General features: G+C 39.8%; 114 protein-coding genes, 3 tRNA genes, 2 rRNA genes and 1 other annotated feature (1 of these 120 running past the window's edge). Of the genes, 108 read left to right on the forward strand and 11 right to left on the reverse strand.

All coding sequences use genetic code 11. From position 1 onward, the window contains the following. The 3 genes from G413_RS0101585 to cls all read left to right on the forward strand — a co-directional run. A 23S ribosomal RNA gene (locus G413_RS0101585) occupies window positions 1-163 on the forward strand; the annotation flags it as partial. A 54-nt stretch (window positions 164-217) separates the two neighbouring features. Beyond that, window positions 218-331 (forward strand): 5S ribosomal RNA (gene rrf, locus G413_RS0101590). A gap of 141 nt (window positions 332-472) precedes the next feature. Further along, on the forward strand, window positions 473-1957 hold the full coding sequence (cls, locus tag G413_RS0101595) for a cardiolipin synthase (RefSeq protein ID WP_248664871.1): 1485 nt from the start codon (window positions 473-475) through the stop codon (window positions 1955-1957). A 95-nt stretch (window positions 1958-2052) separates the two neighbouring features. Here the strand turns inward: cls and G413_RS0101600 are convergent, their stop codons facing one another. Continuing rightward, the gene (locus G413_RS0101600) at window positions 2053-3420 is read right to left on the reverse strand and encodes a class II fumarate hydratase (protein WP_022789202.1); all 1368 of its coding nucleotides are present in this window, start codon (window positions 3418-3420) and stop codon (window positions 2053-2055) included. A 93-nt stretch (window positions 3421-3513) separates the two neighbouring features. Here G413_RS0101600 and pulA point away from each other — a divergent pair, with 93 nt between their 5' ends. From pulA to G413_RS0101650, 10 genes are all read left to right on the forward strand, one after another. Next, window positions 3514-5613, forward strand: coding sequence for a type I pullulanase (pulA, locus tag G413_RS0101605; RefSeq protein ID WP_022789203.1), 2100 nt, complete (start codon window positions 3514-3516; stop codon window positions 5611-5613). Between the two features lie 76 nt (window positions 5614-5689). Then, window positions 5690-7201, forward strand: coding sequence for an IMP dehydrogenase (locus tag G413_RS0101610; RefSeq protein ID WP_022789204.1), 1512 nt, complete (start codon window positions 5690-5692; stop codon window positions 7199-7201). Between the two features lie 68 nt (window positions 7202-7269). After that, window positions 7270-8412 carry an anaerobic ribonucleoside-triphosphate reductase activating protein gene (locus G413_RS0101615; protein ID WP_037614301.1) on the forward strand — a complete coding sequence of 381 codons (1143 nt, stop codon included), beginning with the start codon at window positions 7270-7272 and terminating at the stop codon, window positions 8410-8412. A gap of 10 nt (window positions 8413-8422) precedes the next feature. Beyond that, window positions 8423-10450 carry a ribonucleoside triphosphate reductase gene (locus G413_RS10630; RefSeq protein ID WP_022789205.1) on the forward strand — a complete coding sequence of 676 codons (2028 nt, stop codon included), beginning with the start codon at window positions 8423-8425 and terminating at the stop codon, window positions 10448-10450. A 49-nt stretch (window positions 10451-10499) separates the two neighbouring features. Then, window positions 10500-12233, forward strand: coding sequence for an ABC transporter ATP-binding protein (locus G413_RS0101625; protein WP_022789206.1), 1734 nt, complete (start codon window positions 10500-10502; stop codon window positions 12231-12233). Then, the gene (locus tag G413_RS0101630; RefSeq protein WP_022789207.1) at window positions 12223-14010 is read left to right on the forward strand and encodes an ABC transporter ATP-binding protein; all 1788 of its coding nucleotides are present in this window, start codon (window positions 12223-12225) and stop codon (window positions 14008-14010) included. Before G413_RS0101625 ends, G413_RS0101630 begins: the two co-directional genes overlap by 11 nt. A 121-nt stretch (window positions 14011-14131) precedes the next feature. After that, on the forward strand, window positions 14132-14401 hold the full coding sequence (locus tag G413_RS10635) for a DUF2500 domain-containing protein (protein ID WP_022789208.1): 270 nt from the start codon (window positions 14132-14134) through the stop codon (window positions 14399-14401). Window positions 14402-14521: 120 nt separating this feature from the next. Then, a complete protein-coding gene (locus G413_RS10640; RefSeq protein ID WP_022789209.1) occupies window positions 14522-15250 on the forward strand; it encodes a Fic family protein in 729 nt (242 codons plus the stop codon). A gap of 9 nt (window positions 15251-15259) precedes the next feature. Continuing rightward, complete coding sequence (locus G413_RS0101645; RefSeq protein ID WP_022789210.1) at window positions 15260-15625, forward strand: hypothetical protein; 366 nt, start codon at window positions 15260-15262, stop codon at window positions 15623-15625. A 69-nt stretch (window positions 15626-15694) separates the two neighbouring features. Then, window positions 15695-16069: a DUF3795 domain-containing protein gene (locus tag G413_RS0101650; RefSeq protein ID WP_022789211.1), complete on the forward strand. Its 375-nt coding sequence runs from the start codon at window positions 15695-15697 to the stop codon at window positions 16067-16069. Window positions 16070-16109: 40 nt separating this feature from the next. Here the strand turns inward: G413_RS0101650 and G413_RS0101655 are convergent. Together G413_RS0101655 and G413_RS0101660 are read right to left on the reverse strand one after the other, a co-directional pair. Continuing rightward, a tRNA-Leu gene (locus G413_RS0101655) sits at window positions 16110-16193 on the reverse strand. A gap of 39 nt (window positions 16194-16232) precedes the next feature. Then, window positions 16233-16478, reverse strand: coding sequence for a hypothetical protein (locus tag G413_RS0101660; RefSeq protein WP_027968982.1), 246 nt, complete (start codon window positions 16476-16478; stop codon window positions 16233-16235). Between the two features lie 101 nt (window positions 16479-16579). Here G413_RS0101660 and G413_RS0101665 point away from each other — a divergent pair, with 101 nt between their 5' ends. The 47 genes from G413_RS0101665 to G413_RS0101905 all read left to right on the forward strand — a co-directional run bounded on the left by G413_RS0101665 (window position 16580) and on the right by G413_RS0101905 (window position 62327). After that, a complete protein-coding gene (locus G413_RS0101665; protein WP_022789213.1) occupies window positions 16580-17854 on the forward strand; it encodes a hypothetical protein in 1275 nt (424 codons plus the stop codon). A gap of 62 nt (window positions 17855-17916) precedes the next feature. After that, window positions 17917-17992 (forward strand) — tRNA-Thr (locus tag G413_RS0101670). 123 nt (window positions 17993-18115) lie between these two features. Continuing rightward, complete coding sequence (locus tag G413_RS10645) at window positions 18116-18805, forward strand: GDSL-type esterase/lipase family protein (protein ID WP_022789214.1); 690 nt, start codon at window positions 18116-18118, stop codon at window positions 18803-18805. 13 nt (window positions 18806-18818) lie between these two features. Then, window positions 18819-19985 (forward strand): O-antigen ligase family protein, encoded by a 1167-nt coding sequence (locus tag G413_RS0101680; protein ID WP_022789215.1) that lies wholly within the window; start codon window positions 18819-18821, stop codon window positions 19983-19985. Window positions 19986-20049: 64 nt separating this feature from the next. Next, window positions 20050-20955 carry a hypothetical protein gene (locus G413_RS11650; protein WP_022789216.1) on the forward strand — a complete coding sequence of 302 codons (906 nt, stop codon included), beginning with the start codon at window positions 20050-20052 and terminating at the stop codon, window positions 20953-20955. After that, window positions 20922-21254 carry a M23 family metallopeptidase gene (locus G413_RS11655; RefSeq protein ID WP_081637591.1) on the forward strand — a complete coding sequence of 111 codons (333 nt, stop codon included), beginning with the start codon at window positions 20922-20924 and terminating at the stop codon, window positions 21252-21254. Before G413_RS11650 ends, G413_RS11655 begins: the two co-directional genes overlap by 34 nt. Before the next feature lie 7 nt (window positions 21255-21261). Next, window positions 21262-22596 (forward strand): RsmB/NOP family class I SAM-dependent RNA methyltransferase, encoded by a 1335-nt coding sequence (locus tag G413_RS10655; RefSeq protein ID WP_022789218.1) that lies wholly within the window; start codon window positions 21262-21264, stop codon window positions 22594-22596. A gap of 2 nt (window positions 22597-22598) precedes the next feature. Then, window positions 22599-23456, forward strand: coding sequence for a YitT family protein (locus G413_RS0101700; protein ID WP_022789219.1), 858 nt, complete (start codon window positions 22599-22601; stop codon window positions 23454-23456). Between the two features lie 364 nt (window positions 23457-23820). Further along, window positions 23821-24576, forward strand: coding sequence for a metal ABC transporter substrate-binding protein (locus tag G413_RS0101710; protein ID WP_022789221.1), 756 nt, complete (start codon window positions 23821-23823; stop codon window positions 24574-24576). Window positions 24577-24619: 43 nt separating this feature from the next. Continuing rightward, window positions 24620-25846, forward strand: coding sequence for a DUF2130 domain-containing protein (locus G413_RS0101715; RefSeq protein WP_022789222.1), 1227 nt, complete (start codon window positions 24620-24622; stop codon window positions 25844-25846). Between the two features lie 36 nt (window positions 25847-25882). After that, window positions 25883-26563: a zinc-ribbon domain-containing protein gene (locus tag G413_RS0101720; RefSeq protein WP_022789223.1), complete on the forward strand. Its 681-nt coding sequence runs from the start codon at window positions 25883-25885 to the stop codon at window positions 26561-26563. 6 nt (window positions 26564-26569) lie between these two features. Next, window positions 26570-27427, forward strand: coding sequence for a M15 family metallopeptidase (locus G413_RS10660; protein WP_051130141.1), 858 nt, complete (start codon window positions 26570-26572; stop codon window positions 27425-27427). Between the two features lie 56 nt (window positions 27428-27483). Beyond that, window positions 27484-27687, forward strand: coding sequence for a DUF3791 domain-containing protein (locus G413_RS0101730; RefSeq protein WP_022789224.1), 204 nt, complete (start codon window positions 27484-27486; stop codon window positions 27685-27687). A 71-nt stretch (window positions 27688-27758) separates the two neighbouring features. Then, window positions 27759-27991 (forward strand) — a binding site (T-box leader). A gap of 35 nt (window positions 27992-28026) precedes the next feature. Then, window positions 28027-29139: an ATP phosphoribosyltransferase regulatory subunit gene (hisZ, locus tag G413_RS0101735; protein ID WP_022789225.1), complete on the forward strand. Its 1113-nt coding sequence runs from the start codon at window positions 28027-28029 to the stop codon at window positions 29137-29139. Next, complete coding sequence (gene hisG, locus G413_RS0101740; protein ID WP_022789226.1) at window positions 29136-29783, forward strand: ATP phosphoribosyltransferase; 648 nt, start codon at window positions 29136-29138, stop codon at window positions 29781-29783. Before hisZ ends, hisG begins: the two co-directional genes overlap by 4 nt. Further along, complete coding sequence (gene hisD / locus G413_RS0101745; protein WP_022789227.1) at window positions 29764-31053, forward strand: histidinol dehydrogenase; 1290 nt, start codon at window positions 29764-29766, stop codon at window positions 31051-31053. Before hisG ends, hisD begins: the two co-directional genes overlap by 20 nt. Next, the gene (locus G413_RS0101750) at window positions 31050-32078 is read left to right on the forward strand and encodes a pyridoxal phosphate-dependent aminotransferase (RefSeq protein ID WP_022789228.1); all 1029 of its coding nucleotides are present in this window, start codon (window positions 31050-31052) and stop codon (window positions 32076-32078) included. Before hisD ends, G413_RS0101750 begins: the two co-directional genes overlap by 4 nt. Beyond that, complete coding sequence (hisB, locus tag G413_RS0101755; RefSeq protein WP_022789229.1) at window positions 32065-32649, forward strand: imidazoleglycerol-phosphate dehydratase HisB; 585 nt, start codon at window positions 32065-32067, stop codon at window positions 32647-32649. The genes G413_RS0101750 and hisB overlap by 14 nt, the downstream gene beginning before the upstream one ends. Continuing rightward, a complete protein-coding gene (gene hisH / locus G413_RS0101760) occupies window positions 32646-33260 on the forward strand; it encodes an imidazole glycerol phosphate synthase subunit HisH (protein WP_022789230.1) in 615 nt (204 codons plus the stop codon). Before hisB ends, hisH begins: the two co-directional genes overlap by 4 nt. Continuing rightward, a complete protein-coding gene (gene hisA, locus G413_RS0101765) occupies window positions 33257-33976 on the forward strand; it encodes a 1-(5-phosphoribosyl)-5-[(5-phosphoribosylamino)methylideneamino]imidazole-4-carboxamide isomerase (protein WP_022789231.1) in 720 nt (239 codons plus the stop codon). Before hisH ends, hisA begins: the two co-directional genes overlap by 4 nt. A gap of 1 nt (window position 33977) precedes the next feature. Continuing rightward, on the forward strand, window positions 33978-34739 hold the full coding sequence (gene hisF, locus G413_RS0101770; RefSeq protein WP_022789232.1) for an imidazole glycerol phosphate synthase subunit HisF: 762 nt from the start codon (window positions 33978-33980) through the stop codon (window positions 34737-34739). Then, window positions 34736-35065, forward strand: coding sequence for a phosphoribosyl-AMP cyclohydrolase (gene hisI, locus G413_RS0101775; RefSeq protein ID WP_022789233.1), 330 nt, complete (start codon window positions 34736-34738; stop codon window positions 35063-35065). Before hisF ends, hisI begins: the two co-directional genes overlap by 4 nt. Then, entirely contained in the window at window positions 35062-35385 is a 324-nt protein-coding gene (gene hisE, locus G413_RS0101780; protein ID WP_022789234.1) for a phosphoribosyl-ATP diphosphatase, read from the forward strand. The genes hisI and hisE overlap by 4 nt, the downstream gene beginning before the upstream one ends. A 291-nt stretch (window positions 35386-35676) precedes the next feature. Further along, window positions 35677-36555, forward strand: a complete 879-nt coding sequence (locus G413_RS0101785) for an ABC transporter ATP-binding protein (protein WP_022789235.1) — start codon at window positions 35677-35679, stop codon at window positions 36553-36555. Next, entirely contained in the window at window positions 36552-37349 is a 798-nt protein-coding gene (locus G413_RS0101790; protein ID WP_022789236.1) for an ABC-2 transporter permease, read from the forward strand. Before G413_RS0101785 ends, G413_RS0101790 begins: the two co-directional genes overlap by 4 nt. Before the next feature lie 122 nt (window positions 37350-37471). Beyond that, window positions 37472-37627, forward strand: coding sequence for a hypothetical protein (locus G413_RS12025; RefSeq protein WP_022789237.1), 156 nt, complete (start codon window positions 37472-37474; stop codon window positions 37625-37627). 173 nt (window positions 37628-37800) lie between these two features. Continuing rightward, window positions 37801-38436, forward strand: coding sequence for a hypothetical protein (locus G413_RS0101800; protein WP_022789238.1), 636 nt, complete (start codon window positions 37801-37803; stop codon window positions 38434-38436). Further along, entirely contained in the window at window positions 38391-40631 is a 2241-nt protein-coding gene (locus G413_RS0101805; protein WP_022789239.1) for an immunoglobulin-like domain-containing protein, read from the forward strand. Before G413_RS0101800 ends, G413_RS0101805 begins: the two co-directional genes overlap by 46 nt. A 187-nt stretch (window positions 40632-40818) precedes the next feature. Beyond that, window positions 40819-42552, forward strand: a complete 1734-nt coding sequence (locus tag G413_RS0101810) for an NAD(P)/FAD-dependent oxidoreductase (protein ID WP_022789240.1) — start codon at window positions 40819-40821, stop codon at window positions 42550-42552. Then, the gene (locus G413_RS0101815; protein WP_027968984.1) at window positions 42549-43796 is read left to right on the forward strand and encodes an NAD(P)/FAD-dependent oxidoreductase; all 1248 of its coding nucleotides are present in this window, start codon (window positions 42549-42551) and stop codon (window positions 43794-43796) included. The genes G413_RS0101810 and G413_RS0101815 overlap by 4 nt, the downstream gene beginning before the upstream one ends. After that, the gene (locus G413_RS0101820; protein ID WP_027968985.1) at window positions 43793-44149 is read left to right on the forward strand and encodes a DUF1667 domain-containing protein; all 357 of its coding nucleotides are present in this window, start codon (window positions 43793-43795) and stop codon (window positions 44147-44149) included. Before G413_RS0101815 ends, G413_RS0101820 begins: the two co-directional genes overlap by 4 nt. 4 nt (window positions 44150-44153) lie before the next feature. Further along, entirely contained in the window at window positions 44154-45707 is a 1554-nt protein-coding gene (locus tag G413_RS0101825; protein ID WP_027968986.1) for an FGGY-family carbohydrate kinase, read from the forward strand. 2 nt (window positions 45708-45709) lie between these two features. Further along, entirely contained in the window at window positions 45710-47437 is a 1728-nt protein-coding gene (locus G413_RS0101830) for an FAD-binding oxidoreductase (RefSeq protein ID WP_022789242.1), read from the forward strand. A gap of 71 nt (window positions 47438-47508) precedes the next feature. Further along, complete coding sequence (gene ahpC / locus G413_RS0101835; RefSeq protein WP_022789243.1) at window positions 47509-48069, forward strand: alkyl hydroperoxide reductase subunit C; 561 nt, start codon at window positions 47509-47511, stop codon at window positions 48067-48069. 291 nt (window positions 48070-48360) lie between these two features. Next, window positions 48361-51909, forward strand: a complete 3549-nt coding sequence (gene nifJ, locus G413_RS0101840) for a pyruvate:ferredoxin (flavodoxin) oxidoreductase (RefSeq protein WP_022789244.1) — start codon at window positions 48361-48363, stop codon at window positions 51907-51909. Window positions 51910-52047: 138 nt separating this feature from the next. Beyond that, the gene (locus G413_RS0101845; RefSeq protein WP_022789245.1) at window positions 52048-52395 is read left to right on the forward strand and encodes a PadR family transcriptional regulator; all 348 of its coding nucleotides are present in this window, start codon (window positions 52048-52050) and stop codon (window positions 52393-52395) included. Then, entirely contained in the window at window positions 52388-53029 is a 642-nt protein-coding gene (locus G413_RS0101850; RefSeq protein WP_022789246.1) for a DUF3887 domain-containing protein, read from the forward strand. Before G413_RS0101845 ends, G413_RS0101850 begins: the two co-directional genes overlap by 8 nt. Continuing rightward, a complete protein-coding gene (locus G413_RS0101855) occupies window positions 53029-53532 on the forward strand; it encodes a hypothetical protein (protein WP_022789247.1) in 504 nt (167 codons plus the stop codon). Before G413_RS0101850 ends, G413_RS0101855 begins: the two co-directional genes overlap by 1 nt. Window positions 53533-53549: 17 nt before the next feature. Beyond that, a complete protein-coding gene (locus G413_RS0101860; protein WP_022789248.1) occupies window positions 53550-54281 on the forward strand; it encodes a PH domain-containing protein in 732 nt (243 codons plus the stop codon). A 377-nt stretch (window positions 54282-54658) separates the two neighbouring features. Then, window positions 54659-55435 (forward strand): glutamate racemase, encoded by a 777-nt coding sequence (gene murI, locus G413_RS0101870; RefSeq protein WP_022789250.1) that lies wholly within the window; start codon window positions 54659-54661, stop codon window positions 55433-55435. Then, window positions 55432-56808 carry an aminopeptidase gene (locus tag G413_RS0101875; RefSeq protein ID WP_022789251.1) on the forward strand — a complete coding sequence of 459 codons (1377 nt, stop codon included), beginning with the start codon at window positions 55432-55434 and terminating at the stop codon, window positions 56806-56808. Before murI ends, G413_RS0101875 begins: the two co-directional genes overlap by 4 nt. Window positions 56809-56831: 23 nt before the next feature. Next, window positions 56832-57704, forward strand: a complete 873-nt coding sequence (gene thyA, locus G413_RS0101880) for a thymidylate synthase (RefSeq protein ID WP_022789252.1) — start codon at window positions 56832-56834, stop codon at window positions 57702-57704. Window positions 57705-57713: 9 nt separating this feature from the next. Then, the gene (locus G413_RS0101885; protein ID WP_022789253.1) at window positions 57714-58211 is read left to right on the forward strand and encodes a dihydrofolate reductase; all 498 of its coding nucleotides are present in this window, start codon (window positions 57714-57716) and stop codon (window positions 58209-58211) included. A 126-nt stretch (window positions 58212-58337) separates the two neighbouring features. Further along, on the forward strand, window positions 58338-60245 hold the full coding sequence (locus G413_RS12615) for an acyl-CoA dehydrogenase family protein (protein ID WP_022789254.1): 1908 nt from the start codon (window positions 58338-58340) through the stop codon (window positions 60243-60245). A 9-nt stretch (window positions 60246-60254) separates the two neighbouring features. Then, on the forward strand, window positions 60255-61469 hold the full coding sequence (locus G413_RS0101895; RefSeq protein ID WP_022789255.1) for an FprA family A-type flavoprotein: 1215 nt from the start codon (window positions 60255-60257) through the stop codon (window positions 61467-61469). Between the two features lie 110 nt (window positions 61470-61579). Beyond that, on the forward strand, window positions 61580-62098 hold the full coding sequence (locus tag G413_RS0101900; RefSeq protein WP_022789256.1) for a hypothetical protein: 519 nt from the start codon (window positions 61580-61582) through the stop codon (window positions 62096-62098). 19 nt (window positions 62099-62117) lie between these two features. Next, on the forward strand, window positions 62118-62327 hold the full coding sequence (locus G413_RS0101905; protein ID WP_211210453.1) for a hypothetical protein: 210 nt from the start codon (window positions 62118-62120) through the stop codon (window positions 62325-62327). 203 nt (window positions 62328-62530) lie between these two features. Here the strand turns inward: G413_RS0101905 and G413_RS0101910 are convergent. Further along, a tRNA-Lys gene (locus G413_RS0101910) sits at window positions 62531-62606 on the reverse strand. Between the two features lie 143 nt (window positions 62607-62749). Between G413_RS0101910 and G413_RS0101915 the strand changes: the two genes are divergently transcribed. From G413_RS0101915 to G413_RS0102000, 18 genes are all read left to right on the forward strand, one after another. Further along, window positions 62750-64513, forward strand: a complete 1764-nt coding sequence (locus G413_RS0101915; RefSeq protein ID WP_022789258.1) for a glycerophosphoryl diester phosphodiesterase membrane domain-containing protein — start codon at window positions 62750-62752, stop codon at window positions 64511-64513. A 9-nt stretch (window positions 64514-64522) separates the two neighbouring features. Continuing rightward, the gene (locus G413_RS0101920; protein ID WP_022789259.1) at window positions 64523-64873 is read left to right on the forward strand and encodes a DUF2200 domain-containing protein; all 351 of its coding nucleotides are present in this window, start codon (window positions 64523-64525) and stop codon (window positions 64871-64873) included. 9 nt (window positions 64874-64882) lie between these two features. Next, window positions 64883-65242: an iron chaperone gene (locus tag G413_RS10670; RefSeq protein ID WP_022789260.1), complete on the forward strand. Its 360-nt coding sequence runs from the start codon at window positions 64883-64885 to the stop codon at window positions 65240-65242. A 196-nt stretch (window positions 65243-65438) separates the two neighbouring features. Next, window positions 65439-65987, forward strand: a complete 549-nt coding sequence (gene infC / locus G413_RS0101930; RefSeq protein WP_022789261.1) for a translation initiation factor IF-3 — start codon at window positions 65439-65441, stop codon at window positions 65985-65987. 13 nt (window positions 65988-66000) lie between these two features. Next, the gene (rpmI, locus tag G413_RS0101935; protein ID WP_022789262.1) at window positions 66001-66195 is read left to right on the forward strand and encodes a 50S ribosomal protein L35; all 195 of its coding nucleotides are present in this window, start codon (window positions 66001-66003) and stop codon (window positions 66193-66195) included. Window positions 66196-66208: 13 nt separating this feature from the next. Continuing rightward, window positions 66209-66565, forward strand: a complete 357-nt coding sequence (gene rplT, locus G413_RS0101940) for a 50S ribosomal protein L20 (RefSeq protein WP_022789263.1) — start codon at window positions 66209-66211, stop codon at window positions 66563-66565. A gap of 187 nt (window positions 66566-66752) precedes the next feature. After that, on the forward strand, window positions 66753-68675 hold the full coding sequence (locus tag G413_RS11660) for an SHIRT domain-containing protein (RefSeq protein ID WP_147285013.1): 1923 nt from the start codon (window positions 66753-66755) through the stop codon (window positions 68673-68675). 208 nt (window positions 68676-68883) lie between these two features. Further along, a complete protein-coding gene (gene nrdI / locus G413_RS0101950; protein WP_022789265.1) occupies window positions 68884-69237 on the forward strand; it encodes a class Ib ribonucleoside-diphosphate reductase assembly flavoprotein NrdI in 354 nt (117 codons plus the stop codon). Further along, window positions 69230-69802: a DUF3793 family protein gene (locus G413_RS0101955; RefSeq protein ID WP_022789266.1), complete on the forward strand. Its 573-nt coding sequence runs from the start codon at window positions 69230-69232 to the stop codon at window positions 69800-69802. The genes nrdI and G413_RS0101955 overlap by 8 nt, the downstream gene beginning before the upstream one ends. 440 nt (window positions 69803-70242) lie before the next feature. Further along, entirely contained in the window at window positions 70243-70614 is a 372-nt protein-coding gene (locus G413_RS0101960) for a metal-dependent transcriptional regulator (RefSeq protein WP_022789267.1), read from the forward strand. A gap of 168 nt (window positions 70615-70782) precedes the next feature. Next, complete coding sequence (locus G413_RS0101965; protein ID WP_022789268.1) at window positions 70783-70992, forward strand: FeoA family protein; 210 nt, start codon at window positions 70783-70785, stop codon at window positions 70990-70992. 21 nt (window positions 70993-71013) lie between these two features. Continuing rightward, the gene (locus G413_RS0101970) at window positions 71014-71235 is read left to right on the forward strand and encodes a FeoA family protein (RefSeq protein ID WP_022789269.1); all 222 of its coding nucleotides are present in this window, start codon (window positions 71014-71016) and stop codon (window positions 71233-71235) included. A gap of 12 nt (window positions 71236-71247) precedes the next feature. After that, window positions 71248-73434 (forward strand): ferrous iron transport protein B, encoded by a 2187-nt coding sequence (feoB, locus tag G413_RS0101975; protein WP_022789270.1) that lies wholly within the window; start codon window positions 71248-71250, stop codon window positions 73432-73434. 19 nt (window positions 73435-73453) lie between these two features. Further along, entirely contained in the window at window positions 73454-73639 is a 186-nt protein-coding gene (locus G413_RS10680) for a FeoB-associated Cys-rich membrane protein (protein ID WP_022789271.1), read from the forward strand. Window positions 73640-73667: 28 nt separating this feature from the next. Beyond that, the gene (locus tag G413_RS0101985; protein WP_022789272.1) at window positions 73668-73895 is read left to right on the forward strand and encodes a heavy-metal-associated domain-containing protein; all 228 of its coding nucleotides are present in this window, start codon (window positions 73668-73670) and stop codon (window positions 73893-73895) included. An 85-nt stretch (window positions 73896-73980) separates the two neighbouring features. Continuing rightward, complete coding sequence (locus tag G413_RS0101990) at window positions 73981-75336, forward strand: DUF2812 domain-containing protein (RefSeq protein WP_022789273.1); 1356 nt, start codon at window positions 73981-73983, stop codon at window positions 75334-75336. Window positions 75337-75613: 277 nt separating this feature from the next. Then, complete coding sequence (locus tag G413_RS0101995) at window positions 75614-76168, forward strand: TetR-like C-terminal domain-containing protein (protein WP_022789274.1); 555 nt, start codon at window positions 75614-75616, stop codon at window positions 76166-76168. Window positions 76169-76282: 114 nt separating this feature from the next. Continuing rightward, window positions 76283-78076, forward strand: coding sequence for an oleate hydratase (locus tag G413_RS0102000; RefSeq protein ID WP_022789275.1), 1794 nt, complete (start codon window positions 76283-76285; stop codon window positions 78074-78076). A gap of 21 nt (window positions 78077-78097) precedes the next feature. Here the strand turns inward: G413_RS0102000 and G413_RS0102005 are convergent, their stop codons facing one another. After that, complete coding sequence (locus G413_RS0102005; RefSeq protein WP_022789276.1) at window positions 78098-79372, reverse strand: M48 family metalloprotease; 1275 nt, start codon at window positions 79370-79372, stop codon at window positions 78098-78100. A 36-nt stretch (window positions 79373-79408) separates the two neighbouring features. Continuing rightward, entirely contained in the window at window positions 79409-79825 is a 417-nt protein-coding gene (locus G413_RS0102010) for a C-GCAxxG-C-C family (seleno)protein (RefSeq protein ID WP_022789277.1), read from the reverse strand. Window positions 79826-79907: 82 nt separating this feature from the next. Here G413_RS0102010 and G413_RS10685 point away from each other — a divergent pair, with 82 nt between their 5' ends. From G413_RS10685 to G413_RS0102060, 10 genes are all read left to right on the forward strand, one after another. Further along, the gene (locus G413_RS10685; protein ID WP_022789278.1) at window positions 79908-80501 is read left to right on the forward strand and encodes a GNAT family N-acetyltransferase; all 594 of its coding nucleotides are present in this window, start codon (window positions 79908-79910) and stop codon (window positions 80499-80501) included. A 26-nt stretch (window positions 80502-80527) separates the two neighbouring features. Continuing rightward, window positions 80528-81268, forward strand: coding sequence for a class I SAM-dependent methyltransferase (locus G413_RS0102020; protein ID WP_027968989.1), 741 nt, complete (start codon window positions 80528-80530; stop codon window positions 81266-81268). Between the two features lie 82 nt (window positions 81269-81350). After that, window positions 81351-83258, forward strand: a complete 1908-nt coding sequence (htpG, locus tag G413_RS0102025) for a molecular chaperone HtpG (RefSeq protein WP_022789279.1) — start codon at window positions 81351-81353, stop codon at window positions 83256-83258. An 81-nt stretch (window positions 83259-83339) separates the two neighbouring features. Next, on the forward strand, window positions 83340-84671 hold the full coding sequence (locus G413_RS0102030) for an MATE family efflux transporter (protein ID WP_022789280.1): 1332 nt from the start codon (window positions 83340-83342) through the stop codon (window positions 84669-84671). A gap of 47 nt (window positions 84672-84718) precedes the next feature. After that, window positions 84719-85330: an HAD family hydrolase gene (locus tag G413_RS0102035; protein WP_022789281.1), complete on the forward strand. Its 612-nt coding sequence runs from the start codon at window positions 84719-84721 to the stop codon at window positions 85328-85330. Next, a complete protein-coding gene (rlmD, locus tag G413_RS0102040) occupies window positions 85320-86462 on the forward strand; it encodes a 23S rRNA (uracil(1939)-C(5))-methyltransferase RlmD (RefSeq protein ID WP_022789282.1) in 1143 nt (380 codons plus the stop codon). Before G413_RS0102035 ends, rlmD begins: the two co-directional genes overlap by 11 nt. A gap of 4 nt (window positions 86463-86466) precedes the next feature. After that, complete coding sequence (locus tag G413_RS0102045; RefSeq protein WP_022789283.1) at window positions 86467-87366, forward strand: LysR family transcriptional regulator; 900 nt, start codon at window positions 86467-86469, stop codon at window positions 87364-87366. Window positions 87367-87452: 86 nt separating this feature from the next. Then, window positions 87453-88568 (forward strand): 5-methyltetrahydropteroyltriglutamate--homocysteine S-methyltransferase, encoded by a 1116-nt coding sequence (locus G413_RS0102050; RefSeq protein ID WP_022789284.1) that lies wholly within the window; start codon window positions 87453-87455, stop codon window positions 88566-88568. A gap of 74 nt (window positions 88569-88642) precedes the next feature. Further along, entirely contained in the window at window positions 88643-89674 is a 1032-nt protein-coding gene (locus G413_RS0102055; RefSeq protein ID WP_022789285.1) for a YdcF family protein, read from the forward strand. A gap of 13 nt (window positions 89675-89687) precedes the next feature. Next, on the forward strand, window positions 89688-89990 hold the full coding sequence (locus G413_RS0102060; RefSeq protein ID WP_022789286.1) for a DUF1905 domain-containing protein: 303 nt from the start codon (window positions 89688-89690) through the stop codon (window positions 89988-89990). Between the two features lie 180 nt (window positions 89991-90170). Here G413_RS0102060 and G413_RS0102065 read toward each other — a convergent pair whose 3' ends face one another. Then, entirely contained in the window at window positions 90171-91688 is a 1518-nt protein-coding gene (locus tag G413_RS0102065) for a 4Fe-4S dicluster domain-containing protein (protein ID WP_022789287.1), read from the reverse strand. A 134-nt stretch (window positions 91689-91822) separates the two neighbouring features. On the opposite strand from G413_RS0102065, the gene G413_RS0102070 reads away from it, so the two are divergent. From G413_RS0102070 to G413_RS0102090, 5 genes are read left to right on the forward strand one after another with little or no spacing between them, the layout of a single operon-like run. Next, entirely contained in the window at window positions 91823-92464 is a 642-nt protein-coding gene (locus G413_RS0102070) for an HAD family hydrolase (protein ID WP_022789288.1), read from the forward strand. Beyond that, complete coding sequence (locus G413_RS10690) at window positions 92451-93341, forward strand: RluA family pseudouridine synthase (RefSeq protein ID WP_022789289.1); 891 nt, start codon at window positions 92451-92453, stop codon at window positions 93339-93341. Before G413_RS0102070 ends, G413_RS10690 begins: the two co-directional genes overlap by 14 nt. 55 nt (window positions 93342-93396) lie before the next feature. After that, window positions 93397-94596, forward strand: a complete 1200-nt coding sequence (locus G413_RS0102080; RefSeq protein ID WP_022789290.1) for a cation:proton antiporter — start codon at window positions 93397-93399, stop codon at window positions 94594-94596. A 3-nt stretch (window positions 94597-94599) separates the two neighbouring features. Continuing rightward, window positions 94600-95469 (forward strand): peptidylprolyl isomerase, encoded by an 870-nt coding sequence (locus tag G413_RS0102085; protein ID WP_022789291.1) that lies wholly within the window; start codon window positions 94600-94602, stop codon window positions 95467-95469. Window positions 95470-95508: 39 nt separating this feature from the next. Continuing rightward, window positions 95509-96081, forward strand: coding sequence for a prepilin peptidase (locus G413_RS0102090; RefSeq protein ID WP_022789292.1), 573 nt, complete (start codon window positions 95509-95511; stop codon window positions 96079-96081). Here G413_RS0102090 and G413_RS10695 read toward each other — a convergent pair. Further along, complete coding sequence (locus tag G413_RS10695; protein WP_051130142.1) at window positions 96059-96919, reverse strand: RluA family pseudouridine synthase; 861 nt, start codon at window positions 96917-96919, stop codon at window positions 96059-96061. The two genes, G413_RS0102090 and G413_RS10695, sit on opposite strands and share 23 nt — an antisense overlap. A gap of 52 nt (window positions 96920-96971) precedes the next feature. Here G413_RS10695 and G413_RS0102100 point away from each other — a divergent pair, with 52 nt between their 5' ends. From G413_RS0102100 to G413_RS0102165, 14 genes are all read left to right on the forward strand, one after another. Then, window positions 96972-97355: a desulfoferrodoxin family protein gene (locus G413_RS0102100; RefSeq protein ID WP_022789293.1), complete on the forward strand. Its 384-nt coding sequence runs from the start codon at window positions 96972-96974 to the stop codon at window positions 97353-97355. Window positions 97356-97517: 162 nt separating this feature from the next. After that, on the forward strand, window positions 97518-99077 hold the full coding sequence (locus G413_RS0102105; RefSeq protein WP_022789294.1) for a ClC family H(+)/Cl(-) exchange transporter: 1560 nt from the start codon (window positions 97518-97520) through the stop codon (window positions 99075-99077). A gap of 167 nt (window positions 99078-99244) precedes the next feature. Next, the gene (locus tag G413_RS0102110; RefSeq protein ID WP_022789295.1) at window positions 99245-101833 is read left to right on the forward strand and encodes an ABC transporter ATP-binding protein/permease; all 2589 of its coding nucleotides are present in this window, start codon (window positions 99245-99247) and stop codon (window positions 101831-101833) included. A gap of 335 nt (window positions 101834-102168) precedes the next feature. Then, a complete protein-coding gene (locus G413_RS0102115; protein ID WP_022789296.1) occupies window positions 102169-103308 on the forward strand; it encodes a glucose-1-phosphate adenylyltransferase in 1140 nt (379 codons plus the stop codon). Between the two features lie 6 nt (window positions 103309-103314). Then, complete coding sequence (gene glgD, locus G413_RS0102120; RefSeq protein ID WP_022789297.1) at window positions 103315-104430, forward strand: glucose-1-phosphate adenylyltransferase subunit GlgD; 1116 nt, start codon at window positions 103315-103317, stop codon at window positions 104428-104430. Continuing rightward, window positions 104430-105875: a glycogen synthase GlgA gene (gene glgA, locus G413_RS0102125; protein WP_022789298.1), complete on the forward strand. Its 1446-nt coding sequence runs from the start codon at window positions 104430-104432 to the stop codon at window positions 105873-105875. Before glgD ends, glgA begins: the two co-directional genes overlap by 1 nt. Next, window positions 105872-106282, forward strand: a complete 411-nt coding sequence (locus G413_RS0102130; protein ID WP_022789299.1) for a 2-thiouracil desulfurase family protein — start codon at window positions 105872-105874, stop codon at window positions 106280-106282. Before glgA ends, G413_RS0102130 begins: the two co-directional genes overlap by 4 nt. A gap of 68 nt (window positions 106283-106350) precedes the next feature. Then, window positions 106351-106617: a phosphocarrier protein HPr gene (locus G413_RS0102135; RefSeq protein WP_022789300.1), complete on the forward strand. Its 267-nt coding sequence runs from the start codon at window positions 106351-106353 to the stop codon at window positions 106615-106617. Window positions 106618-106832: 215 nt separating this feature from the next. After that, window positions 106833-107513: a 5-oxoproline transporter, DUF969 family subunit gene (locus G413_RS0102140; RefSeq protein WP_022789301.1), complete on the forward strand. Its 681-nt coding sequence runs from the start codon at window positions 106833-106835 to the stop codon at window positions 107511-107513. Further along, a complete protein-coding gene (locus G413_RS0102145) occupies window positions 107513-108469 on the forward strand; it encodes a DUF979 domain-containing protein (RefSeq protein WP_022789302.1) in 957 nt (318 codons plus the stop codon). The genes G413_RS0102140 and G413_RS0102145 overlap by 1 nt, the downstream gene beginning before the upstream one ends. A gap of 12 nt (window positions 108470-108481) precedes the next feature. Further along, window positions 108482-109129 (forward strand): pyroglutamyl-peptidase I, encoded by a 648-nt coding sequence (gene pcp, locus G413_RS0102150; protein WP_022789303.1) that lies wholly within the window; start codon window positions 108482-108484, stop codon window positions 109127-109129. Further along, window positions 109126-109602, forward strand: a complete 477-nt coding sequence (locus G413_RS0102155; protein WP_022789304.1) for a hypothetical protein — start codon at window positions 109126-109128, stop codon at window positions 109600-109602. The genes pcp and G413_RS0102155 overlap by 4 nt, the downstream gene beginning before the upstream one ends. 1 nt (window position 109603) lies before the next feature. Further along, entirely contained in the window at window positions 109604-110059 is a 456-nt protein-coding gene (locus G413_RS10700; RefSeq protein WP_022789305.1) for a gamma-glutamylcyclotransferase family protein, read from the forward strand. Window positions 110060-110147: 88 nt separating this feature from the next. Beyond that, complete coding sequence (locus G413_RS0102165; protein WP_022789306.1) at window positions 110148-111848, forward strand: phospho-sugar mutase; 1701 nt, start codon at window positions 110148-110150, stop codon at window positions 111846-111848. A gap of 27 nt (window positions 111849-111875) precedes the next feature. On the opposite strand, the gene G413_RS0102170 is transcribed toward G413_RS0102165, so the two are convergent. Both G413_RS0102170 and G413_RS0102175 read right to left on the reverse strand, forming a co-directional pair. After that, window positions 111876-113039 (reverse strand): aminotransferase class I/II-fold pyridoxal phosphate-dependent enzyme, encoded by a 1164-nt coding sequence (locus G413_RS0102170; RefSeq protein ID WP_022789307.1) that lies wholly within the window; start codon window positions 113037-113039, stop codon window positions 111876-111878. After that, window positions 113036-113530, reverse strand: coding sequence for an Lrp/AsnC family transcriptional regulator (locus G413_RS0102175; protein ID WP_022789308.1), 495 nt, complete (start codon window positions 113528-113530; stop codon window positions 113036-113038). The genes G413_RS0102170 and G413_RS0102175 overlap by 4 nt, the downstream gene beginning before the upstream one ends. 198 nt (window positions 113531-113728) lie before the next feature. Here G413_RS0102175 and gap point away from each other — a divergent pair, with 198 nt between their 5' ends. Then, a complete protein-coding gene (gap, locus tag G413_RS0102180; protein WP_022789309.1) occupies window positions 113729-114742 on the forward strand; it encodes a type I glyceraldehyde-3-phosphate dehydrogenase in 1014 nt (337 codons plus the stop codon). A gap of 151 nt (window positions 114743-114893) precedes the next feature. On the opposite strand, the gene G413_RS0102185 is transcribed toward gap, so the two are convergent. Next, a protein-coding gene (locus G413_RS0102185; protein WP_081637594.1) for a PD-(D/E)XK nuclease family transposase crosses the window boundary here: on the reverse strand, window positions 114894-115343 show its 3' portion. The gene runs 51 nt beyond the window's last position; 450 of the gene's 501 nt are visible here — the last part of the coding sequence; its start codon lies beyond the right edge, outside the window; the stop codon is at window positions 114894-114896.

Raw genomic sequence — 115343 nt, forward strand, 5'->3', positions numbered from 1 at the left:
AGGATAAGCGCTGAAAGCATCTAAGCACGAAACCTACTCCAAGATGAGATCTCCCATTCGCAAGAAGTAAGACCCCTTAAAGACGATAAGGTAGATAGGCCGGAGATGGAAGTGTAGCGATACACGGAGTTGACCGGTACTAATCGGTCGAGGACTTAATCAGAGATGTCTTGAGCATGTTGTTTAGTTTTGAGGGAGCGATCCTTCAAAAGAATGATCCGGTGACGATAGCGAAGTGGAACCACCTGAACTCATACCGAACTCAGAAGTTAAGCACTTCAGCGGCGACAATAGTTGGGCCTGCCCCTGCCAAGATAGCACGTTGCCGGGTCTTTTTTTATTTCTTAAGATTTTCTTAAACTCATGTCTGTGAACTTGAGTTTTTTTTTCGTTATGCTAAAATATGCTTCATATAAGGAGAATTATGCATAAATATATACGAATTATTAAATCAAAGCCTTTTTTTATCGCTATGGCTTTTTTAATTCAATTATGGTTGTTTGCCTTTTTGATCACATGGCTATCCCGACGATTCTTTGGTTTTTATCTATTATTAGTTATTTTAAGTTTCTTTGTTAGTGTTCAGGTAATTAATCGTGATTCTGATTCATCAAGCAAGCTCTTGTGGGTCTTAGTAATCATGTTCATGCCGGTTTTTGGGGGATTGTTGTATGTTCTGTTTGGAGCCAGAAAGATTCCAAAGGCTCTGATGATCAAAGATAGACAGGCAAATCGAGATTATCAGCGTTATGCCAAACAAAGCATACAGGTCATGCAGAATGTAAAAAATGACTTTGTTTTGGATAAGATGGTTACTTTGGCATGGTCAAATGGCTATTTTCCTGTGTATGATCATTGTCATGTAACTTACTTTCCTTCCGGAGAAACACAGTATCAGGCGTTTTTAGAAGCATTATCCCAAGCTAAGATCTATATCTTTATGGAGTTTTTTATTATCAATAAAAGTGTAATGTGGGATACGATCTTGCAGATTTTAATGGATAAGGCCAGTGAAGGAGTTGATGTACGATTGATCTATGATGATTTTGGTACGATTACCTATCTTCCGGCTCATTATGATCGATGGTTGAATGAACGTGGTGTAAAGACACATCGATTTAATCCTATGAAGGCTCAAATTGCTATGCAGATGAATAATCGCGACCATCGCAAAATTTTAGTTGTCGATGGAAAAGTTGCTTTTACCGGTGGTTGTAACATATCCGATGAATATATCAATACCAGAGAACGATTTGGACATTGGAAGGATATGGGAGTTTGTATCAAGGGAGCCGCTGTTGAAACTTTTACGGTTTCTTTTCTACAAATATGGAATTATCAGGCCCAGGAACCAACACCGTATGCTCCATTCGTGCTTTCTAAAGATTTACAGGCTACTTATAATGAACCAGGTTATGTCATACCTTTTAGTGATTCTCCAACAGATGAAAATTATACCGGAAAGTATATGCAGCTAAACCTTTTGAATACATCTTGTGATTATTTCTGGATTTCTACACCGTATTTGATTTTGGATGATGAAATGGTTTCCAGTTTACAGCTTGCGGTTAGTAATGGTGTGGATGTTCGCATTATCGTACCGGCTATTCCGGATAAAAAAATGGTCTATCAGGTCACAAAGGCGAACTATGATGCCTTGATCAAAAAAGGTGTCAAGATCTATGAATATACACCGGGCTTTATTCATGGAAAAGTAGCTGTCAGTGATGATCGAAGTGCTTTGGTAGGTACGGTAAATATGGATTTCCGTTCTTATTATCTTCATTATGAATGCGGAATCTATATGCGTGATACACTTTGTATTCAAGATATAAAGAAAGATTTTGAAGAAATCTTTAAAGTATCGCATGAAGTAACCCTGCAAGAATGTGAGAATGTGAACTTCTTTGTTCGAGAATTTAGAAAGATCTTAAAAATATTTGGTCCGATGTTATAGAAAAGATGGAAGGATCACAAATTTGTTGTGGTTTCCATCTTTTTATTTTTCAGCAGAAAAAAAAGATACAGTTGTAAGGACTGTATCTCATGCTTCTATAACATTTTTTTAGGATCGACGTAACGATCAAATTCTTCTTCACTTAGATAGCCAAGATGTAAGATTGCTTCTTTTAAAGAACAGTTGTGATGATATGCATATTGGCTTGCTTTTCCTGCTTTTTCATATCCGATTACCGGATTTAGACATGTCACCAACATCAAAGAATGATGAAGGTTTTCATCCATTGTCTTTTGATCAGCCTTTAAGCCGACAAGACAGCGTTTTGTAAAAGAATCGATCGCATCACTGAGTAATTGAAGGCTTTGATCTAAGTTATAGGCGATGACCGGCATAAAAACATTGAGTTCGAAGTTTCCCTGACTAGCGGCAATGCCAACTGTAGTATCGTTTCCCATGACTTGTACAGCGACCATCGTTAAAGCCTCACATTGTGTCGGATTGACTTTACCGGGCATAATCGAACTTCCTGGTTCATTACTTGGAATTTCAATTTCATGTATGCCACATCGTGGACCGGAAGCCAGCCAGCGAATGTCATTGGCAATCTTCATGCAGTTGCATGCCAACCCTTTCAATGCTCCGGACAACATCACACAGGCATCTTTACTGGTCAGTGCATGAAATTTATTGGGATCCGGCTTAAAATCAATGCCGGTCTTTTCTTTTAAAATCGCACAAATCTTTTCATCGAAATCTTTTGGACAGTTGATTCCGGTTCCAACTGCAGTTGCGCCGATGGCCAGTTCATCCACAAATGGCAGGCATTCTTGAATTTGACGCATGCTGTGTTCGATCATGGAACGATAGCCGCTAAGCTCCTGTGAAAAATAGAGTGGCGTTGCATCTTGTAAGTGGGTACGTCCGATCTTGATAATACCCTCATTTTCTTTTTCCAGTTTTTGAAGCTGATCAACCATTTTTTGACAGGCAGGCAAGAGTTCTTCTCTTGTCTTTTGCGCCAGCATCATATGTAGTGCCGTTGGGAAGGTATCGTTGCTGCTTTGTGAACAGTTGACAGTGTCGTTAGGATGCAGGATCGTGGCATGAGCCCAAAGATTTCCCAGAGTGGTAATCACTTCATTAAAATTCATGTTGGTCTGGGTACCGCTGCCGGTTTGCCAAATATGTAACGGAAACTGATCCAAATATTGGCCTTCCTGAATTTGTTGGCATACGTGGCAAATAGCATCGCATTGTTCCTGGGTGATCTTTCCATAGGAAGCATTAGCCTTGGCACAAGCCTCCTTTAACAAGCTAAATGCATACAACAAGCTTTTTGGCATGGTTTCCTTTCCAATCGGAAAGTTTTCCAGACTGCGCTGTGTTTGACTTTTCCAGTATTTATCAGCGGGTACTTTTACTTTCCCCAGTACATCTTCTTCAATTCTGTATTCTGACATAATAGGACCTCCAATACAGTAAGTGTAACATTTTTTTTAGGTGGGTTCTATGTTAAAATGGGTGTGGTTTTAAAGTGAAAAGGAAGAGATAGTATGCGAATGGAACGAGACTACGAGGCATATTTTGACGACTATAATTGTTTGAAAGTCTATATGTCAAAAAACTTTTTTAACGGATCTTCCCGTATTTTTCATTTAAAGGATTCCTGTGATCGTATCATTCATTTAAATATTGATCATAAACAGGATCTTTTAAACGGTTATACCAAATATGTATTGTCCTTAAAAGAACCGCTGATCATGGGAGAAGAATATGTCGTTTATGATGAACATTGTCAAAAAACGATCTGTCAGTATTCTCATATCGTCAAAACGATTCGATTTAATCAGGAATATGAAGTAAAAGATATTGATCTTGGCTGTTTTTACACAAAGGAGTGTACTGTATTTCGTTTATGGTCCCCGGTAGCTTATCAAATTTTGTTGCGACTGGATGATCATGGACAAAAATCAACGATTGAAATGGAGCGTAAAGAAAAAGGAATTTTTGAGACAACAGTATCTAAAGACCTTTTAAATGCACATTATACATTTATGGTGCGAGCTAACGGAACTTGGAAAGAAACGGTGGATCCGTACAATTCTTTCTGTGGTCCCAATACGCAATATAGTGTTGTGCAATCCATTGAAAATGTAAAGCTCCCTAAAAAGGTGAAAGTACCTTTGATGCGATCGAATACAGATGCGATTATTTATGAAGCCAGTATTCGTGATATGACATCCGAACCAGGTATCGGGGTGAAGCATCCACGCAAATTTAAAGGCTTTACCGAGGAAAACATCACAACAAAGTCCATGAGTACAGGCTTTAGCTATATTCAATCTTTGGGAGTAAGCCACATTCAGCTTTTGCCGGTGTTTGATTTTGGCAGTGTGGATGAGGTCTATACAGATATCTTTTACAATTGGGGCTATGATCCGGTCCATCACCGGGCCCTGGAAGGCAGTTATTCGACCGATTGCACCGATGCGACCAAACGAATTGAAGAGCTGGCTCATTTAGTACAGGATTGTCATCAGGCGGGCTTGAAGGTGAATCTGGATTTGGTCTTTAATCACGTATATACCAAAGAAAAGTACCCGTTGGAAATTCTGGTTCCCAACTATTATTTTTTGATGGATACGGAAGGAGAGTTCAGTAACGGCTCTTTCTGTGGAAATGATATTGATACGCAACCACCGATGTCACGCAAATATTTTGTAGATACATGTCTTCGTATCGTAGAGTGGTTTGATGTGGATGGTTTTCGTTTTGATTTGATGGGAATTTTGGATTATAACTTAATGAATGAAATTGCCGAGAAGTGTAGGGCACTGAAGCCGGATTTTATGATCTATGGAGAAGGTTGGAATATGCCTAGCTTTGTGCCGGAACATCTAAGAGCTTCGATGTTGAATCAGGAACATATGCCATTGATTGGTCATTTCAGTGATCGTTTTCGGGAAACATGTCGCGGTTCCAATGGAGATTTGGAAATTTGTGGTTATTCCAATGGCGATACCGGGTTATTGAATTCTATGCAACAATGTTTGGGTGGCGGTTGCCTGGATCATCTTTTTGATTCGCCGCAAAAAGCTATCAATTATGTGGAGTGCCATGACAACCATACGCTGTGGGATAAAAACAGTGTGTGTTGTCAACATGAGTCCAGAGGGGTCTTGATGCAGCGACAAACCTTGGCCAATGCTTTGGTGATCTTAGCACAGGGAATTCCTTTCCTTCATGCCGGTCAGGAATTTGGCTGCACAAAGTATAATTTAGGAAACAGCTACAATCGCAGCGACCACTATAATCATATCGACTACAACCTGCGCAATAAGCATATGCCGATCGTAGTGGATACCAAGCTGTTGATCAAAATTCGTAAAGAGCATCCATGTTTTCGCCTGGCTACAAAAGAAGAGATCGAAGCCAATGTTAGCTTTGGTGATATCGATGGAAAAGTATTGGTCTATCAGGCAAAGTGTAAAGAGGATGTCTGTCTTTGTTTCTTTAATCCGACTTCGGAACATTTTACATACGATTCGCATCAAAAGCTGTCGATTTTATTTGATAATGGAAATATCAATGCGGCCACGACTTATCGGGTAGGGATCGCTCCGTATTGTGTTGTCGTTTGTACATTGAGTTAAGACGAATTCACTTGACTTGTTCATCATCAAAACATAAAATAGTTTCAATAATGCGTAAAGACAAGAGGAGGAAACCATGGCAAAGTTTTGTAAAGAACCATCCAGAACATTTAGTGAGTATTTATTGATTCCCGGTTATACCGATGAAAACTGTACACCGGATAACGTGAATCTTCGTACGCCGTTAGTTAAGTTTAAAAAAGGAGAAGAACCGGCACTTCATTTAAATATTCCTATGGTATCAGCCATCATGCAGGCCGTCAGCGGTGAAGAAATGGCTTGTGCCTTAGCACGTGAAGGGGGCGTTAGTTTCATCTATGGTTCCCAGTCGATTGAATCACAGGCGGCAATGGTTGCCAAGGTCAAGGCAACAAAATCCGGTTTTACCGGCAGTGATTCCAATATTTCCCCGGAAGCTACTTTAAAAGATGTGATCGAATTAAAGAAGAAAACAGGCCACTCCACTATGGCAGTGACGGAAAATGGCGAAGCGGACGGTAAATTGGTCGGCATCGTAACCAGCCGTGATTATCGTGTCAGTCGTATGGACCTAGATACAAAAGTCAAAGAATTCATGACACCGTTTGATAAGCTGATCGTAGGGAAGGAAGACATTACCTTAAGTGAGGCCAATGATTTGATCTGGGATCATAAATTGAATCAGCTTCCGGTCGTTGATGACAAGCAGCGCTTAAAAGCTTTTGTCTTTCGCAAGGACTATGCATCGCATAAAGAAAATCCCAATGAATTGTTAGATGACCAAAAACGCTATATCGTAGGGGCCGGTATCAATACCCGTGACTATCAGGAACGTGTTCCGGCTCTGGTAAAGGCAGGGGTCGATGTACTTTGTATTGATTCCAGTGAAGGATATTCCTGCTGGCAGGCAAAGACATTACAGTGGATCCGCGATACTTATGGTGATCGTGTTAAAGTCGGTGCCGGAAATGTTGTCGATGAAGAGGGATTCCGCTTTTTGGCCGAAGCCGGAGCGGACTTTATCAAAGTCGGTATCGGTGGAGGTTCCATCTGTATTACCCGCGAACAAAAAGGGATCGGGCGTGGACAGGCCACGGCAACTTTAGAAGTTGCACAGGCCCGTGACAAATACTTTGAAGAAACCGGTGTGTATATTCCAATTTGCTCTGATGGTGGTATCGTACACGATTATCACATTACGTTGGCTTTAGCCTTCGGTGCGGATTTTGTGATGTTGGGACGTTATTTTGCACGCTTTAAGGAAGCACCGAATAATTTGGTCAGTGTCAATGGAAACTATATGAAAGAATATTGGGGCGAAGGAAGTGCCCGTGCCAGAAACTGGCAGCGCTATGATGTCGGCGGAGAAGGCAAGATGAGCTTTGTCGAAGGAGTTGACTCCTATGTGCCTTATGCGGGAACACTTCATGAAAATGTCGGTTTGACCCTTTCTAAAGTCTCTCATACGATGTGTAACTGTGGATGTCTGACGATTCCTGACTTGCAGAAGAATGCCAAAGTGACTTTGGTTTCCAGCACAAGTATCGTTGAAGGCGGTGCACATGACGTTGTGGTACGTGATGAAAGTTTTGATGCCAAACCACAGTAATATAAGGGCGTAAAACCCTTTTTTTGTTGTCGGTTGCACTTTCAAAAAGACTCTGTTATAGTGTGACCATGAATAGAGATTTTCAAAATAGTTCGGATTTATTGTTGGATATCAGCATCTTATATAGAAGTACACAAAAGTATTATGATCAAATGCTTCAAAGCATTTCATTGACCTATGCACAGCTCCCGATCTTGATTCTGATTTATGAAAATGAAGGCATTTCTCAGCAGCAGATTGCCCAGGATGGCGGCTATGACAAGGGGACGATTACCAAGCAGGTACAGAAGCTGGAGGAAATGGGATATATTCGGGTACAGCCATCTAAAAAGGATAAACGGGCCAAAGAACTTTATACAACGGCTAAAGCAAGAGGTATCATGAGCAAGGTCTATGCGATCCGTACTTCCTGGTGGCGGCATATCAGTTCTTCCATTCCTAAAGAAGATATGGCAGCTTTCTCCAACTTTTATAAAAATATGGCGGCTTCCGCCAAGGAATTTGCGAAAGCCGATTTAAATGCGATTTCTTTTTTTGAACATCAGAAGCTTAGCTTTCAAAGCGTTCCGGGCAAGGTTTCAACCATTGTCGCCACAGGGGGCTGTAACTATCGCTGCCCTTTTTGTAATGAATCACATCTGGTTTTTTTAAAAGAGGATTCCATCAGCTATTCTCAGGAAGAAATCTTACAATACGTAAAGAGTCGAAAGGATATGCTGGATTCGATAACAATCACCGGTGGAGAACCTTTGATGCATACAGAGCTTGATCCTTTTTTAAAAAAAGTAAAACAGATGGGATTTTTCATCAATTTGATGACCAATGGTTCGTATTTTGAACATTTAAAAAGCCTGGTTGAACAAAAATTAGTGGATCGAGTTGTCATGCATATTAAAAATGTTCCGGGAAAATATGGGGAAACGATTGGATTGAAAACATATGAGATTCATGAAGTTGAAAAATCGATACGTCTTTTAAATACAGAAAAGATAGAAAGCGTATTTGTGATTACACCGGTGCATGAGTTTCATACACCAGAGGATCTGGTTGCTATGGCCAAATGGCTACAGCCGGCGCCTAGCTTGGAACTGCATATTTTTGAAGAGAAAGAAACGGTCATTCAAAAAGGATATCATGGTTATACCCGAGAAGAATTGAATAAGATAAAAAAAGAGTTGGAAGTCTATATACCTAATGTAAAGATACGATAGGAGGGGTTGTATGCTGAAGGTGGAAAAAAGAGATGGAACCATCGTAGATTTTGCGATCGCCAAGATCGTAAATGCGATTCAAAAAGCGTTTGATTCCTGCAAGATGGCTTATGACCCACAAATCTTTGATCTGCTGGTATTACGTGTCAGCGCGGATGTACAACCAAAGATCAAAAACGATATCGTCTCTGTTGAAGACATACAGGACAGTGTGGAACGTGTGCTTTCTCAGGCCGGTTATACAGAGGTGGCCAAAGCATATATCTTGTATCGTAAACAAAGAGAGAACATTCGTCGCATCGAAAATACGACGTTGGATTATAAGAATATTGTAGATGCCTATCTGGATGATGTGGAACAAGAACAGCTTCTGGATCAGCCTTCATTATATTCTGTTGGTGGTTTGATACTATCCAATTCCGGTGCCATCACCAGAAATTACTGGTTGAGTGAAGTCTATGATGCCACGATCAAGGAAGCGCATAACAGCGGCTTGATCCATATTCATGATCTGGATATGTTGACAGGGGATAGTGCCAGCTGGTCTTTGTTGACGTTGATTAGACAGGGTATCACCGGTATGCCAGGTCAGGTACATTCTAAAGCGCCAAAGCATTTGATGACCTTATGTAATCAGATGGTCAATGTTTTAGGCATCCTGCAAAATGAATGGGCTGGTGCGCAAAGCTTTTCAAGCTTTGATACGTACCTGGCTCCTTATGTGAAAAAAGAAAAGCTTTCACTTTCCGATGTGAAGAAAGCTCTGGAGGCTTTTATATACGGTGTGAATATCCCTTCACGCTGGGGAACGAAAACGCCATTTAGTAACGTGCTTTTTGATATGCAGGTACCGCAGGCTTTAAAGGATACCAAAGCCTGGGTAGGTAACAAACAGATGGATTTTACCTATGGACAATGCCAAAAGGAAATGCATATCATTCAGGAAGCTTTCTTTTCGATTCTACTGGAGGGGGATGCCAAACAAAATGGTTTTCCTTTTCCAATCGTGACAGTCTTGCTGGATAAAAACTTTGATTTTGAAGAGAAAAGCTACACAAATCTCTTTCTATGTGCCGGTAAGTACGGTATGCCATACTTTGTAAACGCATCGATGGTTCAAAGGGATCCCTATCGACCACTGAATCCAAAACATTGGAACTACAAGCCGGGCTTTTACAGCTATCCGGAAAACTCAGGAAGCATCGGTACCGTTACGATCAATCTTGTAAGGCTGGCGTGGCTGGCAGAGGATGAAACTGGTTTTTTCCGATCATTAGATGAAGTGTTAGCTTTATCTTGTCGTTCTTTACAGATCAAACGCCAAGTTTTGACAAAGCTGTTTCGCAGTGGCTTGTATCCTTATACAGCCTGTTACATCGATAGCTTTGAACATCATTTTTCCACGATTGGAATCGTAGGTATGAATGAAGCCGGTATCAATGCCAAATGGCTTCAAAAAGATATGGGGCATAAGAGCACGCAGGAATTTGCCCGTAAAGTTTTATCGCATATACGAGATGTTTTGATGAAGCAGCAGGAAAGTACGCATTGTCTATATAATCTGGAAGCTACACCGGCAGAAAGCGTATCGTATCGCTTTGCGAAAAAAGATCAAGATCTTTATCCTGATATGAAAACAGCCGGTATTGTATCTTATACCAATTCGAGCCAGATGCCTTTGGAAAATGAGGAAGATCTTTTTTCTTCTTTACAGATTCAGGAAACGATTCAGTCTCTGTATAACGGTGGAGTTTCTTTTTCCATACCGATGGCTAAAGGCATGGAAGATACGACAGCTGTTAAAACGCTGGTACAAAGTATCATCAAACATTTTTCTATCTATGATTTTATGTTGTCGCCGGTGTACTCGATATGTCCGGATCACGGCTATATCTCCGGCTTAGTCAAACAATGCCCGCAATGTGAGAAAGAATGTACGGTGTGGGCACGTATGGCAGGGTATTATCATCCCGTTAATTTTCAAAATGAAAAGGTCCGACAGGATTTTATCCGCCAACATCCTTATATTTTAGAATGAGATGCGAATGAGCACCTCTTCTTTTTTGCCAATGAGAAGGAGGAAAACAATGAAATTGATCATCAATTATTTAAAACCCTATAAATTTCTGGTGTTGTTGAATATTGTATCCATCTTTGGGTTTGCACTGGCTGAATTGGGTATTCCAACATTGATTTCCGATATGATCGATGAAGGCGTGCTGCGCCAGGATAGCCAGTATTTGTTTCGAACGGGTCTGATCATTGCGTGCATTGCCTTGATCGGTGTATGTGGAACGATCCTGTTGGGATATTGTTGTGCCAAGATTTCCACATCAGTGACTCGAGATATTCGAAACGATGTATTTAAAAAGGTACAGACTTTTTCACATGCCCAGATGAATGAGTTTGGCGTATCGTCTTTGATCACCAGAACGAATAATGATGCGTATCAAATTATGGTCTTTTTAAATGTGATCCTGCGAACGGCTTTACTTACACCGGTGATGTTTTTTGTCAGCTTTACATTGACGATTCAATCCAATCTGCAGCTTTCCATGATCATTGCCTCTACGATTCCTTTGATCATATTAGGCGTTATTCTGGTCGGTCGTTTTTCGGAGCCCATCAGTGAAAAACAACAAGGTTCACTGGATAGACTCAACCGCATCTTTCGTGAAAATCTGACCGGTATCCGTGTAATTCGTGCTTTTAATAACGATGCTTACGAATCCAAACGATTCGATGAAGAAAATCGCTTTTTCATGAATCAGTCTCGAAAGTTATTTAAGCTGATGTCCAGTACGGAACCCATGTTTTTCTTTGTGATGAATTTGGCCGCTTTGGCGATCTATTATGTAGCGGCCGGCATGATCGATGCCAATACCTTACAAGTCGGTAAATTGATTGCCTTTATGGAATATCTGTTTCATGCGATGTTGTCGGTCATGTTGTTTTGTACCGTTTTTATGATGTATCCAAGAGCCAGTGTATCTGCTAGACGAATTCGTGCCATCTTTGATTCACGATCCGAGATTACAGAACAAAACGATGCCATAGATTTAGAACATGTAGATTCCCTGGAATTCGATCACGTGACCTTTGCCTATCCGGATGGGGAAGAAGCGGTTTTAAAAGATATTAGCTTTAGTGTCAAAAAAGGGGAGACGATTGCCTTTATCGGTTCGACCGGTTCAGGAAAAAGTACATTGATCTCTCTGGTACCCCGTTTTTATGATGTGAGTCAGGGAAGTATTCGTATTAATGGCAGGGATATTCGATCGTATAAAATCGATTCGCTTCGTGCCTGTATCGGTTATGTTGCCCAAAAAGCCGTCTTATTTCGAGGAAGTATAGAAGAAAATATTCGCTTCGGCAATGCACATGCGAGTCAACAAGAGATCGAAAAAGCAGCGCATGTCGCACAGGCTTATGACTTTATCATGGAAAAACCGGAACAGTTTCAAGAAAGGATCGTAGAAGGGGCCACCAATGTATCCGGGGGACAGAAACAGCGTCTTTCAATTGCCCGTGCCCTTGTCAGACATCCACAGATCTGCATTTATGATGATTCTTTTTCTGCCCTGGATTTTGCGACCGATGCCAAGCTTCGTAAAGCCTTAAAGCCGGAGATCAAAGACTCCATCATGATGATCGTCGCCCAACGAGTTTCTACGATCATGAATGCCGATCATATCCTTGTACTGGATGAGGGAAAGACCGTAGGCTATGGAACGCATACAGCATTGTTGAAAAATTGTCCGGTGTATAAGGAAATAGCCTTATCGCAGTTAAGTGAGGAGGAACTGACTTATGGAAAATAGAACCATCAAGACAAAAGATTGTCTAAAAGCTCTTCTTCATTTTATGAAACCCTATCGTTTTAAATTGAGTATTGCGATCTTGATGATCGTTTTGACACAGTTATCCTTTGCGTTAAATCCGACAGTAGAAGGGATGATCACAACCTCTTTGATGCAGGATGCGATGGATATCATTCAAGGAGTGCCCGGTGCCCATGTGCATTTTGAAACCATTTTAGGCATTATGCTGCTTTTATTGGGATTATATGTGATCAAGACAGTTTCCCAACTCATCACAGCTTTTTTCTTAACCGATGCGATTCAAATGACGATGCACGATGTACGAAATGCGTTACAAAAAAAGATCCAGCGACTGCCGGTACGCTATTTTGACGATCATGCCTTTGGAGATATATTAAGTCGTGTGACTAATGATGTCGATGCCTTAAGCAATGCGCTTCAACAAGCATTGACCAGAGTATTCGGTGCCGTTTTGACATTTATTTTCGTAATTACGATGATGTTGATGATCAATCCGGTCATGACTGCCATTGCCTTATTGATCATTCCACTTTCATTGATCATTACAAAAGTCGTTGTCTCTCATTCGCAAAAGCTCTTTGAAAAACAACAAAATACATTAGGGGAGCTGAATGGAACGATCACTGAAATGTATGGAGGATTTAATGAAATCATTCTCTATGGGAAACAACAGGATGCCATTCAGATATTTCAGGATGTCAATGATAAGATGTGTAAAGCAAGCTTCAAGGCCCAGTTTGTTTCCAGTCTGATTTCTCCATTAGTATCCTTATGTACGTATTTAGCCATTGGAGCTGTTGCGGTATTTGGCTGTGTACTGGTTATTGAACAAAAACTGCAGGTAGGAAACTTACAGGCTTTTATCCGCTATATCTGGCAGATCAATGATCCACTTTCGCAGATTTCCCAATTATCTTCACAGGTACAATCGGCTTTTGCGGGTATGCATCGAATTTTCGGTATGTTGGCAGAAGAGGAAGAACCACTAGAAAAAACAGAAGTAAAAGAAGTCGATACCATGAAAGGGGATGTGAAATTTGAACATGTCCAGTTTGGTTATGATGAAGACTTATTGATGAAGGATGTCAATATCGATGTCAAAGCCGGACAGATGGTTGCGATCGTCGGTCCTACCGGTGCCGGAAAGACAACACTCATGAATCTGTTGTTGCGGTTTTATGATGTGAAAGGCGGAAGCATAAAGATTGACGGGGTAGATATACGCGATTTTAAACGAGAAGATCTAAGATCTTTATTTTCGCTGGTCTTGCAGGATACATGGCTTTTCCATGGAACGATCTATGACAACATTCGCTATGGTCGTTTAAGCGCACGTAAGGATGAAGTCATCGAAGCCGCCAAAATGGCCAATGTTCATCATTTTATCCGTACCTTGTCGCATGGCTATGATACGGAGCTAAATGAAGAAGCCAATAATATCTCACAGGGAGAAAAGCAGCTTTTAACGATTGCCAGAGCCATCTTAAAGGATCCCCAAATCTTGATTTTAGATGAAGCCACCAGTTCCGTGGATACGCGCCTGGAAAAGATGTTACAGTCGGCTATGCAAAGAGTGATGAAAAATCGAACCAGCTTTGTCATTGCCCATCGCTTATCGACCATCAAAAATGCTGATTTGATCCTTGTCTTACAACATGGTGATATCGTAGAACAAGGAACCCATGAAAGTCTGTTAGAAAAACAAGGCATCTATGAAAAGCTATATCATTCACAGTTTGCCCAACAGGAAGAGTAGAGTTCAGAAATATTTCTGGACTTTTTTAGATTAAGATTTCATAAAGTATATTGTAAAAAAATACAAAGACCCATATAATGTAAAAAAAGAAACTTTTTGAAAATAAATGAAAGGGGTTACTATGAAACGCTATACAATCAATCATTGCCCACTTTCTACAGTAGAGGCAACTTTGGTCAAGAAAACCGTACATTCTTATCATCCCAATCCTGTGACAAGCAGTTCAGCTACACCGATCTATGAGCTGCAGTTTGAGACAGAGAAAGGATTGTTGACATTTGAAATCGATGCCTTTGGATATCAGACTATTCCCACAGGTGTCAAAAGTGAGTTAACTTATCAGGGCTATGAACTGATTTCTTTTAAAGACTGGTATCCTGTAACACAATAAACTAGCCTGATATGTTTTGTTTTATGGTGACGCGAAAGTATTCGAAAACAATTGTTTGGTCGAATACTTTAATAAAAAGCTTATGATTTGTGATGAAACGATGGCAAAAGGAGTATGAAGATGCGAAAAGAATGGATAGAAGAATTGATTCAAAGGCTTTTAGAGGGACAGAAAGCCAATCAAAAAGATGGAGTATATGCATGGATGCAGATCGAAACCGCCTATCAGTCCAATAAAATCGAAGGCAATACATTGACACGAAAACAAGTCGCTTCCATTTTTACACGTGGAGAGATCATACCGGATGATAATAGTATTCGTTTGGTTGATATTGAAGAAACGACTGGTCATTTTGTGATGTTTGATGAAATGTTGAAGACTTTAAACAATTCGGTTTCCAATAATCTAATCAAAAAATATCACCTGTGTTTTAGAAACAGCAGCAGCCAGGATGTACGCAAAGGCTCCTATGCCGGCGAATATCACAGACAAAAAGAAAGAGAAGAAAGCGAATGGGAAAAGGTTACCCAAAGAATGGATGATTTGATCAATACATATAATGAAAGAGATACGCACTCTTTGGAAAGTCTGGCACGTTTTCATGCCGCTTATGAAGCAATTATGCCTTTTCAGGGAGGAAACAGTCGAATCGGACGAATTCTTTTGATCAAAGAGTGTTTAAGAAGCAAGCAAGTTCCTTTTATCATACATGCAGCCAATAAAGATACTTATAAAGATGCCTTAAACAAAGCACAAAATGAGCAATTAGAAGAATTGATGGATTTTTTCAAGAAAGAACAAATCAATTTTGAAAGAGAAATCGATAAAATTTTATCCAAAGAAGAATAGAGGTTCATTATGGAACAAGAATGCATTCTATTGGATGATACAAAACAGGAATTACAGATTCTAATCGGTACAAAATGTACAATTTCATATAAAGATATAGAAAAAGTATCTATTTTAAATGAAGATGCGAACTTTAAAGGAAAGACAGAACCTTTCTTACATCAGGTGTTAGGTGGAGTTTCTTTCTTTACTTTCTTTGGAGGACCCGGACTTTATGTAGGGCTAAAGATTCTTTTAAAGGATGGTTCGATCAAAGCAGCTTATATTTCAGATCGTAAAACCGGTATGAATACGGATTGGTATAGAGAAGACGTAAAGAAAGCAAAACTATTGAAGAGAAAAATCGATAAGAGAATCGAATGTGCAACTGTTTGATTATCTTTGTAGAAACATGGTATAGATTCTTTATCGGTTACACATTTGACTGGAAGGAAAGCTGGTTTTATGAAACGAGAATTAGGAATTGCCCGTTGTGGATTGGCATGTTGTCTATGTTCAGAAAATATAAGTTGTGCAGGTTGTGATTCAGGACAGTGTCCGGATAAGGATGTGTGTGCGAACAGAAAGTGTTCGATATCTAAAGGAATCAAACATTGTTATGAATGCAGCGAAGCATGTCAAAAAGGCTTGTTGTCTAAAATAAAATCCTATTCTTTTACAGAATTTGCCAAAAGATATGGTGAAGATACGCTTTTAGATTGTCTGGAAAGAAATGAGAAAATGGGAGTTGTCTATCATCGTGAGGGAATAAATGGGGATTATGATGCTTTTGATGATGTAGAGGCATTGATCAATTTCATAAAAACAGGAAAGAGATAAAAAAAGCGAACAGAGAACATTCTGTCCGTTTTTTACTTGTTGGTGCGGGCGAAGGGACTCGAACCCCCACGCCAAAGGCGCCAGATCCTAAGTCTGGTGCGTCTGCCAATTTCGCCACGCCCGCAAGACTGCTTTAATATAATAGCAGAACCTTTTTAAAAAATCAATGTAAAATTGTAGGCTTGTGTTTGGCCTCAATTTGCTCCTGAATATAAGTTTCCAGTTCTTCCAACAACTCATCTGTAAGTTCGATATCTTCTATCATGACAGGTCCATCATGTGTTTTATCCAAAACAAAATGAATTTCGGGTAACGATCTGAATTCTGTTTTACCGAACTGTTTTTCATATTTTTCTAACTGCTCCAAAATAGGCTGTGCAATTTGTTTGATAATCTTTTCATTTTTCATGCCTTTATTATAGCGTAATGTCTTTTCTTTTGACAAGGAAAGTGATACTGCCTTTATTTTAAGAACTGTATTTGTTATGATATAGGCACCGGAGGAATGAAATGGAAAAACCGAACAACAAAGTGCAAAAAGAAGAAATTGACGATTTTGCCAAAGCTTTACTGGATAAAAAAACGGATATGGCCATTTATGCCAATCGATCCGATACGATAGATAAAACAAAAGAAAAAAACGAAGATGAAAGAAAAGCAGCTGAACAAACCTTATCTTCGGCTTTAGATATGCTTCGAAAAGAAAGAGGACAATCAACCATTGCCGAAGAAGAGCAGCGTTTTTATTATAATCAGCTTCAGGAAGAGGATGATGATTTTACAACATCTTCGATCGAAGAGTTAAAAACACAGTCTTTTGATGTCAATACGGTTGCCAAAGCTTTACATGAATACGATCAGGATCAAACGATTCGTACTAAGCTAAAAGTGGATTTAAATAAATCAAATGCCAAAGGGGTACCACATACCACCAAGAAAAAAGAGAAACCGGTCAAGAAAAAACGATCTAAGAAAAAGATTGCCATTATTGCCGGTGTAGTGGTTTTATTCTTGGCATGTTTGGGCGGCTATGCTTATAAGATCTATGTTTGGGATCCGGCACATATTGTAACGGAAGCTATGCAGAAGTCCTATGACAAGCTGGTTAGCTATGCTGATGAATATGGAAGTGATCTTGATAGCGATGCTACTTTAATGTCGGATTCAGAGCGATTTGAACTATTGGATATGGATGAAGATTACGATCGTCTAAACGCAACACAGAAAGAAGAAATCAACGATTATTTTAAAGAGCAGACAGGTAAAACATATACCAGTTTGGTAAAAGAATTACAACAAATGAGAGATGAAATTGGTACGGATCCTAATGGTCCTTATCAAAGAATTACTTCTCTTTTGACAAGCTGGAGTTCTTTAAGTGCTTCTCAACAATACCAATTATTGGATTTAGAAAGTGCTTATTCACAATTATCGGATAAGCTGCAGGAGCGTATTGATGATATGTCCAAAGCCAATGCGGATATGGGCTTTACTGAGCTTCTAGAAAACATCCGCAAGGATAAAGAAGCGGCGGATCAGCAAGCGGCGCAGCAACAACAGGCATTATCTTCTTTACAGGGCCAATTACAATCTTTACAAAACCAACTGGCCTCTTATGAAGAATATGGACAGACATTGCGTACAGAACTTGCGACAGCACAAGCAAATGGGGACTCTGCCAGCATCAGTGAATTGAATTCTGCGATTTCTTCCAATGACCAGACAATCACACGTCTGGAAACACAGATTGCCAGTCTTCAATCACAGATTGATAGCGCTCAATAACAAAAAAAACTCAACTTATCTGTGTACTTTTTTCAAAAGTATGATATGATAGTTGAGCAATCGCCGACATAGCACAGTTGGTAGTGCAACGCACTCGTAACGCGTAGGTCGCAAGTTCAAGTCTTGCTGTCGGCACCAGTTAGCTTTTAAACAAGGAATGTAAGTATATAGACATTCCTTGTTTTTTTTAATGGCTGGCGAAAAACGAGGATTTTAAAGACAATATGAATCATGCTATACTTTTAGGAAATGGAGGATAATATGGCAAAACAAGGAATTCGTATCCGTAAGAGTTTATATATCGTGTTGTGTATGGGAACTGTACTCAGTTTGATTCTTTGTATTGGTATCGCATTCGGTTTTTTCACAAAAGAAAAGATCGTAACCAAAGAAGTGGAAAAAGAAGTTCAGGTCGTACCGGATAACTATTTGTTTTTGGGAGATTCTTTAACGGATTATTTTGATTTAGAGACTTATTTTCCAAATCAGCCGGTTGTGAATAGTGGTATTGCGGGCAATACGACCGATCAGATTTTGGCATCGATGAAGACAAGAGTTTATGACTATAATCCATCCAAGATCTTTTTATTGATTGGAACCAATGATTTAAGAGATGGCAAGCCACAAGAGGCAGTCGTACAAAATATAGAAAAGATCATCGAAGAGATTCAAACAAATCGTAAACAAGCTGAAATATTTGTAGAGAGTTTATATCCAGTCAATGCTTCTGTCAGTTCGGCGGTAGGTGTTCGATCCAATGCAACGATTCAAAATATCAATGCGCAGTTACAGGAATACTGTAATGAAAAGGATCTTACATATATTGATCTGTATGCAAAATTGCAGGATGAGCAGGGAAATCTTCAGACACAATATACAGTCGATGGATTACATTTGAGCGATATGGGTTATCAGGTCGTCGCCGAGGTCCTGCAGGAATATTTGAAGTAAATGAGGAATCAAAATGGATTTGAGTACGTTAAAAGAAGAATTTCATTCGTTTCAGAATACAGATTGGATGCTTTTGATGGTAACGGTATCTTTATTTTTAACACAGTATGTTACGGCAGCTGTACTGCTTGTGTTTTTAGGCTGGACAGCTTATAAAAAAGAATTATGGGTTTCCATCAAGGAACAGCTTGGTGCCATTTGGATTTATTTATTTATCGGTATAGAGATCATTGTTTCATTTTTCGCAAACAATTTGATTGGACTTGTTAATGCTTTGGGAATGCTTTTGGTGATGGGATTTATCAGTGTCTATCGAAAACAAGTACACCCTAAGTTATTTCATTATATGATCAACATCATGTTGATTGGATCGATCTTCGTGGGAATCTTGGCGCTTTTTCAATTTGCGGACTTTTCGGCACAGAAAGGATATGACTTTTTCGAATTCCATATTCAAAACTCACCAAAACGAAGAATCATGGCTACTTTTGATAATGCCAACTTATATGCGACAATGTTGGAGTTTTGGATCTTTTTTTGCGTCTATCGTTTTATCCAGTGTAAGGGCTTGTTAAAAAGAATACTCTATGTAGTCGTTGGCCTGTTTAATTTCGGGCTGCTGTATCTGACCGGTTGCCGCACTGCTTTGTTGCCGCTTGTTGTCATCATTCCTTTATTCTTCTTTCTGGCAAGAGAAAAAAAGTGGTTGCTTCTATCTTTAGTTGGATTAGGTATAGGCATCATATTGGTTTTTATGGAACCGGATTTGATTCCCAGAATCACCGATATGAGCACATTGGAATCACGCTTTAAGATATGGAACTGTGCATGGATGGGCATTCAAAACTATCCAATATTCGGCCTGGGACCACAATCTTATCATCTGTATTATCAAATGTTTAATGGACATAAGGCACCGCATGCGCATAATATTTATGTAGATTCTCTAGCTTCTTATGGGATCGTTGGAACTTTGTTGATCATTTATTATGCCTGTCGATATCTGTTACCAGAAATAATAAACGTAAGATTGTATGATCGACAGTTGTTTGGTTTGATCATCGGATTCATTCTGATTTTTTTGATTCATGGTTTACTGGATGTAACAATGAATGTATTGGCCACGGCACTGGTTTTTATGATGATCTTAAATGCCGGTGTTTTGGTGAAAAAAGATTGAAAATTCAATTTAGATTGTGTTAATGTAGTGATAAAGAAAACAGACAGTAGAAGGAGATTTTTTAATGCGATTTTCTCGATTCTTCGTCTGCTTTTTTTTGCTTATTTCTTTAACGGGATTTCAGGAAACTTCGTCTTACCAAAACGAGCTTGAGGCTTTGGAAAGACAGGCGATGGACTGCAAAGAGCAGCATGCTGCACAAGTTTCACAGTCTTTACAGGAAATAAGAAAAGAGATTTTAAAAGATCTGGAATCGGTATTGAATAAAGCCGATTTAAATGACATCGAGTTAAAAGAACTCAAAGAAAAAAAGAAAGTAACACATCGCTCTTATGAGCGATTGAAAAAACAAATGGCGCTGTATCTGATGCAGGAACAAAGTATGTATCCATATTGTCTGGAAGGACGAATTTCCAACGAAGGGAAAGAACTTCAAACTTTGTATATGCATCAAAAACAACTGGAAGAAAAATGTTCTCAAAAAGAGAAGAAAAAAGTTGAATTCCAGCTGGAAATTCAAAATCTTCAAGCGTATGATAAGCGTGTTGACAAAGCACAGAACACCCTCAAGGAGCGATTTCAACGCACCGATGGATTTGATCATACTGTTCGTGGCCAACATAATCCACAAAAGACGATTCAGGGACTAGAAGATCTTCCGGTATTTGGCTCTATACATTCTACAAAGAATGATTCACACTTTTCCTGTCTGGCGCAGGATGCTTCCATTACTTCTACAAGTCCATATTGGGGAAAAGTATCGGATCAAGGTTATATATCGGCCGGAACATGGTCGTATCCGCACGGAGGAATGCATTTAGGTATGGATCTTGCCCTGGCATTATATTCAAACATCTATGCTCCGGCCAATGGCATCGTTTTATATGCCGATACCTCATACAACAGCAATGATGGCTATCTGGGCAACATGGAAGGATGGCCTTATGGTGGGGCAATACGCTTTGTGTGATCGTTTCGATACAGGAAAAATTGTATGCCCTGACCTTTGCTCATTTGTCCAATACGATTTATGTAGCTCCCGGACAACAGTTTTCGCAAGGTGATGTTCTGGCCTTATCCGGAAACAGCGGCAACAGTACAGGCGGTCATACACACATTGAAGTTTTTGAACTGCATGCTTCTTTGGAACAAGAGGTTTCTTATTTTCAACAAGGTGCTGATTTTAGCTTTGGCTGCGGATGGGATGCTCCTCATACGCAAAGTATATGGGCCACTCGAATTCGACCGGAAGAAGTGATTACGGGATAGGAGAATTATGAACGATTTATTTTTAGAACGCATGAAAAGAGAGTTAAAAGAAGACTATCCGGCTTTTGAGAGATCTTTGGAACAACCGATGTATAAAGGGTTAAGCTATCATCCTAAAAAGATCACGAAAGAAATGCTGAAAGCTAATACACCACTTTTGGAACCTAGTCTTTTTTATGCTTATGGCTATTACATCGATCGATCTTTAGGAAACCATCCTTATCATATTGCCGGTGCGTTCTATTTACAGGAGCCAAGTGCTTCGGCAGCGGTTACCATATTGGATGTACAACCTTCGAATACAGTATTGGATCTCTGTGCGGCACCGGGTGGAAAATCCAGCCAGATTTTATCACAGCTGCAGGATGGCTTTCTGGTATCCAATGAGTATGATGGCAAACGAGCCAGAATTTTATTATCAAATTTGGAGCGCATGTCCGCACAAAATTTTTGCCTGACACAAGGCGATACTAAAGTTGTTTGCGAAGAGTTGGAGTCCTGCTTTGACAGAGTCTTGGTCGATGCGCCATGCTCCGGCGAAGGCATGATGAAAAAACACGATGCCGCTCAGGATAACTGGTCACTGGAAAATATACAACAATGTGCTATGCGGCAGGACTATATTCTGGATCAGGCCTATAAAGCATTAAAAAAAGGTGGATATATGGTCTATTCGACTTGTACGTATGCCAGAGAAGAAAACGAAGAAACCATTGCCTCCTTCTTAAAAAGACATCCGGATATGCAGCAGGTCGATCCGGAAGTATCCTTTGGACAAAGAGGCTTTGATACACCGGGCATGGATGCTGATAAGGTGGTTCGCATTTTCCCTATGCAGAAGGGGGAAGGTCATTTTATTTGTAAGATGCAGAAAATGCAGGGAGAAGTAAGAAAGCTTCCTATAAAAAAGGTTCGAAAAAAAGATCAGTGTGACGATATTCTTCAGGAATTCCTGGTGAATATTCCAAGATATGCATATCAGCAGGATGATGCGTTTTATATTATGGACCATCCGTTTATCGAATTTAAGAAAACACATTGTTTGCGACAAGGCATCCTGGCAGGCAATCTGGTCAAAAAAAGATTTGAACCTGCGCATGCTTTGTTTATGGCATTCTCAAAAGAGAATTATAAACAAAGTGTAGAATTGGATCTAGCGCAGATGGATGAAGTAATGCATGGATTACAGATTCCCTATGAATGTAAAAAGGGATATACCTGTTATTGTATTGATGGCATTCCATTTGGTTTTGGGAAAAGCGACGGGCATAGGATCAACAACCGGATTCCTAAAGGCTTACGCTTATTGCCCAAGAGTCATGTGACTAAAGGAGATTTTTGAAAATGAAAGATGAAGTCTTAAAATATATTAAAGTAATTATTGGAAGTATTTTATTTTCCTTGGGGATCTACTTTTTTATCACACCCAGCGGATTAAACTCCGGGGGTGTTGTAGGTATCGCGCAGATATTAAATATCGTACTGCGTCCTTTGAATCCCAATCCGGATTCTTTCGATCTAACGGGTATTATGAATATGCTTTTAAATGTGCCTTTATATATTTTGGCACTCAAATCAATTTCAAAATCCTTTTGTCTAAGAACTTTGATCAGTATCATCATTCAGATGGTTACTTTATCACTATTGCCATTACGAACAGAAGCCATTATGCCCGATATGCTAAGCAATTGTGTATTTGGTGCTTTGATGAGCGGTGTTGGTGTCGGGCTTTGCCTGCAAAGCAGCAGCTGTGCCGGTGGAATTGATATATTAGGTGTTTATTTTTCCAAGACTAAACCTAATTTTTCTGTCGGAAAACTTTCTATCATTTTAAATTTCTTTGTGTTTGCGATTTTTGCCTATATCGTAAATTTACAGAATGCCTTATATTCTATTATTTTTGTAGCGATCATGTATTTTGTTGGCGATAAGGTGCACTATCAAAATATCAATATTTCAGCCATGATCTTTACGCAAAACGAAAATTTAAAAAAGGAAATCATGCGAATTACCGGACGTGGCGTAACCTGTTGGAAAGGACAGGGTGTTTATACCGGCCAGGAAAAAGATATACTGGTCGTTGCGTTAAACAAATATGAGATCCGGCGTCTAGAGAAAGCCATAAAAACTGTAGATCCACATGCCTTTATGATCTTAAGTGAAGGACAGAAAATATCGGGCGGATTTGAAAAACGGTTGTAAAAGAACGGGAGAGTTAAAATAGCTTAACTCTCCTTTATTATAGCTTTATTTGATTTATCTTTTTCTCTATGTGGTTAATGATCTTTTTCGCAAGCTCGACATCTTCTTCATTATGATATCTTGCCTGCTCAAATATGATATCCATTATTAAAACATCAAAATTTGTAAAAAGCCTTTAGTACTCCATAAAATGTTTTATCATTAAGCTTGATGCATTTTTATTTCTTCACTGTCATTTTTATACTGACGTGAATGAATACTTGATTAGATAGATGAAATTGGTTATTATATTATACTCAATTTTGAGTTTTGAAAGCGTTCGTGTTAAGATGAATCTATAAAATTATAAAGGAGTTGTAATCCTATGAAACGAAAACAAATCATGAGTTTATTACTTGGTGCGATGTTATTGTTTGGTTGTTCTTCTCCGTCTTTGGAATCTATTCGACTTTCTGTGGAGGATGCCAAAGAGATTGAAGTCGGTGATACTGTGGAAGTGGAGGTTGAGACCGATCCTTCAGATTTTGAATTGGATAAAGAATCATTTCGTGTGACAAAGAAAGCCGATCTTTCTTTAAAAGAAAATACCTTGCTTGTTGTACCACAAACGGCAGGAGAATATCAGGTGACAGCCAGTCAGGATGATGTCACAAGCAATACATTGCGATTTACGGTAAAAGCGAAAGAAAATAAAAAAGAATATACAAATGAAGATGCGAAAAAAGATATGGAAGAAAAAACAGAATCCTCACAACAGGATCCAATAAAGGATGCACAGGGTTCCAATAATACACCTGAAACATCATCGGATTCTAATTCTTCCTCATCGGATAATGCAGTATCCTGGTCACAAAGTGATCCTTTAAGTGTGGATGAAACGCTTCAATACGGTGATCTTCTTCAAAAAAGCGGTCAATCAGTCTGGCTGCAGGGAGATTTACCACAGACTATGACAAATGGAGGTATGATCCTATATAACGGAGATCATTCGACTTTTATATCGATTGAAGACCCAATGCATTTGATTGACTTTGGCGGTACAAACGCTATGATCGTCGGTAAGATCAAACAACAGGGAAGTAGTTATTGTGTGGTCGTAGAAAAGGCCTATGCATTATAAGCTGGTTTCGTAAGAAATCAGCTTTTTCGAAAGGAGAAATCACATGAAAGAAATAAAGTGTCCCAACTGCCAAACCGTTTTTAAAATCGATGATGACAGCTATTATGAAATTTTAAAACAAATCAAGGATGAAGAATTAGAAAAAGAAAGAACTGTTCTGGAACAAAAATACGAAAAAGAGCTACAGCTTCAAAAAGAAAAATTTGATGCCCAGTTTAAAGCTCTTCAACAAGAAACACAGGTCAAAGAAAAAGAATGGATGATCCAGGAAGAGCGCCTGAAACATTCATTGATGCAGGAAAAAGAAAAAGAACTGCAAAGTATGCAGGAAGAAGTATCAAATCTAAAAAATCAGATTCAGTTATCTAAGGCGCAGTCAGAGCTGGAAAATGAAAAGATCGCGCATCGCTTTGAAAAAGAAAAGGAAGAGATGGAAAGAGAAAAACAGGAGTTAGTTAACAAGTATGCACTGGAACTGAAGTCCAAAGAAGAAATGATCGAATACTATAAAGATATGAAACTTCGTCTGTCGACAAAAATGTTAGGAGAGACGTTGGAACAACATTGCGAAATTCAGTTTAATCAATTACGAGCTACCGGATTTCAGAACTCTTATTTTGAAAAGGATAATGATGCATCACAGGGAAGTAAAGGGGATTATATCTTTAAAGAATTTGATGAGGATGGAAATGAAATCATCTCCATTATGTTTGAAATGAAAAATGAAGCGGATAAGACAACGACAAAAAAGACAAATGAATCTTTTTTGAAAGAATTGGATAAAGATCGAAATCAGAAGCATTGTGAGTATGCGGTACTTGTTTCTTTATTAGAACCGGAAAGTGAATTGTATAATAGTGGCATTGTCGATATGTCACATCGTTATGACAAGATGTATGTGATTCGTCCTCAGTTTTTTATTCCTATGATTACGATCTTGCGCAATGCAGCTCTAAAAAATGTACAGATTCGCAAAGAATTGGCTGCTATCAAAGAACAGAATATCGATATTACCAACTTTGAGGAAAAGATGACGGATTTTAAAGAAGGGTTTTTAAAGAATGTCGATTTAGCCAGTCGTAAGTTTCAATCGGCGGTGGATGAAATTGATAAAACGATCCTGCATCTACAAAAGGTCAGAGAAAACTTATTGGCAAGTGACAGACAGCTGCATATTGCCAATAAAAAGGTGGATAATCTAAGCATTCGTTCCTTAACGTATAAAAATCCGACAATGCAGAAAATGTTTAAAGAACAAAAAGGAAAGTAGTGTTATACTGTTTTTAAGAAGAAGGGAAAGTAAACTATGATTTGCAGACATTGTCAAAAGGAAAATCCAGAGAGCATAAAGTATTGTATTCACTGCGGAAAGCCGTTAGATGAACCGGAGCGGCAAACACCGCCTGTTTTTGATCCACATAAAGAAGAGGGGCTAAACGATGATTGGAGCAAACCAGTCGAAGAAGAAAAAACAGAAGTGATCAAACCATCGAAAAAGAATTCGCATGTCCCGGTTTTGATTGCCTTGGGTGTACTGGTTGGTTTGTTGGTGATTGGTGGTGTTGGCTATTTTATGTATTCAAATCATCAACATCAACAGGAAATCGCTCGATTGGAACAAGAAAAAGAACAAGAAAAGGAAGCACGTAGAAAGGCAGAAGAGGAAGCTGATGATCTTCAGGATAAAAATGAATATCTGGAAGACAGAAACGATCGGTTAGAAGATCGTCAAAAAGATGAAAATGAATCGGAAGATCATTATCAATATGGTTTTGAAATCGATACCTGGTACAAGGCAAACTACAATATGGCCCTGCGCAATGCCGGCGACTACAATGCGACACAAACCGGTCATCTGCGAAAAGATGAACGAATTTTTATTGAGGAAATCATTTCTGGTTCCAATGGCAGTTACTGGGGAAGATCTTCCTCCGGCGATTGGGTCTGTATGCAAGATAATGACTACGATTATCTTCGTGAGGAATAGGCTTTTATGAAACGAAAACGCAGGCTGACTAAACTTGGTGCTTTTCTGATAGGTATCATTGCGGTACTGGCTGTGGCCTTGATCGCCTCCTTAGGCTTTTTAGGTTATAAGATGTTACAGCCGACAGAGCCGAAAACCGAAATCAAAGAAGAGGTAAAGAAAGAAGAAAAGGAAGCAGAACCTGTTTTAAATGATCGGGAACAAGCCTATGCCAAGGCACATCCGGATTTGTCGATTGAAGAAGTACAAAAACAAGTTTGGATGCATTTAGATCAGGAGCCCTATACACATATGCAACCGGTCGAAGATCTGGATTCTATGCTGCAGCTGGTCAACAAATATTATGATTTGCCATCGGATTATGAACCATCCGATCTTATATCGGTTTCTTCCAGCGGTGAAAATGGAACGGTTTATATGCGTAAGGAAGCAGCCGATGCCTTTGAAAAACTGGTACAGGCTAGTTTAGAACAAGGCTTTATTTTGAATGCCTGTTCGGCTTATCGAAGCTATGGGTATCAAGAAAATTTGTATAATAACGGCGTTGCAAACTATGGGCAAGAGTATGCGGATGCCTATTGGACAAGACCGGGTTCCAGTGAACACCAGACCGGACTTTCTGTCGATATTCGAATGGATAATGATACCAGTGATCTGGATGCGGTTCGAAATCATCCTTCGTATTCGTGGTTATTAGAGCATATGCATGAATATGGTTTTATTCTTCGCTATCCGGATGATAAAGAAGATTATACGTTGATTGCACCGGAAAGCTGGCATTTACGCTATGTAGGTGTTGATGCTGCAACCAAGATCCATGAAAATCAGTGGTGTCTGGAAGAATATTTATATTATGCACAATAAGACATAAATCATGTCAAAACATCCTCTATTCTGAAAACAGAACGGAGGATGTTTTTATGAAACCGATGGACGAAATAACCTTTATTGTTTTATGCATACAGCGATTAGCTCTTTATTTGGAGATCTCGCAGGAAGAAGTCTATACACGATTTAATGCCAAAAAGATCATCGAAAATTTTATCCTGCCTTGTTTTTCCGTCTTAAAAACACAGAGCTGGTTGATCGTTCAAAATGAATTAGTAGCCTTGATGCAGAATTGAAAATCGTTTTCATTTATGAAATTTCTTTCATTTATCAGTTGACAATTGATGGAATACTGATTATATTGTATGCATAAGCAGTGATAGGAAAGAGTAGTATAAAAGATACGTTTCAAGAGACTTTCTGGCTGGTGAAAAGAAAGAGCGACTTTATATGAACACATCCTGGAGCTATGTCGGCGAAAGAACAGTAGTTGGCATCGGGTACACCCGTTATTGTGTTAGAGTATGTTAGTACTTGATGAGATCATTATCGTAAGATGATGGTGAAGTAAGGTGGAACCACGTTGATAACGTCCTTATAGAGGGCGTTTTTTTGTTTATATAAGGAGGACATGTATGCGTCAAATTCGTTTGCCTTTGGGTATGAGAGATTTGGTTTTTGAAGAAACACGAAAGAAAAGACAGATTCAAAATCGTATCGAATCGATTTTTCAATCGTATGGTTATGAAGAAGTCATCGCTCCGACGATCGAATTTTTGGAAACATACCAAAAAGCGTTTTCTTCTTTAAAGGAACAAGAGATGTATAAATTTTTTGATGCCAAAAGTAATACATTGGCACTTCGTATGGATATGACAGTTCCGATTGCTCGTATTTGTGCTTCCAAATACAAAGACAAAGAAGGGCCGTTTCGCTTTCGCTATTGTGCCAATGTCTTTAAAGTACGGGAAAGCTTTGCGGGCAAGCGAAGTGAAGTCACGGATTGTGGTGTAGAACTGATCGGACTGGATGAACAAAGTGATTTGGAGGTCTTGTGTTGTGCATTAGATACGATGCAAAGCTTTCAAGCTTCCTCTTATACATTGGAAATCGGAAACAGTTCATTCTTTAAAAAAGCATGTGCTTTACTTAAACTTCCGGAAGATCAAATTGAAACTTTGGCTAAGCTTGTCGATCAAAAAAGCATGGTGGATCTAAAAACATACCTGGCTTCCCTGCAGCTTTCAAAAGAACAGGAGGCTTTCTTCCTGGAACTTCCCTTATTGAATGGAAAAGATGGTTTAGAAAACGCCATGCAGGCAAGCTTTGATGAAGAGTTAAAAGAAATTGTTCGAAAGCTGCAAAAACTTCAAGAAAATCTGAAGTCGTTGGGGTATGAAGATACGATCACGTTTGATTTAGGAAAAGTACCGCATTTAGATTACTACACCGGTATTTTATTTGAAGGCTATGTAGAAGGAGTCGGTACCAGTGTGTTAAGCGGAGGGCGCTATGATCATCTTCTCAATACGTTTGGAAAAGATATGCCGGCTGTCGGCTTTAGTGTGAAGCTCGATTATTTGTTGGATGTGATCGATAGTGTATCAAAGAAGGTTTTGTATCTCTACTATCCGATGCCTAAACAGCTGGAAGCTTTTCAAAAGGCTAAAGAGCTGCGAAAGGAAAAAGAAGTAAAACTAATTCCCTATGAAGGATGCGAAATTAAAATACAGGAGGGTGTGCAATGAGCTTAAGCATTGCCTTGACAAAAGGCCGATTGGAAAAGAAAACCGTGGCGATGTTGGATCAGGTAGGCTATGGAACGCAGAATTTAAAGGATAAAGGACGTGCCCTTGTCTTTGAAGATACGATCAAACCGGTTCGTTATTTTCTGGTAAAGTCCAATGATGTGATCACCTATGTCAATCATGGAGTAGCAGATATTGGTGTTGTGGGAAAAGATACTTTGTTGGAAAGAGAATCCGGGAATTATGAGCTGTTAGACTTAAAAATTGGAAAATGTAAGTTTTGTGTGGCATCCTTACCGGAAAAGAAAGTATTTAATAAAGTTGGACATGTAAAGATCGGTACCAAATATCCCAATGTGGCCCGAAAGTATTTTCTTGATCAGGGAATCGATGTAGAAGTGATCAAAATCGATGGATCGGTCGAACTGGCACCGATTTTAGGACTGGCAGATGGTATTGTGGATATCGTGGAAACAGGAACGACATTAAAAGAAAACGGCCTGGTCATTCTTGATGAAGTTTGTGATATCAGTGCTCGTGTGATTGTAAATAAGGCAAGTTTTAAATTAAAAAGAGAAGAAGTCTTACAATTTGTACAAGACTTGGAAAGTGTGGTGAAATCAGATGCTGACACGAATCAATAAAAATAATACGCAGGAATTGGCAGCTTTTATTGCCGGAAGAAATCAGGAAATCTCTTCAGATGTGTTAATTCAAGTTTCAGAGATCATCGAAGATGTCAAAGAAAATAAAGATGAAGCCTGCCGGCGTTATACCAAACAGTTTGATGGAGTCGATCAAAAGACGTTTAGAGTGACTGAAAAAGAATTAGACGAAGCCATTCAACAATGTGATCCAGATTTTTGTAAAGCCATGCAAAAGGCAGCGCAGAATATTATAGATTTTCATCAGGCACAACGGCAAAAAGGCTATCGTCTTCAAAAAGAGATGGGCATCTATTTGGGGCAAAGAGTGCTTCCGTTAGAGAGTGTAGGAATCTATGTGCCCGGAGGAAGAGCACAATATCCAAGTTCGGTATTGATGAATGCGATTCCTGCCCATGTAGCCGGTGTTAAAAGAATCGTCATGGTCACACCGCCGGATAAACAAGGAAAGATTCATCCCAATATTGCCTATGCGGCAAAAATTGCCGGTGTATCCGAAATTTATAAAATTGGTGGAGCGCAGGCCATTGCGGCCTTAGCCTATGGTACGCAATCCATTCAGAGCGTCGATAAGATCACCGGGCCGGGCAATATTTATGTGGCTGCGGCCAAAAAGATGGTATATGGTAAGGTCGATATCGATATGATTGCCGGTCCCAGTGAAATCCTTGTCATTGCGGATGAAGAGGCCAATCCGGAATATGTGGCAGCCGATTTAATTTCGCAGGCAGAACACGATCCGATGGCCAGTGCCATCTTAGTGACAACTAGTCAAGCTTTATTAGAAAAGGTCAATGCGGCCTTACAAAGACAAAGTGCAGTGCTTCCTAAAAAAGATATCATCGAAGCTTCGTTACGTGATTATGGAAAAAGCGTGGTCTGCGATACGATCGAAGAATGCATTGACATTTCGAATGCCGTGGCACCGGAACACTTGGAATTGATGAACAAAGAACCGGAAGTGTATTTAGATTTGGTCAAAAATGCCGGCTCTGTCTTTATGGGCTATTATACATGTGAATCAATCGGGGATTATTTTGGTGGAACCAATCATGTCCTGCCGACATCAGGAACGGCTAGATTCTCCAGTGCATTAGGAGTCGATGCTTTTATTAAAAAGAGCAGTTATTTGCACTATACCAAAGAAGCTATCGAAGCTTATGGAAAAGAGATCATCGTTATGGCTAAAGAAGAACAACTGCAGGGACATGCCAATGCCGCAAGAATACGAATGGAGGACAAGCAATGAAACAAGTCCAGTATAAAGTGCATACACAACAAGGTGTTTTATTAAATGCCAACGAAAGTTCAAAGAATTTATCGGCTGCCATTCGCAAAGAAATTCAGGATGCGATCTTTGATATTGAATTTAACCGATATCCTGATGATGCCTGTCAAAAGCTTTGTGAAGCCTATGGAAACTGGATTCAGGTGCCGGCTGATCAAATTCTAGCCGGCAATGGCTCAGACCAGCATTTAGGATTTTTGATTGGTACCTTTTTAGGAAAAGAAAAAAAGCTTTTAACATTAGCGCCGGATTTTGGCATGTACGATTACTATGCTTCCAGTTACGAAGCCCAAATTGTACGATATGCCTTAGATCCTTTACAGGCAATGGATGTGGATGCGTTCATTCGCTTTGGAAAACAAGAAAAACCACAACTGGTTCTTTTTAGTAATCCCAACAATCCAACCGGCCAGTTTTTGAATAATGAACAGATTGAAAAAATCTGTAAAGCCTTTGACTGTCCTGTTGTGATCGATGAAGCGTATGCCGAGTTTGCCCCGGACACTTGCCTTTCTTTATTGGATATATGCCCTAACTTATATGTGACCAGAACACTCTCCAAGGCTTTTGGACTGGCCGGTGCTCGTATTGGCTTTTTGATCACATCCAAAACGAATATGGAAACCATTCGAGGGAATCATGTGCCTTATTCGGTGAATTCCTTATCGATGAAGGCAGCAGAAATCGTATTAGCGCATGCCACTGAATTTAAACCGGAGATTGAACGGATCAAAAAGGAACGAGATGTCTTTTTATCAAAATCTTATACTTCCTTTTCTTTCTCAAAGAGCGAGGCTAACTTTTTGTTGATCCAAACACCGCACATCGATAAGCTTTTAGCTTTGTTTGCACAAAAGGGATTAAGCATACGCAGTTACCAACAAAAGAACTATTGCCGTGTTACAATAGGAACAACACAAGAGAATCAATGGATCCAGGAAGTATTGGATGCCTTTGAACAGGAGGAAACACATGCGAACCAGTAAAATAGAACGAAAGACCAAAGAAACACAAATTTCTTTATCGTTAAATGTGGATGGAAACGGCCAGGCATCCATTGAAACCGGTATTGGCTTTTTTGATCATATGTTGACTTTATTGAGCTTTCACTCCGGCATGGATCTTGATGTACAGGCTCACGGTGACTTAGAAGTTTGTGATCATCATACTGTAGAAGATTGTGGAATTGCCCTGGGAAATGCGTTAAAACAAGCTTTAGGCGATAAAAAAGGAATTCAGCGTTACGGCTTTTTTCAACTGCCGATGGATGAAACCTTGTGTAGTGTGACATTGGACATCAGCGGTCGTCCCTATCTTGTCTTTCATGCTGAGTTCAAAAGAGAAAATATCGGTAATTTCAGCACCGAGATGGTGGAAGAATTCTTAAGAGCAGTAGTTGTACAGGCTGGTATCACACTGCATGTCAATATCTTATATGGTTCGAATGATCATCATCAAATCGAAGCAATCTTTAAAGCCTTGGGAAGAGCTTTAAAACAGGCAGTTACGATCACTTCCGACCAGATTCCTTCTTCTAAAGGTTGGATCGAAGTATGATTGGGATCATTGACTATGGCATGGGCAATTTGTTCAGTGTACATAATGCGGTTCAAAAACTGGGCTATGATGTCTTGATCAGCAGTGATCCGGTAAAATTAGAACAATGTCAGAAACTGATCTTACCGGGTGTAGGGGCCTTTGGTGATATGATGAAGAATATCAAGGAATCGCAATTAGATGCATTTATAGAAAATTGGGTTCGCAAAGAAAAAAAGCCGTTGTTGGGGATTTGTCTTGGCATGCAGTCATTTTTTGAGAGCAGTGAGGAAAATGGCATACATGAAGGCTTTGGCTTTTTAAAGGGGCAGATTGTCTTTATGAAAGATCAAAAAGTTCGTGTGCCACATATTGGCTGGAATGATTTGATCAAAGAAAATGAACATCCGATCTTTTCCAAACTTTCAGCCCATCCCTATGTTTATTATGTGCATTCTTATTATGCATCCAATATGGATCCTGATGATCTGATTGGCTATTGTGACTATGGAACAATGAAAATACCGGGATTGGTCATGCATGAAAATGTGATGGGATGTCAGTTTCATCCGGAAAAAAGCGGAGAAGATGGATTAAAAATACTACAATATTATTTGGAGGAATTTGTATGATACTACTACCTGCCATTGATATCATTGACCAGGCCCCGGTACGTTTGTATCAGGGCGATTATCATCAAAAAGAAGTTGTGGGTCAAAGCGTACTGGAAATTGCCAAAGAATTTGAAGCCATGAAAGCACAGTATTTGCACATGGTCGATTTAGACGGTGCAAAAAGCGGAAAGCTGGAAAATGCCAGACTGATTTGCCAAACGGCACAGGCTCTATCGATTCCGGTCGAAGTCGGTGGCGGAATTCGTTCCATGGATACGGTGGATTTTTATCTGACATCCGGTGTTTCTCGTGTGATTTTAGGAACGGCGGCCTTAGAAGATCCTGCGTTTTTAAAAGCGGCTTTGAAAAAATATGGAGAAAAGATTGCGGTCGGTATCGATTGTAAAGATGGTAAAGTCTGCGGTTCCGGATGGTTGGTGCAAAGTGATGTCGATTATCTGGATTTTGCGAAAACGATGGAAGACTATGGGGTACAAACGATTATTTTTACCGATATTTCCAAGGATGGAACCTTGGCCGGCCCCAATCTGGATATGTTAAAAAAGTTAAAGGATGCGGTATCGATACAGATCATCGCCTCTGGCGGCATACGGGATCTATCGCACATTCAGGCTTTAAAAGAACTGAATCTTTATGGAGCGATTACCGGTAAGGCCATGTATGCTCATACACTGGATTTAAAAGAAGCCTTAAAGCTTTGTAAGGAGGGGTAAGATGCTGACAAAAAGAATCATACCCTGTCTGGATGTAAAGAATGGCAAAGTGGTCAAGGGTATCAATTTTGTGGGTTTAAAAGAAGTGGGCGATCCTGTCGAACTGGCCCAAAAGTACTATGAGCAGGGAGCCGATGAACTCGTCTTTTTAGATATTACCGCAACCCATGAAGGACGAGATACCATGGTACAGGTCGTTGAACAAGTTGCTTCTTCGATTTATATGCCATTTACTGTAGGCGGTGGCTTAAAGACCATCGAAGATATTAAACGTGTATTGCGGGCCGGTGCGGATAAGGTCAGCTTAAATTCGGCAGCAGTAAAAAATCCTGATTTGATTGCGCAGGGAGCACAGATTTTTGGCAATCAGTGTATTGTGCTGGCCATCGATGCCAAAGCAAGAGATGATCAAAGCGGATGGAATGTTGTGATTCATGGCGGGCGCATCGATACCGGAATGGATTTATTAGAATGGGTACAAAAAGGTGTTTCATTAGGTGCCGGTGAAATTCTTTTGACATCGATGGATACCGATGGGGTAAAACAAGGCTATGATCTAAAGATGTTGCAGGCGGTACGAAACATCACCAATGTTCCGGTGATCGCATCCGGCGGCTGTGGCAGCTTAGAGCATTTTGCCGAAGTGTTTGAAACCGATGTGGCCGATGCCGCATTGGCTGCCAGTTTATTTCACTATGATGAACTGAGTGTGCAGGATGTAAAAGTCTATCTACAAAAGAAAGGAATTCCGGTAAGACTATGATCAAAATTGATTTTGAAAAGCAGAATGGTTTGGTTCCCTGCATCGTGCAGGAAGAAGGCACTAAAGATGTTTTGATGTTGGCGTATATGAATGAGGAAAGCCTAAAAAAGACGATGGAAACAGGATTGGCAACGTATTGGTCACGCTCCCGTAATGAACTTTGGATCAAAGGAGAAACCAGCGGACACTATCAACATGTGAAACAAATCCTGGTGGATTGTGATGAAGATACGATCCTTTTGTTTGTCGAGCAAGAAGGAGCCGCCTGTCATACCGGAAGACATTCCTGTTTTTATAGAACGATGGAAGGAGAAGAAATCGAATGAATGAATTTGAAGCATTATATGAAACGATATTGGATCGTAAAAAAAATCCGGAAGAAGGAAGTTATACCGCTTATCTTTTTGACAAAGGATTGGAAAAGATCTTAAAAAAAGTAGGGGAAGAAAATACCGAAGTAATCATTGCGGCCTTAAGTCAGACAAATACCGATCTTGTCAATGAACTGGGTGATTTGTTTTATCATATCTTCGTTCTCATGGCACAAAAAGGTGTATCTTTACAGGAAGTGGAAGAAGAACTGGCCAGACGTTCTAAGAAAAAACATAATTTAAAAGCGGAGAGAAAGCCAATCACGAATCTATAAAACCAAAAAAGACAGAATTAAAACCGAAAAATCCAGTCGGCTTGTATCTGTCAATTTCTATGGTAAGCTATAAGTGACAAAGGAAATAGCTTAGAATAAGATCTAAGTTATCATAAAAATCCATGGATGGTAAAAAGAAATCTATGGTAATTGAAAAGGGTTCAAATAAAGTCCTTCAGCAAAACAATAATGAAAAGAGGTTAGGACTTGAGAGTGAGCTCTTTTCTTTTTGGCATTTTAGTCATACTATAAAGTTGACTCGTCAAACAAGAAAGTCAATATGGAGGAATTATGATAGAAATACAACATCTGACTAAGGATTTTGGGAATCATAAAGGAATCTTTGATGTCGATTTTTCAATTCAAAGAGGAGAAACGACCGGCTTTATCGGTGCCAATGGAGCTGGAAAGACAACTACGATTCGTCATTTGATGGGCTTTCTTCATCCGGATAGGGGACAAGCATTGATTGATGGAGAAAACTGTTTTCAAAATGCCGAGCACATACAAAGTAAGATTGGCTACCTGCCGGGAGAGATTCGTTTTATGAATGCGATGAGTGGGCAAAGCTTTATTGAATTTATGGCACAGATGAAGGGTGTTACCGATTTGAAACGAGCTAACGAACTCATTCACTATTTTGAACTGGATACAAAAGTCGATATCAAGAAAATGTCCAAAGGAATGAAACAAAAGCTGGGCTTGGTGTTAGCCTTTATGCAGGATGCACCGATCTTGATTTTGGATGAACCAACAAGCGGTCTTGATCCTTTGATGCAGAAGAAGTTTGTAGAGTGGATTCAAAACGAGAAAAAAAGAGGTAAAACCATATTGATGTCATCTCACCTATTTGAAGAAATAGAACACACATGTAATCATATTGTACTCATCAAAGAAGGAAAGATTCTGGTCAATACCTCTATGGAAGAAATGCAGAAAAAAAGAAATACATATTATGAGATTTGTTTTTCATCACACAAGGATGCGTTGGCCTTTCATCAGAAATATAAAAAGAGCAACCTTCAAGACCATCAAGTTGTTCTTTTATGGAATCAGGATATCCAAACTTTGTTGAAAGAATTATCTAACTATAAATTAAACAATCTTCATGTATATGATCAAAGCTTGGAAGATTTTTTTCTTTCTTATTATCAAGGAGAAGCGATATGAGTTTAACCTTATTGAAAACAGAGTTGAAGTCCAATGTAAAAATGTTGTTAATTTTTATGGCTTTGATTACTTTATATGGAACTGTTATTACGTTAATGTTTGACCCTGATATTGGGCAGGGGATGAATGAACTTGCCAAAAGTATGCCGGAACTTTTTGCTGCCTTTGGTATGAAAGATCCTGGAAGTACCATGCTAGATTTTTTGATTAATTATCTATATGGCTTTATTTTAATTTTGATTCCCTTTGTGTTTTCGATTTTATTATCCTATACGCTGGTGGCACGTTATATGGATCAGGGATCCATGGCATATTTATTAAATACAAAGTATGGACGAAAAGCAATTCTTCAAACACAGATTGTTGTCTTTGTGCTGGAACATTTGATACTAATGACTTATACGACGGCATTGCTTCTTTTTTGCAGCACCATTTTAATGCAGGAGTCTTTAGATTTTTGGTGTTTCCTGTATCTGAACATAGGCTTATTTTGCCTGCATATCTTTTTAGGCTCTCTTTGTTTTTTTACAGTCTGTGTATTTAACGAAGTCCGTTATTCGATTGGTTGTGGTGCAGGTATTGGGTTTCTGTTTCTTTTGATTCAGATGTTGTCGGATGTAAATGAGGATTTTAACTTTTTGAATTATTTGACACCGCTCCGTCTGTTTTCACCAGAAAAGATTATTGAGTATGAAGGCACAGGATTTATCGGTGTTTTAATTTTATTTGTAGTTGGTTTTGGATTTTTAGTGTTAGGAAAAATTTGTTTTTCTAAAAGAGATCTTCCATTGTAGGTCGAAAAAGGACAAAAACGAAACCAAAAATTCCAGCCTTATTGAAATATGTATAAGGTGTGTTATGGTATAGACAACAAAGGAAATAACTTAGAATAAGATCTAAGTTATCATAAAAATCCATGGATGGTAAAAAGAAATCTATGGTAATTGAAAAGGGTTCAAATAAAGTCCTTCAGCAAAATAATAATGAAAAGAGGTTAGGACTTGAGAGTGAGCTCTTTTCTTTTTCAATGTTTAAAGGATATGTATGCGAAAATCATCAAGAAAATAGATAAAAGCGCTTTTATTAATTCTTTAAAAAGCCTATAATGATACTAGGCTAACCGTTGTCTGTATTCGTTATACCTAAAAAATAAATTATAATGCCAAAATGACTGAAAGTTAAAACAAGTCAACAAATTTCAGTGTGTGATGTGTAACGATAAGACAGCCTGGAAGGAGATAGAATATGAAGGTGAGAAAACGAAACATTTTGTCGATTTGCTTCTCGGCATTTCTGATGCTTAGTGCATCCTTCTCAACAATTCCTGTGTATGCGCAAGGTTCGGGGACCACTGACGATGATCCCTACATAGTGGACAGTTATGAAAAAGGAACGAATCCTTTTCCGAATAAGATGTCTGAGGAAGAAATCAATGCGCATGTTTCCTCTGCGTCATCGAAGAATTTTTTAAAGACGCTTTTAGTGAAGTATGAAGTCGTTCTAAAAGATGGTTCTACAATTATGGTTGATAGTCTTGAGCCAAATTTGTTGCCAAATGATTTTTTGCATCAATATGGAAATCAAATCAAAGGATTAAACTGGTACATGTTTGCCGGAGAGGCTTCCAGTGATGGTTGGGATAAAATTACAATTCCTTTTATTGCTGCCATTCGTCATACACAATCGACTCTTTCATATGAAAGTGGCGCTTACAGTGGACAAATGTATCCTGCAACAAAACTTCAGTTGAATGGGCAAAATTTAGATCCTTCTACAATTTTTTCGAGTTTAAAAATGGAGCTAAGGGACGGTACTATTTTAGTGGAAGTGCTGAGATGGACGGAAATCCCATCACTTATTTTCAAGCACGTACTAATTTGATTGGATCAAACTCCAGCCCTAATGGAGGATCGGCCGGTTGGACAATCACTCCAGTCTTTATGTATCCTACTGCGACAATTCATTATGTGGAAGAAAATGCATATCGGCAGTTAAATGGCTTAGATAAAGAGGCCGCTATACCTGAAAGAAGTGGTGGAGCCGATTATAGCTCAACTGCACCAGGAACAACGCTTGATCTTACCGATTTAAAGACTTCTATTCAGCTGGGAGATAAAATTGGAACGTCAAAAAGTGGCTTGAAACCCTTGTTCTCTACCACGGATAAGTCGCAAACCAATTTATTTATCGATTTAAATACGCACCAGGAAGTGAAAGGGGAAGCTCGCCCAACCTATGAAGATGTGATTAATCAGTCTGAACAACCTGTTGGATATGCTTATATTGGTGATGATATTGATAAAGGTGCTAATAATGTGATTTCTCCAATCGTATGGCCAGATGGACATATTACGTATGACAAACATTATTATATTTTGGAACGTCAGATGCCATCTCCCATCAAAATCCATAAAACAGATGATCAGGATCAGGGATTAAAAGATGTTACGTTTGATCTGTACCGAATCAATGGAGAAACCGAAACACCGGTAGCCAGCGGGCTGACAACGAATGAAAACGGCGATCTTTATGCTTCCCAGGCAGAAAGTGTGACACAAAGTGATCTCTCAAAGGTAACTACAAGTGAATCGTATGATCCGCAAACAGGTTATATCGTACAGGATGATTTGGCTTACCTGACTCCGGGAACATATCGCTTAAAGGAAACCACAGTTCCAGAGGGGTACAAAATGACCCATTTTGATTTTACGGTAAAGGCTGTACAAGACATGGTTGCCGATACGAGTACACCGGTTCCCGTACAAAGTTTTACATTTAAGAATAAATCCACGTATCCTGTGGAATATAGCTTTGTCAGTGCCGACAATAAAAAAGAACTTCCAGACGAAGTCAAAACGTTATTGCCTAAAGATGATGAACTCTATGTCAAAGGAGATATTGTCAATGCCCACGAACCGGAAACAAAGAGTTTCAAGGCAAAAGATGGTGTGTGGAATTTCAAAGCTTATGATGCCAACAGTAAACAAGTCAATGATGAGAATCTAAAAGATGGAAAGATCCAGTTTGTGGGAACATGGACTTTCTCGCCTTATGCTATTGCATTAAATCAGATTCCAACGATTGATGCCAAGGATCAAGTTTTAACTGTAAACGATTCTTTTGATCCAATGCAGGGAGTGAGTGCCCACGATGAAGAAGAGGGCGATCTCACCGAAAAGGTGGAAGTCATCGAAAACAATGTTCCAACGGATGAAAATAAAAAGACGACAAAAGAGGGATCCTATACAGTAACTTATAGAGTAAGCGATTCCCAGGGTGCATCCAGCATAAAAACAATTACAGTGGTCGTCAATCCTGTTATGGAAGAACTCAATCATATTCCATACATCACGGCAGAAGATCAAGTGTTGACAATAGGAGATCCACTGAATTTATTCTACCATGTCAGTGCCATGGATGATGAAGATGGAGATCTTACCGGCTCAGTTAAGTTGGTCAAGAGTACGGTACCAGTGGATGAAAACGGAAATACGATAAAAGTTGGGGCATATACCGTGATTTATAGTGTAAGTGATTCTCAAGGCGCATCCAGTACAAAGACAGTTAGCGTGGTGGTGAATCCCAAGATGGAATCCATCAATCAAATTCCAATCATCCATGCCAAAGATAAGATAGTAAGCGTAGGCGATGTCTTTGATGTGATGCAGGATGTTACGGCAGAAGATGTAGAAGATGGAGATGTGACAGGAAATCTTCGTGTTCTGGAAAATAACGTGCCGATGGATGACAATGGTAAGATGACAAAAGCCGGGTTGTTTACGATCACGTATCAAGTTACGGATTCAAAAGGGGCTTCCAGTACAAAAACCATTACGGTGACCGTAAATGAAAATACAAACAATCAGCCTTCAAATCCAGAGGATGGTAAAAATCCGTCAAACGATAAGGGAAATTCATCCACACAAAGAACTGAGAGAAACTCTGCAAAAGAGACAAAAAGTTCCAAGGGAACAAAGACTTCTACAGGAACCTATGCAGCAGTATTTAGCGGTTTGGCCAGTGTATCTTTAGCCATGTTATGTGGATTTGTCATCGTTCGAAAAAGACAAAGATAGTGAATAGAAAGAGTCAGTAATCCACTGACTTTTTCTTTTTGTGACTTATTGAGAAATATAGTCAAAAAGCTTATAATAAATATATACATAGTAATCGTGTAGGAAATTTAGTGATATCATATTTTTTTAATCATTGATGTAAGCGCTTACTTTAAACGCTGCATATAAAGAAAGGCAGGACTGTTCTATGAATGTACATTCATTGGAAAAGCGACTGAACAGGATGCTGTATAAATTGTATCCTGGTCAGTTTTCAGTTCAGGTTACGGATGATTCTATCGTCGTAAAAGGGTTTAGTGAAGATTGGAATCAAATCGTGGATGTTTGTCAGAGGTGTGTCGTTAAAAATTCATCGTATCATGTGGTCAATGATATAAAATTTTTAAATCATGAACCGAAGCAAATGCTTGTTCCGCACAAGACGAGTCAACAATATGATCAGAAACATTATGATGTTGTGATTATCGGTGCGGGTATTTCAGGTGCCAGTATCGCAAGAGAGTTGTCTCGCTTTGATTTGTCTATTTTATTGTTGGACAAAGAGACCGATGTTGCGATGCATGCTTCCAGTAAGAATGATGGTGAAGTTCATCCTGGTGTTGACTTGCCAAAAGGAAGTTTGAAACAGAAATACGTGGTAAGAGGCAACCGCATGTATGACAGGATCTGTAAAGAATTGGATGTTCCCTTCTATCGCAGAGGACAATATGTTGGTTTTACACAGGGCTGGTTAAGACCGGTCGTAGAGGCTTTTGCGCTTCAAAGGAGAGTGGAATGTGGTGTGGATGATACTAGAGTCATCAGTGCCAAAGAGGCATTTAAACGAGAGCCAAATCTTTCCAAAGACATTCAGTTTGTTCTCTACAATACGAGTGCCGGGTGTGTCTCTCCATATGGATTAACGATCGCATATGCGGAAAATGCCGTGATGAATGGTGCTGAAATCGCATTGAATACGGCTGTCCTGGATATGAAGGTTCAGAAGGGAAAAATCGTATCCATTCAAACGAATCAAGGGATAATCTATCCAAAGATCGTTATAAATTGTGCCGGAGTTTTTGCCGAGGATATTGCGCGTATGGCAAAGGATCGTTTCTATTCGATTCATCCACGGCGAGGAACGGATTTGATTCTGGATAAAAAGGCAAACTTTCTGACAAAATCGATCGTATCTACGAAAACGCTGGGACAACAAGCCAATCAACATACGAAAGGTGGTGGCATTATGCGAACGGTCGAAGACACGATCTTAGTGGGACCGAACGCACAGGAAACATACGAAAAAGAAGATTTTTCAACCTATCCCGAAGATATTGATACCATTATTGCACGCCAGTCTAGAACGTGTCCGAAACTGGCAAAAAAAGATGTGATTGCGTATTACACCGGCATTCGCGCGGCTACATTTGAAGAAGATTACATTTTGGAATGGGGACATCATACAAAGAATCTTTATCATGTGGCAGGTATTCAATCACCGGGTCTTACTACGGCACCGGCAGTTGCCGTGGATGTTAGTCATGCCGTGGTAGAGCGATTACGTATCTATCAGGAAGTAAAAGAGAATAAAGCGTTTGATCCGATTCGGAAAGGAATCCCTATGCTTAGAACCATGTCGTTGCAGGAACGCAATGATCTGGTCAGGAAAAATCCGGATTATGGTATTATGGTCTGTCGCTGTGAAGAAATCAGTAAAGGGGAAATTTTGGATGCTTTACGATCGCCTTTAAAGGTTCACACTCTGGATGCCGTAAAAAGAAGGTGCAGACCGGGTATGGGGCGTTGTCAGGGTGGCTTTTGTGCTCCCCTTGTCGCAAAAATGATCAGTGATGAATATCAGATTCCTTTGGAAGAAGTGATAAAATCGACTGATGGCTCGAATCTGGTTTATAAGAGTAAAAAAGGAGGCGCATCCTATTGAAACACGTACATACTATTGTGATTGGTGGAGGCCCGGCAGGGCTTGCTGCTGCGATCAGTGCTCATAAACAAGGTGTCAGTGTCCTTTTGATTGAAAGAGAATCTAAGTTGGGAGGTATCTTAAAACAATGTATTCATGATGGGTTTGGTCTGGATCGTTTTAAGGAACGTTTAACAGGTCCGGAATATGCGAAGCGATTCATCGATGAATTGGATGCCTTATCCATTGATGTTCTTTTATCGACAACCGTGCTTCATATTGCCAAAGAAAAGGAAGGCTATTGTCTGGATGTGGTCAATGCCGATGGTGTTGCGCGCTATAGCTGCAAAAGTCTTGTACTTTCTACCGGCTGCCGTGAAAGAACAAGTCGTCAGGTCTTCATTCACGGACAGCGGCCATCGGGGGTTTATACAGCCGGCAGCGCACAATATTTTATGAATATTCTAGGTATGTTGCCAACTAGGCGATGTGTAATTTTAGGAAGTGGTGATATCGGACTGATCATGGCCAGGCGGTTGAGTCTGGAAGGTGCCCAGGTATTGGGAGTCTATGAAGCAAAGCCGACTCCCAGCGGTTTGACAAGAAACTTGCTGCAATGTCTGGAAGATTACAATATTCCATTGCATCTTTCTCATACTGTGATAAAAGTGTACGGAGATTCCAGATTGGAAGGTGTTGAAATTTCAAAGGTGGATGAAAACATGCATCCGATTCCGGGAACGTCTTTTCGTGTCGATTGTGATGCCTTGATTCTTTCTGTTGGATTGATTCCGGAAAATGAATTGGCAGAATCGTTATCGATTTCTTTGGATCCAAAAACCAAAGGCCCTTTTGTAAATCAATACTTCATGACAGAAAAAGAAGGTTGTTTTATTTGTGGGAATGCACTGCATGTCAATGATCTGGTGGATCATGTCTCGTATTGTGCCACAAAAGCCGGTGCTTATGCAGCACAGTATGAAAATAAAAAACATTATGATCAGCCGGTTCAGGTAGAGGGGAATTTTGGATACTTCATTCCGCAAAGGATTCGTTATCCTTTAGGAGAGGATCCGATTGCTTGTTATTTTAGAGTGAATCGGGAAATGAAAAAGGCAAAGTTTTCTTTGATTGTGAATGATCAAATAATCTATACCAAGGTATTCCATCATGTAAAACCACCGGAAATGGAATTTTTAGAGTTGAAACAAGATCTTTTTAAAGGAGCTAAAACGATTTCTGTAAAAATGGAGGAGTTACTATGAAAGAGATGATCTGCATTGTATGTCCCAATGGATGTCACTTAAAAATCGATGCATCCAAAGAAGAAATTAAAGTGACGGGTAATTTGTGCCCCAGGGGAGAAGCGTTTGCCAGGGCGGAGATGACTTGTCCTATGCGAACCATTTCATCCACTGTAAAAACCACATCTTCCGTACAGCCGGTTGTCAGTGTTAAAGTCAGTCAGGAGATTCCTAAATCCAAAATTTTCGATGTGATGGACCAGATTCAGAGTGTTGTGCTGGATCATGACCTGGATGTCGGACAACCGATCATTCAAAATGTCTGTGATCTGGGTGTGGATGTTATTTTGACTACATCATTCAGGAATGGATAAGACTATGGCAGATCCTACGATATTGACCTTTGATTTAGGTACGCAAAGCATGCGAGCCATGGTTGTCAATCGGCAGGGGGAAATCTTATATTATGCGCAATATAAATATCCGAAGCCTTATGTCAGCATCCAGCCGGGATACGCTGATGTCGATCCGATGATGTATTACAGGACCATGCGGATTTTAATGGATCAGCTCTATAAACAAGATACACACTGTCTTCAGGATTGTACAGGAGTGACTTTAGCCTGTATCCGGGATACGATCATTCTTTTAGATGAAAATAAAAAGCCGATTCGTGATGCCATCTTATGGTTGGATCATCGGCTGGCCGAGGATACTTCACGTATTCCGGGATGGGTATTAAAGGCAAGCTCTGTGGTTCACATGCGCAAGATTTTGGAACAGCAATACTGTGCCTCTCATATTAACTGGCTCATCGAAAACGAAAAGGACAGCTATGCACGATGTACCAAAGTTGTCTTCCTGCCAAGCTTTCTACATTATCTACTGACCGGTAATTTGGTTGATACGCCCAGTAATATGATTGGACATCTTCCATTTGATTATAAACGACAGACGTGGCAGAAGGATAGAGATATCAAGCGTTATATGTGCGATATCCCAAGAGAAAAGCTGGTCGATCTGGTCACAGAAAGTGTTTTGGGTACGATTACCGAGCAGGCAAGCTTAGAAACAGGAATCCCCGAGGGATTGCCACTGGTGGCAACCGGAAGTGATAAGGGATGTGAAACGTTAGGTGTTTCGGCTATTCATCCTTATCAGGCTTCTCTTTCGTTTGGAACAACGGCTACCATTCAATTCACTCTCAATAAATATGTTACACCGGAAAAGTTTTTGCCTTCCTATCCATCTGTACTGGATGGTTACTACAATCCGGAAATTGAAATCTTTAGAGGGTATTGGCTGATCTCGTGGTTTAAAAAAGAGTTTGCAGCCAAGGAGGTGCAGCTGGCCCAGGAAATGGGAATTGCACCGGAAGACTTATTAAATGAACAATTAAAAAATATACCCTGTGGCAGTGAAGGATTGATCCTCCAACCTTTTTGGACACCTGGTGTAATCAAGCCCGATGCCAAGGGAAGTATGATTGGTTTTCATGATGCACATACAAGAATTCACTTGTATCGTGCCATTATTGAAGGAATTGGCTATGCGCTTTATGATGGTATGATCCATATGCAGGAGCGAACCGGAGTACCGATTGAAGAAGTCTTTGTATCCGGCGGTGGATCACAATCGGATGAAATCTGTCAAATCACAGCGGATATTTTCGGTGTGAAGGTCATTCGCATTCAGACACATGAAGCGACCGGAATAGGGGCCAGTATTGCCGGCTTTACCAAGCTAGGGTTTTTTCAAAGCTACCAGGAAGCAATTTCTTCTATGGTTCATATCAAGGACAGCTTTACTCCCGACATGGAAAATCATCGTATTTATCACGATTTGTATACCCAAATTTATCGAAAGATTTATCCATCCTTGGTGCCGTTATATCGTAAATTATCAAATTTGGTAAAAAGAAGGGAAAGATAGACATGAAACCATATAAAGATTTTGAACCGAACTGGGTAAAAGAGGCAGCGCCGAAGCGCTCTTATCGATCCATTTTTCGCTGGGGTGATCCAGAATTTGTGAAATATCCAAAAGAATCGTTGTATAAGACGATGAAAGATATTTTTAAGATGACCGATGCGGATTTCCGCCAATATGCCCTGAATCTGGGAGAAGACGAAGTCAAAGATTTGCCAAAGAGTCAGTTGGATCCTGCATTGATCGAGGAACTGATTGAAATTTGCGGCAAAGACCATGTGAGCATTGATGATTACGATCGTTTAAGCGTGGCCTATGGAAAAACGGCATACGATACGTTAAGACTTCGTGAAAAACAGGTAGATAGTTTGCCGGATGTCGTTGTATATCCATACACTTCCAGAGAAGTAGAAGCTGTTGTGGATTTTTCCGTACGACATAAGATTCCACTTTATGTCTATGGCGGAGGAAGTAGTGTAACTATGGGTGTAGAACCGACCAAAGGTGGGATTTCTTTGGATATGCGAAGAAACTTTCAACATGTCATTGAATTTAATGAAGTGGACCAGACCATCACGGTGCAATCTGGTATGAGTGGACCTAGGCTGGAAAGCTTGTTGAATGATGCCGTAAAACAATTTGGGGCCAAGCGTGCCTATACGTGCGGCCATTTCCCACAGTCGTTTGAATACAGCAGTGTCGGCGGATGGGTCGTGACCCGTGGTGCCGGACAAAACAGTACGTATTATGGCTGTATTACCGATCTCGTAATGGGACAAAAATATGCTACCCCGATCGGTGTGATTCATACTTCCACCTATCCACAGGAAGCTACGGGTCCAAATCTGAATCAGATCATGATGGGTAGCGAAGGCGCCTTTGGTGTATTGACCGAAGTGACTTTAAAAATATTCCGCTATATGCCGGAAAACAGAAAGCGATTCTCCTATATGTTCAAAGATTGGAATACAGCCATGAATGCGGCCCGAGAGATGATGCAGTGTGAAGCCGGGAAGTCGAGCGTATTCCGCTTATCAGATGCGGAAGAGACATCTTTGATGTTGAAGCTTTATAATGTCGATGATACACCTCTGCAAAACTTACTGGAGATGAAAGGCTTCAAAGAGAATGAACGATGTCTGTTTTTAGGCTTTACAGATGGTGAAAAAGGATACAGTGCCAATGTTGCACATAAGATTAAAGAGATTTCCAGGAAATTTGGCGGTCTAAGTCTAACCGGATATGTCACAAAGAACTGGGAGAAGGGACGATTTAATGATCCGTATTTGCGTGATACGATGATGGACTTTGGCATCATTACCGATACTTTGGAATGTACGGTGAAATGGAGCAATATGGCACAGGTTCATCGCGATGTCCGTGAAGTCTGTCATAAATTACCGAATACGGTAGTCACGACCCATATGTCACATTGTTATCCACAGGGAGCAAATTTGTATTTCATCTTTATTACGCGCATGAGCGATAAGGAAGAGTTTAGACGATATCATTCCAGTATCTTAGATGCAATCTTAAATGCCGGAGCGACCATGAGTCATCACCATGGAATCGGAAAGATGTTCGGTCCATGGCTTCAAAGTCAGATTGGGGATAAGGAATACGGTATTATCAAGGCTTTAAAACAATATTTTGATCCAAATAACCTGATGAATCCAGGAGGTACATTAGGATTGGATATCGAAGAATCCAAACGACATTTTAAAGAAAGATAAGACAAAAGAGTGTTTGAGTTGCATAGATCTAACTCTTAAGTTAGAATAAGCTTACTTAGGAGGTAAAAACTATGTCATTAATAGGAAAAAATGTTTCAGAGTTTCGTGTAGAGGCGTATCAGAACGAGCGCTTTATCACGGTTACGGATAAAGATCTTTTAGGCCATTGGTCTGTTCTTGTCTTCTATCCTGCTGATTTTACATTTGTGTGTCCAACGGAGTTGGAAGATCTGCAGAATACGTATGAAGAATTCAAAAAAGAAGGATGTGAAGTGTATTCGGTTTCTTGTGATACACACTTTGTTCATAAGGCATGGCATGATGCCAGTGACCGAATTTCTAAAGTCGAATATCCGATGTTAGGAGATCCAACAGGAAAACTGGCCAGAGATTTTGGTGTCATGATTGAAGAAGAAGGATTAGCTTTGCGCGGAAGTTTTGTGATCAATCCGGAAGGTGTGATCAAGGCGTATGAGATCCATGATAATGGAATCGGACGAAGCGCTAAAGAACTGCTTCGTAAAGTACAGGCTGCCAAATTTGCGGCTGAACATGGAGAAGTGTGTCCGGCCAATTGGAAACCGGGAGCCGATACATTAAAGCCGGGTATCGATCTGGTTGGAAAACTCTAAAAGACAAAACAGTTTTGAAACGTATAAAGCAGATGTGATGGTCAAAGAGGTCAGCATCTGCTTTTTTTTGTACAAAAGACAGATGTGAAAGCGAATTTCTGTTCATCTTTCGGGTTGTATGGTAGTATGAGAATAAATACATAGTATGTTAGTAGGATATGTATAACAAGAGGTGATGTGATCGAATCAGAGTTTAGATTGGCAGATATTCTTTCTATAGTATTTAAATAGAAGAAACTGCAGCATATGAAAGTGTTTTAGCAGAAAAATTGTTTTTAAAGGAGGAAAATCATGGTCAGAAAACAACAGTCAATGGATGGAAACCAGGCAGCGGCTTATGTTTCCTATGCTTATACAGAAGTGGCTGCCATTTATCCGATTACACCTTCCACACCGATGGCCGAACACACGGATGCCTGGTCAGCCAAAGGCCAGAAGAATATCTTCGGTCAGGAAGTGCAGCTGGTGGAAATGCAGTCAGAAGCCGGTGCAGCCGGTGCCCTGCACGGATCATTGAGCGCCGGTGCTCTTTCAACTACGTATACTGCCTCACAAGGTTTATTGTTGATGATCCCCAATATTTATAAAATTGCCGGTGAACAGCTTCCGGCGGTCTTTGATGTCGCATCTCGTGCGGTTGCGAGTCATGCCTTATCGATTTTTGGGGATCATTCGGATATTTATGCTTGTCGTCAAACGGGGGCGGCTATGCTTGCATCATCCAACGTACAGGAAGTGATGGACCTTACACCGGTTGCCCATTTGGCAGCTTTAAAAGGAAGTTTGCCATTTATTAACTTCTTTGATGGCTTTCGTACATCCCATGAGATTCAAAAAATCGAAGTCTGGGATTATGAAGACTTGAAAGAGATGATGGACATGGAAGCGTTAGAGGCTTTCCGTCAAAAAGCTTTAAATCCGAATCATCCGGAATCAAGAGGTTCTTCGCAAACACCGGATATCTTCTTCCAAAACCGTGAAGCCAGCAATCCGTATTATGAAAAGATGCCGGAGATCGTGCAGGGATATATGGACCGAATCAATGAAAAGATCGGTACAAATTATAAATTATTCAACTACTATGGTGCCAAGGATGCGACATCCGTCATCGTGGCTATGGGATCGGTTTGCGATACGATTGAAGAAACAGTGGATTATTTGAATCAAAAAGGTGAGAAAGTCGGTCTTGTCAAGGTGCGATTATATCGCCCATTTGATGCCAAAGCCATGGTCAATGCCCTGCCGGAAACCGTTGAATACATTAACGTATTAAGCCGTACCAAAGAACCGGGATCTTTGGGAGAACCATTGTATTTGGATGTATTGGCAGCCGTGCAGAACACACCGTTTGAACACATTCAAATTCACTCCGGACGTTATGGATTAGGATCCAAAGATACGACACCGGCTGACATTGTCAGTGTGTTCCATAATACGAATAAATCGGTATTTACCGTTGGTATTATCGATGATGTGACACATCTCTCTTTGGACAGAGGGGAAGAAATTAACGTACTTCCTGAAGGAACCATCAGCTGTAAATTCTGGGGACTTGGATCCGACGGAACGGTTGGTGCCAACAAGAACTCTATTAAGATCATTGGGGATAACACAGAGCTGTTTGCACAGGCCTATTTTGAATATGATTCGAAAAAGTCAGGTGGCGTCACGGTATCGCATCTTCGCTTTGGAAAACATCCGATCAAAGCACCGTATATGGTCACAAAGGCCAACTTTGTCGCTTGTCATAATCCTTCCTATATCAATAAATTTGATATTGTTCAGGATTTGGTGGATGGCGGTAGCTTCTTGTTAAACTGTCCATGGAATGAAAAAGATCTCGAAGAGCGTTTACCGGGTCAGGTTAAAGCCTATATTGCCAACCATAATATTCATTTCTATACGATCAATGGAACACGTATCGGTCATGAGATTGGCTTAGGTGGACGCATCAATACGATCTTACAGGCTGCCTTCTTTACGATTACCGGTATCATTCCGGAAGAGAAAGCCATTTCTTTGATGAAAGAAGCCGCTAAAAAAGCATACTCTAAAAAAGGGGATGCGATTGTACAGATGAACTATGCCGGTATTGATGCCGGAGCAAAACAGTTTGTCGAAGTGAAGGTACCGGAGCATTGGAAAGATGCAGAGTATGAAGAGTTTAAGACTTATGAGCTAAAAGGTACAAGAGATGCCAAAACGGTAGATTATGTCGAAAAGATCCAAAAGGTAGTCAATGCGCAGAAGGGAAATCTCTTGCCGGTTTCCACCTTTTTAGAATATGCCGATGGTTCGGCTCCGGCAGGAACTTCACAGTTCGAAAAACGTGGAATTGCGGTCAATATGCCGATTTGGCAGCCAGATAAATGTATTCAGTGTAACCGCTGTGCCTTTGTCTGTCCACATGGGGTCATTCGCCCGTTTGCCCTTACAAAAGAAGAGGCCGAAAGAGGACCGAAAGGCATGGAAGTTGTTGACTTAAACGGTGTGCCGGAAATGAAATTCATGATTGCCGTATCGGCATTGGATTGTACCGGCTGCAGCTCTTGTGCCAATGTCTGTCCGGGCAAGAACGGTGAAAAAGCGCTTGTAATGGAAAGTATGTCGAAAAATGAAGGTCGCCAGGCTTTCTTTGATTATGCCAGAGAGCTACCAATCAAAGAAAATGTGTTGGAGAAAGTAAAGGAATCTACACTTCGCGGAAGTCAGTTCAAACAACCATTGTTGGAGTTCTCCGGTGCCTGTGCCGGCTGTGGAGAAACGCCGTATGCAAAGTTAATTACACAGTTATTTGGTGATCGTATGTATATTGCCAATGCGACCGGCTGTTCATCCATTTGGGGACATTCGGCACCATCAACGCCATATACTAAAAATGCCAAAGGGCAGGGGCCGGCATGGTCAAACTCGTTATTTGAAGATAATGCGGAATTTGGTTATGGTATGTATCTGGCACAATCGGCAACACGTAAACGCTTAGCTTCTAAAGTACAAAGTGTTCTTTCGACACAGAGTGATGCGGATGTTCAGGCAGCCGGTAAAGCGTATTTAGAAACATTCCATGATGGAGCGGCGAATGGAAAAGCTACGATCAATTTGATCTCTGCACTAGAAAAACTGAAAGATAAAAATGAGGATGTGCAGGAAATATTACGCGGCAAAGATTCTTTATCCAAAAAATCACAATGGATCTTTGGCGGTGACGGATGGGCTTATGATATCGGCTTTGGTGGATTGGATCATGTGATAGCCTCCGGAGAAGATGTCAATATCTTTGTCTTTGATACCGAAGTGTATTCCAATACCGGTGGGCAGTCTTCCAAAGCAACCAATATTGGGGCAACGGCTAAGTTTGCAGCTGCCGGAAAAAACGTAAACAAAAAAGACCTGGCAGCAATCGCCATGAGTTATGGAAATGTATATGTTGCTCAAATTTCGATGGGTGCTGACTTTAACCAGACATTAAAGGCCATTCGGGAAGCTGAAAGCTATCCGGGACCATCTTTGATCATTGCGTATGCGCCATGTATTGAGCATGGAATCAAAAATGGAATGGGCAAATCACAGACGGAAGAAAAGCTGGCGGTCGAATGTGGTTACTGGATCAACTTCCGTTATAATCCATCGGTGCAGGGCAAAAAGCTGGTGATTGACAGTAAAGAGCCGGATATGGATAAATTCCATGATTTCTTAATGGGAGAAGTTCGTTATGCTTCTTTGAAAAAATCAAATCCGGAACATGCCGAAAAACTGTTTGAAGAAAACAAGCGTTATGCGCTACACCAGTATCGCCGTATGAAAAAACTGGTAGAAGTCTACGACGAAACGGAAGCCTAGTCGCTTATGACTGTATTCTCACTGTATGGTGAGGATACAGTTTTTTTTCTGTGTAAAAGGAATAAAAGTCAATTTTTTAATATCTTCTTAATGTCTTTTGTATTATTATATATTTAGTAATACTAAATAGGTGGTTTCATGAATTCGAAATATGAAAGACAGTTAAAAAAAGGAGTTTTAGAAATTCTGGTCTTAAAGCTTTTAGATCAACAAACGATGTATGGCTACCAGATTATTCAGACACTCAAAGATTACAGCAATTCGATGTTTCTTTTAAAGGAAGGAACGCTCTATCCTATTTTGTATCGTTTGGAAGATGAAGGCTGTCTGACAAGTTTTTGGAATCATTCCGATTCAAAAGATGTGCCAAAAAAGTTTTATAAGATCACAGAAAAAGGAAAACAGACATTAAAAGAACTCATCGATTTATGGACAGTTTTTTCTTTGGAAGTATCAAAGATATTGGAGGATTCAAAGGATGAATAAAGAACAATATGTTAGACAAGTTACACGTCATTTAAACGCTTCACGTTTGGAACAGAAACGCATCCAACAAGATTTACTATCGGATATTGATGTCGCCATTGAAGCCGGTGAATCTTGGGACGAGGTTTTAAAACGTTGGGGTCCTGCCCAAGAAATGGCCCAAGAGCTCAGTGAAAATATGGACCTGCCTTCCAAAAAGAGTCATAAAGGTTTGATTATCGGTATTCTTTCCGGTGTTGTCGGTGTGATCGTGATCGGTGTGGTATTGACTCATTTGTTGGCGCCGCAACAAATATCGTTAAAGGATTCTCAACATTTTGATGAAGAAGTTGTCTATCAACAGGCACAAAGAGTCATTGAAAGTATGAATAACGCAGATTTTGATGCGATCTATGATTTATCGAATGCAAAGATGCAGGAAGCATTGTCTACGGCTGAATTAAAAGAAAACTGGGAATCGTTACATGCCGGTTCTTTTCAGGAGATATCTCGCTACTATAGTGCAGAGATTGATTCCCGGCTGCAGGGGGATTATGCCGTTTGTGAAGTGTTAGTGACTTATTCAAATCAACCTGTCACCTTTACAATCAGCTTTGATACTGATATGAAGCTGGCTGGTTTCTACATGAAGTGATGAAAGAAGGAAAAGGTATGACTAAAAACTGGGGACAGTGGTTTCCTTTAGGATTCTTGGTAATCAGTTTCTTATTATTTATCGCTTCGGTTTTATGTTATTCAAATGAAACCGTGCAGTTTTATTTGATCGGTGTCGAAGCCGCAAGTAATCAGGGAAATATATGGCAATGTGGATGGCCCTTGATTTTGTTTACGATCTTCTATTTATGTTGTTGGCGCTATCATCCCCAATATAAATCCGGCGATCCTGTTCGATTCTTTCGTTATGAATGGGCAATATTGGTCACAGAAAATAATGCGTCTATCATCAATCGTGCCCTAAAGCGTTGTATTGATTCTATCAATGGCCTCATGCAGTTTTGCGGTGTATATTATTACTTCCAACTTTATCTACAAAAACCATTGCCGACTGGATGGATCCTGCCGGCTGCCATTATTTATATGATCGTGATCATGAGCATGTTGTGCCATCAAATAATGAAGGCAAACCATGAAATATAATTAGGAGGATTTTAGATATGTTCTATTTTATCGTTGGTGGTATCCTTTTGATTTTAGGCTGTCTTTGTTTCGTTAAAAAAGCCGACTTCTTATTTTTACGCCATCGATCCATGGAAGATTTTGAAAAAGAATATGATGTAAACAGTGCCAGACAGATTACCGGCCTCAGCATGTTGATACTGGGATGTTCTTTTGTATTAGCAGGTTTGTATCCATCTACACTGCCTCTTTTGGTGATGGGTGCCTTGATCGCCGTTCTTGTCCAAAAGATCGGATTGGATCGTTATGCCAGTTATCAGGGCTTTCTAAAAACATCAACTTCAACGAAGAAAGCGGCAAAACCGCTGTTGAAGGGTTCAACGCTGTTTACAATTGTTGTTCTGATATGCAGTGCTTTTGTGATGTTTATGGGCAGTATCGATGTTGAAATGAACGAGAAGGATATTCATCTGTCTGCCACATTGACACCCTCTAAAACGATAGAATATAAAAATATCAAATCGGTTGCGCAAAAAGAGGATTTCGAATTTGGAAATCGGTCATTTGGTGTCGGCAATTCAAAAATTTCCTCAGGAAAATTTAGAAACGATACGTTGGGAAATTATGACCTATATGCCTATGCAAACAATACCAATGTGATCATTATTAATACAAAAGACGGCTATGTGGTCTTTAATCAGGAAGATACAAAAAAGACGGATGCGATGTTTGATAAACTGAAGGAAAAATTGGAAGAAAGTCAGTCTTAAATGATTTTTTTGCCGATTTGGACAGAAAACAAACAGAGTTTTCCAGTTCTATTTTTTTCGAAAGTTGGCGTGTTATACTACAAGTGAACAAAGGGATGATAACTTAGAAATAGGATCTAAGTTACATAGAAAGATCCATTGGTCCTTAAGGTAAAGAAAAAATAGTAAAACAAAGAAGACATCCTTAGAAAAAGGGTGAAGAGAAAAAAGGACAATGGAAAAGGAAAAAGAACTTCAAGAGATACCAAAGAAAAAGAAAAAATAGAAGGTGATGGATCTCATTGGAGTTCTTTTCTTATGTATAGTGAAGATAGAATGCTTTTCATACAGCGTTCTTTTTATTTTATGGTATAATTTTGCGCATGGAGGAATCTGAAATGCAAGCAGAAAGTCCAATTGGTATTTTTGATTCAGGTTTAGGCGGTATCAGTGTACTACATACAATACACCAGATGATGCCGGGTGAAGATTTGATCTATATAGGAGATTCAAAATATAATCCTTATGGGATAAAGACAAAGGAAGAGATTACCGAACGCTGCCTAAAAATTTGTGATGCGTTTATGGAATTAGGATGCAAGGCTATCGTGATTGCCTGTAATACCGCAACCAGTGCATGTGTGCCTTTGTTGCGAGAGAAGTATCCAATCGATATCATTGGTATGGAGCCGGCCTTAAAGGTTGCCTGTTCTTTAGGTGAAAAACAACGGATCGCAGTTTGGGCAACTTCATTTACCTTAAAAGAAGAAAAATTTGCCAATTTGATGCATCGCTTTGATCAAGAGCATCAGATTGATCGTATCCCTTGTCCCGATCTGGTAGAACTGGTAGAAAAAGATCAATTAGGTGATACAAAAAAAGTAAAGGATACATTAAACTTCTATATCCAAAAGGATCAGGGTGAATCTTTAGACAGTATTGTTCTAGGGTGCACACACTTCATCTTCTATAAAAAAATGTTGCGTCAATTATTGCCGGATTCGGTTCAAATCGTGGATGGCAATGAAGGAACTGCAGCACACTTAAAGGATCTGCTGGGACAAAAGCAGCTTTTATCGAATAAAAAAACGGGGAAAGTAGAAATCAAAAATACATTGGAAGAGAAAGTAGAATATTCAAAGAAACTATTTCAAAGATTGGAGGAATGTAAATGAAAAGCGCGTGGCTGCAGTACAATGAAAATGAAAAACAAAATGTTTTTTCTTTTAACGAGCAGTATATGAAGATGATTTCTAAGGCAAAAACCGAACGATTGTTTATTTCCGAGGCCATTGCCTTAGCCAAGGCAAAGGGCTATCAGGATATTCAGGATGTCATTGAAAACCAGAAAGAGCTAAAGCCGGGTGACAAAGTGTATGTGAATATGATGAACAAGTCTATGGCTTTAATGAATATCGGTACGGATCCTTTAGAAAAGGGATTGAATATCTTAGGAGCTCATGTGGACTCACCTAGACTGGATGTAAAGCCAAATCCATTATATGAAGATGGAGGGTTGGCTTTATTAGATCTTCATTACTATGGAGGCATTAAAAAGTATCAGTGGGTAACGGTACCTTTGGCATTGATGGGTGTAGTCTGTTTAAAAGATGGAACGACCAAAGAAATTTCCATCGGAACCAAAGAAAACGATCCGGTATTCGTAGTCAGCGATCTATTGATCCATTTAAGCCAGGAGCGTATGAAAGAAAATGCATCCAATGTGATTCCGGGAGAAAACTTGAATGTGACATTTGGCAACATTCCGGTAGCGGATGAAGAAAAAGAGGCTATTAAGAAAAATTGTCTGGCGATCTTAAAAAATCAATATGGCATTGAGGAAGAAGACTTTTTCAGCGCTGAGTTGGAATTTGTGCCGGCCGGTCCGGCTAGAAGCTGCGGCTTGGATTCCAGTATGGTGATCGGTTATGGACAGGATGATCGTGTTTGTGCCTATACTTCCCTCATGGCACAATTAGATTGTGAAAGCGTCAAACGAACCAGTGTGACCTTATTGGTGGATAAAGAAGAAGTGGGATCGCAGGGAGCAACCGGTATGCATTCTCAATTCTTTGAAAACTTTGTTCGTGAGATCTTATATGCGATGGGATATAAAGATGAAAGAACACTCAAACGCACCTTACAGAATTCTACGATGTTGTCAAGTGATGTGGCCGCCGCACACGATCCAAACTATCCGGAAGCCAGTTCACCAAACAATCAGGCATATTTAGGCTGTGGTGTTGCGTTGTTGAAGTATGTAGGAGCGCGAGGAAAAAGCGGCAGCAACGATGCCAATGCGGAATACATGGCGCATTTAAGAAACATCATGGATCAAAATCATGTAAAGATCCAATATGTCGAATTAGGAAAAGTGGATTTAGGCGGTGGTGGAACGATTGCCTATATCTTAGCTAATTATGGTATGCAGGTCGTAGATTTCGGTGTACCAGTATTAAATATGCATTCACCTTTTGAAGTCAGCTCCAAAGCAGACGTCTATGAAGCCTATAAAGGCTATAAAGCATTTTTACAAAACATGAACTAGAATAAAGATGGAGGGACAGTTTTATGGCAATGTGGGATACGATATATTGTGAATTATGCGAAAAGATCATCACTGATGGTAAAAGAGTTGAGAATCGTACAGGAATTGATACGATCAAGGTGCCCAGTGCACACTTTCAACTGGATGTAGGAAAAGAGTTTCCCATTTTGACCACAAAGCAGTTGTTCATTCGTCAGGCTGTCTTGGAAATGTTGTGGATCTATCAGGCACAGTCGAACGATGTTCGCTGGCTGCAGGAAAGAAATGTGCATATCTGGGATTTATGGGAGATCAACGAGAACGGGGACTGGTGTGATGAAAAGACCGGTGCCGTGTTAAAGCATTTTGATCCTTCGTTTGCCCATACCATTGGAACGGCCTACGGTTATATCGTTAAGAAAATGGGCTTGATGGATAAGTTAATATATTCTTTGAAAAACGATGTGAATGATCGTCGTCGTGTGATGTCTTTATGGCAGGATGAATACTTAGATACAGCGGTATTGCCAAGTTGTGTCTGGTCCAGTGAATGGGATATTACCGATGGCGTACTGAATGCCTGGGTGCATCAAAGAAGTTGTGATGTACCACTGGGACTTCCTTTTAATGTGACACAATATGCGGTTTTATTGTGCATGCTGGCGCAGGTATGTGGCTTAAAGCCGGGAACGATCGACTGGTCCATCAAAGATGCGCATATTTATGTCAATCAGATTGATGGAATCAAGGAACAGATCGAGCGTTATGAAACCAAAGGCAGCTTATCAGCACCTACGCTCTGGTTAAATCCGGAAATTGATGATTTCTATGCCTTTGATGCATCAAAGGATATCAAGGATATTCGTTTAGAAAACTATGAGCATATGGGAAAGATTCGTTTCCCATTGGCACAATAGGAGAAGAATATGAAATTAACTGAAATCGCAGCCATTGGCAAAAATCGAGAGTTGGGAAAAGACAATCAACTGATTTGGCATTTTCCCCAGGATCTAAAGTTTTTCAAAGAACAGACAAAAGGGCATACTATCGTGATGGGGCGGAAGACTTTTGAATCTTTACCGGGCATGTTACCAAAAAGACATCATATCGTGATTTCAAAGTCTGGTGCTAAATTTCCGGAAGAAGTGGAAGTGTTTTCTTCCATCGATGCATTTGTGGATGCCTATCAAACAAAAGAGGAAGAAATCTTTGTGATTGGTGGGGCCACGATCTATAAACAAATGTTAAGCCTGTGTCACCGCTTGATTTTGACGGAAATCAATCAAAGCTATGATGCCGATGTGTTCTTTCCCGAATTTGATAAAAATCTGTATCATAAACAGATCTTAAATGACATCATGGAAAATGGCGTACATTATCAACATGTTGAATATCGTTTAAAGTCGGAAACTACCCGGGACTAAGTGCTTGGAAGGATCCGACTTTTCTTTTTGTTCAAAAAACCTATAGATAAAATAAAAAATATGGGCATAGTATTTGAAATCGCTTACAAAAGTGTCATAATAGAAATAGTAAATAAGGAGGAAATTATGCTTTTTACAACAACTTCAGAGCACGAACAGATTCGTAAAGCTGTTCGAGAATTTGCGGAAACGGAAATTAAGCCCATAGCTTTTAGCTTAGATCAAAATAATGAATTTCCGGAAGAGCAGATTCGAAAATTTGGTGAAATGGGATTTATGGGATTGCCATATCCGACAGAATATGGTGGTGCCGGCAAAGATGTGATCAGCTATGCGATTGCGGTGGAAGAATTATCACGTGTTGATGGGGGAACTGGTGTTATTTTATCCGCTCATGTATCGCTAGGGACTTTCCCGATTGCCCATTTTGGAAATGAAGAACAAAAGAAAAAATATTTGGTTCCTTTGGCAAAAGGAGAAAAACTGGCTGCCTTTGGATTGACGGAACCCAATGCGGGAAGTGATGCTTCGGGGACAGAAACGACTGCAGAGTGGAATGGTGACGGCTATATTCTCAATGGGAATAAAATTTTTATCACCAATGCACCTAAAGCCGATGTGTATGTGGTCTTTGCGGTAACTGATAAAGATAAGGGGACACATGGCATCAGCGCTTTTATCGTTGAAAAAGGATGGGAAGGATTTACCTTTGGCGATCATTATGACAAATTAGGTATCCGTTCTTCTTCGACAGCTGAGCTTCGTTTTAATAATGTATTTGTACCAAAAGAAAATTTACTGGGAAAAGAGGGTGAAGGCTTCAAGATTGCCATGATGACATTAGATGGCGGTCGTATTGGTATTGCGGCACAGGCTTTAGGAATTGCCCAGGGGGCTTATGAAGCGGCTGTTGAATATGCTAAAGAACGTGTGCAGTTTGGGCGACCTATTGCCAGCCAGCAGGCCATTTCTTTTAAGATTGCCGACATGGCTACCAAGATTCGCTGTGCCCGATTCTTAGTGTACAGTGCTGCAGAGTTAAAGGAAGCACATGAACCTTACGGTAAAGAAAGCGCAATGGCCAAGATGTATGCTTCAGATATTGCCCTGGAAGTTGTAAACGATGCCGTGCAGATTTTTGGCGGTACAGGATACTTAAAGGGTATGGATGTAGAACGTATGTATCGTGATGCCAAGATCACGACCATCTATGAGGGTACGAATGAAATTCAGCGCATCGTCATCGCATCCCATATCTTGCCGCGAAAAAAAGATAAGAAAAAAGCTCGCGCAGCCCTAAAAGCCAATGTAGGCATTACCGGCGTAAGAAAGAATCAGATTTTTGAAGGAACGCCGCAGGAACAAGTTGATCAGCTGGTAGCAGCTTTAAAGAAAGATGGATATGATTTTACACAAGGTATAGCGATCGATACACCAATCGTTGATGCCGAACGTGTTGTCAGTGCCGGTAAAGGTATCGGACCTAAAGAAAATATGAAATTGATTGAAGACCTTGCAAAAAATGCAGGAGCTGCCATCGGCTCCAGCCGTCCGGTTGCCGAAAGTCTTCGCTATCTGCCATTAGAACGATATGTAGGTATGTCCGGTCAAAAATTCCACGGCAACCTTTATATCGCCTGTGGTATTTCCGGGGCTTCTCAGCATTTAAAAGGTATTGTCGATGCGACGACGATTGTTGCGATCAATACGGATCCAAAAGCGCACATCTTTAAGAATGCCGATTATGGCATCGTAGGTGATGTAGAAGTCATCTTGCCACTGTTATCCAAAGCTCTGGATACCGGAGAAAAGAAACCGGCTCCACCTATGGTTAAAATGAGACGTCCGTTCTTTAAGAAGAGCGCACCGGAATACAAGCGCTACGTATGTTTGGGCTGTGGTCATGAATATGATCAGGCTTATGGAGATCCGGAAGGTGGTATTGATCCGGGTACACCATTCAACAAGCTTCCGGAAGATTGGATTTGTCCAAAATGCGGCGAAGGAAAAGAAAGCTATATCGAAGAGGAGTAGGAGTCATATATGTATAATGTAAGAAAAATTGTAGATGATTTATATTGGGTTGGAGGAAGCGACCATCGTTTGGAATTGTTTGAAAACATTCATCCGATTCCGGATGGCGTATCCTATAACGCCTATGTCTTATTAGATGAAAAAACAGTTTTATTTGATACTGTGGACTGGTCGATTTGCCGTCAGTTTTTGGAAAATTTGGAGCATGTATTAAACGGTAGAGATTTGGATTATGTGATCATTAACCATATGGAACCAGATCATGCTGCCAGCATGGAAGAAGTTTTGTTACGCTATCCAAATGCCAAAGTTATTTCTACTGAAAAATCCATTATGATGATGTATCAGTTTGGTTTTAATGTAGAAGGAAGAACCGAAACGGTAGCCGAAGGGGACAGCCGCTGCTTTGGAAAGCATACAATTGCCTTTGTCGATGCCCAAATGGTGCATTGGCCGGAAGCCATGGTTAGTTATGATACCAGCAATGGTGTTCTATTTTCAGCTGATGCCTTTGGAAGCTTTAAAGCTTTAGATGGAAAGTTGTTTGCCGATGAAGTTAATTTTGATCGTGACTGGATTGATGAAGCAAGACGCTATCTCACTAACATTGTTGGGAAATATGGACCGGAAGTCATGCATCTGATAAAGAAGGCGGGAACTTTAGATATCAAAGTGATTTGTCCATTACACGGACCGGTATGGAGAAAACCGGAAGATATTCAGTATATTTTAGGAAAATATATCAAATGGGCTACATACGAACCAGAGGAAAAAGGTGTTTTGATTGTCTATGCCTCCATGTATGGAAATACAGAATCGGCAGCACAGGTGCTTGCAACAAAGCTTGTGGAAAAAGGAATGACCAATGTTCGAGTTTATGATGTTTCAAAAACACACGTTTCTTATTTAGTTTCCGAAGCCTTTAAGTATTCACACATTGTGTTTGCCAGTGTAACGTATAACTTACAGATTTATCCTGTCATGAAAGAATTCCTGGAACACTTGGCTATGTTGAATCTACAGAATCGCATTTGCGGTATTATCGAAAATGGTTCATGGGCCCCTCAATCCGGTTCATTGATTCGTGAATTCTTAGATGATGAAATGAAACAGATGAGCATTATCAATAGCGAATTAAGTATTATCAGCTCATTACAAGAAAAAGATCAAAGGGATATGGATTTATTTGTCGATAGCCTTTTAGATACGATGAACGAAGAGTAAAGAAAACCTGTCAGAACAGTAATCCATACGGAAAAGAGGTTGTGTACGGATGCAATCTCTTTTCTTTTTAAGAAAAACACATCCGTTTACCATGGAAAAAGGAGAAGAAAATGGGATTATTTAGTTTATTTGGAGGGAATTCACAAGGCACTGTGCTTGATCGTGAAAAAAGTGATGAAAATAAAAAACGCATGCGAGAAATTTTTGATGCGAAAGTAGAAAATGGTTCACAATATCATGTTGTTTATGCGTACTCAGAAGATATCCGGGGTGCCAATTTTGCGGTCCTACGCACTGTTTCCTATCAATACCGAAGCTTTATTCTCGGGTATAGAGACAGTGATTTGAGTCTAGTCTTACTGGAAATCAGCCCTGATTTACAACAGAGTGGAGACGCACTTTGTTATCGAGCACAAGATATGAAGAAAACAAATTTCAATAAAATGGTCAATTCCTATTATCTGCAATATGGCAGTGCTTATAAAAAAGAGTTCTTTCATGTTTTTTCCCCTAAGACCATTGATGATATTTTGAATCTGGATTGGTATGACGAAGAAATGTTTCCCTATATCGATCAAGGAGAAGAGCATAGTGGATGGACTTCCTTTTGGAATCAATTTTGTCAATAAATGAGTAAATGATATGAACATGCTGCCAAATTATATCTTGGCATTTATCCTTTTTGTCTTTTTGATCTATAGTGGTATCCACATACAAAAGGCTAAGATACAAAACACATTTCTTTATGGACTAGCCATTCTGATTACTCTGTTGTTATTGGGCATGTCACTGTATGGGATTTTCCATTCTATGTCTTTGGGACAGGTCCAATCGATTCTGGAGAATCATTTTTCATAAAAAGAAACTTTAAAATCAGTCAATCAAAACGGAAGAAACCCCAATGTTTAGCTGTCAAACCAAGGTATTTACTTTCACAATAGGTTGACTGTTTTCTATTATTGAAGATTAATGATCCAATGGTTGCCATGTGATCACGGTAATTCGGACATCTTATTCACGACATAAAAAAAGGTCCTTTCTACAAAGGACTTTCAGACAAATGGTGGACCCCTGGGGATTCGAACCCCAGACCCACTGATTAAGAGTCAGTTGCTCTGCCAGCTGAGCTAGGGGTCCCTGTTAAAGCTTATTTATGATAGCACACTTGATGTAGATATGCAAGGAAAAAATGTGCGTTCGAGGGGTGCTTTATTCTTTTACAAACCAGAAAGTATGATAGAATCAAATGGAAAACCATTCAAAAAAAGAGGTGATTTTTCATGGACGTATCCGCTAAAGAACTTTTCAAGGCAGTGGGACATAACCTTCTACAAAATAAATGGCTGTTTCTGTCACAAGGGGCGCTTTTGCAACTGGTGCTGTTGCTGTTGGGGACGGCACTGGTGCAGTTTGGTTTTCGCTTGATTCTCGTTATCAGCGGACAGCCAAATCTATCACTCGATACATTCAAAGCGATTCTGTTAGATCCTTTGGGTCTGGCAGGTGTTTTGATTTTTGTGACTATCGTTGCCTTTCTGCTTTTTTTTGAATATGCGATTTTAACATTTTTAGTGGCTGGCAGTTATCAAAATCAGAAGCTCACCTGGAAAAATATATGCATTCTTACCGCAAAGAGAATCCGGAAATTAAATTGGAAACAAATTCCCTTTTTCCTACTTTATTTTCTTTCGATGGTACCGGCTGCCAATCTAGATATGGGCTCTTTTTTAACGGATCGTCTCTATATCCCTCATTTTATCACCGGTGAATTGATGAAAACGACAACGGGTCTTTGGGGCATGATGATTCTTTGGCTGGTATTGATCTATGTCAATTTTCGCCTTTTATTCACACTGCCTTTAACGATGGTGAATGAGCAGTCTATCGTGGCGAATATACGAAAAAGTTGGGCAATGACCAAAAAAGGCAAACATACGTTCGTGTTTTCCTGGCTGGCTTTGGAATCTATACTCGCCATTCTTACAATCTGTATGCTTTTATTTTTCTTATTCTTAGGAGGGGTGCTGGATACTTCTGGACAAAGTATCGTGGTAGAAACAGTTTTATTTACAATTTTTAAAACATTGATGTTTTATCAAACTTTTTTGACAAAATTGATCATCCTTTCCAGCATTTTGTATGTATTAAAAAAAGAGAATGAAGTACAAGTGGTTTGCCAAATGCCGGAAGGACATAGAAAGAATACTTTGGGTATCGTACTGATTTTGACCATGTTTACCTTGTTTCTGGGCGTGTATAATAGTGTTCGCCTATATACCGCCAGCTTAAATCCCCATCAGCTTGTTATTGCTCATCGGGGATTCAATGCCGTGGAAAACTCAATACAAGGCTTACAAAATGCGGCAAAAGTTCATGCGGACTATGTTGAATTGGATGTACAGATGACAAAAGATGGAAAATTCGTTGTTGTACATGATTATGATTTAAAACGGTTGGCTAACATTCAGCAACGAGTCAAAGAACGAGATTTTCAAGAGGTCAAAGGGCTGCCGATCAGTCAGGGAAATCAAAAAGCGGTCATTCCATCCTTAAACGAGTTTGTACAAAAAGCGCAGGAGCTGGATATGGCACTTTTAATTGAATTAAAACCGGATGGTCAAGACCCGCAATTCTTTGTGCAAAAGTTTCTTGAAGAATGGGACAGTTGGTCCAATACGGCTGCCTATAAAGTGATGTCTTTAGATAAAGATGTTATGCAGTGTTTAAAACAAGAGCGTCCTTCCATTTGCTCCGGCTATGTTATTCCAATTCAGTTTGGACATTTTGAGGGATTTCATATGGACTTTTATGTCATCGAAGATTTCTCTTACAATGAGGCTTTGGTACAGGAAGCACATGAAGATCAGGCAGAATTATTTGTATGGACGATCAATGAAGAGAGCCAAATGGAGCGGTATGCGCAAAGTGATGCGGATGGCATCATCACAGATTACCCGGATCAAATGCAAAATGTGAAGAAAAATATCCAAAAATACGATACGTACCTAGATCGAGTGCTTCGATTGATCACGGATACAAAATAGGAGGAAGATATGGAAAAAGAAAAAGTATTTCAAATGTCATTTCGAAAGATCTATGATTGTCTTGTCGTAAAAGCAGAAAGAAAGAATCGAACACAATCGGAAGTGAATCAAATCCTTCAATGGGTGACCGGCTATGATGAACGAACGCTGCAAGAACACTTGTCTTCTCAGACGACGTATCGTCAGTTTTTGGAACAAGCGCCTCATATGAATCCGAATCGAAATAAAGTCAAAGGAGTCATTTGTAAAGTTCGAATTGAAGAAATCGACGATCCGATGATGAAAGACATCCGTATCATCGATAAGATGGTGGATGAATTGGCAAAAGGGAAATCTCTGGAAGTGATTTTAAGAAAGTAGTGTGAAAATATGACCATAGAAAAGCCCAAAACATTTCAAGAATATATAGAAAGGCAAGATGAAACGAAAAAAGAGTATTTATACCAAATGGAGGCTCTTTTAAAAGAAGTACTGCCGGATGCCAAGGAAAAGATTTCCTGGGGTATGCCTACATTTTATATGGAGAAAAATATCATTCATTTTGCAGCTTTTAAAACACATATAGGAATATATCCGGGTGCCAAAGCCATTGAGGTTTTCAAAGAGGAGCTTCAAGAATATTCTACATCCAAAGGAGCAATTCGTATTCCTTATCAAGATCCATTACCAAAAAAATTGATTCAAATGATTGCACTTTGGTGTTATACAAATAGGAAAAAAGAGAAGTAATCGTCTTAAAAATGCGATTTTCTCTTTACAAATACGCTAGTACTTGTTATTATGTGTAAGCGAAAATGGAAAGCTAGAAGTACCTCTTCTCACCTGATGTATGAAATACATAGGTTCACAGCCAGTTCATAAAATGGATTTGTTGTTGTGTATAGAATGGGTACGTTTATGTGCCCATTTTTTTATGAAAAGGTAGGTGTCGAATATCAATAACAGAAAAGTTGCCCCCAATAACGTAAACGATGATTTGTTTAACGAAAAGATCCCATTCAGAGAAGTTCTGGTCATCAATGCCAATGGAGATCAGTTGGGCGTCATGTCAAAAAGAGAAGCATTGGACATCGCATACAGTCAGAATCTTGATTTATTGTGTGTAGCCCCAAAGGCAAGACCAGCCGTATGTAAAATTTTAGATTATGGACGTTATCATTTTGAACAACAGAAAAAGGCAAAAGAAGCTAAACGTAAACAGCACGTTGTGGAAATCAAGGCTTTGCGTCTGTCGCCAATTATTGATACCCATGATTTTGAAACGAAATTAAAACATGCGCAAAAATGGATCGGGGCGGGAATGAAAGTCAAGATTGATATGCGATTCCGCGGTCGACTGATTACTCGTCAGGAAGTGGGAAAGGAAATTATGAATGATTTCCTCGATAAGATGAGTGATATAGCTGTCGTAGAAAAGAAACCTTCTTTGGAAGGAAATACGATGTCAACGGTGCTTGCACCTAAGAAAAAATAAGGAGGAATTGAGAATGCCTAAAATGAAGAGCCACAGAGGTTTGGCAAAACGAGTTAAGAAAACAGGTTCAGGGAAATTGAAGAGAAGCCATGCATATACTTCTCACCGTTTCCATGGAAAAACTAAGAAGCAGCGTCGTCACTTGGCAAAATCAGGTGTTGTACATGCTACAGACTACAAACGTATCAAGGAAATGTTAGTGAAATAGGGAGGAATAAAGTATGGCAAGAGTTAAAGGCGGAACTGTATCACGCGCTAGAAGAAAAAGAGTCTTAAAACTGGCTAAGGGATATTTTGGTTCAAAACACACATTATACAAAACAGCAAATGAGCAGGTAATGCACTCATTTAAATACGCATACAATGACCGTCGTAAATTAAAAGGCAATATGCGTAAATTGTGGATCACTCGTATCAATGCAGCTGCACGTATGAATGATCTTTCATATTCACGTTTAATGCACGGATTGAAACTGGCTAATATCCAGATCAACCGTAAAATGTTATCTGAAATGGCTATCCATGACGCACAGGGGTTTGCTAAACTGTGCGATGAAGCCAAAGCAGCTTTACAGTAAAAAGAACGTTTAAGGAATGTACGATTGTCATACATTCCTTTTTTTATTGTTTGAAATCTGTGATAGGATATGGCACAATTAAATTGAACAAATATCAAATTTGGTCATTTTACTTTTTATTTGACTAATTTTAGTATATAGTCAGATATAGAAGAGGTCTAAGCTACAATAAGACCCTTCCATTATTTTGAAAGTATGCGTGTTGATGTTTAAACAGAAAAAGAAAGAGGGTAGTATGAAAAAAAGAAAAATCAGTAAATTTTTATTGGCAACAAGCTTAAGTGTTGGTAGCTTTTCCAGCCTTCCTTTTACGGCTCCTACGGTTTATGCAAAAGAAGAATCCTCTTCCTCCTCCTATGGAGTATTTTTAGTAGACTTTAATAGTGAAACAGTAGGCATGGAGCTTCCGGATGAGGATGATTTTTGGGCTATTTACGATGCCTTAGCAGGTCAATTTCCAGCGGGAACTGTTCACGCCGGTGATGAATTTGATGGAGAAGTGGATGTTTCTCATTTGGATAATCCTGTTCCCCTGCCAACACCTATTCGTACCACATATGTACCAAAGGATGGATTAGGGGTTTGGACATTTACAGGATGGGACATTGATTCTCTTGCCCCGGATGACGATAGTGGCGCTGCAGTTGGTTTGTGGGCATACCGTCCTTATAGTGAAATGCAAAAAGTGAATGTGACCTATGAGTTCGAGGCGGCAGATGGTACGAGTTTACCATCGGAAGTATTAGCTTATCTACCTGCTGCAGAAAGCCATGATGTTAATACGGAAGTTACAGCTACACAACCAGCATCCGTTTCCGTTGACGTCAATGGGAAAAAATGGGTGTTTAAAGGTTATAAAGAAGGAAATACCCAAGTAGCAGCTCAGGATATTGTATTCCACGGTGTTTGGGAACAAGAATCTACAACCTATAAAGCAAGTTATCGTTTTGAATCCGGAACCGACTCCATGGAACTGCCGGAAGAAGTCAAAGCCCTGCTTCCAAGCGATGACAACGCCTATGAAAACGAAGCCAAAGTAACGTCCAAGGCGCCAAGCCAGACTTCCGTAGAAGTACAGGATGGAACCTGGAACTTTGTATCGTATGATGAAGCCGAGAAAACAGTGAACCGCGACAATGTGGAATTTGTGGGCACCTGGACCTATACGCCAAAAGAATATCATGTGGTTTATCATTTTGGTTCGGGTAGTGATGACTATGATCTTCCACAAGAAGTTATGGATTTATTACCGGTAGATGCACAGGGATATTCTAATCACGAGGTAGTATCGACTATTTTACCAGTTCAACAAAAGGTTACTGTTGAAAATGGAGAATGGGTCTTCAAGGGTTACGATGCTGATACAAAGACCGTTCAAAATGCTAATGTATCTTTCATTGGTACATGGGTGTTTGAAGCGAATAGATATCCGGTTTCCTATCGATTTGTGTCTTTGACTTCAGGATTAGATTTACCGGAAGAAGTGAATATTCTTCTGCCTTTCGATGAGAAAAACTATGAAGATCAGACGACTGTGCATGTAAAAGACTTACTGCAAAGACAGGTAAAAGTTGCGAATGGCACCTGGCTATTTGAAGGGTTTGATGCGCAGGAAAAGGTAGTGAATCATGCTGGTGTGGAATTTGTTGGAACATGGAAATTTGTTGCAGACAACGAAGAGAATCCGGTGTATTACCACGGTCACTATCAGTTTGTTTCAACGGATAGCCAGTATAACTTGCCGGATGTGATCTTATCTATGTTACCAAATGACCGCTCTGATTATCGAGATGGAGAAACTGTTCACGCTATCTTGCCGATTGGGCAGAAAGTTGTACTTGCCAACGGAACTTGGACTTTCTTGGGTTATGATGCTGGCGAAAAAGTCGTTCATGAACAGGATGTAACATTTGTAGGACGCTGGGAATATACACCGGCATCGACCGAGAAAACTCCTGGTAAAGATCAAGGGCAGCCAACCAAAAAAACATCTGCATCAACAAAAACAAAGCGTGTTAACACAGCTGTAGGAAGTATGATGTCATTATGGACTGCATTTGGCAGCCTCTCTGCCATGCTGGCTGTACTTTTGAAGCGTAAGAAGAAATAAAAACATCGTGTTTAATTATATACCCTTCCAACTGATTCTTTTAGTTAGGGAGGGTATATTGTTTTTGGGGGCATTCTCTTTTGAGAAGCTGCGTTTTACTGTACGGTGCTATTGTGAAATATAGAAAAGATAAAAAGTCTTGACATCTGCTTTATGTTAGTCTAAACTAACTATATAGTTAGTAATATCTAACAGGAGGTACGTTTTTATGAAATATGTATATGCTTCCCGGACAGGGAATGTACAAAGCATTGTATCAGATTTGGGTTTAGATGCTTTATGTATTCAATCGGGTGATGAAGTGATGGAAGAGCCATTTATCTTATTTACGTATACCGATGGGTATGGCGATATTCCTATGGAAGTTGAGTCTTTTTTGATGGCCAACGGGCAAAATCTGAAAGGTGTTATTGTTTCTGGTGACACGAGTTATGGAGAGGCATATTGTCAAGCAGGCGATAAAATTGCGGATGAGTATGGCGTGGAATGTCTGTACAAAGTAGAAAATGCCGGTGAAGCAGCGGATATCGAAGCCATACAAGCGATTTTATCCAATGTGTAAAACAGAACAGTATCAATTTGAAGAATTGTTAGCCTATCATTGTGCACCTACGCTCAAGGGGTACAAAATAGCGAATATGTTTCATGTATCTAGAACATTGTTTCCTTGTGCCGAGGAAATAATTCTAGAATATAACGAAAAGTTTAAGGCAAAAGGCCTGGCTTTTCGAATCCTGCAGGCAGAACGACCGCGCATCACATTTTATTTATACTCGATCGACAGTTTTATAAAAATCCTGAAACAAGAAAAAATCCGAGTGTTTTTAGAACGCCTGGGGTATCCTACACACTCACCCACTGCCTGCCTGGATTTTTTGGAAAAAAGAATGGAAGAAGCGACGTATCCGCATGAAATCGGTATCTTTTTGGGATATCCGTTAGAAGACGTGCTAGGTTTTATTCAGAATAAACCATGTTGTTGTATGGGAGCCTGGAAGGTCTATGATCAAAATAGTGTTACCCGTTGCAAGGAATTATTTTCACTCTTTGAATATGTACGAAATCAATTTATTCGAGGTGTAGAAAATGGATGTCGCATTGAACAATTGATGGAAACACAGGCTTAGAATGCTTTGATTCAATCGTTTGGCTTGACTTTCACAGGAAGTTAGAGTAAGCTAACGTCATCAGTTAGAGGATTATAACTGATAACTGCCGCGTTTCGAGATGACTCTCGAAAAGACTATAAAAAGACTGCTATTCATTTTGATTCTAGATATAAAAATCATTTGACTCTTTTATAGGATAAGCAGTCTATGGTCAAATGGTGTTTTTCAGGATATTTCCCAGATATCTTGAAAGGATACAACGGGAAACAGTCGTTGTAAAGAAGTCTGAAATTAAGAATTTATCAGCACTCTTGATCGTATCTTTCTATGCAGCGCGCATAGGAGCTCTGATTTAAAAATTTCCTCAATATACCTATACCTTACCTTATTTAATTTCTAAGAACGATCAAGGATAGAAAAGCCCTCAGGGGCTTTTTGTGCGAAAGGAGAATAAAGAAATGCAGGAATTGGGACAATCGTTAGAAGACTACTTGGAAGCTATTTTGATTTTAGAAAAGCAGTTGGATACTGTGCATAATATTGATATTGCGAGTTATCTGGGTTTCTCAAAATCCAGCGTTTCTCACGCATTAAAGATCTTACAGGCAGACAAGCTGATTCAGATTCACCGGGATAAATCAGTTAAGCTGACAGGGGAAGGACAAAAAACGGCCCAACATACGTACCAGCGACATGAATTCTTTACCAAAATGCTTCAACAGATCGGAGTGAATAAGTTTACGGCTGAAGAAGATGCCTGTCGCTTGGAGCATGTCATCAGCGATGAGACGTTTCAGGCAATCAAGAAGTATTATGAGTTTCATGAATAATTGAAGAAAGGATATGTGTTTTGACATGTATTCTTTTTTTATGCACAATTCGCATAATTTTTCAAGTTATATGCTTCTAATTAGACTTGACTTATTTCTATGGTAAGTGTAAACTAACTTTGTGGTTAGATGTAGCTAATTAGAAATAGTTAACTTAGGAGGGATGCTATGCCATTAACATTTGCACAAATGAGCAAAGAATATGTCATTGTGAAAATTACAGGGCAGGATAAAATTCGAACCCATTTGCGAAACCTGGGAATCATGGAGAATGAAACAGTCTCTGTCGTTCAAAGCATTCGTGGTAACTTAATCGTGGAGATCAAAGGCGTTCGAATCGCATTGGATAAGTCCCTGGCCAATCGAATCATGGTATAGAATTCAGGAAAGGATGAGAGAATGAAGACACTCAAAGATTGCAAACCTTCAGAAACGGTTTTTGTTAAAAAGATCACAGGTACAGGTGCCGTGAAACGTCGCATCATGGATATGGGAATTACCAAAGGGGTAGAGATCCATATACGCAAGGTAGCACCATTAGGCGATCCGATCGAATTGAATATTCGGGGCTATGAATTATCGGTACGTAAACAAGATGCACAGATGATCGAGGTAGAATAGGAAGGGCTTTGTATGGAAATAAAAATTGCTTTAGCAGGAAATCCGAACAGCGGAAAAACAACGTTATTTAATAATTTGACGGGTTCCAGACAACGGGTAGGAAACTGGCCTGGTGTTACGGTAGAAAAAAAAGAAGGAACATTAAAAGGACATAACGAGGTTACGATCCAGGATTTACCGGGTATCTATTCTCTTTCACCGTATTCATTAGAAGAGGTTGTATCAAGAAATTATCTGGTGAAGGAAAAACCAGATGCCATTTTGAATATCGTTGATGGAACGAATATCGAGCGTAACTTATATTTGACGACACAATTGTTGGAATTGGGTATTCCGATGGTTGTGGCCGTTAATATGATGGATCTGGTAGAACGAAACGGGGATAAGATCGATATTTCCAAGCTTTCACAGGAGCTGGATTGTCCGGTTATTGAAATCAGTGCATTAAAAGGAAAAGGAACCAAAGAGGCGGCCTTAAAGGCTGTAGAGGTTGCCAAAAGTCATCATGCCGCAAAGATTTCGCAAACTTATACGAAAGATATTGAAACGACCTTAAAGAAAATTGAGACTGTCATTGAAAATCAGGTGAATCATACCATGCTTCGCTGGTATGCGGTCAAGGTCTTTGAGCGCGATGAAAGAATTGATGAGTTTATTAAGCTTGATACTGCACAAAAAAGTCAGATTGAACCATGGATCCAATCTGTAGAAGAAAAGATCGATGATGATTCTGAAAGTATCATTACTTCACAGCGCTATGACTTTATTACGAAAATTGTTTCCCATGCGGTAAAAAAGAAAGGCTCTAAACATGAATTATCGATTTCAGATAAGATCGATAGAATCGTGACAAACCGTATTTTGGCCTTACCGATTTTTGTTCTCATTATGTATTGTGTCTATACGATCGCGATGGGAGGTACTGCTATTTCGATTGGTACCATGGGTACAGATTGGGCCAATGATGTGCTGTTTGGCGAAATCGTTCCGAATTTCTTTGAGGGCATTTTGACAAGCCTGCATGTCAATGATGTGCTGTCTGGCTTGATTATGGATGGAATTGTAGGAGGTGTGGGTGCCGTATTAGGTTTTGTACCACAGATCCTTGTCTTGTTCTTATTGTTGTCAATCATGGAAGATGTAGGCTATATGTCTCGTGTTGCGTTTATTATGGATCGTATCTTCCGTCGTTTTGGATTATCCGGGAAAAGCTTTATTCCGATGCTTGTCGCAACCGGATGTGGGGTTCCGGGTATCATGGCCAGTCGTACGATCGAACAAGATCGAGATCGTAAGATGACGATCATGACAACGGGCTTTATCCCCTGTGGCGCTAAAATGCCGATTATCGGTTTATTTGCCGGTGCCGTCTTTGGCGGAAGCTCTCTTGTCGCAACCAGTGCTTTTGTGATTGGAATCGCAGCAGTTGTCATCAGTGGAATCATGCTTAAAAAGTTTAAGGCTTTTGCCGGTGAACCTGCTCCGTTTGTCATGGAGCTGCCGGCATATCATTTGCCAAGTGCTGGCAATGTGCTTCGTGCTACCTGGGAAAGAGGATGGAGCTTTATCAAACGTGCCGGAACGATCATCTTGTTGAGTTCTATCGTTCTTTGGTTCCTGCAGGGATTTGGTTTTACTGATGGTCAGTTTGGAATGGTTGAAGATAATAACACCAGCCTTCTGGCTAGTCTGGGAAGTGCGATTGCCTGGATCTTTGCCCCTCTTGGCTGGGTTGGCGATATGGCCTGGAAAGCAACGGTGGCAACATTTACCGGCTTGATTGCCAAAGAAGAAGTGGTCAACACATTTGGTGTACTGTATAACTTCTCTGAAGTTTCTGAGGAAGGAAACGAGATTTGGACATTGATTGCCCATGATTTTACACCGATTGCCGCTTACAGCTTTATGATCTTTAACTTACTTTGTGCCCCTTGTTTTGCAGCTATGGGAGCCATTCGTCGAGAAATGAACAATAAGACATGGACTGTGGCCTCCATTGCTTATATGTGCGTGTTTGCTTATGTTTCTTCTTTAATTGTATATCAGCTGGGCGGATTGCTGCTTGGAGAAGTCAGCTTTGGTTTCTGGACGATCATTGCCCTTGCATTATTGATCTTAATCTTATATCTTTTATTTAGACCAGGTTATAAGCCTAAATCAGAAGCTTTGAAAATGAACCAAATTCAAGCTGTAAAATAGATTGGAAGGAGGAAACGATATGGGAAATCTGATTGTCATCGGCATACTTTCTATTATCGTTTTTCTGGTCGTACGCTCGATGTGGGAGCAACGAAAGAACCCTAAACAGTGTACTGGGGACTGCTCATCATGTGGCTCGACAGGCTGCCATCATGACTGGGAAGCCATTCGTAAAGAAATTAAACTAAAGGAGCAGATGAAGTGATCTGCTCTTATTTTTTAAGGAGATTCACATGGTAAAAACAATTTTAAAGATAGAAGGTATGATGTGTGGTATGTGCGAAAGCCATATCAACGCGGCCATCCGTAAGCATTTTGATGTAAAAAAGGTAAAGTCTTCGCATAAAAAAGGACAAACTGTGATCGTATCGTATGAAAAGATCGATACGAGAGCTTTGAAAAAAGTAATCGATGAAACGGGATATACCTTAAAAAGTGTGGAACAAAGCGAAGATGAATGATCTGCTGTGGATTCCGGAATCTGATTTGACGAAACTTACTAAAAAAGTGTAATATAGATATGATTTATGATTCGGAGTGATGAACATGGCAGATCAAAACAAGAAAGAAAAAAGTGCATTGGAACAGCTGAAAGCACTGCAGGAAAACGAGACGATTTCTTCTTTGCAGATCAAGGAACCGGATTTAAAGGGATTTGATGCCTCCAGTGTGTTTGAAATTGATACAACACAAAAGGAAGAGCCGAAGCACAAGATCTTTGGGAAACGTTCACAAAGACATGCCCAGGTGAAAGTAAAAGCTTCTGTGTTTGATAATGAAGATGTGGAAGTCCAAGATATTTTTGTGGCAGAAGGCTTGAAGTCACAGCCATTAAAGCGTTCACAGAAAAAACAGGAGCCACAGGAAGTCAAACCGGAAGAGCCAAAACCAATCGTAGAAGAAGTAAAGGTGGAACCGATTCCTGTTGAAGACGAAGTGTTGGAACAGGAAGAAGAGTTGGTTAGCGAAGAAGCACAGGTTGATGAAGAACAGCCGGAAGAAGTGGCTGAAGTCGTAGAAGAAGAGGTCGAGGAACCAAAAGAAGTGGAAATGGAAGAGGAATCCGAAGAAGCTGACTCGGAAATTGAACCATCGTTAGAAGATGAAAACCAATACGATGAAGATGATCTGTATGTAGAGAAAAAGAGATTTCTTCTCTCTCACTATGATAAAGAGGAAGCATATCTGGAAGAACAGTCAAAAGAAGGCTTCCACTATGTACGTAATGTAGGAAAGAAATATTTCTTTGTCAAAGAAGAGCCTAGAGACTATTACTATTCTATCTGTTATTTTGTAGTAGAACCTTCGGCTCATGAATGGCGTAAATGGGAAGCGGATGGATGGAAGCTGGTTTCTCGTGTGCCGGCTAAAAAGAAAAAAGATGCCGGATGGTTTGTTTTTAGAAATGAACTTCAGGGCGATGATCTGAAAAAAGAAATTCCCAATGAAGCTGAAAAGTTCAAATTCTTTAAAAAACATGCCAATTCTTGTCGTTCTACCATGTTTTTATTCTTCATCTGTATGGCGATTTGTGCCTGTGCGGCCTATCTGCAGTATTTGTTTAATGGATTTATTGCGGTTATTGCGGCCTGTGCCGTCTTATTCTTGATTTCTTTTATCTTCTTTTGTATGTATGGAAGAATGCTTGCTTCTTCTAAGAAAAAGGTTCGTTTGTTGAAGGCAAGACTTCGTGTTCGCGAAAGAGAGGAAACATTCAAAAATGAAGGACTGATTCCAGATGATCAGACCGAAGATGATCTGGATTCACAATGGGAAGATTTAGATGAGGAAGGCGATGAAGTAGAAGAAGAGGAAGATTCTTTTGAACTTGAAGACGAAGAGGAAGAAAAATTAGAAGAAAAGCCGAAAAAAAGACGCTTTGGCAGAAGAAAGCGCAAATAAAAAGCGCTCCAGATCATGTGGAGTTCAACAAAACATAAGAAAAGAGATATGGGGTGGGGTTCCACCCCATATCTGTTTCATTTGGATAGAAGCCACAGTGTATCCAAACAAGATAGGAAAGTAAGAAATCGTGCTGATTCTGTATTCAGGCTTTCCATATGGAAGACAAATCATTTGAAATAAAAAGATTTTGATTTATGATGGAAGTGAATCCATCGAACAGGATCGATTCTGAATCCAAGTATTTTGTACATATCGATTGTAATGGAGGAATGTAATGAGTCAAGTGACCAAACGTGCTTTAGAGAATTCACTAAAGCATTTGTTGTTAAAGAAGCCGCTGAATAAGATTACCATTGGCGATATCACGGAAGATTGCGGGATCAATCGCATGACATTTTATTATCATTTTAAAGATATCTATGATTTGGTTGAATGGGTTTGTCTAGAGGACGCGAAAAAGGCGTTGGATCAAAAAAAGACACACGATACCTGGCAACAGGGCTTGTTGCAGATTTTCTATGCGGTCCGTGAGAATAAGCCATTTATCTTAAATGTATACCATTGCATTGATCGAGGGCAGGCAGAGCGCTATTTAAAGCCTTTAACGGATCAACTTTTAATGGGTGTTGTGGAAGAAGAAGCACAGGGGCACCATGTGCGTCAGGCGGATAAAGAATTTATTGCCCGAATCTATTCGTATTGTTTTGTGGGGTTGATGTTGGATTGGGTCAAAGACGGAATGCACGAAGATCCTAAAGATCTGGTGGATAAACTAGCGTTAGTGATACAGGACGATTTTTCTATGGCCTTATCACGATTTGAGTTTTAATTTTTTTATCAAATGCTGCATTTTGATGTTTTTTTCATCAGAATGCTTTTTTTGTTTATGGCGATAGAGGAGGGCTTCGTTTATCTTTTGTGTATCAGTAAGGAGGAACATAATATGTACTATGCATCAGGAACGTATGAAGCCTTTGCACATCCTAAAAAACCAAAAGATGTGGATGAAAAATCAGCGTATATCATTGGGACTGGGTTGGCTGGATTATCTGCCGCGTTTTATCTGGTTCGAGATGGACAGATGAAAGGAGAACATATTCATTTATTGGAAAAACTGGATCTGGCAGGTGGAAGCTGTGATGGCCGAAAAGATTTGAATAAGGGATTTTATATGCGTGGCGGTCGTGAAATGGATAATCATTTTGAGATCATGTGGGATATGTTTCGCGATGTACCTTCCATCGAAACACCAGGGATATCGGTGTTAGATGAATACTATTGGTTAAATAAGGAAGATCCAAACTACTCTTTATGTCGTGCGACCGTGAATCGTGGGCAAGATGCATATACGGATAAACAGTTTAAGCTCGACAAGGAGAGTGCTTTGGCTTTATCGCATCTGTTTATGACACCAGAAAAAGATCTGGAAGATAAAAAAATCAGCGATGTACTTCCAGAATCGTTCTGGAATACAAATTTCTGGCTGTATTGGCAGACGATGTTTGCGTTTCAAAAATGGTCCAGTGCCTTAGAGATGAAACGATATCTTTGTCGCTATGTGCATCATATTGATGGCTTGCCGGATTTTAGTGCCTTGCGTTTTACAAAATACAATCAGTATGAAAGCATGATCCTGCCGCTTGTCAAATATTTGGAAGCACATCATGTACAGATTGAATATGGCATGGATGTCAAAAATGTCATCTTGGAAACAAGAGGGAATAAAAAAATCGCTCGTCAAATAATTTATGTGAAAGAGGGAAAGGAATGTTCGATTGATTTGATTGAAAAAGATCTAGTCTTTATCACCAATGGATGTTGTACCGATACTTCGTGCTATGGTGATCAAAACCACGCTCCAAATCTCAATCATGTAAAGAACGGCTGCGGAGAATCTTGGGACTTGTGGAAGAATATTGCCTCACAAGCAGAACATGGTGAATATGGTCGACCGGAAGTTTTCTGTTCGGATATAGAAGCTACGAATTGGATGAGTGCTACAGTGGCCACTTCGAATGAAGAAATCATTGAAAAGATCATGAACATTTGTAAGCGTGATCCCCGTATAGGCAAGGTTACCACCGGCGGAATTGTAACGATTAAGGACAGTGTCGATCATTGGTATATGTCTTGGACAATCAATCGCCAGCCACAGTTTAAAGCACAGGATAAAAATACGGTTTTAATCTGGCTGTATGGTTTGCACACCGATGTCAAAGGAAACTATGTACAAAGAGAAATGCGAAATTGCACGGGTCAGGAAATTTGTCAGGAATGGTTATACCATATCGGTATCGAAGAAAGTCACATTCAAGATTTGGCACAAAATGCCTGTCATACAACCACATGTTTTATGCCATACATCAATGCTTTCTTCCAGCCAAGAAAGAACAGCGATCGTCCTAAGATCGTAGTCGATGGTGCCGTTAACTTTGCCTTTATCGGACAATTTGCGGAAACACCGCGAGATACGATCTTTACAACAGAGTATTCGATTCGTACGGGTATGGAATCGGTTTATACGCTGTTGGATATCGATCGTGGGGTTCCAGAAGTATGGGGCAGTCAATACGATGTTCGTGAATTGTTAAAGGCAAGTTATTATGCCATTGATAAAAAAATGCTATCCCAAGTAAAGTTGAGTCTTAAAGAAAGAGAAATGCTTAAAGTCTTGTTGAAACGAGTCAAGGGAACTGATATCGAACTGTTATTAAAAGAAAGTGGTTTGATCGAATAGAATAAAAAGAAACGAAGTTTATTAGCTTCGTTTCTTTTCTTCCTTTAAAATTGTAGAGATTCGCCTGTACATGCCTGGATGGTCATATTCTAAGAATTCGATGATCGGATGGGGATTGACATCGATCAATTCATCCGTAGAAATGGTTTTAAAGGTTTGAATCAATGCATTTCCATAACCATGTTGAACGGCATTGTTGTCCGCTTCATTTTCTTCTTTACAGGAAACATAGTTTCGATAGAGGTTTAAGATGAAAAGGATGGGCTTGAATAGGGTTAAAAAACAGCTGAGGCTTAAATAATAGTTTGTATATTCTAAATGAAAGTCGTGTAATATCCATTCGTTGAGTGAAAGGATTACATGGGCATTGGGAATGAGCCATACTAAAAAACAAAAGAAGCATACGATCCATACATATTGGAGCCAGTTCCAGATGTTTTTCTTATGTTTTAAATGCCCGATTTCATGAAGCAATACGGCATAAAGTTCATCGGTTTTATTTTGAAGAATGAAGTTATCCGCAATGCCAAATTCGCGATAGCCTAAAAAAGAGAGTAAAAATGCATTTCGACTGTTGGATTTCTTAGATTCATCATAGATTTTGATATGACGTACTTTCTTTTTGGATTCTTTACAAAATTCCCATATTTGTTGACGCAGCTTTCCTTCTTCCAATTCATGAAAATGATATTGAAGGCGCATGGAACCAAGCGCAATCAGTTGAAGGATGCAAAATAAAAGAAAGAAGACAAAAGCTAGACCTAGACAAAATAGAAACGATTCCGTATACGATATCGCAAAGTGGTGTGTCCAGCTTTCTATGTGGGTACAAATATAGACAAAAAGGTATCCTAACAATAGGGTTGCGATACCATTGGTTATATTAGAAATCAGCAGATCTTTAAAAAACTCCTTTTTGGTTCGATGATTGAGTTCATAGCGGTTTTCTATGGTAAAGGTTGTATAGTAATCAAAAGGAAGATCGATCAGTTGATCGATTAACAGGATAACCAACATCGTTAAGATCCATCCGATATACGGATTGGGATGGTCTAACAAGCTGTAAAATGGACTGATCAAAACGATCAAAGAGGCACAAGTCGATAGGATGGAACGGGTAAAGAAGATGGGTTTTAAGTCTTTTTTATAGGCCAAAAAAGTTTGATACCGGTCGGCTGGATAGATATCTGCCACTTCTTTAGGAAGCGGCTTTTTTCTTTGATGTTGTATAAGAGTATAGGTTATGATCTCATATAAAAAAGAAAGAATCGTAAATACAATGAGTAGAATTCGCATGGTGAGAATCTCCTTTCACAAAAAGAAAAGAGCGACTTACGCCTGCTCGATTCCTGCGTCTTTCATGGTTTGTTCTAATGCTTCTCCTGCCAAAAGACAAGTTTTCAAACAACGCGATTCTTTGTCATGGTGGATTGGCTTAATGTCTTTACAGTCCATTCCACCCAGCTTTTCTTTGAAGTTTCGAACACATTTTTGGATCTGTGGACGAAATGTGTCGATTTCTTCATGTGCTTTTGATTGAATCACTTTTTTGGATACGGCTGCTACACTGCCGATGAGTGCCCCACAGGTAGAGCCGACAAACATACCACCGCCAAAACCGGATAAGACTTTCATGGAATCCTCGTCCAGCTTTAGATCGTAATACTCATTGGCGGCATGGATCAAGGTTTCTGAACAGTTGTAGTTTCCTTGTACGTAATACTTTTGAATTGTTTCTTGTAATGTCATTTTAATCACCGAATTTATTTTGACACAATTCCTTCAAAATCGCAATTATGCTAAAATAAAGACAATATAAGTGAGGTTAACTATGACAGTATTGGATAAAAGTGTACCCTTTATTCGGGTGTTAATGGTCATGCCTAGAAAAACGGTACGAAAAGAAATTCCTTTAAACACAAAGTATCAGTATGTCGAGTTTGATGACACGCTAAAAGAAGCCTGGTGTAAGCTGCAGCTGGAAGTGGGCTTATTTGATTCTTTAGCACAGGCAAAGGAAAAATGGGAATCGATGTTAAAGGAAGATCGTGCTTTTTTTGTACAGAACTTTTTATTTGTGGCAGATCAACAGGGAGAGCTGGTGGCTTCTGCCGGATTATGGCCAGGTCATGACTTTGAAGAAAAACGTTTACGAGTTCATTTTGTTGCCGTAAAGGAAACAGCGCAGCATCAAAAGATTGCGCAAAGCATGTTGTCTAAACTGTGCATGCGCTATGATGAAAACCCGGGTAAGTATCCGCTGTATCTGGTCACACAATCACAAAGCTATGGGGCGATCGCATTATATGCCCGTTTGGGATTTACCCCTTATTTAGGCAACACCAAAGATATCAGCAGTGAACAGGCTGAAAAAGATTGGGGACAGGTAACGCAAATTTTAAAAGAGAAAGCGGTTCGTCATTGAATCGCTTTTTTAAGGAGTAAAAGAGTATGAATTCTATATATGATGATGAACAGTTTTTTCAGGAATACGCAAAAATGGATCGCAGTCAAAAGGGGTTACAAGCTGCCGGAGAGTGGCATCTGCTGCAGCTCTTGTTTCCTGGTTTAGAAGGAAAAGATGTGTTGGATCTAGGCTGTGGATATGGCTGGCATTGTGAATATGCAGCCAAACAAAAGGCCAGAAAAATCTTAGGGATCGATCAAAGCTATAAGATGATCTCAGAAGCCCGGAAGAAACATACGGCTAATAACATCGACTATCGCGTCTGTGATCTATGCAGCTATGAGTATCCCAAGGATACATGGGATCTGGTCGTATCCAATCTGGTGCTGCATTATGTCAAAGATCTGGAATGGGTGTTTGAACATGTACATCAGACATTAAAGCCAAATGGTATCTTTCTTTTGAATATAGAACATCCGGTCTTTACATCCGGTATTCATCAAGACTGGATTTATGACAAGCAGGGAAAGATTCAATACTGGGCAATCGATGATTATTTCAAGCCCGGAGAAAGAAGTACGCATTTTTTGGGATGTGAAGTCAAGAAGCAGCATCACACATTGACTCAAATCTTAATGGGATTGATTCATACGGGTTTTGAATTGTTGGTGGTAGAAGAAGCCATGCCATCTATGGAGATGATGGAACTGCCAGGTATGAAAGATGAACTGCGGCGTCCGATGATGCTTCTGGTCAAGGCTAAAGCGATAAAATCAACGTTTTAGCAGATCGTTCTTGACAGTGCTAAACACATATTGTACACTATATTAGCAGGTTAAATGGAAGAGTGCTAAAAGGAGTGGTAATATGACCAGAAAAAAACAATTTAAAGCCGAATCGAAACGATTGTTGGATCTGATGATCAATTCGATTTATACGCACAAGGAAATCTTTTTACGTGAATTGATTTCCAATGCCAGTGATGCGATTGATAAATATTATTATGAACATGCAGGACATGTCAGTCCGGATCAGTTTGAGATTCGCTTGGAACCCAATAAAGAAGCACGTACGTTAACGATCATCGATAATGGGATCGGTATGAACAAAGAAGAACTGGAAGAAAATCTGGGTACGATCGCAAAGAGTGGTTCTTTAGCGTTCAAAGAACAGATGGATGATGAGTCAAAGAATGATGTTGATATCATTGGACAGTTTGGTGTCGGATTCTATTCTGCTTTTATGGTGGCAAAGGATCTGGTTGTCATTTCGAAAAAGGAAGAGGAACCAGCCTGGCGCTGGGAAAGTGATGGCGAAAGTGGTTATACCATGGAAGAAGCTCAAAGAGATGGTCATGGTACAACTATTATCCTTTCCTTAAAAGAAGATACGGAGGAAGAAAAATACTCCCAATATCTGGAAACATATGAATTAAAAGAACTGGTACGTAAATATTCGGACTATATTCGTTATCCGATCCATATGAATGTGGAAACGTCAAAAGTTAAAGAAGAAACCAAAGATTCCGATAAACCGGAATATGAAACTGTCATCGAGGATCAGACGTTGAATTCCATGGTACCTTTATGGAAACGTCAAAAGTCAAAGATTACCGAAGAAGAATACAATCAGTTCTATAAGGATCATTTCTTTGATTTTCAGGATCCACAGCGTGTAATTCATTTCAGCGTGGAAGGAAATGTGAGCTTTACCGCTTTATTATACATTCCAAGCCATGTACCGCAGGGATTCTATCAACAGGACTATAAAAAAGGCTTGCAGTTGTATTGTAGAGGCGTATTCATCATGGACCATGCCGAAGAACTGCTGCCGGACAGCCTTCGCTTTGTTAAGGGGTTAGTTGATTCACAAGATTTGTCCTTAAATATCTCTCGTGAAATGCTGCAGCACGATCATCAATTAAAGGCAATCGCTTCTCGTATTGAGAAAAAAGTCTTAAGTGAACTGACTACGATGCTGACAAAAGAAAGAGAAGAATACGAAAAATTCTGGAAAGAATTTGGCATCAATCTAAAATTTGGTGTCTATAATAACTATGGTATGGATAAAGAGAAGTTCCAGGATTTATTATTATTCTATTCTTCTAAGGAACAAAAGCTGGTTACGTTAAACGAATATGTAAATCGTATGAAGGAAGACCAGAAGGATATCTACTATGTATCTGGTAAGGATGTGGCCTTGATCGATAAGTTACCAATCGTTCAAACCTTGAAGAAGAAAGAGTTTGAGGTTTTATATCTGACCGATGAAGTTGATGAATTTGTCATGAATACATTGATGAACTATCGTGAAAAGACATTTAAGAATGCGACACAAGGGGATTTGGATCTAAATACCGAAGAAGAGAAAAAGGAACTGGAGAAGACAAAAGAAGATAATAAAGATCTTCTGGAGTTCATGAAAGAAAGCTTGAAGGATAAGGTCAGTGAAGTAAAACTTTCCAATCGTTTAAGCGAGGATCCGGTTTGTTTAACAGCTGGAGAAGGACTCTCTTTTGAGATGGAAAAAGTATTTGCGAATATGCCGGGTGACAATCCAATGGGGCCGATGAAGGCAACGCGTATTTTGGAAATCAATCCATCGCATCCGATCTTCTCTACATTAAAAGAGCTGTATGCCAAGGATAAAGAAAAGGTCAAAGAAGTAGCGGATGTATTGTATGACCAAGCCTTGCTGATTGAGGGCTTTACCATCGAAGATCCAATTGCTTATTCACGTAAAATCTGTGAATTATTAGTAGATAGTCATAAGTAGGATGCAAAATCCTACTTTTATTATCGGAAATATTCTTGGCGTAGGAAGGATTTATGCTTATAATGGTCAAGGGGTCTTACTATGGCAGTTCTACAAAAGACAATGACAAAAGGTGTAATTTGGAAGCAGATGGTTCTTTTTGCGCTGCCGATCTTCTTTAGTAATTTATTTCAACAATTATACAATGCAGCGGATTCTTTGATCGTAGGAAACTATTTAGGCAGTGAAGCGCTGGCTGCGGTCAGTTCTTCTGGTAATTTGATTTTTATGATGATTGGCTTGTTTAACGGTATTGCGTTAGGAGCCGGTGTTGTGATTGCCCGCTATTTTGGAGCACAGAATTATGAAAGATTGAAGATTGCCATTCATACCGATATTGCCTTTGGATTTATCATGTCAGCCGTATTGATGGCTGCCGGTATTCTTTTAGCACCCTGGATCTTAGAATTGATGGGTACGCCTGATACGGTGATGCCAGAATCACTGAAGTATTTTTGTGTATATTTTGCCGGAGGGCTGGGTCTTGTTATGTACAATATTTTTGTCGGCATCCTGCAGGCTCTGGGAGATAGTAAACATCCTTTATATTATTTGATCATCTCCAGTCTGATCAATATCGTTCTAGATTATATTTTGATCGCCTGGTTTGGTATGGGTGTCGAAGCGGCCGCCTTCGCAACAATCCTTTCGCAGTTTGTCAGCGCTTTTTTATGTATGTGTCTTTTCCATAACAGTAAGGAAAGTTATCGACTGGTTTTTCGCGATATTCGAATTGAAAAAGAGATGTTAATGGAAATCTTACGCAATGGAATTCCCAGTGGGATTCAAAATTCTATTACCGGAGTTGCCAATGTGGTGGTGCAATCCAATATCAATATATTTGGTGCCATGGCGATGGCCGGCTGTGGGGCTTATTCAAAGATCGAAGGCTTTGCCTTTTTACCGATCATCAGCTTCAATAATACGATTACGACCTTTGTCGGACAAAATCTAGGTGCCCGTCAAAAGGAAAGAGCCAAAAAAGGAGCTGTTTTCGGAATCGTATGCAGTGTCCTGTTAGCGGAATTGATCGGTATTGGAACCGTGATCTTTGCCAAGCCATTGGTTATGTTGTTTGATCAAAATCCGGAAGTGATTGCCTTTGGTGTAGATCGCTCGCAGATTGCCGGTTTCTTTTTCTGCCTGTTGGCGTTTACCCATGCATTCTCGGCCTTGCAGCGCGGCGCCGGAAAGCCTATGATACCGATGATGGTTATGATTTTATGCTGGTGCGTTGCACGAGTTGTCTTTTTAAGTGTGACCGGTTCTCTTTTTTATGATATTCAATTTGTCTATTGGGTCTATCCTTTAACATGGGGCTTGTCTTCTTTGTACTATCTCTATTACATGATTCGGCATAGAAGTCTCTTTTGATTCGGTATATCGAAACATATTCTTTTTTATGACTTTTTGATATACTTATGACTATGATAAAAAATATTGTATTTGATGTAGGAAATGTTCTGGCAACGTTTCAGCCAAAAGAATTTTTAAATGATTTTTATAAAGATCCGAAAATAGCACAGGATCTCTATACACTCTTTTTTGAAGAGAGACTGTGGCATGCATATGATCAAGGGCTATATTCCGGCGCTACATTAAAAAAAGTGGCCATTAAACGTATGCCTTGTTACAAAGAAGAGATTGAAAGGCTGATACCGACATGGGCACGTTATGTGAAACCTTTTGATCGCAGCATACAATTGATGAAACAGTTAAAAGAAGAGGGGTATAAGATCTATATTCTCTCCAATATACCGGAAGATTCGTATCAATATTTTATTGAGAATAACAATATATTTGCGGATGTGGATGGTGGTATTTACTCGTATCAGGATCGATTGATCAAACCGGATCCGGCCATTTTTCAGCTTTTATTGTCGCGGTATGATTTAAAGGCTCAGGAGTGTCTTTTTATTGATGATAAAGAAGAAAATACACAGGCAGCCAGGCAGCTGGGGTTTCATGTCATAACCTTACGAAACCCCGAAGAAATCGAACAGAAAGTTAGGGAAAAGATTCATGAAGTGTAAAGTTAGTAAAATTTGTGGGGGATGCAACTTACTGCATCTGGATTATGAAAAACAAATACAGGAAAAAAAGAACAACGTGGAAGCCTTGTTAACGAGAAATCGGTTAAAGCTTCAAATTGGGAATGTATATAAAGCCAATCGCATCAAAGGCTATCGTAATAAGATAATCGTTGGTTTTGCCAAATACAAAAGGAAAGTGGTATCTGGATTATATGCACCACATTCCCATGCCGTAGTGGCTACAAAGAATTGTTTAATGCATCCAAGAAATGTGGATGCGATCATCGGACGTATCACCGAACTGGTAGATTCCATGAAGATCGAGTTGTATAACGAAAAAACCGGAACCGGGCTGCTGCGCCATGTTCTGATTCGTTATGCCAGCCAAACCAATCAGGTTATGATCGTCTTTGTGACAGCCAAAAGAGCTTTTCCTTCCCGGCGAAATCTGGTGAATGCCTTAGTGAGTGAATTTAAAGAAATCAAAACGATTCTTCAAAGCGTGAATCCGCGAAACACATCCGTGGTCTTAGAAAATGAAGCTTTTGTCTTATATGGTGATGGTACGATCACGGACAAGCTTTGCGGCTTAGATTTTACGATGGGCGCTAATACCTTTTATCAGGTTCATCATGACCAGTGCGAGTTATTGTATAAGGTGGCCAAAGAAAAGTTGCAGCTGCAGGGACAGGAAACGGTATTAGATACTTATTGTGGTATTGGTACGATCGGTTTAAGCCTGGCAGATTCTTGTAAAATGGTGACAGGGGTGGAAATCAATGCGGACTCGATTGGGTTTGCCAAAGAAAATGCTAAACAAAATCGCATAAAGAACGCGCGTTTTGTTTCTATGGATTCCACGCGTTTTATGGAAGAAGCCAAAAAACATCATACTCATTTTGATGTGATCGTATTAGATCCGCCCAGAGCCGGAACTACACCGACATTTATTGAAAATGCCTGTGCCTTGCGCCCTAAAAAGATCTTATATATCTCCTGTGATCCACGAAGTCTGGTTCGTGACTTACATCTGTTCTTTCGCCAGGGCTATAAGGCAAAATCCATGGATCTGGTGGACATGTTTCCGAATACGACCAATGTAGAAAGTGTCGTATTGTTGACAAGAAGATAAGTACATGACGTTAACGCAGTTGAAATATATCGTAGAAGTGGCTCGCTCCCAAACCATCAGCAAGGCCGCAGAAAAGCTGTATATCTCACAGCCTTCTTTGACCTCGGCCATTCGAGAACTGGAAAATGAGTTTCAGATCACGATCTTTCAGAGAACTAATAAAGGCGTGATCCTAACGAAAGAAGGCGAGGAGTTTTTAGGCTATGCCAGACAAGTTTTGATGCAGACGCATCTGATGGAAGAGCGCTATGCCGGAGCCATGCCGGTTCGTCATTCTTTTTGTGTTTCCACACAGCACTATTCCTTTGCGGTCGAAGCCTTTGTCGAGCTTTTGAAAACAGTAGGCGATACGTATGATTTCAGTATTCGAGAAACACAGACGTATGAGATCATAGAGGATGTAGCACGCTTAAAGAGTGAAGTTGGTATTTTGTATCTGAATGCCTATAATGAAGCGGTTTTGAAAAAAGCCTTTAAAGAACATCATTTACAGTTTGAGCGTCTTTTTATCGCCAGACCACATGTATTTGTTGGTATTCATAGTCCTTTAGCGCAAAAGAAGCTTGTCACACTGCAGGATCTGGAAGCTTATCCTCGATTATCGTATGAACAGGGAGAGCACAATGCGTTTTACTTTTCAGAAGAAATTTTAAGTACGCTGGAAAGTAAAAAGGATATTCGTGTCTGTGATAGAGCGACTCTCTTTAATCTTTTGATCGGCTTAAACGGTTATACAATCTGCAGCGGTGTAATCAATGAGCAGTTAAATGGAAAAGACATCATTGCGATTCCATTAGATGTTGAAGATTATATGGAAATTGGATTTATTCATCACAGTCAGGTTGTATATAGTCGCTTTGCGAAACAATATATCGAAATTCTAAAGCAGTTTGCCATAGATTGATCCTATGGTAAACTGTTTCTTTTTTATATTGTACGAATCCATTTGAATCGATTAAGATTAGAGTCATAAATAAGGAGGATGTCACGATGCGTCAATTATATAGTCCATTTCGATATGATTTTGTGGGAAGCTTTTTGCGACCGGAACGTTTAAAACAAGCCAGAGCCGATTTCAAGGCAAAAAAGATTGATGTCCAGGCGTTAAAGCAGGTGGAAGATGAAGAAATCACTAAGCTGATCCAAAAACAGAAAGATGCCGGTTATCATGCGATCACCGATGGGGAATTCAGAAGAAGCTATTGGCATTTGGATTTTATGTGGGGATTGAATGGAATCGAAGAGATTGAACTGAATCACGGGTATTTCTTTCATGGTGAGGAAACAACACCGGGTTCTATCAAGCTGGTTGGGAAAATTTCCGGTGAAAATCATCCGTTTGTCGAACATTATCGCTTCGTAAAACAATTTGAGGATGAAAATACGGTGGCACGTCAGACCTTCCCGGCACCGGCACAGCTGTTGGCGGAACTGTTTAGAGAAGATAATGGGAAGCAGACACTGGCCATCTATCCAGATATTGAAGAACTGATCCAGGATATTGCCAGGGCCTATCAAACGGTGATTCAGGAGTTGTATCAGGCCGGCTGTCGTAATATTCAGATGGATGACTGCACATGGGGCATGTTTTGTGATACCAAATATTGGAGTGCCCGTCAAAATGGAGAAGTTTCCTTGGAAGATGTAGCTTCACAATATTTACGCTTAAACAACTTAGCGTTAGAAAATCGACCGGATGATCTAGTCGTAACAACACATGTTTGCCGAGGAAATTATCATTCCACCTGGGCCAGCAGCGGAGGGTATGATCCGATTGCTTCTTTCTTATTTGCGAAAGAAAATGTAGATGCCTTCTATCTTGAATTTGACGACGAACGCTCCGGTGGCTTTGAACCACTACGTTTTGTACCGAAGGATAAAAAAGTGGTATTGGGACTGGTGACTACCAAAGCGGCTGCCTTAGAAAAGAAAGAGACGATCATTGATCGTATCAAAGAAGCATCGCAGTATGTCGATCTGGAACGCTTGTATTTAAGTCCACAGTGTGGTTTTGCATCCTGTGAAATCGGAAATAAACTGGTAGATCAGGATCAATGGGATAAACTGACACTGGTGAAAGAGATTGCCGAAGAGGTATGGGGATAAATGGCTCGATAGAGTCATTTTTTTACATGAACAAATGAAATGACAAGTTTTTTGAACTATCGTAGAATGAAAGTATGAATTATTTGGAAAATGTATGGCATGCAGGTATTCCGGCTCTTTTCTTCTGGCTGGTTTTTATCTATTCGATGCATAATAATCGAAGTCGTTATCGCAATACATTCTTGTTGATGATGGCTGGCTGTTTCAGCATCCCTTTTGTCTGTTCTTTAACCGGTGAGTATGCGACAACGACTTTTGTCGTGCTGTTACTTTTGATTATTTTACTGATTTTGTTTGTCCCAATCGGATTGATTTGGAATGGTATCTTGATGTGGAGAAGAGAAGGACGTTCTTTAGGCAACCTTTTATCACTGGCTTTTGGGCTGATTATAGGGATTGGGGAAATCGCAACTTTTATCTTCGTTTTACTGACGGGATCACAAGTCGTGGATCGATGGAGTGATTTTCTTTCGCATATATCACAGGGCCTGTTTTTTATTTCGATATCCGTCATCTATGTATCACTGGTTTTTGTCTCCTTTATGTTTTATTGCCTGTTTCTACAAATCATTCCTCATAAAAGAGATTTTGATTATGTCATCATTCATGGCAGCGGGCTGCATAAAGATGGAACAGTGACTCAGTTGTTAAAAGATCGCTGCGACAAGGCTATCGAAGTGTATCGTAAGGATCTATCACCGCCTATTTTGGTTCCTTCCGGAGGTCAAGGCGCTGATGAAGTCTGTTCAGAAGCAATGGCGATGAAGAACTATCTTCTATCACAGGGAATCCCCGAGAATAGGATAGAAATGGAGGATCAGTCTACAACGACCTGGGAAAATTTAAAGTTTTCAAAAACATTGATCGAATCGTTTCCAGGAAGGCATTATGTTGCCCTTGTTACAAGCAACTATCATGTTTATAGAGCTTTGCGTTATTGTTCAAAATTGAATTTTTCTTGTACGGGAATTGGGGCCCGTGTGGCTTCATATTATTGGCCCAGTGCTTTGATTCGTGAATTTGTAGCCGTTCATCGCGAACCAAAACATCTGATTTTGTTTCTTATTGGTTATGTGCTTGTCATTGCACCCATATTGATAAGATGATAAGGAGGATAGAATGAAGAATGTTTATGAATTTGATGCGATACTCTATGAAGTTCCGAAGAAAGGTTGTGCTTATATCATTTTTCCCTGGAATATCAAAGAAGAATTTGGAAAAGGTCGTCTAAAAGTTATGGCATGGTTTGACGGAATTGAATATGAGGGCAGTATTGTAAATATGGGGATCAAGGATGAAACTGGAAACATTTGTTACATCCTAGGTGTAAAAAAGAGCATTCGCCAAACACTTCGTAAAAGAAATGGGGATATCCTTCATGTCATTGTGAAACCACAATTAAATCCATGGGTTTTACATTGAACTTGACAGGTTGGCTGCAATATCGGTTTCATTTTAAAAATTTCGAACGTCACAAGCTTGTAAGCCCGTATTCGACAAAATAACATGAATTTGAAAAAGTAAACGGTAGCGCTTGTGCATCTTAACCAAAACAGCACTAAAAAAAACCATTGAGCGCTTTATCTCAATGGTTTTCTCATTTTATCCTTTTGTCAATTCTTCCAATCGATCGCCGTATGGACTTTCATCACAGTTGACCAATGTGTTTTCATTGGCATACTTCTTAACGGCAGCACTGGACTTGGCGATTGGTTGTAAAGTACCGGCTCCGGCAACACATCCTCCCGGACAAGCCATACCTTCTAACAGGTATCCATCCAATCGTCCGGCTTTTGCCATCATCAACATCGTCTTACAGTTTTTCAAACCTTCAGCCGCCTGTACTTTAACTTCCACTTCCGGATGTTTCTTGTTGATCAAAGATTTAACGGCTTTGGCAACACCACCGCTCACAGCAAATTCACGGCCACGGTTCGTTCCCTTTAACAGTGGATCATTACCTTCGATTTCTTCCAGTTTAACCCCTTTGGCAACAAACATTCCCATGACTTCTTCAAATGTCAGTACAAAATCTACATCACTTCGTACTGATTTACGGCTGGCTTCCAGTTTTTTAGCTGCACATGGACCGATAAATACGACTTTGCAGTCTGGATCGTCTTTTTTGATCATACGTGCTGTTAATACCATTGGCGTTAAGGCCATGGAAATATGAGAAGCATATTGTGGGAAAAGCTTTTTAGCCATAACAGACCAGGCAGGGCAGCAGGAAGTAGCCATCCAAGGTTGTTTTTCCGGCACTTTATCCATGAAGTCTTCTGCTTCTTCGATAGTACAAAGGTCAGCTCCGATGGCAACTTCGACAACATCACTGAAACCTAATTCTTTTAAGGCTGCTGTCAATTTTTCCGGTGTTACACTTGGTCCAAACTGTCCGACAAAAGCAGGGGCAACGGCCGCAACGACACGGTGTCCTTCCTTCATCGCATAAATCGTTTGGAAGATCTGTCCTTTATCGACAATGGCACCAAATGGACAGTTCACTAAACACATACCGCAGCTGACACACTTATCATAGTCAATAACAGCTTTTCCATCTTCATCACTGTGAATCGCATCCATACCACAGCTGGCCGCACATGGACGTTCAATCTTTGTAATAGCTTTGTAAGGACAAGCTTCCATACAACGTCCACACTTGATACATTTATCCTGATCGATCAAAGAACGACCGTTTACAATGTGGATCGCATCTTTTGGACAAACCTCTGTACACTGATGAGAAAGACATCCCTGACAGGCATTTGTGACAAATACTTTCTTTTCCGGACAGGCATTACATGCGAATTTAATGATGTTTACCAACGGATCATCATAATATTTTTTCGCAATAGCACTTTCTTCAATACCATCCGATAACGCTTTAAATTCTTTTGCATCTCTTGTAGGAAGACCCATACCTAAACGTAAACGTTCACCGATAATGGCTCTTTCCAGGAAAATACTGTTACGATAGGTTGCTTTGTCGCCTGGTAACAGTTCATATGGAATCTGTTCGATTCGTTTGGCAAGATCATCACAGTCCTCATAGGCCATGCTGGCGATGGCCGCAAAGACCTTACGACGCAAATCTGTAACTGAGTTGTATATACCGCGCATAGTTCCTCCTTAATATACTTTTTTACCCATTTCATTATATCGGACAATGCCATTAAAAAAAAGGAGAAATTGCTAACAAATTCACAATACTGTTCAGTTTTCGTAAGCATGCTATAATCATTACGGTGATCAAAATGAAAAAAATTGTATGGGACTGGAACGGAACTTTGTTTGATGATATCGATTTGTGTTTGGAATGCATCAATAACTTATTAGTTCATCACGGATTGTCCTGTTTACCGGATAAAGAAGCCTATCGAAAAGTATTTGGTTTTCCGATTGAAAACTATTATCGAGCAATTGGCTTTGACTTCACAAAAACTTCTTTTGAAGAACTGGCTCACGAATATATGGAATACTATCAGGAAAAGAGCTATGACTGCTCATTAGTACAGGATGCTTATCATGTATTAAAACAGGCCAGATCTTTACAAATTGAACAAACAATTCTTTCGGCCAGCAAAAAAGATTATTTGTTGGCGCAGATTCAAAAAAACGATGTACAGGAAAGAGTGGATCACATTTATGGAATTGAAGATATTTATGCGCATAGTAAACTGGAACTGGCAAAAGCATATATGAAGACATGTCAGAAAGAAGATGAAGTCTGGTTTGTGGGCGATAGCTTGCATGATTATGAAGTAGCCAGTCAGGCTGGCGGCAAATGCTTGTTGGTGACGACCGGACACCAATCAAAAGGTCGTTTACAGCAGGCAGGTGTGCCTGTGCTGGATTCATTAAAAGAGTGTTTAGAGGTCATTTATGCAGGAAATTAAGATCGGGGTAAATGATGCCGGACAACGACTGGATCGCTTTCTTCAAAAACATTATGCGACATTGACAAAATCGATGATGTATAAAGCCATTCGCAATAAGAAGATCAAAGTCAATCGTAAGCGTTGCACATATGATCAAAAGCTGCAGGAAGGTGATTCGATCCTTTTATTTCTTCCTTATGAATTTTTAGAAACCAGACAGAAGGCTTGTCCTGTGAATACCGGAAGTATTGATGTTGTCTATGAAGATGATGATATTGTTCTGGTCAATAAGCCGGTAGGCTTGCTTTCGCAAAGCGATGAAAAAGGCTTGCAGGATACATTGGTCAGTCGCATACAGTATTATTTATATCAGAAAAAGGAATATGATCCGCAAAGAGAGAACAGCTTTGCCCCGGCAATCTGTCATCGTTTGGATAAAAATACATCCGGTTTGATCCTGGCGGCAAAAAATGCCAGAGCACTACGTTTAATGAATGATGCGATCGCTTGTCATAAAGTTCGTAAGGTGTATTGTGCCAAGATTGAAGGAACGCCTTTATGGGATACCAAGGAAGTTGTCTGTTACATTAAAAAACAGGAAACTCGTGCGCTTGTCCAATCCAATGAAGCTCCCGGATACAAAGAGGCCAGGATGTTTGTTAAGGTGATGGAAAGACAAAAAGAGCAGACAATGGTTCAGATTCATTTGGAAACAGGAAGATTTCATCAGATTCGTGCCAGTATGGCATATCTTGGCTATCCTCTTTGTGGAGATGTCAAATATGGCTATAAGGGAAGTGAAAAAAAATATTCTTTATGCGCTTATCATTTAGAAATAGGGGATGTGAGTTTACCAATCGCAAACAAGGATTTTACGATACCTAGACCATTCTAACTTGATGAAAACCCTTACAGAGGAGTATAATTCTCATTATGTGAGGAGTTTTTTTATGGCAAGTTATCATTATTTATTAGATATTGCATTGATTCTGTTAGGAACCAAGGCATTTGGTTTATTTACTAGAAAGCTTAGAATGCCAGCTGTTGTGGGTGCTTTGATTGCCGGTATCCTATTGGGACCAGCTATCTTAAACTGGGTGCAGCCTAGTGATCTGATTTCTTCGCTTTCTGAAATCGGTGTGATCGTGTTGATGTTTGGGGCCGGTTTGGAAACCAGTATTACCGATTTGAGAAAAGCCGGGTTAAAGGCTTTGGTGATTGCGGTTTTAGGTGTGTTAGTACCTTTAGGATTAGGCTATCTTGTCGCAAGCTTCTATAATGTAGGGGCGCAGGCCTGGATCGGCAACTTATTTTTAGGGGTGATTTTGACGGCTACTTCTGTAGGAATCACGGTTGAAACACTCAAGGAAATGGGTGCGATGAAAACGACCAGCGGCAATGCGATCCTGGCGGCAGCGGTGATCGATGATGTATTGGGTATCGTAGCATTAACGATCGTATCCGGACTTGCTGACAGCTCAGTCGATGTCGGTATGGTCTTACTGAAAATAGTATTGTTCTTTGTGTTTGCCGTCATTATCGGTATTGTTCTTCACAAGGTCTTTGCCTGGTGGTTTGATCACGATTCTCGCGGGGGCCTGCAAAGATATTCCATTATCAGCTTTGCCTTTGCGTTGATCATGGCCTATGTTTCTGAAGAGTTTTTTGGTGTTGCCGATATTACCGGTTCCTTTGTGGCCGGTTTGATCATATCCGGAACCAGTCAATGCGCTTATGTGACCAAAAGGATTGGAACTCTATCTTATTTGTTGATTTCACCGGTGTTCTTTGCCAGTATCGGCCTCAAGCTTGAGCCATTGAATTTTTCCGGTGAAGTCTTGATCTTGATCTTGTTATTGTGTATCGTTGCCTTAGTCAGTAAAATTGTAGGCTGTGGATTGGGCGCATTGCTTTGCCACTATTCAAAATCACAGTCTATGCGGATTGGCTGTGGAATGGTTTCACGTGGAGAAGTGGCCTTAATCGTTGCCAATCGTGGTATGGCCTTAGGAATCTTTCCATCCTTCTTTGTGACACCTGTATTATTATGTGTCGTTTTTACCACAGTCATTACTCCGATATTATTGAAGGTAGTTTATAAAAAGATTCCCAACGACCCAGATTATTTGTTGGATGTAGAAAGAGGATAGGTTATGAAATCATTCAAACGGTTTGTATGCTTTTTGATCAGCGGCTTTTTGCTTGTGGGCTGTCAAAGTGCGAAACCAGAAGAAAACCCGGCTGTGCATGTTTTAGACAATAAAGATACATTGGTCGAGCTAAAGAATATGCCCGATCCTAATGATGAAAGTCTGAGTTTAGGACAACAGTTGGACGCCCCAGAAGAGGGAGAAGAAATTGCTGTCATCCATACCAGTATGGGTGATATTTATGTGCGCTTCTTTCCGGAGGCTGCACCTAAGGCAGTTTATAATTTTAAAAAACTGGCTTTAGAAGGATACTATGATGGATTGACCTTTCATCGTGTGATTTCCGATTTTATGATTCAGGGTGGTGATCCTAATGGAGATGGCAGTGGTGGTCAAAGCGTCTGGAAAGAAGAATTTGAAGATGAATTCAGCACCAAGCTTGTCAATATTACCGGTTCTCTGGCCATGGCGAATGCCGGCAGCAACACCAACGGAAGTCAGTTCTTCATCAATCAGGCTCCGGTCGTTGATCCATCTTACTGGCAAAGTATGCAAGCCAACTATGATCAGCTCAAGGATATGAGCGAAAAAGAGAAACAATCTGTATTGAATTATTATGGATACAGTTTTTTAAATATGGATAAGGTGGATGAAACGTATAAAGAACTATACCAGACACAAGGTGGTAATCCTTCTTTGGATGGGGCTTATAATGCATTTGATCCACAACGAGGACATACCGTTTTCGGTCAGGTCTTTAAGGGCATGGATGTGGTCCAGGCTATTTCTCAAGTACAGACAAACAGTCAAGATCATCCATTAGAAAATATTGAAATCGAAAAAGTGGAAATTGTTGAATATAAAGGTGAATAAGTAAGAAATTGGTAAGAAGGAGCTTCTATACTAAACGGTATGGAAGCTTTTTTTATTCTTGTATGTACATATGCTGCATCCATTTTTGAAAGACGAGTGTTGCAAAGAACAGAAAAAACCGAGTGGATTATTTTCGGACTGTGTTCTTTTTTTGTCCAGCCTTTTCTATCCCAGGCTATATTCTGGTTTTCACAGCTTTTTTTTACCTTTTTATTTTGTCTTTTTGAACAAGATCGACATACGTATTATATTAGCTGGCATTGGTCGATCGTATGTGTATGCATTGCCATTGGTTTTATTGGAACCTTTCAAAGTCTTCCTTGGCAAGGAGCACTTTTATACAGTGTGCCTGCTTTGTTTTTACATCGAAGAAAACCAGAGTGGATCGGTACAGCCGATGTATATTTTTTAGGCTTTTTCGGTTGTATTTTAGGGATGCATCGTATGATGGTTGCGGTATTAATTTCTGTTCTTTTTGGTCTTTTATGGTCCGTTATCAAACAAAAGAAGATGATCGCCTACGTGTCCTGTTTATGTGTCGGTGTCTGGATTGCTTATGTAAAGGGGTATTATCTGTGGGATATTTTATTCAGTCTTTTAAGTACATTCTAGGCTCATCCGGACATTCTATCTGAAGGCTTTGTTTCTGAAAAGGAAGATGGAAAGAAAGCTTATGGCTTTGCAGCAACAATCCTTTTCGATCTTTACGCACTCCATATAAAGGATCGTTATAAATGGGGTATCCCAAAGAAGCCAGATGTACACGAATCTGATGTTTGCGCCCGGTCGTAATTTCAATAGTCAGTTTGGATGCGTTTTTATTAGATTCAACCGCAGTGATTTTTGTCTTGCTTGGTTTTCCGTTTTTTGAAATACGCATATTTTTCGCCTGATGTCTGTCTTTTCCGATCGGCTTACAAATTTCATGGATAGAAGAAGGAAATTTTCCTTCGACGATGCACTGATACTCTTTTTTGATCTGATGCTGCTGCATCTGAAAATCAAAGTAAGGCTGAAAAAAAGGATGCTTACTAAACAACAGAAGACCACTTGCCTCATAGTCGATACGATGGATTGCCTGACAGGGATACATGGCTCCCTGCATCATTAAATGAGCATCGATTCTTGCTTGTAATGTATCTTGCGTGTGTCCATCATCATGAACAAGTAAAAAAGGGGGCTTAAAAGCTAGAATCACAAAACAGTCTTCATACAGGATCGTAACATCATCAAAGGATACTGGATGTATAAACTCTTTTGGCTTAAAAGAAATTGTATAACATTGTCCTTTGTATAGAATCGGTTCATTAAAGTCTGTGCATTGATTCCAGTGCTTCCTGGAAGCATGAAAAAGAGACTGCAGTTCGAAAAGAGTAAGCTCTTTTTTGGCAATAAACTGCAGTCGATTTTCATCACAGTGTAAAAGTTTAAGTGAAGAAAGCATATTCATAGATTATTTTAGAGTTTAAAGATATAATGTCAATATAAAGGAGGTTTTCGAAATGAAAATTTATAAATGTGATGACTGCGGTGCTGTATTTGAATTGGTTGTAGAACCTACAAAAGGTGCTATTGAAGGATTACGTGAAGTCAAAGCCGGTGAAGTTGACGGGGCTTTGGAAAAACACGTACCTGTTGTAGAACAAGATGGACATAAGTTGATCGTTAAAGTAGGAAGTGTGGCTCACCCTATGACACCAGAACACTATATCAATGCGATCTGGGTAGAATTTGAAGACGGAACCTATGTGAAAAAAGCACTGACACCGGATATGGCTCCAGAAGCACATTTCTGCATGAAGAATAAATCCGGAAAAGTAACTGTGTATGAATATTGTAATCTGCACGGACTTTGGAAAACAGAGTTTACTTTAAAAGCTGAATAATTGAATAGCTCTATCGTAAAAAGAACTGGAATTTCTTATGTAAAGATTCCGGTTTTTTTGTTTTTACAGGCTTTTCCTACAAGAATCATACAAGCTGTGGTTGTAAGATGGGAAAGACTCTACTACAATGGTAGGTGTATTTTTTAAGAAAAGAGGGAAATCATGAAATTGGAAAATAATTATCATTCTCTTACCAATTCGGTATTCGATAATGTGATCCTTATTCTAAAAAGTATGCTTGTGGGCGTTTGTGCCGGAGGAATTGCGGTATTGTATCGACTTGTATTGGGAAAGGGCGAATCTTTTGCCTTTTCGTTGTATGATTTTGTGTCAGGAAATCTTCTCTGGATCTTGTTGTTGATTCCCATCTTTGGAATTGTGGCGTATTTGATTGGAAAAATGGTGGATTACAATCCTATGATTTCCGGTAGTGGAATACCGCAGATCGAAGGTATTTTAAAAGGATATTTTTTAAAGCGGAAAAGTTGGTTTTCTACTCTGGTTTGTAAATTTGTTGGTGGTGCGATGGGGATTGCCGGAGGTCTTTCATTAGGAAGAGAGGGCCCATCGATTCAATTGGGTGCCAATGTTGGAGAAGCTATCGGTAATCGGTTGGGAAACGGACGACTGGAAAAAAAGATTCTTATCGCCGGAGGAGCCAGCGCCGGATTGGCCGCAGCTTTTAACGCCCCTTTGGCTGGTGTCATGTTTGCCTTGGAAGAAATCTTTAAATACTTTACACCGGTGATTTTGTTGTCGATGATGTCGGCAGCCGTAGCTTCCGATTTTATTTCCAAGCAGATTTTTGGCATGCAGCCTATTTTTGAATTGCCGGTGATTCAATCCATTCCCTTATCCGGTTATGGTTATCTGATCCTGTTAGGCATTTTACTTGGCGTTTTCGGCGCAATTTATAACTATGTATTGCTTCGAACAAAGGATCTGTACAAAAGCTTGTCTTTACCTACCTGGGTAAAAATCTGGATTCCTTTTTTGTTGGCGATTGTTTTTGGAATTACCATGCCGCAGGTGTTGGGTGGCGGTCATGCCTTGTTTGAAGAAATGAACAGTGATTTGGTTTTGACGACCATGATCGTTTTCCTTCTTGTAAAGTTTTTGTTTTCCGTCATCAGTTTTGGTTCCGGGATTCCGGGAGGTATTTTCTTTCCTTTGATTGTTTTGGGTGCCGGTATCGGTTCTGTATATGCTAAAGCAATTATTTCATTTTTAGGAGTTGATCCTATTTTATTTCATAATTTTATTATTTTGGCAATGGCTGGCTATTTTACAGCTATTGTCAGAGCTCCTTTGACCGGTATCATCTTAGTTACAGAAATGACCAATTCTCTGGCACATCTGTTATCGCTGACGGTGGTTTCTTTAGTAGCCTATGCCGTTGCGGACTTGTTAAAAAGTCCACCGGTTTATGAAGCTTTATTGGATGGCATGTTGGATAAAGAGCAGGGAGAGCCTAAAGAAAGCGGAAAAAGAATCGTATTTGAAATACTCGTACAACATGAATCCATGTTAGCCAACAAAATGGTAAAAGATATCTCGTTGCCCGAAGGTACACTGTTGGTGGAAATACGCCGAGGTGAATACAGGATATTGCCAAAGGGAAATACTAAAATAAAAGAAGGTGATACGATTTCTGTATTGACCGATGTAAATTTAGAATGCAGTGTGAAAGAAGCTTTGGAAGTACAGAATCAAAGTACCTAGGCTTCATATGAGAAGAAGTTGAGAATTAAAGGTCTGATATCTAAAAGGATATTGGACTTTTTTTGTTCTATATCGAGTAAAGGTTTGTTAGGAATAAAGAAGGGTTCACATATTGTTAAGTAACTTAATGAATGATATAATATTCCATATTTCAAGGAGGCTTTCATATGCTTGAAGTTAGACATCTTGTCAAAGATTATGATACAGGAAGTAATACCGTACATGCCTTAAAAGATATTTCTCTGACATTTCGCGACAGTGAATTTGTTTCGATTTTAGGACAAAGTGGATGCGGGAAAACAACATTTTTAAATATTATCGGAGGTTTGGATCAATATACCAGCGGGGATCTGATCATTAACGGACGTTCTACCAAAAACTATACGGATAAAGATTGGGATACCTATCGTAACCATCGTGTTGGTTTTGTGTTCCAAAGCTACAATTTGATCATGCATCAAACGGTGCTCAGTAATGTAGAGTTGGCATTGACATTAAGCGGTGTCGATAAGCAAGAACGAAGACAAAGAGCCACCGAGGTTTTAAAACAAGTCGGCCTGGAAGATCAGTTGGATAAAAAACCGACACAGATGTCCGGTGGACAGATGCAGCGTGTAGCTATTGCCAGAGCCTTGGTCAACAACCCGGAAATCTTGTTGGCGGATGAGCCAACCGGTGCCCTGGATTCCAAGACCAGTGTGCAGATCATGGATTTGTTAAAGGAGATTGCCAAAGATCGACTGGTAATCATGGTGACTCATAATCCAGAGCTTGCCAAGAGCTATTCAACACGTATCATTTCTTTATTTGATGGTGTAGTGCAAAACGATACCAACCCTATTGCACCGGAAGAAATTACTCCAATGACGGATTCTTTAAAAAAGCCAAGTATGTCTTTTAAAACAGCTTTATCACTGAGCTTAAATAACTTGATGACAAAAAAAGGTCGTACTTTGTTGACAAGCTTTGCCGGAAGTATTGGTATCATTGGTATCGCTTTGATCCTTTCTTTATCCAATGGGGTGCAGACTTATATCAATCAGGTTGAAAATGATACGATGGCCAGCTATCCAATTGAGATTCAAGATAACACCATGGATATGTCAACGATGATGGAAACCATGATGAATATGTCATCGGACGATAAAGAAAAGAAGGCAAACAAGGATGAGGTCACATCCATGCCCTACATCAATGATATTTTGAATTCGATCTCAAAGTCTTCCAAGAACAATCTTTCTGCCTTTAAATCGTATTTGGAAAGTAAAGAGGGAGATCAAATCATGGATCATACCAAAGCTGTGGAATACGATTATGGTTTAAGTATGCATGTTTATAATGATTTAGGTAATCAAGGTCTGGTACAAGTCAGTCCGAATGGATTGTTGGATCGCCTTGGTTACTCGGATTTGATGAATCTGCAAAGTCAGTTCATGTCTTCTTCTACATCGATGATGTCTAATGAAGTATGGTTGTCTTTGCCAGATACCAAGGAGCTTCGTGATGATGAATTTGAACTGGTTGAAGGAAAATGGCCGGATGCCTATAATGAGGTCGTGATCGAAGTCAATGATCAAAACGAGATTTCCGATTATGTACTCTATTCTCTGGGGTTGATGGATCAAGATGAGCTGGTCGAGAATTATAATCAGCTTTTAGCCGGTAATGTGGATCAAATTCAAACGAGTGAAGATGCCACTTACACATACGATGAATTATTAAATACAACGTTTAAGCTGGTCAATAACAGTGATTTGTATCATAAAGTCAATGGCGTATGGATCGATGGATCTCAGGATGAAGCCTATGTCGATCAGATTGTGGATCAAGCAACAGATGTTAAAATTGTTGGGATCATCAAACCAGCCGATTCTACCGTATCAAAGACAACGATGGGCGGTGTGTATTATTCCTCACAAATGCGTGATTATATGATTGAACAGTGTTCAAATTCACAGATCGTACAGGAACAAATCAATCATCCGGATACCAATGTATTTACCGGAACGGCATTTTCGGATGGGGAAGAAATGTCTATTTCGAAATTAACGCCGGAGCAGCAAATGGCCATGGCTTCTATGTCACAGGAAGAACTGATGTCTTATATGAGCACATACAATGAAAATCTCAATGCGACCTATGACAGCAATCTACAAAAGCTGGGATATATCGATCTGGATAATCCGACAAAGATCAATATCTATGCTTCCAGCTTTGAAGATAAAGAAGAAATCAGCAATTTGATCAACGAGTATAACGAAAAGGAAAAAGCAGCTGATCGTTTAGCCAATGTGATCACGTATAATGATTTTATTGGGATGATGTTGTCCAGCGTGACCAGTGTAATCAATATGATCTCCTATGTATTGATTGGCTTTGTATCGGTATCTTTGATCGTATCCAGTATCATGATCGGTATCATTACGTATATTTCTGTATTAGAGAGAACCAAAGAAATTGGAATCTTACGAGCTATCGGTGCTTCCAAAAAGGATGTATCGCATGTCTTTAATGCTGAAACGTTTATCATTGGTCTGGCCAGTGGATGCATGGGGATCTTGATTACAATCTTGTTGAATATTCCCATCAGCATGATCGTAGAGAATTTAACAGGAGTTTCTCATATTGCCAGCCTTCCATGGCAGGGTGGACTGATCTTGATCTTAATCAGTTTATTGTTGACAGTTATAGCCGGTCTAATTCCAAGTCGCTTTGCCTCGAAAAAAGATCCGGTGGAAGCCTTGCGAAGTGAATAGTCTATAAGAGTTAAGTAACCTGCTTAGCTCTTTTTTTAAAGAATGACTAGCTATTCTCGAACTGTAAATAAAATGACGTTTTACAGATTTTGATGAGTAATGATCGAACACTTGTATACTAAAACACTACAAGAATGGATTTCTTTGCAGTCTTGTTGTATTCGTTATATAAATGAATAGTAAATTGTAAGAACCTGGTAAAAAATCAGGTTCTTTTTGTTACATAGTCTTTACATTGAAAACGCATACATTTCAATGAAAAAGCATTTAAATTTTACGAAAAAGTGATATACTTTTAATTAAGTAAGACGCTTATGTTATATAGGAGGATGAGTATGGAACAAAATAATATGCTCGCAATGATCTTAGCGGGTGGGCGTGGTACGCGTTTATTGGATCTGACAAAGAAAAACGCAAAGCCGGCCGTTTATTTCGGTGGTAAGTATCGAATCATCGATTTTCCTTTGAGCAACTGTGCGAATTCAGGAATCAAAGTCGTAGGTGTTTTGACACAGTATGAATCCGTCATGCTGAATGCCTATGCCGGAGCCGGACAACGCTGGGGTCTGGATACAAGAGGAAGTGGTGTTTATGTACTTCCACCACGTGAAAAAGATGGAACAAAATTTGATGTGTATCAGGGAACTGCAGATGCCATTACACAAAATATCGACTTTATCGATACATTTGATCCGGAACATGTTTTGATTCTTTCTGGTGACCATATTTATAAAATGGATTATGCGGATATGCTTTCTTTGCATAAGGAAAGTGGTGCTGCCTGTACGATTGCCGTACTTCCGGTTCCAATGAAAGAAGCAAGCCGTTTCGGTATCATGAATACGGATGAAGAAGGTCGTATCGTTGAATTTGAAGAAAAACCGGAACATCCAAAATCAAACCTGGCCAGTATGGGTATCTACATCTTTAACTGGAAGGATCTGCGTAAAGAATTGATTGCCGATATGAATGTAGAAGGAAGTCATCATGACTTTGGTAAAGACATTATTCCTTCTTTCTTAAATCAGGGTAAAAAGCTGCAGGCTTATAAATTTGAAGGTTACTGGAAGGATGTAGGAACGATTGATTCTCTGTGGGAAGCCAATATGGATCTGCTTACAAAATCTAATGAATTGAATTTGGATGATCCAGAATGGAAGATTTATACAGAAGATGTTCCGACACTTCCACATTATGTATCTCCAACAGGTTCTGTTAAGAACTGCTATATCAATCAGGGAGCCATCATCAAAGGAAATGTAGAAGGTTCTGTCTTGTTCCACAATGTAACCGTGGATAAAGATGCTGTCGTTGAACAGGCTGTTTTGATGCCGGGCGTAAGTGTTGGTGAAGGTGCCAAAGTCTATCGTGCTATTGTAGCGGATGGTGTTAAGATCGACCCGGGTGCTGTTGTGGGATCACCAGACAGTGAAGAGATCGCGTTGATTTCAAAACGCGTAAAGAAAGGGGAGTAACCGACGATGTGTAACGCTTTAGGTATCGTGACTTACAATGACCCGAATGTGTATGTAAGAGGTCTTCAAAAATATCGCCCAATTGCGGCATTTAACTTTATTGGACGTTATCGTCTGGTGGATTTTCCATTATCAAACATGGCCAATTCTGGTATCCATGATATCAAGGTTTTTGTCAATGGAAATCCTCGTTCCTTGATTGATCATATTGGCAGTGGACGTCAGTATAATATCAACTCCAAACATGGAAAGATCGAGCTGATTCCATTATATCGGGAAGATGGTTCTGTGAAATATGTATCAGATGTACAAAGCTATTATGATCAGTTGTATTCCATCGAACAAAACAACAATGATTATGTGATCATTGCACCAGTCAATATGATTTACATGGCCAACTATGCGGATTTATTGGATCAGCATATGGAAAGTGGTGCGGAAATCACCATGTTATATCAGAATGTAGATAATGCCAAAGATCATTACATCAACTGTGATGTGATTCAGATGAATCGTCAAAAAGGTGTATTGAGCATTGAAAGCAACTTAGGAAATTATAAGAATCGTCAGCTTTCTCTACAGACGTATATTATGTCCAAAGAAATCTTTGTTTCGCTTGTAAAAGAGGCAACAAAGGTCAGCAGTATGTACTGGTTTAAGGATATTGTCAATGATCATTGTAAAGATATGGATATCCGTGGGGTAAACTTCCGTGGTGGTGTTTACTGCATCAATGATCTGAAATCTTATTTTGACAGTAATATGGCAATCTTGGATGAAGCTAATATGCGTGAATTCTCTAATCCAAAATGGCCAGCTTATACAAGAACCAATGACAGTGCACCAGCCATCTATTTGAACGGGGGAAGCGCAGTAGGCTCTTTTGTATCCAACAGTTGTGAGGTACATGGTCAGATTGTCAATTCGATCGTAGGTCGTGCCTGCAAGATCGGTAAAAATGCCGTTGTGGAAAATTGCTTGATCATGCCGGGTGTAACAATCGGAGATAATGCGGTATTAAAGAATGTGATCGTGGATAAATACGCCAAGATCGTGAAGAAAAAAGATTTAGCAGGTACAGAAGAAGAACCTTTGTACATCGGAAGAAGGGAGAATATCTAATGGCATCAATTTTAATGGTTGCAGGTGAAGGGCTTCCTTTTATTAAAACCGGTGGACTTGCGGATGTAATCGGTTCTTTACCGGCTGCTTTGACACAACAGGGGCATGAAGTTAAAGTCGTTATGCCTTTATATCGTAAAATTGCGGAAAAATACATGGATGAACTGTATTTTGATTGTGAGTTTTCTGTTTCCATTGCGTATCATGAAGTACCGGTACGTGTCTATTCCAAGATGGAAGGGGATGTATGCTTCTTCTTTATTCAACATCAGGGATATTTTGAAAGAGATACGTTGTATGGCTATGATGATGATGGAGAACGTTTTGCGTATTTCCAAAAAGCTGTGATTGAAATGTTGAATCAGCTAAATTACTGGCCAAATATCATTCATTGTCATGACTGGCATACCGGAATGATTCCTTGTATGGTCAAAGAAACACATGATAACGATGCACGCTATCGCAGTATTCGATTCGTTTATACGATTCACAATTTGGCTTATCAGGGAAACTTTGGCCCGGAAATGCTGGATAGTTGTTTAGGACTTCCTTATTATTTGCTGGATAATGGAAATGTTCGCTTTGATGGTGGTATTTCCTTTATGAAATCCGGTATCCTATATGCGGATAAGGTGACAACGGTTTCGCCAACGTATGCACAGGAGATCTTAACACCGCAATATGGTGAGCATTTAGAAGCAATTCTGAATATGCGTAAATATGATTTGTGGGGCATCGTAAACGGAATCGATATCAATTTATGGAATCCAAAAACGGATCCGGAGATTCCGTATCATTTTGATAAAGTCAATATTGAAAAACAGAAAAAACAAAACAAATTGGCTTTACAAAAAGAGTTGGGATTAAAAGAAGATGAGAATGTCATGTTGGTAGGATGTGTCAGTCGATTGACATGGCAAAAAGGCTTCTATTTGATGATGGAACAATTGGATGCCTTATGTGCTGCACCGATTCAATTAGTGATCTTAGGTAGTGGTGAAAGTCAGATTGAAAACAAATTCAGGGATTTGGAAAACGGAAACAAAGGAAAGATTTGTTTCTATTATGGATACAACGAAAGCTTAGCGCATCGTATCTATGCTGCCAGTGATCTGTTCTTAATGCCATCGTTATTTGAACCATGTGGTATTTCACAGCTTTGTTCTATGCGCTATGGAACACTGCCGCTGGTACGTGAAACCGGTGGTTTAAAAGATACGGTCAATCCGTATAACGAATATGATAAGAGCGGAAACGGATTCAGTTTTGAGCATTATGATTCCAATGAATTGATGAACACGCTGTATTATGCGATCGATGTTTATTACAACCGTAAAGAAGATTGGAAGATTTTACAGACTAATGCGCTGAATACGGATGTAAGCTGGGCCAACAGTGCCAAAACATATTCGTTGTTATATGATGAATTGATGGCTAATTCATGAGAGTTTCCGTCAGTGCATGTCTGGTCGGTCAAAAGTGTCGCTATGACGGAAACCACTGCAAAAGGGATATACTCGATACATTCTTAAAAGAACATGAAATTATACCGGTATGTCCGGAATGCTTAGCCGGCTTTTCCATTCCACGAGAACCAATTGAAATTTTGGATGGCAAAGTGATTACTAGATCTGGGAAAGATGTAACGTCATCTTTAGAAAAGGGCGTAGAAAAAGCGTTATCCATCTTAAAAGAAAACAAAATAGAGATTGTGATCTTAAAAAGTCGCTCGCCTAGTTGTGGTGTCGGCTTTACATACGATGGAACCTTTAGTGGTTGTCTGATCCAACAGGATGGAATGTTTGCCAGGGCACTAAAAAAGAATGGTTTCTTCATTCTTCAAGTTGACTGAAATTGTATTGATTTATTGAGGGAAATGGACTAAAATATTTTTAGATTTACTTTAGGAGGATATTTATAATGAAACAAGTTACTGTAACTGTAGTTGATCCAGTAGGATTACATGCTCGTCCTGCCACTGTGGCTGTAAACGCTGCCAGCAAATTCAAAAGTGAAATCAACGTGGCTTTCAAAGGACGTGAAGTAAACATGAAATCAATCATGGGTGTTATGTCTTTAGGAATCCCAACACAGTCTGAAATCACAATCAGCTGCTCTGGTGAAGACGAAGAAGAAGCAATTGCTGCTATTGAAGAAGTACTTCGCGCACAGAAAATTATTGCTTAATGTATAAAAAAGCCGAAAGGCTTTTTTTTTGGCCCTTTCTTAGAAGTTTTTATCAAATTGATAATCTTTATATTTATACAAAATTTAATATATGTATATAACTTGAAACATAATGAAAATTGTATTATGAATTGAAAATATTTTTCATAGGGGTATAATAAAACTATATTTTGTGGAAATCTTCGCAGAGTGAATAATAAGGAGGGAGAAACTTTATGGAGATTTTGAAATTGCTCGGAATCTTGATCGTAGTTGTTGGGTTTATCTTAAAGTTAGACTCCATACTGATCATCATGGTTGCGGCCATCGTGACAGCACTTGTTTCCGGCATTGATGTTGTTACATTTTTACAGACATTAGGATCCAGTTTTGTATCCAATCGAAGCATGTGTACATTTATCATCGTCCTTGTCTTGACAGGAACTTTGGAACGAAATGGTCTGAAACAGGCAGCGGCCGATTTAATGGCGAAATTTAAAAATGCATCAGCTGGTCTGATCATCGGTATATATGGTATCATTCGTCTGATTTTTGGTGCATTTAATATCAGTGTTGGTGGTGCTGCCAGTTTTATTCGCCCAATCGTAATGCCAATGGCTCAAGCTATCGTAGAAAAAGATGGACATCCGATTGCAGAAGAATATTTGGAACAATTAAAAGGAATGTCTTCTGCCATGGATAATGTGGCATGGTTCTTTGGACAGGTTTTGTTTGTTGGTACAAGTGGTATGTTGTTAGTGCAATCTACATTGGCAGATTTAGGCTATCAGGTAGAATTGATCGATTTGGCCAGTGTACAAATTCCTGTTGCCTTGATCGCAACAGCATGTGCCATTGTTTACTACTTCTTAAAAGATAAGAAACTGGCTAAGAAATATGCAGGAGGTGCGAAGTAATGACAAATCCTATTGAATATTTCATGAGCGCTGAAATAACCATGTCGGATAAACTGTTGGAAATCATGTATTTTGTGATCGGTTTGATTGCGATTTATGTTGCAATTCGAAATTTGAATGACAAAAGCAATGACAAACGGTATGGAACATTCGCATTCTGGTTTTTATTAGGTTTGATGTTTGTGATTGGAAAATGGATTCCGCCGATGTATACAGGAATCTTGATGGTTTTAATGGTATTAAGTCCTATCTTAAAACAAGTAAAAGCAGGTTCTGAACCAAGTCCTTCGGTAGAAGAGATGACAAAGAACTACAAGAAAATTGGCTTTAAAGTCTTCATTCCTGCGGTATCGATTGGTGCATTTGCCTTAATTGCGGCTTTGTTTACTACGATTTCTCCATTGTTTGGTATGGGGGTCGGCGTTGTAGTGGGTATCATCTTGTTGATGATCTTCTCAAAAGACAACAAGCCTTCTGTTTTCTTAAATGATGGACGAAGAATGTTGGATATCGTTGGGCCATTAAGCATGCTGCCTACACTATTGGCTGCCTTAGGGGCTGTCTTTACGACTGCCGGTGTTGGGGATGTGATTTCCGGTATCGTATCCAATATAATTCCTGAAGGAAATGTCGCAATCGGTATCATTGTGTATGCCGTAGGTATGGCATTGTTTACTATGGTCATGGGAAATGCGTTTGCGGCCATCACCGTTATGACAGTGGGAATCGGGGCACCGTTTGTATTAGCACATGGAGCGGATCCGGTAATTATTGGATCGTTGGCATTGACTTGCGGATATTGCGGTACATTATGTACACCGATGGCGGCCAACTTTAATATCGTTCCAGTCGCGGTACTGGAGATGAAGGATGACTACGGGGTTATTAAAAATCAGGTTGTTATTGCCGGAATCATGCTGGTTGTTCAGATTATTATGATGATTGTATTATCATAAGGAGTAAAAGTGATGAAAAAGATTTTGATTACAGGTTTTGATCCATTTGGCGGAGAATCCATTAATCCGGCTTTTGAAGCGGTTAAACTGTTGCCGGATACAATTGCAGGGGCACAGGTGATTAAATTGGAAGTGCCGACTGTATTTGGAAAGGGACCACAAAAAACGATCGATGCGATCGAAGAATATAAACCGGATTATGTCCTTTGTATTGGACAGGCTGGCGGTCGTTCCCAATTAACACCGGAATTTGTCGGTATCAACTATGTGCAGGCGCGTATTCCGGATAATGAAGGAAATCAGCCGATGAACCAACCTTTGGTTGAAGGTGCTCCCCAGGCTTACTTTGCGACAATACCGGTTCATGCGATGGTAGAAAAGATCAAGGCCAATGGCATTCCGGCTTCTGTTTCTTATACAGCCGGTACGTATGTATGTAACGCAATGTTGTATTGTGTCATGCATGCCCTTTATACAAAATATCCGAATGTAAAGGGTGGATTCATGCATGTGCCATTTGCGACAGAGCAAACAGTCAATCAGCCGGCCGGTACACCGGGCATGAATTTAAAAGATATTGCCAAAGGAATTCAGGCAGCTGTAGAAGCTATTCTGGAAAATGAAGAAGATATCCAAATCGTAGGAGGAGAAACTCATTGATCTTTGAGCCGGTAACATTGGAAAAAGACTGCTGGATCAGTGGTATAGAAAAGAAGACAAGTCCAGATACATTATATGAAGACTTACCCGTACTTTCCAAAGAATTTGCGAAAATCAAGCCATCGATAAAAAATCCGATCCGACCTCTGACAACTTGTGTTGCGACCGGAAAGACGAAAATCTTTATGGGTGATTTTGTGGAACGAAAGGATTCTAACTTTGCATCGTTGTCGATAAAAAAAGGACAGCTTTTGGTCAAGGTCAAAGTTCCTTTTCGCTTCCAGGCATTTCTGCCGGCCAAAGTAGCCGGTATTCGTAAGGAATTCTATCAGCACTGGTTGCCGGATAGTGGCTATGTTTCGTTGCAATGGCAGGATTTGGAGGTCTATCATTATCGACGTCGTTATTTTCGAAAGTCTCGTAAAATGGTCATGGAACTTTGGTTTTTATTAGAAAATAAGAAGGAAGATTGAATTGAAAGAACAAGAATTTTTAAAGCTTGCTTATGCAGCCTACGGAAGCAACCTGCATCTAAAACAGATGGAAGTGCGTTGTCCTACTGCAGAATGCATAGGAAAGGGATATCTTGAAGATTATCAGCTGGTCTTTGGAAAACGCGGTTTTCTGGATGTAGTACCTTGTCCGGGACAGAAAGTTCAGGTCGGTTTATTCAAGGTGACAGATACCGATCTTCAGGCCTTAGATGAATATGAAGAATATCCGGAGTTATATGATCGTATTACCGTTTCTATCCAAACCGAATCAAAGGAGAAGATACAGGCTTTTGTCTATAAGATGAATCCTTATGATACGATGGAAAAACCGACAGATGCTTACTGGACTACGATCAATGAAGGGTATGATAATTTCTCTTTTGATAAAAAGGATCTGGAAGATGCTTTATCGAAAATCGATGAAGAGGTCAAATGACCTCTTTTTCATTATATAGGTATGAAAACGATTTCATTTTATAGAAAAAATGATATAATAAATCTAGATTTTAGGAGGATTATTGTTTATGTCTATTGTTGAAGAAAGATATGAAAAATGGGTCAGCCACCCTAATTTGGATCCACGTTATAAAGACGAGTTGAATAATATGGATGCCCAGGAAAAAAATGATGCCTTTTATACGCTGATTGAATTTGGGACAGCCGGCATGCGTGGTTTATTAGGACCTGGAACGAATCGTATCAACATTCACACGATCCGCAAAGCAACACAGGGATATGCCAATTACATCAAAAAAGCCGGTGAAGCTGCCTGTAAAGCCGGTATAGCCATCGGGTATGATAACCGTCACATGTCAAAAGAATTTGCCTTTGACTGTGCTGATTTACTGGCCAAGAATAATATCGCATCCTACGTGTTTGAATCTCTTCGTCCGACACCGGAATTAAGTTTTGCGGTGCGCCATCTTCATTGTTTTGGCGGTATCATGATTACGGCCAGCCACAATCCAAAGGAATATAACGGATATAAGCTCTATGACGATAAAGGATGTCAGTTAGTTCCGGCTTTGGCAGGTCAGGTCATTGATGAGGTTAATGCGATTGAAGATGAATTAGCCATCGATGCCAATTGTACAGAGGAACAAAAGAAGCTGGTTACCGTTATTGGTAAAGAAGTGGATGAAGAATACTATAAAAATGTATTAAGCATTCAATTGAATCCGGATGTGAAAAAAGATATCAAAATCGTGTTCTCTCCAGAGCATGGTACAGCGAATATTCCTGTACAGGAAGTATATAAACGTGCGGGTTATACATGCATTCCGGTTGTGGAACAATGTACCCCGGATCCGGATTTCTCAAATACGCCAACACCAAATCCGGAACAGCCGGGTGCGTATGAACTGGCTTTAAAATATGCCAGAGAAAACGATGCTGATGTGATTCTGGTTTGTGATCCGGATGCCGATCGTATGGGTGTTGGGGTAAAACACAATGGAGACTATGTTGTCTTAACCGGAAACCAGTCTGGTTCGGTTGAAATCGAATATATTTGTTCGCAGTTAAAAGAAAAGGGTCTGATGCCGGAAAATCCGGTGATGTTCAATACCGTTGTCACAAGTGATCTTGGAGAAAAGGTTGCGGCGGATTATGGTGTAGAAACCGAAAAGACATTGACTGGATTTAAGTTCATTGGTGAAAAAGTGGCCAAGTATGAAGTGACACATGAAAAGAATTATGTCTTTGGATATGAAGAATCGTATGGTTCTTTGATTAAACCATTTGTTCGTGATAAAGATGCACCGCAGGCTTGTTTGATGTTGGCGGAAGCAGCCAGCTTCTATAAGCAGCAGGGTAAAGATCTGGTAGATGTACTTGACAGCTTGTATGAACGTCACGGAACGTATGAAGAAAGTCAGGTTGCCTTGACATTGTCAGGGGAAGCCGGTGCCAATCGTATCAAAGAAATTCTTGCGGATTTAAGAAAAGATGCGCCAACTGAAATCAATGGTTCAAAGGTTGTTCGCAGTGAGGATTATAAAGAATGTACGATCAAGGAAGGCGATACGGTAACAGAATTGACCGGATTTACAAAATCGGATGTTTTGAAATATTATCTGGAGGATGGAAGCTGGATTGCCGTTCGTCCAAGTGGTACAGAACCTAAGTGTAAATTCTATTATTGTATCAAAGGAAATTCCAAAGAGGATGCACATGAAAAAACAGTGGCCTACCAGCAGGCTATGAAAGAACTGACAAACAGCTAATGAAAAAGGATCGCAGATGCGGTCCTTTTACTTTGTCAGATTGCTTAAGAAACGTTCGATTCGATCACAGGCTTCTTTGATATGATCGATACTATAGGCATAAGAGATACGAATAAAGCCTTCACCATGTTCGCCAAATGCATTTCCAGGTACACAGGCGACTTTTTCTTCATCAAGCAGCTTTTCGCAGAATTCATCGCTGGTCAACCCGGTTTTTTGAATGTTCGGGAAAACGTAGAATGTGCCATGAGGCATATTGGTTTTTAATCCCATACGATTTAAGCGGTTGACCAAAAGATTTCTTCGATTCATATAGTCTTTTTTCATCGTTAAGACATCTTCCAAGCCATGTCGTAAAGCTTCGATGGCAGCATATTGTGCCTGTGTCGGTGCGGACATGATCACATATTGATGAATCTTGGTCATTGCACTGCTGATTTCGGCGTTGGATAGAACATAACCCAGTCGCCATCCTGTCATTGCGAATGCTTTTGAAAAACCGTTGATGACAAGAATCTGATCTTTTACTTCATCAAATTGAGCCAATGAAGCAAAATCCTGATCGAAGCTGAGTTCGGCATAAATTTCATCGCTGATAACATAGATGCCGCTTTCTTTTATAATCGGAACGATCTTTTCATAATCTTCTTTGGTCATGACACCGCCGGTTGGATTGCTGGGATAGTTGATGATCATGGCTTTTGTCTTATCCGTGATAGCGTGTTGTAAAACATCCGGCATCAATTTAAACTCATGTTCTTCCTTTAATTCAATGGGAACAGGAATTCCGCCGGCCAGTTCAATTGTAGGTGCATACGCTACATAATTCGGATCTAAAACGATGACTTCATCTCCGGGAGTGACCAAAGCACGCATGGCCAGATCGATGGCTTCGCTGCCACCAACGGTCACAAGTGTTTCCTTTTCAGGATCATAGTTTTGATGATAACGAACTTTATGGAATTCACAGATCGCCTGGCGCAGCTCAAGAAGTCCGCGGTTGGCAGTATAATGTGTTTTTCCGGTGGACATGGAGTGTATGGCATTTTCACAGATATGCCATGGCGTATCAAAATCCGGTTCGCCAACACCCAGGGAAATGACACCCTGCATGGTGTTAGCTAAATCAAAGAATTTACGGATTCCGCTGGGTTTTAATTTTTCGACAACGGGATTGATTGGCTTTCTCATGGGGTAACCACCAGCCTAGGTTCGGATGTCTCCGGTTCATCCTGCATTAACAGACCGCTTTGTTTATATTGTTTTAGGACAAATAGTGTTTTGGTCGAAAGTACATTTTCCACACAGGCAATCTTATCAGAAACGAATCGGGCGACCTCAAACATGGTCTTTCCGCAGACTAAGCATAGAAAATCACAGTCACCACTTAATAAATACATGGTCTCGACTTCCGGGTATTTGGCAATCAACAACGCTGTTTTATCATAACCCTGATTGCGTTGTGGTGTACAGTTCACTTCGATGTAAGCCATGACCTTTTGATCACGCAATGCTTTATTATAGTTGATGACGGTATGATATCCGCAGATGATCTTTTCGTTTTCCAGTTTTTGAATTTCCGCTTCCACAGTCTCCTTGTCTTCGTTTAAAATATCAGCAAGATCTTGACTGGTCAGTCGGGCATTGTTCTCTAACAAATCTAAAATAGCTGGCTGATTCATAAGCATTCCTCCTTAGTTATAAACCTTATTTTAACACAGAATGATAAGGTTGTCTTTCATGAATTGAAAGGGGTTGAAACAAAAAGAAAACGATATGAAAAATGTGGTAAAATGATGGGAATTGACAGGTGCATACATTGACAAAAAGGGGTTTTGTTTCTATAATGATGTTGTTAATTTAAAGGAGGATTTACTGATATGACAGTAAAAGTTGCAATCAACGGTTTTGGACGTATCGGACGTTTAGCATTCCGTCAGATGTTCGGTGCCGAAGGGTACGATGTTGTTGCTATCAACGACTTAACTAGCCCTAAAATGTTAGCTCATCTATTGAAATATGACTCTACTCAGGGTACGTATGAAAAAGCTGACACTGTAAGTGCTGGTGAAAACTCTATCACTGTTGATGGAAAAGAAATCACAATTTATGCAGAAGCAGATGCTTCTAAATTGCCTTGGGGTGACCTGGGTGTAGATGTTGTTTTGGAATGTACAGGATTCTATACTTCTAAAGCAAAAGCAGAAGCTCATATCAAAGCAGGAGCTCGTAAAGTTGTTATCTCTGCTCCAGCTGGAAATGACCTTCCAACAATCGTTTACAACGTAAACCATGAAACTTTGAAACCAGAAGACACAGTTATTTCTGCTGCAAGCTGTACAACAAACTGCTTGGCACCAATGGCTGCTGCTTTGAACAACTTGGCACCAATCGAATCAGGAATCATGACTACAGTTCATGCTTACACTGGTGACCAGATGACTTTGGATGGTCCTCAGCGTAAAGGTGACTTACGTCGTAGCCGTGCTGCTGCCGTAAACATCGTTCCTAACTCTACAGGTGCTGCCAAAGCTATCGGTTTGGTAATCCCTGAATTGAACGGAAAACTAATCGGTTCTGCTCAGCGTGTTCCTACTCCTACAGGATCTACTACAATCTTAGTAGCTGTTGTTAAAGGAAAAGTTACAGTTGACGAAATCAATGCTGCTATGAAAGCCGCTTCTACTGAATCTTTCGGATATACTGAAGAACAATTAGTATCTAGCGACATCATCGGTATGCGTTACGGATCATTGTTTGATGCTACTCAGACTATGGCTCATGAAATGGAAAACGGAGATACTCAGGTACAGGTTGTGTCTTGGTATGACAACGAAAACTCTTACACAAGCCAGATGGTTCGTACAATCAAATACTTCTCTGAATTAGGATAAGATTTGAATTTGTCGTAAAGAGATTCCTTCGGGAATCTCTTTTTTTATGAAACAATAAAAAGCAGGGTAATGACATAAGTTAAATATGTATTTCCTGCTTTTTGATCATCTTCCAGATTGTTTGTAAGAGTTCCTGGATTTCCTTTACGGGTTATTGTTTTTCTTCGTCTTCAAAGTATTTCAGAAAGAAACTCCACTTTTCAAGTAAGCTCATGTCCCTGGCATCCATCACAGGAACTTTGGGGAGTTGAACAAAGATCAGCTGCATTAACTGTCCGGCATATTTTAAAGCCTGTCCTTTCCAGTTTCTTTGTTCAAACTGTTCCACCAGATCTTCATATTCTATAGAAATGATAAAATCCGTGATCACGATTTGATAAACTGGATGAAAATTCGAATAGGGTTCTCCTTCCTTGAGTACTTGCCTGGATGCTAAGCGAATCTCATAATAGAACATGCGATAAAAGAATTCTTTTGGAGCGTAAACCGCCTGCATTTCGATATTGGCCAGACGGCCGTCATCAAAAGATACGAGAAGATCCATGCGAGGATGCTTCTGGTTGGCCATTTCTGAAGTCAGTTCACTGTTCATGACTCTGAC

This window comes from Faecalicoccus pleomorphus DSM 20574, from assembly GCF_000420345.1.
GTDB lineage: Bacteria > Bacillota_I > Bacilli_A > Erysipelotrichales > Erysipelotrichaceae > Faecalicoccus > Faecalicoccus pleomorphus.

What these genes read in the sequence shown, in the direction of transcription:
- cls (WP_248664871.1), top strand. Translation starts at nt 473, where the DNA reads ATGGCTTTTTTAATTCAATTATGGTTGTTTGCCTTTTTGATCACATGG.
- G413_RS0101600 (WP_022789202.1), bottom strand. Translation starts at nt 3,420, where the DNA reads ATGTCAGAATACAGAATTGAAGAAGATGTACTGGGGAAAGTAAAAGTA.
- pulA (WP_022789203.1), top strand. Translation starts at nt 3,514, where the DNA reads ATGCGAATGGAACGAGACTACGAGGCATATTTTGACGACTATAATTGT.
- G413_RS0101610 (WP_022789204.1), top strand. Translation starts at nt 5,690, where the DNA reads ATGGCAAAGTTTTGTAAAGAACCATCCAGAACATTTAGTGAGTATTTA.
- G413_RS0101615 (WP_037614301.1), top strand. Translation starts at nt 7,270, where the DNA reads ATGAATAGAGATTTTCAAAATAGTTCGGATTTATTGTTGGATATCAGC.
- G413_RS10630 (WP_022789205.1), top strand. Translation starts at nt 8,423, where the DNA reads ATGCTGAAGGTGGAAAAAAGAGATGGAACCATCGTAGATTTTGCGATC.
- G413_RS0101625 (WP_022789206.1), top strand. Translation starts at nt 10,500, where the DNA reads ATGAAATTGATCATCAATTATTTAAAACCCTATAAATTTCTGGTGTTG.
- G413_RS0101630 (WP_022789207.1), top strand. Translation starts at nt 12,223, where the DNA reads ATGGAAAATAGAACCATCAAGACAAAAGATTGTCTAAAAGCTCTTCTT.
- G413_RS10635 (WP_022789208.1), top strand. Translation starts at nt 14,132, where the DNA reads ATGAAACGCTATACAATCAATCATTGCCCACTTTCTACAGTAGAGGCA.
- G413_RS10640 (WP_022789209.1), top strand. Translation starts at nt 14,522, where the DNA reads ATGCGAAAAGAATGGATAGAAGAATTGATTCAAAGGCTTTTAGAGGGA.
- G413_RS0101645 (WP_022789210.1), top strand. Translation starts at nt 15,260, where the DNA reads ATGGAACAAGAATGCATTCTATTGGATGATACAAAACAGGAATTACAG.
- G413_RS0101650 (WP_022789211.1), top strand. Translation starts at nt 15,695, where the DNA reads ATGAAACGAGAATTAGGAATTGCCCGTTGTGGATTGGCATGTTGTCTA.
- G413_RS0101660 (WP_027968982.1), bottom strand. Translation starts at nt 16,478, where the DNA reads ATGAAAAATGAAAAGATTATCAAACAAATTGCACAGCCTATTTTGGAG.
- G413_RS0101665 (WP_022789213.1), top strand. Translation starts at nt 16,580, where the DNA reads ATGGAAAAACCGAACAACAAAGTGCAAAAAGAAGAAATTGACGATTTT.
- G413_RS10645 (WP_022789214.1), top strand. Translation starts at nt 18,116, where the DNA reads ATGGCAAAACAAGGAATTCGTATCCGTAAGAGTTTATATATCGTGTTG.
- G413_RS0101680 (WP_022789215.1), top strand. Translation starts at nt 18,819, where the DNA reads ATGGATTTGAGTACGTTAAAAGAAGAATTTCATTCGTTTCAGAATACA.
- G413_RS11650 (WP_022789216.1), top strand. Translation starts at nt 20,050, where the DNA reads ATGCGATTTTCTCGATTCTTCGTCTGCTTTTTTTTGCTTATTTCTTTA.
- G413_RS11655 (WP_081637591.1), top strand. Translation starts at nt 20,922, where the DNA reads ATGGCCTTATGGTGGGGCAATACGCTTTGTGTGATCGTTTCGATACAG.
- G413_RS10655 (WP_022789218.1), top strand. Translation starts at nt 21,262, where the DNA reads ATGAACGATTTATTTTTAGAACGCATGAAAAGAGAGTTAAAAGAAGAC.
- G413_RS0101700 (WP_022789219.1), top strand. Translation starts at nt 22,599, where the DNA reads ATGAAAGATGAAGTCTTAAAATATATTAAAGTAATTATTGGAAGTATT.
- G413_RS0101710 (WP_022789221.1), top strand. Translation starts at nt 23,821, where the DNA reads ATGAAACGAAAACAAATCATGAGTTTATTACTTGGTGCGATGTTATTG.
- G413_RS0101715 (WP_022789222.1), top strand. Translation starts at nt 24,620, where the DNA reads ATGAAAGAAATAAAGTGTCCCAACTGCCAAACCGTTTTTAAAATCGAT.
- G413_RS0101720 (WP_022789223.1), top strand. Translation starts at nt 25,883, where the DNA reads ATGATTTGCAGACATTGTCAAAAGGAAAATCCAGAGAGCATAAAGTAT.
- G413_RS10660 (WP_051130141.1), top strand. Translation starts at nt 26,570, where the DNA reads ATGAAACGAAAACGCAGGCTGACTAAACTTGGTGCTTTTCTGATAGGT.
- G413_RS0101730 (WP_022789224.1), top strand. Translation starts at nt 27,484, where the DNA reads ATGAAACCGATGGACGAAATAACCTTTATTGTTTTATGCATACAGCGA.
- hisZ (WP_022789225.1), top strand. Translation starts at nt 28,027, where the DNA reads ATGCGTCAAATTCGTTTGCCTTTGGGTATGAGAGATTTGGTTTTTGAA.
- hisG (WP_022789226.1), top strand. Translation starts at nt 29,136, where the DNA reads ATGAGCTTAAGCATTGCCTTGACAAAAGGCCGATTGGAAAAGAAAACC.
- hisD (WP_022789227.1), top strand. Translation starts at nt 29,764, where the DNA reads ATGCTGACACGAATCAATAAAAATAATACGCAGGAATTGGCAGCTTTT.
- G413_RS0101750 (WP_022789228.1), top strand. Translation starts at nt 31,050, where the DNA reads ATGAAACAAGTCCAGTATAAAGTGCATACACAACAAGGTGTTTTATTA.
- hisB (WP_022789229.1), top strand. Translation starts at nt 32,065, where the DNA reads ATGCGAACCAGTAAAATAGAACGAAAGACCAAAGAAACACAAATTTCT.
- hisH (WP_022789230.1), top strand. Translation starts at nt 32,646, where the DNA reads ATGATTGGGATCATTGACTATGGCATGGGCAATTTGTTCAGTGTACAT.
- hisA (WP_022789231.1), top strand. Translation starts at nt 33,257, where the DNA reads ATGATACTACTACCTGCCATTGATATCATTGACCAGGCCCCGGTACGT.
- hisF (WP_022789232.1), top strand. Translation starts at nt 33,978, where the DNA reads ATGCTGACAAAAAGAATCATACCCTGTCTGGATGTAAAGAATGGCAAA.
- hisI (WP_022789233.1), top strand. Translation starts at nt 34,736, where the DNA reads ATGATCAAAATTGATTTTGAAAAGCAGAATGGTTTGGTTCCCTGCATC.
- hisE (WP_022789234.1), top strand. Translation starts at nt 35,062, where the DNA reads ATGAATGAATTTGAAGCATTATATGAAACGATATTGGATCGTAAAAAA.
- G413_RS0101785 (WP_022789235.1), top strand. Translation starts at nt 35,677, where the DNA reads ATGATAGAAATACAACATCTGACTAAGGATTTTGGGAATCATAAAGGA.
- G413_RS0101790 (WP_022789236.1), top strand. Translation starts at nt 36,552, where the DNA reads ATGAGTTTAACCTTATTGAAAACAGAGTTGAAGTCCAATGTAAAAATG.
- G413_RS12025 (WP_022789237.1), top strand. Translation starts at nt 37,472, where the DNA reads ATGGATGGTAAAAAGAAATCTATGGTAATTGAAAAGGGTTCAAATAAA.
- G413_RS0101800 (WP_022789238.1), top strand. Translation starts at nt 37,801, where the DNA reads ATGAAGGTGAGAAAACGAAACATTTTGTCGATTTGCTTCTCGGCATTT.
- G413_RS0101805 (WP_022789239.1), top strand. Translation starts at nt 38,391, where the DNA reads ATGGACGGAAATCCCATCACTTATTTTCAAGCACGTACTAATTTGATT.
- G413_RS0101810 (WP_022789240.1), top strand. Translation starts at nt 40,819, where the DNA reads ATGAATGTACATTCATTGGAAAAGCGACTGAACAGGATGCTGTATAAA.
- G413_RS0101820 (WP_027968985.1), top strand. Translation starts at nt 43,793, where the DNA reads ATGAAAGAGATGATCTGCATTGTATGTCCCAATGGATGTCACTTAAAA.
- G413_RS0101825 (WP_027968986.1), top strand. Translation starts at nt 44,154, where the DNA reads ATGGCAGATCCTACGATATTGACCTTTGATTTAGGTACGCAAAGCATG.
- G413_RS0101830 (WP_022789242.1), top strand. Translation starts at nt 45,710, where the DNA reads ATGAAACCATATAAAGATTTTGAACCGAACTGGGTAAAAGAGGCAGCG.
- ahpC (WP_022789243.1), top strand. Translation starts at nt 47,509, where the DNA reads ATGTCATTAATAGGAAAAAATGTTTCAGAGTTTCGTGTAGAGGCGTAT.
- nifJ (WP_022789244.1), top strand. Translation starts at nt 48,361, where the DNA reads ATGGTCAGAAAACAACAGTCAATGGATGGAAACCAGGCAGCGGCTTAT.
- G413_RS0101845 (WP_022789245.1), top strand. Translation starts at nt 52,048, where the DNA reads ATGAATTCGAAATATGAAAGACAGTTAAAAAAAGGAGTTTTAGAAATT.
- G413_RS0101850 (WP_022789246.1), top strand. Translation starts at nt 52,388, where the DNA reads ATGAATAAAGAACAATATGTTAGACAAGTTACACGTCATTTAAACGCT.
- G413_RS0101855 (WP_022789247.1), top strand. Translation starts at nt 53,029, where the DNA reads ATGAAAGAAGGAAAAGGTATGACTAAAAACTGGGGACAGTGGTTTCCT.
- G413_RS0101860 (WP_022789248.1), top strand. Translation starts at nt 53,550, where the DNA reads ATGTTCTATTTTATCGTTGGTGGTATCCTTTTGATTTTAGGCTGTCTT.
- murI (WP_022789250.1), top strand. Translation starts at nt 54,659, where the DNA reads ATGCAAGCAGAAAGTCCAATTGGTATTTTTGATTCAGGTTTAGGCGGT.
- G413_RS0101875 (WP_022789251.1), top strand. Translation starts at nt 55,432, where the DNA reads ATGAAAAGCGCGTGGCTGCAGTACAATGAAAATGAAAAACAAAATGTT.
- thyA (WP_022789252.1), top strand. Translation starts at nt 56,832, where the DNA reads ATGGCAATGTGGGATACGATATATTGTGAATTATGCGAAAAGATCATC.
- G413_RS0101885 (WP_022789253.1), top strand. Translation starts at nt 57,714, where the DNA reads ATGAAATTAACTGAAATCGCAGCCATTGGCAAAAATCGAGAGTTGGGA.
- G413_RS12615 (WP_022789254.1), top strand. Translation starts at nt 58,338, where the DNA reads ATGCTTTTTACAACAACTTCAGAGCACGAACAGATTCGTAAAGCTGTT.
- G413_RS0101895 (WP_022789255.1), top strand. Translation starts at nt 60,255, where the DNA reads ATGTATAATGTAAGAAAAATTGTAGATGATTTATATTGGGTTGGAGGA.
- G413_RS0101900 (WP_022789256.1), top strand. Translation starts at nt 61,580, where the DNA reads ATGGGATTATTTAGTTTATTTGGAGGGAATTCACAAGGCACTGTGCTT.
- G413_RS0101905 (WP_211210453.1), top strand. Translation starts at nt 62,118, where the DNA reads ATGCTGCCAAATTATATCTTGGCATTTATCCTTTTTGTCTTTTTGATC.
- G413_RS0101915 (WP_022789258.1), top strand. Translation starts at nt 62,750, where the DNA reads ATGGACGTATCCGCTAAAGAACTTTTCAAGGCAGTGGGACATAACCTT.
- G413_RS0101920 (WP_022789259.1), top strand. Translation starts at nt 64,523, where the DNA reads ATGGAAAAAGAAAAAGTATTTCAAATGTCATTTCGAAAGATCTATGAT.
- G413_RS10670 (WP_022789260.1), top strand. Translation starts at nt 64,883, where the DNA reads ATGACCATAGAAAAGCCCAAAACATTTCAAGAATATATAGAAAGGCAA.
- rpmI (WP_022789262.1), top strand. Translation starts at nt 66,001, where the DNA reads ATGCCTAAAATGAAGAGCCACAGAGGTTTGGCAAAACGAGTTAAGAAA.
- rplT (WP_022789263.1), top strand. Translation starts at nt 66,209, where the DNA reads ATGGCAAGAGTTAAAGGCGGAACTGTATCACGCGCTAGAAGAAAAAGA.
- nrdI (WP_022789265.1), top strand. Translation starts at nt 68,884, where the DNA reads ATGAAATATGTATATGCTTCCCGGACAGGGAATGTACAAAGCATTGTA.
- G413_RS0101955 (WP_022789266.1), top strand. Translation starts at nt 69,230, where the DNA reads ATGTGTAAAACAGAACAGTATCAATTTGAAGAATTGTTAGCCTATCAT.
- G413_RS0101960 (WP_022789267.1), top strand. Translation starts at nt 70,243, where the DNA reads ATGCAGGAATTGGGACAATCGTTAGAAGACTACTTGGAAGCTATTTTG.
- G413_RS0101965 (WP_022789268.1), top strand. Translation starts at nt 70,783, where the DNA reads ATGCCATTAACATTTGCACAAATGAGCAAAGAATATGTCATTGTGAAA.
- G413_RS0101970 (WP_022789269.1), top strand. Translation starts at nt 71,014, where the DNA reads ATGAAGACACTCAAAGATTGCAAACCTTCAGAAACGGTTTTTGTTAAA.
- feoB (WP_022789270.1), top strand. Translation starts at nt 71,248, where the DNA reads ATGGAAATAAAAATTGCTTTAGCAGGAAATCCGAACAGCGGAAAAACA.
- G413_RS10680 (WP_022789271.1), top strand. Translation starts at nt 73,454, where the DNA reads ATGGGAAATCTGATTGTCATCGGCATACTTTCTATTATCGTTTTTCTG.
- G413_RS0101985 (WP_022789272.1), top strand. Translation starts at nt 73,668, where the DNA reads ATGGTAAAAACAATTTTAAAGATAGAAGGTATGATGTGTGGTATGTGC.
- G413_RS0101990 (WP_022789273.1), top strand. Translation starts at nt 73,981, where the DNA reads ATGGCAGATCAAAACAAGAAAGAAAAAAGTGCATTGGAACAGCTGAAA.
- G413_RS0101995 (WP_022789274.1), top strand. Translation starts at nt 75,614, where the DNA reads ATGAGTCAAGTGACCAAACGTGCTTTAGAGAATTCACTAAAGCATTTG.
- G413_RS0102000 (WP_022789275.1), top strand. Translation starts at nt 76,283, where the DNA reads ATGTACTATGCATCAGGAACGTATGAAGCCTTTGCACATCCTAAAAAA.
- G413_RS0102005 (WP_022789276.1), bottom strand. Translation starts at nt 79,372, where the DNA reads ATGCGAATTCTACTCATTGTATTTACGATTCTTTCTTTTTTATATGAG.
- G413_RS0102010 (WP_022789277.1), bottom strand. Translation starts at nt 79,825, where the DNA reads ATGACATTACAAGAAACAATTCAAAAGTATTACGTACAAGGAAACTAC.
- G413_RS10685 (WP_022789278.1), top strand. Translation starts at nt 79,908, where the DNA reads ATGACAGTATTGGATAAAAGTGTACCCTTTATTCGGGTGTTAATGGTC.
- G413_RS0102020 (WP_027968989.1), top strand. Translation starts at nt 80,528, where the DNA reads ATGAATTCTATATATGATGATGAACAGTTTTTTCAGGAATACGCAAAA.
- htpG (WP_022789279.1), top strand. Translation starts at nt 81,351, where the DNA reads ATGACCAGAAAAAAACAATTTAAAGCCGAATCGAAACGATTGTTGGAT.
- G413_RS0102030 (WP_022789280.1), top strand. Translation starts at nt 83,340, where the DNA reads ATGGCAGTTCTACAAAAGACAATGACAAAAGGTGTAATTTGGAAGCAG.
- G413_RS0102035 (WP_022789281.1), top strand. Translation starts at nt 84,719, where the DNA reads ATGACTATGATAAAAAATATTGTATTTGATGTAGGAAATGTTCTGGCA.
- rlmD (WP_022789282.1), top strand. Translation starts at nt 85,320, where the DNA reads ATGAAGTGTAAAGTTAGTAAAATTTGTGGGGGATGCAACTTACTGCAT.
- G413_RS0102045 (WP_022789283.1), top strand. Translation starts at nt 86,467, where the DNA reads ATGACGTTAACGCAGTTGAAATATATCGTAGAAGTGGCTCGCTCCCAA.
- G413_RS0102050 (WP_022789284.1), top strand. Translation starts at nt 87,453, where the DNA reads ATGCGTCAATTATATAGTCCATTTCGATATGATTTTGTGGGAAGCTTT.
- G413_RS0102055 (WP_022789285.1), top strand. Translation starts at nt 88,643, where the DNA reads ATGAATTATTTGGAAAATGTATGGCATGCAGGTATTCCGGCTCTTTTC.
- G413_RS0102060 (WP_022789286.1), top strand. Translation starts at nt 89,688, where the DNA reads ATGAAGAATGTTTATGAATTTGATGCGATACTCTATGAAGTTCCGAAG.
- G413_RS0102065 (WP_022789287.1), bottom strand. Translation starts at nt 91,688, where the DNA reads ATGCGCGGTATATACAACTCAGTTACAGATTTGCGTCGTAAGGTCTTT.
- G413_RS0102070 (WP_022789288.1), top strand. Translation starts at nt 91,823, where the DNA reads ATGAAAAAAATTGTATGGGACTGGAACGGAACTTTGTTTGATGATATC.
- G413_RS10690 (WP_022789289.1), top strand. Translation starts at nt 92,451, where the DNA reads ATGCAGGAAATTAAGATCGGGGTAAATGATGCCGGACAACGACTGGAT.
- G413_RS0102080 (WP_022789290.1), top strand. Translation starts at nt 93,397, where the DNA reads ATGGCAAGTTATCATTATTTATTAGATATTGCATTGATTCTGTTAGGA.
- G413_RS0102085 (WP_022789291.1), top strand. Translation starts at nt 94,600, where the DNA reads ATGAAATCATTCAAACGGTTTGTATGCTTTTTGATCAGCGGCTTTTTG.
- G413_RS0102090 (WP_022789292.1), top strand. Translation starts at nt 95,509, where the DNA reads ATGGAAGCTTTTTTTATTCTTGTATGTACATATGCTGCATCCATTTTT.
- G413_RS10695 (WP_051130142.1), bottom strand. Translation starts at nt 96,919, where the DNA reads ATGAATATGCTTTCTTCACTTAAACTTTTACACTGTGATGAAAATCGA.
- G413_RS0102100 (WP_022789293.1), top strand. Translation starts at nt 96,972, where the DNA reads ATGAAAATTTATAAATGTGATGACTGCGGTGCTGTATTTGAATTGGTT.
- G413_RS0102105 (WP_022789294.1), top strand. Translation starts at nt 97,518, where the DNA reads ATGAAATTGGAAAATAATTATCATTCTCTTACCAATTCGGTATTCGAT.
- G413_RS0102110 (WP_022789295.1), top strand. Translation starts at nt 99,245, where the DNA reads ATGCTTGAAGTTAGACATCTTGTCAAAGATTATGATACAGGAAGTAAT.
- G413_RS0102115 (WP_022789296.1), top strand. Translation starts at nt 102,169, where the DNA reads ATGGAACAAAATAATATGCTCGCAATGATCTTAGCGGGTGGGCGTGGT.
- glgD (WP_022789297.1), top strand. Translation starts at nt 103,315, where the DNA reads ATGTGTAACGCTTTAGGTATCGTGACTTACAATGACCCGAATGTGTAT.
- glgA (WP_022789298.1), top strand. Translation starts at nt 104,430, where the DNA reads ATGGCATCAATTTTAATGGTTGCAGGTGAAGGGCTTCCTTTTATTAAA.
- G413_RS0102130 (WP_022789299.1), top strand. Translation starts at nt 105,872, where the DNA reads ATGAGAGTTTCCGTCAGTGCATGTCTGGTCGGTCAAAAGTGTCGCTAT.
- G413_RS0102135 (WP_022789300.1), top strand. Translation starts at nt 106,351, where the DNA reads ATGAAACAAGTTACTGTAACTGTAGTTGATCCAGTAGGATTACATGCT.
- G413_RS0102140 (WP_022789301.1), top strand. Translation starts at nt 106,833, where the DNA reads ATGGAGATTTTGAAATTGCTCGGAATCTTGATCGTAGTTGTTGGGTTT.
- G413_RS0102145 (WP_022789302.1), top strand. Translation starts at nt 107,513, where the DNA reads ATGACAAATCCTATTGAATATTTCATGAGCGCTGAAATAACCATGTCG.
- pcp (WP_022789303.1), top strand. Translation starts at nt 108,482, where the DNA reads ATGAAAAAGATTTTGATTACAGGTTTTGATCCATTTGGCGGAGAATCC.
- G413_RS0102165 (WP_022789306.1), top strand. Translation starts at nt 110,148, where the DNA reads ATGTCTATTGTTGAAGAAAGATATGAAAAATGGGTCAGCCACCCTAAT.
- G413_RS0102170 (WP_022789307.1), bottom strand. Translation starts at nt 113,039, where the DNA reads ATGAGAAAGCCAATCAATCCCGTTGTCGAAAAATTAAAACCCAGCGGA.
- G413_RS0102175 (WP_022789308.1), bottom strand. Translation starts at nt 113,530, where the DNA reads ATGAATCAGCCAGCTATTTTAGATTTGTTAGAGAACAATGCCCGACTG.
- gap (WP_022789309.1), top strand. Translation starts at nt 113,729, where the DNA reads ATGACAGTAAAAGTTGCAATCAACGGTTTTGGACGTATCGGACGTTTA.